Raw genomic sequence first — 90,249 nt, forward strand, 5'->3', positions numbered from 1 at the left:
GCGTCCCGCTCGACAAACCCCGCACCCCGCAAAAGGTCGAGAAGGCGATGGGACGTGCTCATCGGCAGGCCGAGCGCCTTCGCGACGTCGGTGACGCCGACGTCTCCACCCGCCTCGGCCATGACGGTCAGAATGGCGAGCGTTCGCGCCACCGTTCCCGACATGTCGGATTTCTCAGGCATCTCCCCCGTCCCGCCGCCGAGTTGACAATCGACCGACACGCTTGCGATAGTTTTGGAACTAAATCCCGATAAACGGAATATGCACCAATGTCGATTTTGACGTCAAGCAGAGAGACGCGCGTGAAAAGGCTGCCGGACGAAAAGGTGGTCCAGTGGAAGCATGACGGATTTCTGTCGCCGTTCCCGTTGCTCGACGAGCAAGAGTTGGAAGAGTGTCGCCAGGGCGTTGCGCGCTACGAGACCTGGCTCGGCACATCGATCAACGCGCATGACGACATGCGCTGGCGGTCGATGCCGTATCTGATCCTGCCCTGGGCCGCTCGCCTGGCCCGGGATCCGCGCATTCTCGACAGGGTCGAGGGGCTGCTGGGGCCAGACTTCATGATCTTCACGAGCACGTTCTTCATCAAGGAGCCGCGCTCCCCCACCATCGCGGCCTGGCACCAGGACTCGACCTACTACGGGCTGGAGCCGAAGGAAGAGGTCACGGTCTGGATCGCGCTGACCGAGGCGAGTGAAGCGGCGGGCTGCATGGACGCGCTCTCCTTCAAGGGCAAGCCGCGACAACTCAGCCATGTCTCGCGCGCCGTGAAGAACAGCGTCAATCGGGCCGGCCAGATCATCACCGAGCCGCTCGACGATAGCGCTCCGGTCGCCATGCCGCTCCGGCCGGGCTGGTTCTCGATGCATCACGGCCTCTGCCCCCACCGCTCAGGCCCCAATACGTCGCCGCATCGCCGTATCGGTCTGGGGCTGAACTACATCCCGACGCGCACCAGGCCGTCCGGCTCGGTCCGACAGGCCGCGCTGCTCGTCCGCGGCACCGATCGCCATGGACACTTCGAATCCGCCGACTGGCCGGTTCATGAGTTGGGCGCTAGAGAGCTGAAGGAACACGAGCGTGTCGTCGGCCTCTATCGGGATGCCTATCTCGAAGAAGAGGCCAGGCACGCAAGACAGACGGCCTGACGGACAAACGCCGGATAATCAAAAAATACAGGGAGGAAAGACTGTGATTCGAATCGGGAAATGGATTGCCGCCCTATGCGCGATCCTGTGCGGCGCCATGCCGGCGATTGCCCAGGATTATCCCAACAGACCCATCACGATGGTGGTGCCGTTCGCCGCTGCGGGGCCGGGCGACATCATCGCCCGACTGGTGGCCGATGCGATGCGCCGCAACCTGGGGCAGGAAATCATCGTCGTGAACGTCGGCGGCGCCGGTGGCACGATCGGCACGGCGCGCGTGGCACAGGCCAAGCCTGATGGCTACACGATCCTGCTGGGACATGTCGGCCAGTCGACCAGCACCAGCCTGTACAAGTCCCTCCCCTACGATCCGATCGACGGTTTCGAGGCCATCGGCCTGGTTACGGATGTGCCGATGACGATCGTCGGCAAGGCCGATCTCGCGCCAAAGGACCTGAAGGAACTCGTGGCCTACATCCGCGAGCGGCCCGATCAGGTCAACTACGCACATTCGGGCCTTGGCTCGGTGGCGCATCTGTGCGGATTGATGTTCACCAGCGCGACCAAGACGAAAGTGACCGTCATCCCGTACAAAGGCGGCGGCGAGGTCATGAAGGATCTGCTGGCAGGTACGATCGACGTCTACTGCGAGCCCGCGACGGGCACGACGGCAAACATTCTGGCCGGGAAGATCAAACCCTATGCAGTGACGACGAAGAACCGGGTGGCGGCCTTGCCTTCAGTGCCCACCACCAAGGAAGCGGGCTTCCCCGAGATCGGCATCACGACCTGGTATGGACTCTATGCCCCCAAAGGCACGCCGACTGCCATGACCAATAGACTCTCAAGTGCGCTGCAATCGGCCCTCAAGGACGATAACGTTATTGCCCGTTTCGCGCAGCTCAGCATGGAGCCCGTTCCCCAGGATCAGGCGACACCGGCCGCCCTGGACGCAAAGCTCAGATCGGAAGCGAAGTACTGGTCTGCCCTTCTCAAGGAAGCCGGCGTCCAGCCCGAATAACCCGTTAGCCGGACCAGGGTGGCTGCACCGCAGCCCTCGCCATGCTCGGGATGACAAAAATGGTGTCATCCCGAGCGTAGCGAGGGATCCTTCCTCTTCCCTAACTGGAACTCACACCGGCAGCTTTGTCGACTGCCACGTCACCATCTGCCACGCGCCATTGCGCTTGGCATAGACATCGAGAAACCGCACGCCGAAGGCGTTGGGCGTGCCTTTCGAGACGACCTTGATCTGCGCCTCGCCCGTCAGGACCACGACGTCGCCCAGATCCTGCGCCTTCACGTTGGACGGCTCGACGGCGGTATAGACCGTGGCGCCCGATTTCATGGCGCCGATCAGGCTCTCCTTGGTGTCGATACGCGCCGTGGAGTGCGTGTAGATCAGCTCGTCGGCAATCACCGCCTCAAGCGTGGCGTAGTCCTTGGCGCCCATCGCCTGCATGCGCTTCCTGTCGAGATCGATGACGGTTTGTGCGTTGCTCATGACATGCTCCTTCAGGCCGCTTTGGCCGAACTGACGGGTCCCCAAGATTTCACTACCGGCAGGACCTCCTTGGCGAACAGCTTCAGCCCGCGCTCGCTCACCTCGTAGGGGGTGCCGCCGAAACGGAAGGCAACGTTCATCTCGAAGTCGCCGAGCAGCGCGCGCCGCGCTTCAAGGTCGCGGAGGATCTTGTCGGGCGTGCCCCAGGACGCCGCCTTCATGAAACCGGTGATGGCGCCCTCGATGCCGCCGCCCTTGCGCGCGAGATCGGCCTTCTGCTGGTAGGAGTCGTAGCCCTTCACCGACTTGAAGTGCTCGCCGAGAAATTCGTAGTGATAGAAGTTGCTCTCGACGAACTTGCCCTGGTACTGCCGCGCCTCGTCCTCGATGGTCGCAGCATCGGGACCGCAGACGCAGAACTCGGTCAGCATCACCCGCGGCGGCTCGGTGCCGTGATACTGGCGATGAAGCTGGTGCCCCTTCTCGATCATCGGCGCGCGCATCTCCCAGGGCCGGTCGGCGAACATCACCATATGGGCGCCGAGCTTCGCGGCCGAGTCGATCGAATCCTCGCTCGACGCCACGGCATAGATGCGGCCGTCGAACGAATGAAGCGGCCGCGGCCGGATCTCGATGCGCGGCTGCTTGTAGTATTTGCCGTCGCCTTCCATGAAGCCGGTCCTCAACGCCTCGACGATCATGGGGGCGGCTTCGTCGAAGCGGCCACGCGATTCGTCCATGCTGAGGCGGAAGGCGTTGAACTCGCGCCGCGCCAGCCCGCGGCCCATGCCGAGCCGCAACCGTCCCTTGCTCAGCATGTCGAGCACGGCGGCGTTCTCCGCGACCCTCAGCGGATCGTGCCAGGGCAGGATGACCGCGGCGGTACCCACATCGATGTCCGGGCACAGCGCCGTCAGATGCGTCATCAGCGCCAGATTGTCGGGCACGAACGAGTAGTCGTTGAAGTGATGCTCGGCCGACCACAGGCAGTCGAAGCCTGAATCGGCGGCGATCCGCGCCAGCCGGATCTCCTCATCCCACACACGCTGATCGGAGCAGTTCTCCCAGCCGTAGCTGGCGAAGACCATCATCATGCCGACGTCCATCGGGCTTCCTCCATGTTCTTGTTTCTCGAAATGCTTTCACGCGACCGCGCGCGCGGCAAGCCTGCGAGAGCACCTGCCCCTCGCCCTGACCGCAGAGCGGTGGTAAAGGCGCTGCCGTTTCTCTCGTCCGGATAGACCAATGGCGTCGCGTCAGGCCGTGCTCGGCATGGAGCAGGCTTCTTTCTTCTACGGCTCGGGCCGTGTCTTCGAGAACGTGTCGTTCCTGCTGGACGATGCGCGCACGGCGCTGGTCGGCGAGAACGGCGCGGGCAAGTCGACCCTGCTGAAGTGCCTGACGGGCGTGCACGAACTCAATGCCGGCCAGGTGATCCGCTCGCGCGGCCTGCGCATCGGCCAGGTGCCGCAGGACGTGCCCGAAGGTCTCGCCGCCCTCGCCGTGCGCGAGGCGCTGGCCCGGTCGCTGGCCAAGGTCGGACAGGACGGCGAGGACTGGCGCATCGACGTGCTGGTCGACGAGATCGGCGTCGATCCGGAAATCCTCGACAAGCCGTTCGGCACGCTGTCGGGCGGCTGGCAGCGGCTGATGCTGATCGCGGCGGCGGCGCGGCTGGAAGAGCCCGACATCCTGATCCTCGACGAGCCGACCAACCATCTCGACCTCGCCAACATCAACACCTTGGAGCGCTGGCTGACGGCCGAGTTCGCCGTGCCGATGCTAATCGTGAGCCACGACCGCGAATTCCTAGACCGGGTGACCGAGCGGACGCTGTTCCTGCGCTCGGACGGCGTGCACGCCTTCAAGACACGCTTCTCGATCGCGCGCGAGGAACTCCTACGCCGCGACGCCACGGCCGCGTCGCGGGCGCGGCAGGAGGACCGCGAGATCAAGCGGCTGGAGCAGGCCGCGGCGCGCTACAAGGTCTGGGCGGTCAAGAATCCCGACCTCAACAAGCGCAAGAACGCCGTCGAGAGCCGCATCGCGCGCATCGAGAAGGAGCGCACGCAGACTTATGTCGCACGCGAGCGACGGCTCGAACTGGCCGATGGCGACATCGACGCCAAAGTGGCGCTGCGCCTCTCGAACCTCGACGTGACGGTACCGAACTCGGATCGCAAGCTGATCGCCATCGACCGGCTTGCCATCGCGGCCGGCGAGCGCGTGGCGCTGCTGGGCACCAACGGCACCGGCAAGTCGACCTTGCTGGCCGCTCTGGCGGCGGCCTACGAGCCTGAGCGCGAGCATTATGACGGGCAGGCCGCGGTGCGCTTCAATCCGGCCTGCCGGCTGGTCTATTTCGACCAGGCGATGAGCGAGCTGCCGGTCACGACCCGCATCCTCGACTATGTCGTCGAAGCCGAGGGCGTCACCGAGAAGGACGCGGTGCGCCAGCTCGCGGGCGCCGGCTTCGCTTTCGTTCGCCTCAAGGAGCCGATCGGCGTGCTGAGTCACGGCGAACGTGCGCGGCTGGTGTTCCTCAAGATGAAGCTGCTGCGGCCGAACTTCTACGTGCTCGACGAGCCGACCAACCATCTCGATATCGAGGGCCAGGAAGATCTCGAGGAGCAGCTCGAGAAGAGCGACGTGTCGTGCCTCTTCGTGAGCCACGACCGCTTCTTCACCCGCACCGTGGCGACGCGGTTCCTGGAGATCCGCAAGGGCCGCCTGGTCGAAACCGAAGACGCCGACGCGTTTTTCGATTCGCAGGTTTAACCGCGATTAGCCCGTACGCCCCGCCATCTGCGCCAGACCGAGGGCGACGGAGAGGAGATCGGAGGCGCCGGCGATGCGGGCGGACGGGGCAGCTTGCGCGACGGCGGTGCGGACGGCGGGGACGCGGCTCGACCCGCCGGTGAGGAAGATCGTCTCGATGTTCTCCGGCTTGAGGCCGGCCGCGGCGATGCAGTCGCCGGCCGATTTGCGCAGCCGCTCGGTCGCGGTGCTGATCGCACGGTCGAACTCGCGGCGCGTCGCGAGAGCCGAGAGGCCGGCTTCGAGGAAGGCCAGCGGGATCGCGGCGCGATCCTCGGCGCTCAGCGCGATCTTGGCGTCCTCGACGGCGAAGGCGACGCGATGGCCGAGGCCTTCGTGCACCAGCTTCAGCAGGCGCGCCACCTTCTCCGGCTCGGCGGCCAGCGACTGAAGCTCGCCAATCTCGCGTTCGTTCCGGTAGGTATAGGCGAAGTTGATCGTCGCCCAAGTCGCGAGCTGGTGATAGAGCGCGTTGGGCATCGGCAGGTTCTTCGCGACCAGCTGCGTGCCGAGGCCGAGCAGCGGCATCACCGAGGCAAGGCTGAGCGCGGTGTCGAGGTCGGTGCCGCCGATGCGCACGCCCGATGTCGCCAGCACATCGCCGCTGCGGTCCGCCCGGTCGCGGCGTCCCGGCCCGACTCGCACGATCGAGAAGTCGCTGGTGCCGCCGCCGATGTCGGCGATCAGCACCAGCTCCTCGCGGTGCACGGTCTGCTCGTAGTGATGCGCCGCCGCGATGGGTTCGTAGGCGAAGGCGACCTCGCGGAAGCCGGCCTCGCGCGCCACGCGCTCCAGCACCGTCTGAGCCCGCGCATCCGCTATGTCGTCGTCATCGACGAAGCGCACCGGACGGCCCATCACGACGGAGGTGATCTCCTCGCCGGCGAAGGCCTCGGCCTTGTGCTTGAGGTTCTGCACGAAGATCTCGACCACCTTGGTGAGCGGCACCTTGCGGCCGCCGAGGCTGGTCTCCTCGTCGATCAGGGACGAGCCCAGGATCGACTTCAGCGCCCGCATCAGGCGGCCCTCGGTGTGATCGACATAGGCCGCGATGGCGGCCTCGCCCAGCAGCACGCGCCCTTTGGTCTCCTGGTCGAAGAACACAGCGCTCGGCAGCAGCGTATTGTCGCCCTCGACCGGCGCCAGCATCGCAGTGCCGTCGCGCACCACGCCGATCGCCGAATTCGAAGTGCCGAAATCAAGTCCGCAGGCGGTCATCACAGTCCCCTTGGGTCGCGAAGGGGATGTCATCTATTACGATGGCCGCTTCGTTGCCAGACTGTTTCTTTTCGCCTACTCTATGCGCGATAGAGGGCTGCCAAAGACACCGGCGGCCCTTTTGCTTTTCAAGCGACGATCTCGCCGCGAAAGGCCCAGCGGGTCATGCGCTTCTCGACCAGGGCGCAGACCGCGTACATCGCGACGCCCATGATGGCGATGGCGAACAGGCCAGCGAAGGTGGTCGGCGCGTCGTTGCGGGCGCTGGCCGAGAGCATCAGGAAGCCGATGCCATTGTTGCCGCCCACCGTCTCGGAGATCACCGAGCCGATGAAGGCCAGGGTGATCGCGACCTTGAGGCTGGCGAACAGGTAGGGCATGGCGCGCGGGATGCCGACCTTGGTCAGGATCTCGTAGCGCGAGGCGCCGAGGCTGCGCAGCACGTCGCGCATCTCGGGCTCGATGGTGGCAAGCCCGGTCGCCACGTTCACCACGATGGGGAAGAAGCTGATCACGAAAGCGGTGATGACCGCCGGCAGCGAACCGACACCGACCCAGATCATCAGGATCGGCACGATCGCCACCTTGGGGATCGCGTTGAAGGCGATCAGCAGCGGATAGAGGCCGGAATAGACGAACGGCGAGGCGCCGACCGCGAGGCCGAGCAGCAGGCCGAACGCAATCGCCAGCAGGAAGCCGATCGTCGTGGTCCACAGCGTGTCCCAGCAATAGGCCATCAGGATATCGAAGCGCTGGAAGAAGACCGTGAAGATCTTGGTCGGCTTGGGCAGGATGATCTCGGGCACCTGGAAGGCAATGCAGCAGATTTCCCAGACGATCAGCAGCGCCGCGAGCACCAGCCACGGCATGGCATGCCTCAGCGCCTCGCGCTTGAGGTCGCTCATGGCGCGTGCTCCTGGTGGATGCGGTCGCGCAGCTCGTGGACGATGTCGACGAAGTGCGGCTCGAAGGTGGTGGCGAGCGTGCGCGGCCGCGGGATATCGATCTTCTTCGCCAGCACGATACGGCCTGGCCGCCGGCTCATGACGTAAACCGTGTCGGCGAGATAGACCGCCTCGCGCAGGTCGTGCGTCACCAGCACGCCCGTAAAACGCTTCTCCATCCACAGCGCCTGCATGACGCCCCACAATTCCTCGCGCGTGAAGGCGTCGAGCGCCCCGAACGGCTCGTCGAGCATCAAGAGCTCGGGCTCGTGGATCAGGGCGCGACACAGGTTCGAGCGCTGCTGCATGCCACCCGAGAGCTGCCAGGGATACTTGTCGGCGAAGTCCTGCAAACCGACCGTCTTCAGGAGCTTCATCGCGCGCTCGACATATTCGGCGCGATGACTGCGGAAGCGGCGCTTGTGCGGCTCGACCACCTCCAGGGGCAGGAGGATGTTGTTCATGGTCGTGCGCCACGGCATCAGGGTCGGGTTCTGGAACGCCATGCCGACGCCCTTGATCGGCCCGGTCACCTTCCTGCCGTCCACCGCGATCTCACCGCCCGACGGCGGCAGCAGGCCGGTGACCAGCTTCATGATGGTGGACTTGCCGCAGCCCGACGGGCCGACAACGGCGATGAACTCGCCCTTCTCGATGCCGAATGTCGCATCGGCAAGGGCCACCGTGGTGTCCTTGCCGAGCCGGTAGGTGAGACTGACGCCCTTGAGATCGACGAAGGCCATCGCCTTTGTCCGGCCTCTTACTTGCTAACCATCCGGTCGGCCTTGGGCGGCAGGTAGGCGTTGCTGAACACCTTGTCGGGCGCCGGCGCGGTCGGCAGGCTGAACGCCTCGGACACATCCTTCACGGCGCGGGCGAAGCGGGCCGGGTCGACGTCGCCCATGCCGTTGGCCTTCACGTAAGGCGTCAGGATGTTGGTCTCAAGCGAGATCTGGAGGCGCTCCATCTCGAGCTTCTCGTCGATCAGCGGATCGCGCTTCTTGGCCGCGGCGATACCGAGCTGGGGATTGGCGATGACGTCCTTCCAGCCCTTCATCGTGGCGGCGAGGAAGCCCTTCACCGCTTTCTCGTTCTTGGCCATCTCGGGCGAGATCACGACGCCGTTGCCGTAGACGTCCATGCCGAAGTCGACGAAGCGCATCGACACGATGTCCTCGAAGGCCACGCCGCGCGCCTTGAGGTCGAGCATCGAGGAGAAGTAGTGGCCGGAGATGAAGTCGACCGTGCCCTGCACCAGGCTCTGCTCGCGCAGCTGCGGCGTCAGGTTGACGTGCTCCCACTTGGAGATGCCGTTCTTCTTGGCGAAGGCCGGGAACAGGCGGAAGCTGGCGTCGAACACTGGCGCACCGAGCTTCTTGCCCTCGAGGTCCTTCGGCGTCTTGATACCGCTCTTCTTCAGCGCATAGACGCCGAACGGCGCGAAGTCGTAGACCATGAACACGCAGAGCACTTCCTTGCCCGGGTTCTTGGCGTTGTATTCGATGGTCGAGTTCACGTCGGCGAAGCCGATCTGGTAGGCGCCGGTGGCCACCCTCTGCACCGCGCCGGCCGAGCCCTGGCCCGGGTCCATCGTCACGTCGAGGCCCTCGGCCTTGTAGTAGCCCTTCTCCAGCGCCACCAGGAACGGCGAGGTCGGACCCTGGAAGACCCAGTCCAACGTGAACTTGATGGCGGTCTGGGCGTTGGCCGGCAGGCTGCCGAGCGCCAGCGCGACCGCTGCCGCACCGCCCAGCATCTTGGCGAGTTTGCTCATTTTTCGTGATCCCCGTGAAGGCCCTGTCAGGCGACTCTTAGGCGGACAATTCACGCCCGCCAAGGGGATATCAGGCAGATTCTATGCCAGCCTGCTGGGTCGCCACGAGCCGGGCGAAGGCGCCGCCTTCGCCGATCAGCGCCTTGTAGGCGCCGTGCTCGACCACCCGTCCATGCTCGAACACCACGACCTGGTCGGCCTCGCGGATGGTCGAGAGCCGGTGGGCGATCACGAAGGTCGTGCGGCCCTGCATCAGCACCTTCAGCGCCTTCTGGATGCGCGCCTCGGTGACCGAATCGAGCGCGCTGGTCGCTTCGTCGAGGATCAGGATCGGCGGGTTCTTCAGCAGCGCACGGGCGATGGCCAGCCGCTGGCGCTCGCCGCCCGACAGGGTGGTGCCGCGCTCGCCGACCAGCGTCTCGTAGCCCTCCGGCTGGCGCATGATGAAATCGTGCGCCTCGGCGAGCTTGGCCGCCTCCTCGAGCTCCGCCTGCGTCGCGTCGGGCTTGCCGATGCGCAGATTGTCGGCGATCGAGCGGTAGAACATGGTGCTGTCCTGGAAGACCACGCCGATGTTCCGCCGCAGCGATTCCAGCTTGATGTCGCGATGGTCGACGCCGTCGATGCGGACCACACCCGACTGGGCGTCCCACATGCGGTGCAGCAGCGAGAGCGCCGTGCTCTTGCCGGCGCCGGTGGGGCCCACGAAGGCCACCGTCGTGCCGGCCGGCACCTTCAGCGAGAAGTGGACCAGCGCCGGCCGCTTGCCGTCATAGGAGAAGTTGATGTCGTCGAACTCGACCTCGCCCTTGGCGCGGCCGATATCGATGCCGTTGGGCTTGTCCGGCACGGTCGACTGCGAATCGAGCACGCGGAAGAAATCGCCGAGCGACGGCATCTGGAAGAAGATGCGGCTGACGAAACCCGAAGCCTGGTCCATGCGGCCGATCAGCATGGTGGCGAAGCCCATGAAGCTCACGATCTCGCCGACCGTGGCCTCGCCGCGCGTGTAGAGCCAGGTGCCAAGCACGAAGATCGCGATCACGGTGATGGTCGAGGCGGCGCGCGTCAGCACCGACAGGAACGCCCACCAGTTCAGCACCGGGAACTGCGCCTGCAGGGTCTGGCCGATGATGCGGTGCATCTCGCGCGTTTCGGCGCCCAGCCGCACGAAGCTCTGGATCAGATGGATGTTGCCAAGCGCGTCGCCGGCTCGGCCCGCGAGCTCGCTGTGCAGGTCCTCGACCTTCTTCTGCAGCCGGTCGGTCTTGCTCACCACCCACACGTTGGTGACGGCGAAAAACAGGATCAAAATCAGCAGCAGGAGGCCCAGCCGCCAGTTCATGAACATGCTGAGCGGCAGCATGACGAACAGCGCCACCAGGGTCGCGAGGTTCTCGCGGAAGAAGGACAGCCAGATGCCGAACAGGTTGTCGACGCCCGTCAGCATGACCTTGATCAGCCGGCCGGAATGCTGCGAGTTGTGGAACGAGAAGGGCAGCATCAGCAGATGCTGGAAGTAGGTGGCCATGGCGCCGAGGCGGCGGCGATGCGCCATGCGGTCGGCCTGCAGCGACACCACCATATTGGCCACGATGCCGCCGATGCCGACCAGCGCCCACAGGCCCAGGATCTCGCGCGCCTCGCGCCACAGGGCCTCGACCGGCTTGTTGCGCGCGTTGCTCAGCAGGTCGATGACCTTGCCGAACAGGACCGGTTCGTAGAACTGCAGCCCAGCCACCGCGATGTTCGCGATGGCCAGGGTGATCGCCAGCCCCTTCTCGGCCCGCAGGAGGCCGATGACGCGACTGTAGACGCGGAAGAATTCCATGTGATTCGTCCGCGTCCGTTCTCTCTAGGCTGCCTTGGGGTCGAGGAAGCGCTCGACGGTGCGCACGAAGAAGCTCACGCCGAAGGGGATGGCCATATCGTTGAAGTCATAGCGGGAATTGTGGAGGCTGACCGAATCGCCGCCATTGCCCAGCCACACCATGGCGCCCGGCACCTTCTCCAGCATGTAGGAGAAGTCCTCGGCACCCATGCTGGGGCGGGTATTGTCCTTGACCGCGTGCTCACCGCAGACGCCGGCCGCAACGTCGGCGGCGAACTTCGCGCGCTCGACGTCGTTCACCGTCGGCGGATAGCCGGGCTTGTGCTCGACCTCGATCTTGACGCCGTGCATCTTCGCGGCACCGTCGCAGATCTCGTCGATGCGGCGCTTCACCAGCGCGCGATTCTCCGGCGTCGTCGTGCGCGTCGTACCGCCGATATGAGCGTCGCCCGGAATGACGTTGTAGGCCGACCCCGCATGGAAGAAGCCGACGGTCACGACCGAGGAATCGATGGGATCGATGTTGCGCGAGACGATGGTCTGAAGCGCCATCACGATGTTGGCGCCGACGACCATGGGATCGAGCGTGGTGTGCGGATGGGCGGCGTGACCGCCCTTGCCCGTGATGCGGATGTCCCAGCGATCGGCAGCCGCCAGCAAAGGCCCGCCCTTGGTCACGATGTGACCGACCGGAATCCCGGGCTTGTTGTGGATGGCGAACACCGCGTCGCAGGGGAATTTCTCGAACAGCCCGTCCTCGATCATCACCTTGGCCCCGCCGCCGCCCTCTTCGGCGGGCTGGAAGATAAAGTGGACGGCCCCCTCGAAGTTCCGCGTCTCGCTGAGCATTTTTGCAGCCCCCAGCAGCATGGCGGTGTGGCCGTCATGGCCGCAGGCGTGCATGCGGCCGGGCGCCGTCGACCGGTGCGCGAAATCGTTGGTCTCGTCCATCGGCAGGCAGTCCATGTCGGCGCGCAGGCCGATCGACTTCAGCGAGTTGCCCTTGCGCAAGGTGCCGACCAGGCCGGTCTTGCCCAGGCCGCGTGTCACTTCCAGTCCCCATTCCTGCAGCTTGGCGGCCACCACGTCGGACGTACGGTTTTCCTCGAAGGCGAGTTCGGGATGAGCGTGGATGTCGCGGCGGATCGCCGAGATCTCGCCCTGGATTTCAAGTGAACGCGGAAGGACAGGCATTGGGTACTCCGGTTGGAACCTGGGTCATCTTAGACCAGAGTGCACCCATGTTGTCTCTCGCCGAGATCGAAGCCGCCGCCGCCATCGTGCATGGCGCGATGCAGCCCACCGCGCAATATGCGTGGCCCCTGCTCCGCCAGCGCACAGGCTGCGAAGTCTGGGTGAAGCACGAGAACCATACGCCGACCGGCGCCTTCAAGGTGCGCGGCGGGCTGGTCTACATGGACCGCCTGAAGCGCAGCTCGCCGCAACCGAAAGGCGTCGTCAGTGCCACGCGCGGCAATCATGGCCAGAGCATCGCGCTGGCGGCGGCGCGCAACGGCATCGCCGCGACCATCGTCGTGCCCCACGGCAATTCGGTGGAGAAGAACGCCGCCATGCGCGCCTTCGGCGCCGAGCTGATCGAGGCCGGCCACGACTTCGATGCCGCCAAGGAAGCGGCGATGAAGCTCGCGGGCGAGCGCGGCCTTGCCATGGTGCCATCGTTCCATCGCGACCTGGTGGCGGGCGTCGCCTCCTATGCGCTCGAACTGTTCCGCGCGGCGCCGGCACTCGACACGGTCTATGTGCCGATCGGGCTCGGCTCGGGCATCTGCGGCACCATCGCCGTGCGCGATGCGCTGGGGCTCAAGACGAAGGTCGTGGGCGTCGTCTCGACCGAGGCGCCGGCCTATGCGCTCTCCTTCGCCGCCGGAAAGGTCGTGGCGACCAACAGCGCCGACACGATGGCCGACGGCATGGCCGTGCGCGGCCCCGATGCCGAGGCGCTGGAGATCATCCTGAAAGGCGCCGAGCGCATCGTGCAGGTGAGCGACGCCGAGATCGGCGCCGCCATGCGCGCCTATTACGAGGACACGCACCAGCTCACGGAAGGTGCCGGTGCCGCCGCACTCGCGGCGCTGCTGCAGGAGCGCGACCGCTACAAGGACAAGCGCGTCGGCCTCATCCTGAGCGGCGGCAACATCGACCGGCCAATCTACTTGCGTACCTTGGCCGGCGCCTGAGGCGCCCAGGCAAGATCGCTCTTGATCGCCTGCATGATGAAGGACGAGCGCGTGCCGCGGACACCGGGCATCCGCAGCAGCGCCTTCATCGCGAACTCGCTGAAGCTCGCGAGGTCGGGCGCCAGCACATGCAGCAGGAAATCCATGTCGCCGGTCATGGCGTAGCAGGCCACGACCTCGGGCCGCGCGCGGATCGCCGCCTCGAACGCCTCGACGGTCTTTTCCGAGTGATCCTCCAGGGTCACCTGCACCATCGCCTGCAGCGCGAGGCCCAGCGCTGGCGGTGAGACGAGCGCGGCATACCGCTCGATCACGCCCTCTTCTTCCAGCCGCTTCACCCGGCGCTGGCAGGGCGTGGGCGACAGGCCCACGCGGTCGGCCAGGTCGACCATCGCCAGCCGGCCTTCGGCCTGCAGGGCGCCGACGATGCGTCTGTCGATGTCATCCAGCTCGATCATGGAGATATTCGCCAAATTAATAAGATATTTTAGATAATACCTCTAAACCGGGCATGATCCAAAGCCAACTTCGCCGGGATTCACCAGCCCGGCACGCCCATATTTGGAGCATGAACACCAACACCGCTCCCCTCGAGAACCTGCGTGGCGACTATGCCGGCATGGCGCCGGACTGGACGGTTGCGCAGCATTCCGACCTCTATTCCGGCGAGGAACAGGCCGTGTGGCGCCTGCTGGTCCAGCGCCAGCGCGCCTTGGCTGAGCGCTACGCCTGCGCGGAGTTCCTGGCGGGCCTCGACGCGATCGAACTGGGCGACACGATCCCCGACTTCGCGGCGGTGAATGCGCGGCTTGAGCCGTTGACGGGCTGGCGCATCGTCGGCGTCCCGGGCCTGATCCCCGATGCCGCCTTCTATGACCACCTCGCCAACCGCCGCTTTCCGGTGACGGTGTGGATCCGCAAGCGCGAGGAGATCGACTACCTGGTCGAGCCCGACCTGTTCCACGATTTCTTCGGCCACGTGCCGCTGCTCACCAATCCGGTCTTCGCCGATTACATGCAGGACTATGGCCGTCGCGGCGTCGAAGCCGGCCCGAACGTGCATCTGCTGGCGCGCCTCTACTGGTTCACCGTCGAGTTCGGCCTGATCCGCACCGAGCGCGGCCTGAAGGCCTACGGCGCCGGCATCCTGTCTTCCGCCGCCGAGGTGAAGCACGCGATCGAGGGCGACAGCGTCGATCGCGTGCCGTTCGACGCGACGGTCGCGATGAACCGGCCCTATGAGATCGACCGGCTGCAGAACACCTACTTCGTCCTCGACGATTTCCGCCAGCTCATGGATCGGCCGCAGCGCCACTAACGTTGCGTTGCCGCATCAAGCCAGCACGACCAACCCGTCGACCGCGACGACGCCCTCGCCGTCGCGCTTCACCAGCAGCGGATTGATCTCCGCTTCGGCAACGTCGGCGAACTGCTTGTGCGCCAGGGTCGAGAAGGCGGCGATTGTCTTCGCCAACGCTGACACATCGCCCTTCGGCATGTTGCGATAGCCGCGCACGGTCGCTAGGCCCTTCACCTCGGCGATCATCTCCATCGCCTCGGCTTCGTCGACCGGTGCGAGGCGCGTCGAGGCATCCTTGTAGATTTCGGCCAGCACACCGCCGAGGCCGACGGTGACAGTGGGGCCGACCAGTGGATCGCGGCGGTAGCCCAGGATCACCTCGACCAGCCCGCGCTCCATCTTCTGCACGAGGAAGCCTTGCAACCGCGCTTCGGGTGCATAGGCCTTCACCCGCTTCTCGATCTCGCGCGCGGCAACGGCCGCGGTCTGGCCGTCTGGAATGCCGAGCGCCACGCCGCCCGCTTCGGTCTTGTGCGGGATGTCGACCGACAGGATTTTCAGGACGACCGGCGCACCGACTTCGCCGACCGCAGCGGCGACACGCCTTGCATCGGGCACGGTCGCCGACTTCACCATGGGCACTCCCAGCGTGGCAAAGAAATCGGCGGCGCGGCGCTCGTCGAAGCCGGATGTACGGCCCACCTCCAATGCTGAGAGCGCATCGAGGGACGGTTCTTCCAGGCGTGGCACCGGCTGCGGCGGCGCGCGCAGCAGGCACAGCGCCATCGCCTCGGCGCAGGCTTCGGGATGGCGAAAGGCGGGTACGCCGGCCGCGGTCAGCAGCGCCAGCGACTTCTCCGCCGAGGGCGTCAGCGCCACCGCGAAGGGCTTGGCCGATCCGGCGAAACGCAGCAGCGGCTCGACGGCGAGCTCGGGATTGAACTGCGCCGAGGAGCCGACCACGAAGATCGCCGCGTCGTTGCCGTCGTCGGCCAGCAAGCGCTCGATCGTGCCCGCCACGATCTCGGGCTTGGCGCCGGCCAGCGTGAGGTCCACGAGCTTGCCGTCGCCGGCCGCGATGCCGAGCGGCTTCAGCCATTCCACGAGGTTGTTGGGCGGTCCGACGATGTCGAGCCCAGCGACTGCCATACTGTCGACCACCATGGCCGCACCGCCGCCGGTCGTGGTCGCCACGGCAACGCGCCGGCCGCTGCTCCTGGCGCGCGACCGATCGACCAGCAGCGACGGCACGTCGATGAGCGATTCGAACATCGACACGCGGGCAATGCCGTGGCGGCGACAGAAGGCGTCGAAGGTCGCGTCGGAGCCGGCAATGGCGCCGGTATGCGAGCGTGCCAGTTCCTGGCCGATGTCCGAGCGCCCGAGCTTGTAGGCGATCACGGGCTTGCCGGCCTCGTGGGCCCGCCGCGCCGCCCTCGCCAGCCGCTCGCCGTCGCGCAGCGTCTCCATGAACAGGAGAACGGCCTTGGTCTTGGGGTCGTCCACCAATAGGTCGGCGATCTCGCCCACCGCGAGATCGACCTCGTTGCCGACCGAGATCAGCCGCGAGAAGCCGATGCCGCGCGCATCGGCGCGCGACAGCAGCGCGCCGATCAGGCTGCCGCTCTGGCTCACGACGGCCCAGTTGCCGGCACGCAGCTTCTCAACCGCGAAGGCTGCATTGGCCGTCAACGCCATGGCGGGATCGGTGCTCACTGTGCCGATGCTGTTGGGGCCGACCAGGCGGATGCCGGTCTCGCGCACGACCTTCGCGAGATCGTCCTGCAGCGAGGCGCCGGCGGCGCCCGCGTCGGCAAAGCCGCCCGCGAGGATCGACGCCACCTTGACGCCGCGCCGGCCGCACTCTGCCAGCGCCCGCACCGCGGCCGCGCCGTTCAGCAGGATATAGGCGTGATCGATGTCGCCCGGGATCGCGTCGAGATCCTTGTAGGCCTTCTCCCCCAGGATTTCGCTGCGCGACGGATTGACCGGCAGGATCTCACCGGTGAAGCCGTGCTTGCGCAGGAAACGCTGCGGCCGCGATGTCGTTTTGGTGACATCCGACGACGCGCCGATCAGTGCGACACGTCGCGGCTCGAAAAGGGCGGAGAACAGGACCTTGGGATCGTTCATGACGTGAGTATACTCCGCGCATGCTCAACCGCCGCTCCTTCGTCGCCGCGACGCTTGCCGTCGCCGCCACTCCCGCCGCCGCGCAAACCGCGCCGTGGCCCAGCAAGCCCATCAAGCTCGTCGTGCCCTATGCGCCCGGCGGCACGACCGACGTCGTGGCCCGCATGGTCGCCGAGCATCTCGGCCAGAAGCTCGGCCAGAACATCATCGTCGACAACAAGCCCGGCAAGGGCGCCATGGTCGGCACGGCGATCGTCGCCAAGGCAGCCCCCGACGGCTACACGCTGCTGTTGTCGGTGATCTCGGGCCTGTCGATCTCGCCCACGCTCTATGGCGGCGCCGACTTCGATCCGATGGGCGACTTCATCCATGTCTCCATCGCCTCGACCAACCCCAGCGTGCTGGTCGCCAATCCGACCTTCCAGACCAAGACCTTCAAGGAGTTCGTCGACTACGCCAAGGCGAACCCCGGCAAGGTCTCCTATGCGACCTCCGGCGCCGGCTCGAGCAATCACCTGCTGGGCGCGCGCATGACGCAGGTGATCAGCGCGGAGATGGTCCATGTCCCCTATCGCGGCGCCGGCCCCGCGATGATCGACACGATCGCGGGCGTCGTGCCGGTGATGTTCGATTCGCTGCCCTCGGCCGCCCCCCATATCAAGGCCGGCAAGGTGAATGCCCTGGCGGTGAGTGGCGAGACGCGCAGCCCCGCCTTCCCCGACGTGCCGACCATGAAGGAGCTGGGCTATCCCGACCTGATCTCCTATTCCTGGTTCGGCATCTCGGTGCCGGCGAAGACGCCGCAGCCGATCGTCGACCGGCTGGCCAAGGAGATGCAGGCCGTGCTGATGGAGCCCGCCGTCATCAAGCGCTGGGAGGAGATCGGTGCCGAGGGCAGCACCATGACACCCGCCGAGGTGACGCGCTTCATCCAGGGCGAGATCGACAAGTGGACGCCGGTCGTGAAAGCTTCAGGTGCGAAACCCGGCTAATCAGGGCCCGGCTAACCGGGATCCGACCAACCAGGAGGAGACGACATGACCATCCGACGCGTGACCTCGCCCGACGTCGCCGAGCCGCCGCCCGAGCGCTGGTCGAACTGCCTCGTGGTCGATGGCGTGGCCTACGTGTCCGGCATGACTGCGCGCGGCGCCGATCCCAAGGCGCTGGGCGCGATGGACGAATACGCCCAGGCCAAGGTGATCTTCGGCAAGATCAAGGCGCTGGTCGAAGCCGCCGGCGGCGCCATGTCGGACGTCGTGAAGATCACGGTGTTCCTCACCGAGATCGCCAACAACACCAAGGTCTGGCAGGCGCGCCGGGAATTCTTCACCGGCGATTTCCCGGCCTCGACTTTGGTCGAGGTGAGCGCCCTCGCCGCGCCCGAAATCCTCGTCGAGATCGAGGCCGTGGCTCATATCGGCAAGGGCCGGCGCTAACCCAACTCGATATCGTAGCGAATGAACCCGCGGTTCACGGCCATCTTGTCGTACAGGAGCCGTGCCGTCGCGTTGCTGTTCTGCGTCTGCCAGTAGAGACGCGGGCAGCCTTGCGCCTTGGCCCAGTCGGCGACCGCCTGGATCAGCGCCCGCGCCACGCCCTTGCCGCGCAGCTCGGCTTCGGTGAACAGGTCCTGCAGGTAGCAGACATCGTCGGATGACGTGTTGGCGTGGATCAGGAAGTGCGTGATGCCGACCAGGCGTCCGTCGAGGCGGGCGCCCAGCGCATGCATGCGTGTGTCCTTCGCGAACTCGTTCCAGGCGCGGTCGTACATCGCCTGCGGCAGCGTGCGCTTGTAGAAATCCATGTAGGCGCGGAACAGCACTTCCCACTGCGCGCGGTCGGACGGTTCGAGTTTGCCGATGGTGATCATCTCACCGGACCATACACACTCCAGCCTCTGTGTTGGCATTGGAAATGCTTCGAACACTTGATCGGCCACAGGGGGATCGAGTATTGCCAACTCCCCATATGCACGCGGCTGTTCGGGAAGAAGTAGGCCTCTTGCGATTACATAGAGCTCCAGAAGTCACCAGCACGTGAAGCGCGTTAAAATCCCTTTGACCGTCCGACCGTATCAGGTCACCGCGATACCCGGTCGTGGCCTTGGGCTCACCGCGTGCTCCATCATCGATCCGCGCACCAAGATCGATGACTGCTTCACCTGGGAACTACCCAAGCGGGACATCAAGCACGTCACCGAGACGGTCCTGAACGGCAACTACTTCGACCATCCTGTCTGCTCCACACGCGGCCTTGTGGCGATCGGGCATATCTCCCTGATCAACCACGATCCGGAGCCGAACTGCGAATGGCGAATGGTCCAGGTCCACGATCGCTGGATGGTTGAGGCGTGGTCCATACGCCGCCTCTCCAGCGGCGAGGAGCTGACCTTCGACTACGGCTACGACCCGACCGTAAAAGAGTAAACACGCCTAGGCGTGCGAGAACATCGCCTTGCCGGCGACCGGCATGGTGGCCTTGAGGATGGTGCCGGCCGCGACCTTCTCGCTGCGGCGCGACACCACGACGTAGAGATCGTGGCCGGAGAAGGCGACGTTGGTGCAGTAGATGTCGTCGCCGCAGTCGACGTGATGCGTCGGCCGTCCCAGCGAATCGAAGCGCCAGGCCGTGGTGCTGGGATGGGCGATCACCAACCCGCCCTCCTCGTCCAGCGCCATGCCGTCGGGACCGGCATGGCCGCCGCTCATCTGGATGAACAGGCCGACCTTGCTCGCGGTGCCGTCGCCCATCAGCGGCAGGCGCCACACGGCATTGCCGCGCGTCACGCCGACATAGAGTATGGTCTCGGCCTTGTTCATCACGAGGCCATTGGGGCTCGGCACGGTGTTCACCAGCATCGTGAGCCTGCCTGCCGGGTCGTAGCGATAGACGCGGCCGGTCGGATCATGCAGGCCGGTCTGGCCCTGGTCGGTGAAATAGAGGTCGCCGTTGGCGGCAAAGAAGAGATCGTTGACGCCCTTGAAGCTCTCCGAGCCGCGCGTCTCCAGCAGCGGCGTCACCGTGCCGGTGTCGGGATCGAGCAGGACGAGGCCGCGCTTGTAGTCGGTGATGAAGATGCGGCCGTCCTTGTGGATCTTCAGCCCGTTCGGCCAGCCGTCATATTCGGTCACCAGCGTCCACTCGCCCGCCGGGTCGATGCGGAAGATGCGCCCGAACGGAATGTCGGTGACGTAGAGATTGCCGACGCGATCGAAGCTCGGCCCTTCAAGGAACGAGTCGAGCAGCTGGCCTACCGCATTGGTGTCGCCCCACGCCGTGCGCGACGGCTTGCGGAACCTCTCCGGCAGCCGCGTGAACTCGGTCGCACGAACGGGCTTGGTCATTCCGTACATGGTCGTTTCTCTCGCCGGGGGCGCGCCACTCCAGTGGCGCGATCATTGTTTCTTCAAGAAAGACGCGCGACTGGAGTCGCGCGCCCCCAGCCCCTAAGCCGCCTTCACTTCGCGTTCGGCCTTGAGCGCGCGGACGGTCTGGCGGAGCGCATGGACCGTCTTCTCGATCTCGGCGCCGCCGTGCGTGGCCGAGACGAAGCCGCCGGGGGCGCCCATGACGTCCACGCCGTGGGTCATCAGGCCCATGCGGATCTTGCCGGTGAGCGGGCCGGCGCCGCGTGCGCCCTTGAGCTTCTCGATCGGCACGGTGAGCGGATCGAAGGTCGCGGGATCGATCGGATCGCCGAACGGGTTGGGATAGATCAGGAAGGTCGAGCTCTGGCCGTAGATGCCCCACGGCACGCCTTCCTGCACCAGCACCTCGGTCAGCGCCGCGCGCAGTTCGGCCGCCGTCTTGTTCGCCTTCTCAGCGAGGTTGTCGTCGCGCACCATCGACAGTGCGGTGACGGCGGCCGCGGCCGACAGCGGGTTGGCGTTGAAGGTGCCGGGATGGAGGATGCGTTCGATCTTGCGGGCCGCGGTCGCGGCATGATCGATGCGGTCCATGATCTCCCTCTTGCCCGAGACCGCGCCGCCCGGCAGGCCGCCGGCCACGATCTTGGCCTGGATGCAGAGGTCGGGCGTGATGCCCAGCGCCTTCTGCGCGCCGCCCGAGGACCAGCGATAGCCGGTGATGACCTCGTCCATCAGCATGACGACGCCCTTCTTGGCCGTGGCGTTGCGCACCGCCTGAACGAAGCCCGGCGGCAGCGGCGCCTGGCCCCACGAGGCACCCGACGGCTCGAACATCACGGCGGCAATGTCGTCGCGCTCCTCGATCAGCTTCACGACGGCCGCGACATCGTTTTGCGGCATCACGATCGACAGCGAGCTCACCTCCTGCGGCACGCCCGGCGTGGTGCCGCCGTCGTAGGTCGCGCCGGCACCCGCCGTCACGTTGTCGTGCCAGCCGTGGAAGTGGCCGAGGAAGCGGACGATCTTGTCCTTGCCCGTGTGGGCGCGCGCGAGGCGGATCGCCATGTGCGAGGCCTCGGTGCCGGATGCGGTGAAGCGCACCCGCTCGGCGCAGGGCGTCAGCTCGCACACCAGCTCGGCCCAGCGCACCTCCAGCTCGTGGCTCGAGCCGTAATGCGTACCGAGCTCGATCTGCCGCTTCACCGCCTCGACGATGGCGGGATGCGAATGGCCGAGCAGCATGGCACCGTGGCCGCCGAAATAGTCGACATACTCGTTGCCGTCGACGTCCCACTTGCGCGGACCGACGGCGCGCGAGACGTGGATCGAATAGGGGTCGAGGTAGCGGGCGTCGTGGGTGATGCCGCTCGGCAGCACCTTGTGGGCGCGCTCGAACAGGGCGGCCGATTTGCCCGTTTTCGCCTTGTAGTCGGCGACGACGGCGGAATTCGTCTGCGATGAATCTTTCTCTTGCGCGCTCATACTTGCCCTCAATCCAGCTAATGGCTCAGCATCGCTTGTCTCGCTTGTTTCGCCAAGGGCCTCGCGCCAAAGTCCGCCCTCTCAAGGTGGAGGAACGCCGTGAACGCCAAGCCCCGTGGCCGCCAATTCTTCAATAATCCCGGCCCGACCAACATTCCCGACCGTGTGCTGCGCGCCATGGACCGGCCCGTAATCGATTTCATGTCTGAGGAATTCGTCGCCATCCATCACGCCTGCCACAACGGCGTGAAGCGCGTGCTCAAGACCGACCAGAACCTGTTCATGTACTCGTCGACCGGCCATGGCGCCTGGGAAGCCGCCCTCGCCAACCTGTTCTCGCCCGGCGAAACCGTGCTGATGGTCGAGACCGGCTACTTCTCCGAGAGCTGGACCGAGATGGCGCATCATCTCGACATCAAGGTCGAGCTGATCCCCGCCGACCAGCGCAAGGGCGCCGACGTCGCCCGGATCACCGAGCGCCTGGTCGCCGACAAGGAGCACAAGATCAAGGCGGTCCTGACCGTCCACAACGAGACCGCGACCGGCATGGTCCTGCCGATCGACCAGGTGCGCCGCGCAATCGACGAGGCCAAGCACCCGGCCCTGCTGCTCAGTGACACGATCTCTTCGCTCGCCAGCATGGAATACAAGATGGACGCCTGGGGCATCGACCTCACGGTCGGCGGCAGCCAGAAGGGCCTGATGCTGCCCACCGGCATGTCGATGACCGGCGTCAGCAACAAGGCGCTGGAAGTGTCGCGCAAGTCCAAGACACCGCGGCACTACTGGAGCTGGGAGATGATGACCGGCCGCGCGCCGCAGAAGTTCGTCGGCACCGCGCCCGTGCACATGTTCTTCGGCCTCCAGGAATCGCTGAAGATGCTGGAGGAGGAAGGCCTCGACGCCGTCTTCGCCCGCCATGCGCGCCTCGCCGAAGCGACGCGCGCCGCCGTGCGCGTCTGGGGCTCCGACGGCAAGGGCCCGCAGCTCTTCTGCCAGAACGAGGAGCGTCTCTCGAACTCGGTGACCGCCGTCACCATGCCCGAGGGCGTCAGCTCCGACCCGATGCGCAAGGCCGCCCTCGATCGCTTCAACCTGTCGCTGGGCGGCGGGCTCGGCAAGATGATGGGCAAGATGTTCCGCATCGGCCACATGGGCGACCTCAACGAGCCGATGCTGCTGGGCTGCCTCGCCACCACCGAGCTCGCCATGAAGGCGTCGGGCGTGCCGTTCGTCTCCGGCGGCGTCGAAGCGGCGATCAAGTCGCTGTCGGCTTAAGCTTCATCAAGAGCGAAGGATCCTTCGCTGCGCTCAGGATGACACCTGTTTTTGGATCAGCGTACTGCGCCAATTCCAACAATCGTGTCATCCCGAACGAAGTGAGGGATCCTTCGTTTCTTTTTCAAAAAGCCGGCTTCTTCCCCGCAAGCGCCGCCGCGAAGGCTTCCGGCTTCAGGGCCGAGAGCGGCGTGCGGTTGGTGATAGCGGCGTCGAGTTTGACGCCGACAACGGCCGCGAACTTCAAGGTCTCGGGATTGAAGGCATAGAGCTGGCCGACCGTCAGGTTGAACCACCAGGCATGCAGGGTCAGTGTGCCGGCCTTCACCCGTTCCTCGACCCAGCGATACCCCATCAGGTTGCTCACGCTGTTCACGACGGCGGCCTGCTCGACGGCCCGCGTGACCTCGTCGCGCGGATGGCCTTTCAGCTCCTCGACGACGAGATCGCGGGTGTGCTGCGCGACGGCGGTCCAGGTCGAGAGATAGTCGTAGTGCGCATAGGCGCCGCTCGCACCGTCGACCAGCGCACCGATGCCGCCGCACAACGCATGGCCCAGCACGACGATGTGCTCGACCCCGAGGCCGCGTACCGCGAACTCGATGGCGGCCGACGTGCCGTGCTGCCGGTCATCGGGCGGATATTGCGCCGGCGGCACCATGGCGGCCACGTTGCGCACGGTGAAGATGTCGCCCGGCTTGGTCTGGGTCAGGATGCCCGGATCGATCCGCGCATCGGAGCAGCCGATGATCAGGATCTTGGGCGACTGGCCTTCGGTCGCCAGCTTCTCGAACAGGTCGAGATGCTCCTGGTAATAGCCCACGCGGAAATCCGCGAACCCCTTGAGAAGCCGTTCCAGTGCCATGACCTGCCTATGCCCGTTTGCGGCGCACGGCGACATGGACGATGATGCCGCAGCGCACCATCAGCATAATTGGATGACATGACAGAAGAACTTCTTTTCGAGAAGCGTGGCGACATCGGCTGGGCCACGTTCAACCGCCCCAAGGCGCGCAATGCGCTGACCTTTGCGATGTACGAGGGCCTGGCCGAGATCTGCGCCAGGATCGGCAAGACCGGCGAGGTCCGTGCCCTGGTGGTCACTGGCGGCGGCGACAAGGCCTTTGCGGCGGGCACCGACATCGCCCAGTTCCAGAGCTTCGAGAACGGCGAGGACGGCATCGCCTACGAGCGCAAGATGGACCGCATCCTGGGTGAAATCGAGCGCTGCCCGGTGCCGACCATTGCCGCGGTCAACGGCTTCTGCACCGGCGGCGGCGCAGCCATCGCGGCGGTCTGCGACCTGCGCATCGGCTCGGCCAGCGCCCAGTTCGGCTTCCCAATTTCGCGAACGCTCGGCAACTGCCTGTCGATGGCCAATTATGCCCGCCTGGTGGCCCTGATCGGCCCCCAGCGGGTCAAGGAAATGATCCTGCTGGCCAAGCTGATGGACGCGCCGACCGCGCTGGCCTGCGGTCTCATCAGCGAGATGCTGCCGGACCAGGCCGCCCTGCTGGCCCGGGCCGAGGAGCTGGCGAATACCGTGGCCGGCCATGCCCCGATCACCATGCAGGTCACCAAGGAGGCGCTGCGCCGCCTGCAGGCGCGCCTGGGCGACGAGAACATCGACGATCTCATCAGACTGGCTTACGGTAGCGCCGATTTCCGCGAGGGCATGGCGGCCTTCCTGGGGAAGCGGGCACCCAAATGGTCAGGCGCCTGACAGACGATTGTTACGGAGGAATTGGATGAAGCGGATTGCCACACTCTCTTTGGTTCTTGGAATGGGCGCTGCCGTCGCCGCCTGCCAGAACCCGCAGCAGGTGATCGCGAACAAGGAAGACATGATGGTGGCGGCGGGCTTCAAGTTCGTGCCCGCGAACACGCCGCAGCGCCAGGCGGCGTTCAAGAACCTGCCGCCGCACAAGTTCTCGCGTGAGATCAAGAACGGCCAGGTGTTCTACGTCTATCCGGACCCGACGGTGTGCGTGTGCATCTATGTCGGCAACGCGGCGGCCTACGGCACCTATCGCAACAACGTCTTCCAGAAGAACCTGGCCGACGAGCAGCAGATGACGGCCGACGAGAATGCGATGAACGACTGGGATTGGGGCCCCTGGGGCGGCTACCCGTACCCCGGCTGGTACTACTAAGACTTTCTTCCGACGAGGAAGAGTGCGATCGCGGCCGCCTGGATCAGGGCGGCCGCGACGAACACCAGCATCCCTTCCGCTGGTGACAGCGTCCGCAGCCATCCGAACACGGCCGGCGCGAACGCATAGGTTCCCTGACCGACCGCCACGATCAACGGCACGACGCGCTGGGCATCAGCCTTGCTGAACTCGACCTGCGCGATCAGCGGCGGGAGCGACGTCGTGTTGCCGATGCCCGCGCCGAACAGCAGCACGCCCGCGACCAGCAACACCGTGTTCGTGCCGGCCGCGACCAGCAACGCCAGCGATCCCGCGATCTGCACGAAGTGACTGAGGCAGGCGACCAGCCGCCGGTCGCTGCCTTGCGGCATCAGCCAGCCGACCAGCGTGCGGCCCGCGATCGCCGCCGCCGTCGCCAGCCCCATGAGGATGCCCGCCGCCGGTCCGCCGAACACCGGCACCAGCAGGGAGAAGAGATGGGCGATCAGGCCGATCTGCGCGAACAGGCCCAGCGCCATCGCTGCTGCCAGGGTGAGGAAGCGCCGGTCGCGCCACAGCAAGGCACCCGACAGGCTCTGCTCGACCGGCGCAGTCGTGCCGGTAAAGGGCGTCAGGATCTCGCCGTCCTGAACCTGGCCCAGCGACTGTGGCGTGTGGGCGAAGACGTGGTCGGCCAGGAACCACATCGTGGCGACCATGATCGCGCCGATCACCGCCGCCGCGACAGGGAAGCCGAAGGCGGCAATGGCCGCGACCCACAAAGGCGAGAACACGACACCGCCAATGCTGGCGCCGTTATAGGCCATGGACAGCGCCGCCGGCCGGCGCACCGCGTACCACGGCGCCACGATGGCATTGACCGCGGCCGCGCCCATCGCCACCCAGCCGGCACCGCTCAGCAAGGTCGCGAGCAGCAACTGCCACGGCTCGCGCGCCACCGCCCATCCGAGGATGCCCAGCGCCAGCAGCACGGCACCCATCTTCGTGACCGACGGCAGGCCGAAGCGGCGATAGAGCGCCGGCAGGTTGGCCACGACGACGGCCCCCACCAGGAAGTGCAGCGTGACTGCCGATGAGACCAGCACGACCGACCAATCGCGCGCCTCACGCACCGCCTGGAGGTAGACGGGCGGCCCATAGAAGCCGAGGCCCCAGCCGAAGGTGGCAAGCACGAAAGCGGCCGCAACGACGCGGCGACCGAAGAAGGGCGCGGGAGAAACAAGAGCTGTCATGGGCGGACACTGCCGCCCGAGGCAGGTCCGTTGTTACGGCTAGCGCCGAAGCGTCAGAAACTCGCCTCGACGGCACCAAGGCCGACGAACTCGCCGCGCGCGTGCGAGCCCGGCGGGAAATAGAGCAGCCCAGTCCATGAACCCGTGGTGATCGCCTGCCCCGCGCGAATGCCACCGCGATGGCGCACGGCGTGATCGATCATCCAGGCGAGCGGACGCACCGGATCGACGGCGCCCAGCCCGCCCTGCTGGTCGACGATGGTCTTGCCGTCGACCACCAGGTTCACCTGCAGCTTCGGCCAGTCGAGCGCCTTCCAGTTGCCGATCGCATCGCCCACCACCAACGCGTGGTTCATCTGGTTGTCGGCCAGCAGCCATTCCGGATCGGCGTTCTTGAAATCGACAAGACGCGTATCGACGATCTCCATGCCGACGAAGGCGTCACCGACCGCCGCGAGCGCTTCGTCACGCTCGACCTGTGCGGTGCGCGCAGCAATGTCGCGCACGATGTGGAAGGAGATCTCCACCTCGACGCCGATCATGTGCATCGCCTTGCCGTCGAAGCGGGCCGGCGACGGCACGAGCGCGCCCTCGAGCAGCGGTGCGGGATTGGGCTCGGCCGTCGGCGTGCGGGCACCGACCTTCCAGCCGGCGACCGGACCGGTGGCCGCCGCCACGCCATCCTGGATCGCATAGACCGCAGCGCGGTCTTTCAGGGCAAACGGCGGTGTCGCCTGGCGGCCGCTGCGCCGCGCTTCGAGGAGGGTCTGCACTGCGTGGGAAATGTCCTGGCTCATGCTAAGCTCCCGCAAAACGACAAGGAAACTGGAGAGGAGACCATGCCCTACGCCAGCGGCCGCGTCATTCACGACGCCGATGCGCACATCATGGAAGTGCCCGGTTTTCTCAGCGATCATCTCGAGACGAAGCATCGCGCCGTCGTGACCGACTCCGTCCTGTTTCCGCGCCACGAGGGCTTCCAGAACACACGCTTCAAGGCCGATCCCTCAGCGGAGTTTGACGAGGCGCAGATCATGCTGCGCAAGAACTGGGAGGCGCTGGGCTCGTCCAGCCGGCAGGACCGGCCGCGATCCATCGACCTGCTGGGCTTCGCCAGCCAGCTCATGTTCACGACGGCCCTGCTCAATTACTCGTCGGTGCTCGAAGGCGGACGCGACGTCGAGCTGACCTATGCGGTGGCGCGCGCCCATACGCGGCACATGGTCGAGTTCTGTTCGGTCGACCGCCGTCTGCTGCCGACCGGCTACGTGCCGCTGGTCGATTTCGAGCGCACGGAACGGGCGGCCCGCGAGGCCATCGAACTGGGCGCCAAGGCGCTGATGATCCCGTCGCGCTGCCCCGACCATCATTCGCCGAGCCATATCGGCTTCGATCCACTGTGGGCCATCGCGCAAGAGGCTGGCCTGCCGATCGTTTTCCATGTCGGCGGCGGCGGCAAGCTTCTGGAAGATGCCTGGTTCAACAACGGCCTGCCGCCGGTCCCCGACTTCCATGGCGGCGACGACAATTTCAAGTCGATCGACTACATGGCGATCGCCTATCCGCCGATGAAGGCGCTGACCGCTCTGGTCGTCGACCGCGTGCTCGACCGCTTCCCGCGCCTCAAGTTCGGCGTCATCGAACAGGGCGCCTCCTGGGTGCCGGGCTGGATGCGCAACATGGACAGCGCGCACAACGCCTTCTATCGCAACGAGGAGCGGCTGCAGAAGATGTCGCTGAAGCCCAGCGAATTCGTGCAGCGCCAGGTCAGGGTCACGCCCTATCCGCACGAGGATGCGGGCTGGATCATCGCCAACACCGGCGACGAGGTCTGCCTCTTCTCCTCCGACTATCCGCATGTCGAGGGCGGTCGCCATCCCCTCAAGCGCTTCGAGGCGTCGATGGAGAAGGCCGGCACCACCGAGGCGCAGAAGCAGCGCTTCTATTGCGACAATTTCATCGACCTGATGGGCGCAGGTCTCGCGCCCGAACTCCATCACCCTATACAGGCAGCCGCATGACCTATTCGACGCTTCTCATCGACCGCACCGGACCGGTGCTCAAGATCACGACCAACCGGCCGGAGGCGCTGAACGCGCAGAGCCGCATCCTGCTCAAGGAACTCGACGACGCCTTCGCCGAGGCGGTCGACGACAAGGAGGTGAGGGTCATCATCCTGGCCGGCGCAGGCAAGCATTTCTCGGCCGGCCACGATCTCGGCAGCCCGCAGGAGATGGAGGACCAGAAGAAGACGCCGCTCGAACCCGGCTTCAAGGGCGAGTATCGCCGCCTGTGGGAGCGCTTCTTCGAGAACACGATGCGCTGGCGCGACCTGCCGAAGCCCACCATCGCGCAGGTCCAGGGCTACTGCATCATGGGCGGCATGATGATCGCCTCGGCCTGCGACATCATCATTGCGAGCGAGGATGCGCAGTTCGCCGACCGTGCCGTGAAATGGGGCGGCAGCCATGTGCAGTATTTCTCGATGCCGTGGGACTTCGGTCCGCGCAAGACCAAGGAGTATCTCTTCACCGGCGACTTCATCAGCGCCGCCGACGCCGAGAAGGCGGGCCTGGTGAACCGCGTGGTCCCGCGCGAAAAGCTGGAAGAGGAAACGATGGCGCTGGCCCAGCGGATCGCCGAGCGCGATCCCTATGCGCTGAAGCTCGCCAAGGCCTCGGTCAACGAGACCCAGGACGCGCAGGGCTGGCGGCAGGCGATGGAGAACGCCTTCAAGAACTACATGCTCACCATCCCGCATCGCATCGAGATGGGAACCTACGGCGCCGCCGCCCGCGAGAAGTCGCCGAAGGATCGCTTCGGCGTTCTCAACAAGAAGGCGGCGGAGTGATCAGCGCTTCGGCGTCACGACCGGCAGGCGCGCCGGTGCCGCGAGTCCGTCCGGCACCTTGAAGGTGAGCGTCGTGACCAGGCGCATGCCGTCGTAGGGCGCGGTGCCGTGGGTGCCCGGCGTGTTGTCGACCAGCGACACCTCGACGGCGTAGGTGCCCTTCCACGGCAGTTCGACATCGAAGGCACCGTTATCGTCGGTCTTGAATTCCTTCGTCCAGCCGAACTCGGTCACGACTTCGGCCTTGGCCTTGGGCAGCGGCTTGCCGTCGTAAAACACCTTGAAGTGGCCGGGCTTGCCGGTCGGCACGATGTCGAGCGGGATCAGCGGCTTGCGCTCGCTGAAGTCGGCGATGTAGCGCGCCGAGAGCCGGCCCAGCGTGCGCGTGACCTTGTCGTTCTGCTTGCGCTCGGTGACCCGGGCCTGCTCGGCCACGACGCTGCCCGCGCCTTCAGGAGCGCCGGTGAACTGGAACGAGGTCGGCTTCTTCTCGATCTTCAGCGCCACGTCGCCCGAGGTGCCGAAGGCCTTGGCGGCGGGCACCGGCTCGAAGCGGTCGAGCAGGCCGGGCGAGCCCTCACGCAGGTTCTCTCCGAACTCGCCGAAATAGAGCTGGTAGCCGGCCGCATCCGGCTCGAGCCAGAGCGCGTGGGCCGAAGCGGCGCCGGCGAACGAGAGCCACAAAAGGGCCGCGGCAGTAACGATGCGCATGGTGATGTCCTCCGTGGGGGAGACATCTAGCATGCGGGCAATCAATTACTAGACGCAATCTAAAGCATGGTGAGTGAAACGGGCGGCCGAAGCCGCCTGTCTCGCCCTTCGATCAGGCCGCGCGGCGCTTGCGCTCCTCCATCTCCACACCCATCGCACGGACAACGGACGGCCGCTGCAGGTGCTTGCGATGATAAGCCTGTAGCGCCGGCCACTTCGCGAGGTCGGCCTTCAGGAACACCGCCCAGTTGAGCAAGGTCACCAGATAGGCGTCGGCCACGGTGAAGCCGTCGCCGACCAGGGTCTCGCGATCGCCGAGGCGGTTGGCGATCGCCGCGAGCGTCGGATCGAGTTCGGCCTTCGCGGCCTCCTTCGCCTCGGCCGGCACGGTGGTCGAGAAGATGTTGTAGAAGACGCGCTTGTGCACTTCGGTGCCGAGATAGTGCAGCGTGTCGATCAGCTGGTAGCGCTCGGCGCTGCCCCAGGCCGGTGCAAGACCGGCTTCGGGCTTGCGGTCGGCGAGATACTGCAGCACCGACGCGCCCTCGTTCAGGATCCTGCCGTCGTCGAGCCGCAGCGCCGGCACATAGCCGTAGGGCGACACGGCGAAATAGTCGCCGCCATCGTCGGTCTTCTTGTTGTCGACGAAGCGGACCTTGACCGGTAGCCCGGCCTCGATCACGGCGATATGCGAGGCCAGCGAGCAGGCCATCGGCGAAGCAAACAATTCCATCTCAGTCTCCCTTGGTTGAACAACAATTAGCGAAGCGATCCTGGCCGGCGCCAGAACGGCTGGTTGGCCTCGAAGTCGGCCTGGACGGGTGCGATGCCGGCGTCGCGCAGGCTGTGCGCATCGATCTCGGCGAGCGCGTCGCGGGCTCGGCTGCGCTCGCGCCAAAGGCCGAGCTTCGCAAGGAACCGACGGTGCAGCGGCAGGCGCGGCACCGAAACGGACTGACAGGTCGGGTCCTCGGACAAGGGGTCGACCGGGAAGAGGTCGCGGCGTAAATGGCTCAAATGGCTCATGGTGGCCTGCTTTCGTATTTGTGTGCGATGTGGTACAAAAATACGGGAGGCGGCCGCCGTCAAGGATAATTATGCGAAACGGTACAAAAATAGAGAAAGAGGCGCGCCCGCGCGGCCGTCCGCGCGGATTTATTACCAGCGAGGTATTGGAACGCGTGCGCGACGTGTTCATCGCCAAGGGATTCGCGGCCGCCTCGCTCGACGAACTCTGCGCCGCCGCCGGCCTCAACCGGCCGAGCCTCTACGCCGCCTTCGGCGACAAGGAGCAGCTCTACATCAGCATGCTGCGCCATATCGGCGAGAAGAGCGTCGAGGCGATGGACGCGGTCCTGTCGACGCCCGATCCGATCGAGCAGCGGCTGGGCCGTCTCTACAAGGGCGCGATCGACATCTACACCAAGCCGCCGAACCGGCCGGGCTGCATCGTCGTCGGTACGGCCACCGTCGAATCGCTCAGCCATCCGGAGATCGGCGCAGCGGCCAACCAGATCCTCGCGAACTTCGAGAAGGCGTTCGAGCGCGGCTTCGTCAACAGCGACCTGAAGCCCGTGCCCTCGCCCGCCGAGCGCGCCAGCATGGCCGGCGCGATCATGACCGCCACCGGCATCCGCGCCCGCCTCGGCGTGCCGGCCGCCGAACTGCGCGCCTTCACCAAGTCGATGATCCCCGTGATCTGCCGGTAGGGATCAGGCCGGCGGCTGCGGCTTCAGCCAGAGGGTCAAAGGGACGGCGCGCTTGTCGGGGCACTTCAGCGATCCGTTGTAGGCGTCGGTCTGACGGCCGCTGTACGAACACTCGACGCCGTTGACCAGCAGGGTCGCCGTCAGCCGCGACGATCCCTGCAGGCTGACACGGATCTCCCCCGTCCGCTCTTCCGGCCCTTCCCGCGTGCAATAGCCGACATGCCGCATCTTCACCGGGCCGCCGAACTCGTTCTTGCCGGCGGGGCCCGAGGGAGTGACGTTCGCCGTGATCTCCCATTCGCCGAGCACGCCGGCATAGCCGACGAGCTCCAGGGTCTCGGCCTGCGCGGCCGTGAAGAAACCCGCCAGCGCGAGCGCGGGCAGCCAGCGCGCGATCATGGGTTCTTCGCCAGGAAGGTCTGGGCCTGGGCGACCTCGGTGCGGCTCTCGTCGGCACCGCGGGCAATCTCGGCGACCTTGGCGTAGTACTGGCGGGCCTTGGCGCTGTCGCCGGCCTTTTCGGCGGCTGCTGCGGCACCGGAATAGGCACCCAGGCGATTGGGCTCCTTCTTCAGGGTCGCCTCGAAGGCCACGAGTGCCTCGCCCGGCTTGCCCTGTTCGAACAGCATGACGCCATACAGTTCGCGCGCCGGCTTCGGCACGCCCGGCGTGACGGGATGCTTCTCCGTCAGGTCTTCGGCATCGGCCGCGGCGCTCATCGCCTTCAGGGCCTCGTCGTATTTGCCTTCGGCATAGAGAAGCCAGGCCGTCGCGACCTTGACCTGGATGTCCACCTGCTCGGACCAGTAGGCATCCTTGGCCTCGCGCAGTCTGTCCCGGAACTCCACGAGCTTGGCGATGTCGGCCCGCGCGCTCGCCGGGTCGCCGCTGCGCGCCGCGCCCAGCGCCCGCGCCCAATGGGTGATCGCCTGGATGTACGGCTGCGTTCCCGGTCGCACCGGCAACGCGGCGGCATCCTTCCATTCGCCCCGCTCGATGGCGTAGCGCGCCGGCGAGGCCGCCTGGGCATAGCTGCCCGGGAAATAGCTCTCGGTCCCGGTGATCGCCATCATCTCGTCGATGACGGCCTTGGCCTTGCGGTCCTGCCCCAATTGCAGGTTGGCGTAGACCAGGTAGTCCATCGCGTGAAGCTGATCGGCCTTCTCGCCATCCTCCTTGGCGACGCGTGCCGACTCGGCGTTCGATGCGATCGAGTCGTCCCAGAGGCCGAGACGCGTGAAGATATGCGACGGCATGTGCCGCGGCCGGCGCGATCTTGGCGTAGCTGCGCGCCGCCTCGAGTCCCTTCTCGGCAATCGGCGGATAGTCGTAGAGATGGATCAGATAGTGCGCCACGCCGGGATGCTCCGGCTGCCTCTTCCAGATGGGCTCCAGCAACGCACCGCCCTTGAGCTGATTGGCGTAGGTCTTGTCGGCGGGCGACGCCGAGGTATTCAGGGCAAGCGCATAGAAGATCTGCGCCTCGTCATCCTTGGGATAGCGAAGCGCGACCTGCTCCATGGCCTTGGCATAGGCCACGTTCCGCTCGCGATGGCTCACCTTGTCGTAGTCGGCATACATGGCCGAGAGCGCGTCCAGATAGTCCCGTTCGCGCTGGGTCTTGGCGCCGATACGCGTGCCCATCGCGATCGCGCCTGCCCCGTCGGCAAGGTTCTTCGGCGGCGGCGCTGCATGCGGATTCCACAGCAGGCTGAGCGCGATGCCCCAATAGGCGATGCCGCATTCGGGATCCTTGGCCAGCGCCTCCGCGAACATCCGCTGCGACGCGCGATACCAGAAGGAATGTTGATAGAGCATGCCCTTGTCGAAGAGCCTCTGAGCCTCCGGCGTGCAGGAGGTCTCGAAATGCACGGTGCCGAGTTGCTCGGAACTCGCCTGCGCCAAGGCTTGGCCCGAGAGCGCGACGGCCGAAGCGAGAACTGCAGCGTTGGCGGCGAAACGGGTTGTCATGCGAACGGTACGGCGACGAAGCTTACTCATCGACCCCTCCCTCGTAAGACAGCAGCCTGCGATGACCTGAGTTGCGGACAGCGATCCTGCGGTTCGGGAGGCGTGAAGTAAATGGCCGAGTTCCGGGAGAGTTCCGGGACGCTCTTCGGCGAGGATCAACCAGACCGGCCGCTGGGCGGCAGGCGCTCATAGAGAAGCTCGCGGTAGAGATCGTGCTGGAAACTGTAAAGGCTGGTGCGTGTTCCGTCGGGCCAGGACGTGGTGCCCGAGAGGCCGATGATGCCCGAACGGCTCAACCGCACGAGAGTCTCCTCGACAAGCCTGACCTCGGTGTCGAGCACGGCGGCGACCGAAGCCGCGGCAAACTCCCGGCGACCGACGCTTCCGGCCATCAGGAGGTCGCGGTCGGCGGCGTCGAGTTCGTCGATCTGCCGCTCGATATATCGCCGGATGCCGGCGGGTATGGTCGCGAGCGCTTCGGCAAGATCGGGCGCCGCACCCGGCTGCAGGAGCCGATCGACGATACCCGCGAGAAAGAGCGGATTGCCGCCGGTGCGCGCCAGAAGCCGTTCGGCGACCTCGCGCAGCCCGCCGCCAAACACGCTCTCGTCCAGCTCGATCCAGGCCGGCCCTCGGGCCGAACCGGTCCGCAGGCCGGATCGTTGCCAGGATTAGGAGCCGCGCCGGCTCCAGTCGTCGCATGACATGCGTCAACCAGGTCAAGGTGGAAACATCGCTCCAATGGATGTCCTCGAGATGCAGCACCAGCGGCACGTGCTTGCAGATTGCCTCGATCGCCAGCGTAAGCTCGCTCAACAGCCGCTCCCGCGTCGGCAAACCGCGCGAGGCGAAGCCATTGCGCTGCGCCCGCGTCCATAGCGACGGCATTTGCGCCAGCCAGCCGGGCGCCTGATCGGCGAGCAGCTTTCGAAGGTCGCGCCCGTCGGGCGCGCCGGCCAGGCGCGTCAACGCGTCGATCATCGGCAGATAGGGCTCGCCCGCACCATGGTGATCGAGGCACTGGCCGCGGGCGATCCTGATGCCGCGATCCGCCGCAAGCCCGGACAGGAAGAAGTCGACCAGGGCGCTCTTGCCGATGCCGGGCTCGCCGCTCACCAGCACGAGCTGGCGCTGCCCGCCGACAGCAAGCTCGAACCGACGATCGAGTTCGGACAGTGGCTCGTCGCGCCCGACGAGATGCTGGCATGGCGCCGACGGCGCGGCTTGCAGCACGACGGTCACAGGCGCGATCAGCCGATAGCCGCGGCGATGTCTCGTCTCGATGTAGAGAGGCTTGCGCGCCTTGTCGCCCAGCGCGTGGCGCACCTCCTGGATGCAGGAGGTGATCGCGTCGTCTCCGACCGCGATCCCGCGCCAGACCGTTTCGTTGAGCATCCGCTTGGTGACGATCTGCCCGGCCTGCTCGACCAGGATCGTCAGCACGGAAGCAGCGCGTGGGGTGAGCTTCACCTCGCGGCGACCACGCCAGAGTTGACCCGATGTTAAGTTGAAGCGGCAATGGCCGAACGTCGTCAGCCGATCCGCGTGGCTCTGCGGGCGGTCATAGGATGGCCCGGAGGTTTCCCGGAACTCAGCCATTGGTCCCCGGAAGCTGGAGCCAACAACTCTGTCACGCCACTCTCCCCACAGCAATCATCAGTGGGATTGGTGCCGATCGGCCGGAGATCAGACGGATACCGGCTTGAGTTCGGTCGAGCCCGGCGACTGACAGAAGGTCGTGGTCTCGCGCGTCGTCTGGCCGTTCTTCGTGGCCGTCAGCTCGAGCGGGCGACAGGTGCTGCCGTCGGCACGGTTCGCCTTCGGGCCCACAGGCTTGGCCGAGACGACGGTCGGCGGCGCGCTGGACGCCTCGCTCGACGCGGTCTTGGTCGGCTCGACCGTATAGACCACCGGCTCGTCGCTGTCGGAGGCGTAGGCGCGCTGCGTCGCCTCGGCGAGGCGGCGGCGTTCCTGGTCGTCGAGCGCCCGTCCGACCAGATTGCCGGCCAGGCCGCCCACAAGCGCCCCGCCGACCGCGCCGCCCCAGGAGCCGAAGGCCAGGCCGCCGACCACGCTGCCGACGGTGGCGCCGACAACCGTGCCTGTCGCCTGGTTGGTGGGCCGGCCGCTGTCGTCGGTCATGCAGCCGGTCGTCAGGCTGAGAACGGCCACGACGGCGACGGCGCGAACGGTAGAGGCAGAAGCGATCATTGAGCTTGTCCCGGTGGCGTGAGGAGCGGCGTGTCTTAGGCGCACGAGACGAAGCCGTCTTGGCAGCGGGCGAATCGACTATGCGTCTGGCGAAGCGGGCGCGGAAAAATCCTCAGCGCGCCCGTTTGCCGACCGCCTCCGCCCGGACATCCGAGGGGATCTGCCCGAACCGGCGACGGAACGACCGGTTGAAGGTGGAGAGATCCGAGAAGCCGGCATCGAAGGCGATCTCTGAGATGCCGCGGCCGGTCCGGGCCGCATCGCCCAGCAATCGATCGGCAAGATCGAGCCTTCCTTCGCGCAGAACGTCCGAGAAGGACGTGCCGTCGCCGGCGAAGAGCTGCTGGATGGTGCGCGGCGACACGCCCTGCCGGCGCGCCGCTTCGGCAATGTCGAACTCCGGATCCGTCAGATGGGCGCGGATATCCTTGCGCGCCAGTTCGAGCCGGGCGGCGCGGATGCCGGACAGCGTGCGCGCCGCGCCTCCCTGCACGAGACCGTCGAGAAGAAGTGCCACGAGATCGTAGAGGTGAGACGAAGCCAGCGCCTGTTCCCCGGCATGCTGCGGCGGCGCGGCGCGCAGGAGATCGGCATAGCCGGCCAGCAGCGCCAGGCCCGGCGCGACGGAAGGCGCATGGTGGAAGGCTTCGAGTTCGACCCGCGGTGCCAGCTCGCGCAGCTTTCGCCGGCTGAGCGACAGCACTTTCACGATCGTGTCGGGCAGGAAGCATTGCGAACGCACGCCGTCGCTGACCAGCATCATCTCGCCGGCCGCCACCCGGACGGGCGGACCGCCATCGACCGAGACCTCGTGATCGCGCGTGTGCAAGGTCAGGAGATAGTCATCGCGGCCGTCTTCCAGCAGGTCGGTCGAGCGCGATCCGATCATCGGGGAATAATGCGCAGCGCCGACGGTGAGCCGGTCCGGCAGGCTGAACGCCGCGATCTCGACGTCCAGTTCGCTGCCGGGCACCGGCCGGAAATGCCGGCCGGCGATATGGCGGGCGACGACCTCGTTGACCACGGCCAACCGGTCGCGCACGGGAATGTCGTTCGTCGAGAACCGTTCCATGCGCCTCGGTTATCGGAACCGGCGGGGCCGGGCCATCGCGAAATTGTCGGCCGGAGGCGGTTTCGTCGAACGACCCGTTCCGCTTCGCGAGCGACTGAAAGTAGCGTGTGACGGTCGGCGGCGGCTAGGATGCAGCCGACGTAACACACGCCACAGGCTCGGGAAGAGGACCAAAGTGACATTACCGCTCGAAGGAGTTCGCGTCATCGAAGTGGGCCAGGCACTGGCCGGTCCGCTGGCCGGTGTGCTGCTGGCCGACATGGGCGCCGATGTCATCAAGATCGAGAAGCCTGATGGCGGCGACGATGCCCGCATCTGGGGCCCTCCGTTCGGCCCCGACGGCAAGACCTCGCTCTACTTCTACTCGCAGAACCGCAACAAGCGCTCGGTCGTGCTCGACCTCAAGCTCGCGGAAGACGTCGACAGACTGCACAAGCTTTGCGAGACCGCCGACATCCTGATCCAGAACCTGCGGCCGGGCGTCGTCGACGAGGTCGGCATCGGTCCCGAGACCATGCTCGCGCGCCATCCGCGCCTGATCTACTGCTCGATCTGGGCCTTCGGCTACCAAGGCCCGCTGCGCATGAAACCCGCCTTCGATCCGCTGCTGCAGGCTTATGGCGGCATGATGAGCGTGACCGGCCGGCCCGAGGATCCGCCGACCTTCTGCGGCGCCTCGATCAACGACAAGGCGACCGGCATGTTCTGCACCATCGGCGCGCTGGCAGCGCTGCGGCTGCGCGACAAGACCGGCAAGGGCTGCCTGGTCGACACGTCGCTTTTCGACTCGGCGGTGCATTGGGTCGAGGGTCAGGTGAACGGCTATCTCGCCAACGGCACGGTCTCCAAGCGGCACGGTACCGGCAGCCCGGTGATCGTGCCCTACCAGACCTTCGACACGGCCGACCATCCGATCTGCCTGGCGCCCGGCAACGACCGGCTGTGGGCACGCTGCGCCAAGGTGCTGGGCCGCGAGGAATGGGCCACCGATCCGAAGTTCGCCAAGAGCGCGCAGCGGGTGGCCCACAAGACCGAGCTGCTGCCGATGATCGCCGAGGCGCTGAGGGCCAAGCCGCGCGCCGAATGGCTCGAACTGATGGAGAAGGCCGGCGTGCCCTGCGCCGCCGTGAACGATATCGGCGAGCTGGCGCGCACCGAGCAGATGGAAGCCTCGAAGCTCATCCAGCAGCTGCCCGGTGGGCCGAAGGTGGTCGGCCTGCCGATCGCGTTCGACCATGTACGACCGCACTCGCCACGCTCCGCTCCAACGCTCGGCGAGCATACCGACGAAGTGCTGGGAAGCCTGCCGAAGTGACGGAAGCCGCCCTTCTCGCCCCCTGGCGCATCGGCGTCGACGTGGGCGGCACCTTCACCGACATGGTGCTGCGCGACGCCGCCGGCGCCGTGCGCATCTTCAAATCGCCGTCCGTCCCGGCCGATCCCAGCGAAGGCGTGCTGGGCGTGCTGCGTCTGGCGGCCAAGCAGCTCGACATCACGCTGACGGCGCTGCTGCGCGACTGCGCGCTGTTCGTGCACGGCTCGACGGTGGCGACCAACACGATCCTCGAAAAGAAGGGCGCCAAGGTCGGCATGCTGACGACCCAGGGCTTCCGTGATTCGCTCGAAATCCGTCGCGGCATCCGCGAGAACCAGTGGGACCATCGCGCGCCCTTCCCGCAGGTCCTGGTGCCGCGCTACCTGCGCCTGCCGGTGCGCGGCCGCATCGCGGCCGACGGCGCGGAACTCGCGCCTCTGAGTCCTGAGGATGTCGATGCCGCCGCGAAGGTCTTCTCGGATGAAGGCGTCGAGTCGATCGCGGTCTGCCTGTTCAACTCGTTCCTCGATGGCGCGCACGAACGCGCCGTGGGCGGCCAGCTCGCCAAGAGCTGGAACGGCAAATGGGTCTCGCTGTCGAGCGAGGTCATGCCGACCATGGGCGAATACGAGCGCGGCTCGACGGCCGTCGTGAATGCCTATGTCGCGCCCAAGGTCACGAGCTACCTGCATGCGCTCGACGAGCAGCTTCGCCAGTTCGGCCTGCCGCGTTCGCTGCTGCTCCTGCAGAGCAACGGCGGCGCCGTGTCGGTCGACCAGGTGGCGGCACGGCCGGTGATGCTGGTCCTGTCCGGCCCAGCGGCCGGCGTCGGCGCGCTCAAGGGCTGCGCGGCGCCGGGGAAGAAGGCCAACCTGATTTCGATGGAGATCGGCGGCACGAGTTGCGACGTGATGGTGATGGCGCGCGGCGACGTGCCGGTCACCGACGAACTCACCATCGACGGCTATCACCTCACGACGCCCTCGGTGGAGATCCACACGGTCGGCGCCGGCGGCGGCACGGTCGCCTGGGTCGACGATGCCGGGCTCCTGCATGCCGGCCCGCAGGGCGCCGGCGCACGGCCCGGTCCCGCGGCTTACGGGCTGGGCGGCGAGAACCCGACCGTCACCGACGCACAGCTCGTGCTGGGCCGCCTGCGCCCCGGTCCACTGGCCGGCGGCGCCGTCACGCTCGACGCCAACCTTGCGCGCAAGGCCATCGAGACCAAGCTCGCCAAGCCGCTCGGCCTCTCGGTCGAGGATGCGGCCGCAGGCGTCATCCGCCTGCTGGAGCAGAACCTGCTGCATGCCGTCGAACGGCTCAGCATCGAGCGCGGCCACAATCCCGCGACCTTCACCCTCGTTGCCGCGGGCGGCGCCGGCCCAATGCACGGCACCAATGTCGCCCGCGCGCTGGGCAGCCGCCGCGCCCTGCTGCCGCGCGCCGCCGGCGCCTTCTGCGCCATGGGCATGCTGCAGTCCGACGTGCGACAGGACTACCTGCAGGTCTTCCTCGCCGACCTCGACAAGGTCGAGACCTCAGCCCTCGAAGCAGGCTTCGCCCAGCTCGAAGCACGCGCCCGCGAGGCGCTGGCCCGCGACGGGTTCGGCGCCGACGAGGTCGCGATCGAGCGCCAGCTCGACCTGCGCTACGACGGCCAGCAATGGCCGGTGCGCGCGCCACTCTCCGCGTCAGGCTTCGATGCCGCGGCGGCGCGCCAGGCATTCGAGGCCGAGCACCAGCGTCTGTTCGGCCATATCCAGCCCGGCGGTCGCATCGACATCACCGCGCTGCGCGTCGTGGGTCGCGGCCGGCTCGACTGGACGCCGCCGGCTGCGCGCTCAGCCCAGACCGATGCGCCCAGGCCGCGCGAGATGCGCAAGGTGTGGATCGATCCGGCGACCGGCTGGCTCGACGTGCCGATCTACGACGGCGCCGACCTGCGTCCCGGCTGCCGCCTCAACGGCCCGCTGCTGGTCGAGGAGCGCACGACGACGGCCTTCGTCGGCCCCAACGACCTGCTCGAAGTCGACGAACGCGACGATTTCCTCGTGCATGTCGGAGCCGCCGCATGAGCACTGCCACTCTCGATCCCGTCACCCTCGCGCTGGTGCAGAACCGGCTCGACCATATCTCGCACCAGATGGGCTGGGTGATGATGCGCACGGCGCGGTCGCCGATCTTCAGCCAGAGCCACGACTTCTCCTGCTTCATCGCCGACGCGCGCGGCACGCTGATCAGCCAGGCCGACGGCATCCCGATCCATACCGGCGGCGGCGGCTTCGCGGTGCGCGCGATCCTGCGCGACTTCAAGGACGCCATCGCGCCCGAGGACGTGTTCCTGCTGAACGATCCCTACACGGCGGGCGGCAACCACCTGCCCGACTGGGTGATCACGCGGCCGGTGTTCGTGGGCGGCAAGCTCGTCGCCTTCGCCTGCAATCGTGCGCATCAGGCCGATATCGGCGGCGGGGCGGCGGGCACCTACAATTCAGCGGCCACCGAGATATTCCATGAAGGCATCCGACTGCCGGTCCTCAAGTTGATCGAGGCGGGCAAGGTCCGTGACGACCTGTGGCGACTGCTGATGCTGAACACGCGCCTGCCCGAGGCGCTCGACGGCGACCTGCGCGCCATGATCGGCTCGACGCGCATCGGCGCCGAGCGGATCGCGCTGCTCGTCGAGGAGCTGGGCGTCGACCGCGCCGACGAATTCTTCGAGGGCGTGCTCGACCATGCCGACCGCCGCTTCCAGACCTGCATCGACCGCCTGCAGCAGGGCGTGTGGACGGGCGAGGAGCCGGTCGACAACGATTGCTTCGAGCCGATCGACGCGAAGATCGCCGTCGCCATCACGGTAAAGGACCGCAAGCTGGTCGTGGATTTCGCTGGCACCTCGCCGCAGGTGCGCGGCTTCAAGAACAGCTCGATCGCCAACTCGACCTCGGCGGTGTTCATGTCGCTGGCCTCGTTCTTCGAGCCCGACCTGCCGAAGAACGAAGGCGCGTTCCGCAGCGTCGAGATCCGCCTGCCCGAGGGCACTCTGGTGAACGCGCGCATGCCGGCGCCGATGACCATGAACACGGTGTTCGTGGCGCACGAGATCATCCACGCGATGTGGAAGGCGCTGGCGCAGGCGCTGCCCGAGCGCGCCTCGGCCGGCTGGTCGAAGGCGGTGCATGCCGTCACGGCCGGGCTGCGTGAAGGTGGCGGACGCTATGTGATGTACCAGTGGGCCGGCGCACCGGCGGGCGGCGGCGTCGAGGGCCGCGACGGCTTCCACCTGATCGGCCATCTCATCACCCTGGGCGGCCTCACCCTGCCCAACCTCGAAACCTACGAGCAGCTCTACCCGGCTCGCTTCCATCGCCAGGAGCTGCGCCGCGACACGGCGGGCACCGGCCGTTTCCGTGGCGGTGCCGGCTGCGACTACGAGGTCGAGCTGTTCACCCCGGCCGATTATGCCTTTCGTGGCGAGGGTGCCGGCGCTCCCTCGAGCTTCGGCGTCGCGGGTGGCCGGGCCGGTGCCGGCGGCGAGGTGATCCTCACCCTGGCCGACGGGAAGCGCATCCAGGCGCCCAAGTACGGCGTCGAGCGTCACGGCGTCGCCACCTATCGCGCGCTGTCGCCCGGCGGGGGCGGCTACGGCGACCCGAAGACGCGCGATCCGGAGCGGGTGCTGCGCGACGTGCGCGACGGGATCGTGAGCGCGGCACGCGCCGAAGAAGACTATGCGGTGGTGATCGCCGCCGATGGTAGAAGCGTCGACAAGAAAAGAACAAATCAACTCAGGGAAGAAACACCATGGTCAACCGTCGCACCTTCGTCGCAGGCTCCGTAGCCGCCCTTACGCTCCCCTCCTTCGCCTTCGGGCAAAGCGGACAGATCCGCCTCGTCGTGCCCTACGGGCCCGGCGGCTCGACCGACACGGCGGGCCGCGTGCTGGCCGAGCGCATGTCGTCCGACACCGGCAAGACGATCGTGGTCGAGAACCGCCCCGGCGGCGGCACGATGGTCGGCATGGTGAATGTCGCCAAGAGCAAGCCCGACGGCACCAGCCTGATGGTGCTGACGACCACGGCAGCGCTGCAGCCGGCGTTCGACGTGCCCATGCCGATCGATCCGCAGAAGGACCTCGCGCCGGTCGCGCAACTCGCCGACATTCCCTGCGTGCTCGCGGTCAACGCCAACAACCCGGCCAAGACCTTCGCCGAGTTCATCGAATGGGTGAAGGCGCAGCCCGGCCCCGTGCATTACTCGACCTCGAGTTCGGGCGGCCTGCCGCATCTCTGGGGCGAGGTGATCGCCACGCGGACCAACGGCAAGCTGCAGCACATCCCCTACAAGGCCGCCGCCGAGGCGCTGCGCGACGCGGTCGCCGGCCACGTGCCAGCCTTCGTCGACGTGACCACGCCGGTCGATGCGCAGATCCGCGCCGGCACGATGCGCGGCCTGATCTGCGGTGCCAAGAGCCGCGTCGCCAACATCCCCGATGTGCCGGTGGCCAGCGAACTCGGCGCGCCTGAACTCGAGGCCGCGGTCTATTTCGGCGTGGCGACGACGGCGGGCACGCCGGCCGAAATCATCCAGCAGCTCAACGCGGCGGTGAATGCGGCGCTGAAGGCCGAGACGGTGCGCGAGAAGCTGATGTCGCTCGGCTTCATCCCGACCGGCGGCACCTCCGAAGCCTATGCGAAGCGCCTGGCCGATGAAACCGTGCGCTGGCGCAAGGTGATCAAGGACGCGAAGATTCCGGCGCCAGCGTAGCAATGGAGCGCGCCACTCCAGTGGCGCCTCATGATCATGATTGCGCCACTAGAGTGGCGCGCTCCAATGAGAGGCCTCGCTAAAACGACCCAGTGAACTCGAACTCGATCGAGTTCTTCACGTTGTCGATTTTCCACGAGCTGAGGCGGCGCAGGAAGCTCTGCCCCAGCAGGGCGTGGCCGCGCGACGGGCTGACGGAGGCCATGACGTTTTCCATCGTGCGCTCGCCGATCTTGATCGAGCGAAGGCGCACGATGCGCTGCTGAAGACCGGTGCCGTCGGCCAGGATAAAGCGCCGCTGGCCGAGCGAATCGGCTTCGGTGAGCGTGCCGTTGCGCTTCATCTCCTCGGCCAGTTCCTCGGGGATCTGGACGTTGGAGGCGCCCGAATCGACGATGAAGTATGCGGTCGAGGTGCCGTTCACCGTAGCCGGCAGCACGAACACGCCGCCCATCCTCTGGAATTGCTGGGTGGCGCGTGCCAGAGCCGCGTCCTTCAGTGCCTTGGCGCTGGGCTTGCCCGCCGCTGGATCGCCACCACACGGTGTCCAGCCGGCCGGCGCCGCGCCCTCGCCGGGGCCGTAGCAGTAGTTCGAGGCCGCCAGCAGCTTGGAATAGGTGTCGCGCTGCTCGCAGGCACCGATCGCCTCGATCGCCGGCGTCGCGGTATTGCGACAGAGCGCGTTGCTTGCCTGCCACTGGGCGATGAACTGTCCGGCGTCGCCATTGGACTGAGCCCATGTGGCAGGAACAGCGAACAGCAGCGCCACTGCAAATGCCGCGGACAGGATTCTTGTATTCATTGCCACGCCGTCTCCCGAACCAAACATCGCCGGACTAGAATAGGCGATGTCCGGAGACAGCCCCATGTCGGATCCTTCCGCCGCGCCCCCGCCTTCCAAACCGTCGCGACGCTGGCTTGGCCTCCCCGTGGCCCTGGGCATCGTGGTGATCGCCGCCGTTCTCGCCGTCCTCTTTGCGACACGCTGGGATTCCTGGGTGTCCGGCCGGGTCGCGCAGACCACCGACGATGCCTACGTCAAGGCCGACATCACGCCGCTCAGCGCCAAGATCGAGGGCTATGTCCGCAAGGTCTACGTCACAGACTTTCAGCGGGTGAAGGCCGGCGATCTCCTGGTCGAGATCGACGACGAGGACTACAAGGCGCGCGTGGCGCAGGCCGAAGCGACGGTCGCCGGCGCCGAAGCCGCCATCGAGAACCTCAAGTCGCACAAGGCCCAGCAGAAGGCTCAGATCGTGCAGGCCGAGAGCGCGGCCCATGCCACCGAGGCCGATGTCGAGCGCACGCAGCTCGAAGCCAACCGGCAGCGCACGCTGGTGAAGACTACCTATGGCACGCCGCAGCGCCTCGAACAGGCGATCGCCGACCAGAAGCGGCTGACGGCCAACCTGGCGCGCGACAAGGCCGAGGTCGACACCCAGCGGCGCCAGATGGGCGTGCTCGATACCCAGGAGCTGCAGCTCCGCGCCGATCTCAAGGGCAAACAGGCCGCGCTCGACCTGGCCAGGATCCAGCTCGGCTACACGAAGATCACGGCGCCGATCGACGGCATGGTGAGCGAGCGCGGCGTGCGCGCAGGCCAGTATGTCCGCCCCGGTGTCCAGGTCATCTCGGTCGTGCCGCTGCAGTCGGTCTGGGTGCTGGCGAACTACAAGGAAACCCAGCTTACCCGCATGGCGCCCGGCCAGCGCGCCAGCATCATCGTCGACAGTTTTCCCGGCACCGTCATCGAAGGCTTCGTCGACAGCATCTCGCCGGCCAGCGGCTCGCAGTTCAGCCTCCTGCCGCCCGACAACGCCACCGGCAACTTCACCAAGGTCGTGCAGCGCATCCCCGTGAAGATCGCGCTGAAGTCGGACCATCCCCTGGCCGGCCGCCTGCGTCCGGGCATGTCGGTCACGGCGACCGTCTTCACGGACCCGGTCCCCACGCCACCGTGAGCGGGTTGCCGTGTCCGTGATCGCTTCTTCGACGCCGGCCCCCACGGCAGTTCGCGCCACCCATCGTCCGATGCTGGGCGTCGCCGCCGTGCTGATCGGCGCCTTCATCTCCACGATCAACACGCGGCTCACCTCGGTGGGTCTGGCCGACATTCGCGGCGGACTGTCGCTCGGCTTCGACGAAGGCTCGTGGCTCTCCACGGTGTTCGCGGCCTCGCAGATGGTCGTGTGCATGTCGGCCGCCTGGTTCGCCCTCGTCTTCGGTCCGAGGCGGTTGCTGCTGTGGTCGGGTGGCGTCTTCTGCGTCCTGTCCCTGCTGCCACCCTTCACGCAGGATCCGACGGAGCTTCTGCTGATCCAGCTGGTGCGCGGCCTCGCGGTCGGAAGCTTCATCCCCGCGACCATCGGCTTCATCCTGCGCGAACTGCCGCCCCGGCTCTGGGGCTGGGGCCTGGCTGCCTACGCATTCCGGTTCGTGTTCTCGCAGAACATCACCTCGTCGCTCGAGGCCTTCTACGGCGACCACGGACTGTGGGCCTGGATGTTCTGGCAGAACATCGTACTCACGCCGGTCATGCTGATCCTGGTCTGGCTCGGCATGGGCCGGCAGCCGGTCGATCGCACAGCATTGGGGCGCGGTGACTGGTTCGGCATCGTGCTGGGCGGCACGAGCCTCGCCTTCCTCTACGCCGCCCTCGACCAGGGCAACCGACTGGACTGGCTGAACTCGGGCGTGATCGTCGGGCTCCTGGTCGCGGCAGGCCTGATGTTCGTGGCCTTTGTGGTCGCCGAGCTGATCGTCGAGCGGCCGCTGATCGACTTCAAGGTGGCCGCACAGCCCAACGTCTGGGTCCCGACGATCATGATCGGGGTCTACGGCTTCGGCGCCTCGGCCACGAGCTTTCTCGTTCCCGATTATCTCACGCGCGTGCAGGGCCTGCGCTCCCTGCAGATCGGCGAGGTGCTGAACTGGATCGCCCTGCCGCAGATCGTCCTGGTTCCGTTGATCGCGTATCTCCTGCGCTATCTGGAAGCGCGCCTGGTGTTCGCGGTGGGCCTCGGGATCATGGCGATCGGCAGCTGGATGAATACCGGCCTCACCCATGACTGGATCGGCGAGACCTTCATGCTGTCGCAAGGCGTCGAGGCCGTGGGCCTGGCGCTCGGCATCACGTCGCTGATCTTCTTCGGCATCGCCAACATCACGCCGGCGCAGGTGATCACCATCGCCGGCATGATCCAGTCGGGCCGGCTGCTGGGCAGCGAGATCGGCGTCGCCTACATGCAGAGCTATGTGCGGGTCCAGGAGCAGCTCCATTCGAACCTGATCGGGCTCAACATCGGCATCGGTGATGCCGAGACGGAAGACCGCACGGCGCTGCTGTCGCAATTCCTGGGCGATCACTGGGCGGGGCTCTCCAATTCGACGGGGGCCGCCGTGTCCACCATCGGCGCCCTGATCCGGCGCGAGGCCTATGTGCAGGCCTACATCGATGCCTTCTGGCTGGTCGCCTGGGTCCTGACCATAAGCCTGCCGCTGCTGCTGCTGCTCAAGGCGCCGCCGCCCAATCCGCTGACGCCGCCGCGCGTGCTGCCGCCTGGAACGGTGTGACCCCCAAAATCCCGGGAATCGCTCCCGGGGCCTGTTCGTTTCATTTGTTTCGGTTATTTCGTTTATTTCGTTTGTGCTCCCCCGCTCTAGCGTTTCGCCGCCTCCACCAGCGCCCGGATCGCCCAGCGCTTGACCTTGCGGGCCTCGGCATCGGGAAGCTGCAGCACGTCCTTGCAGACGACCATCCCTTCGGTCCCGATCACCAGCGCCAGCGCCTTGCCGAGCATGTCGTAGCCCGACGGCTTGAACTGCTTGCGGGCAGGTTCCAGCGCCGCCTCGATCAACGGCGTGCGACGGTTCTGGCGCAGCGGCAACGCCGCATCGCGTTCGCCGCGCGTGCCCTGCTGCAGCGCATTGGCCAGCATCAGGCGCAACGCGGACTCATTCGCCAGCACCATGTCGTGCAGTGCCGTGTCGACCTTCTCGACCCGAGCCACCGGGTCGGTGGCTTCGTCACCCGCGAAGAGTTGCGTGGGTTCCGGCGTCACCATATCGGCCGAGGCCTCGGCCAGCAGCGCCTCGATCGAGGGGAAGTAGCGGTAGGCGGTGGCGCGCGAGACCAGCGCCTCCTCCGCGACTTCGTCGAGGCTGGGACGGCGACCCTGTTTCATCAGGGTCGCCGCGGCCTGCAGCAGGTCCTTGCGGGTCCGCCGCTTCTGGTTGGGGCGCACGGGATCAGTGCTGCCGCAGCTGCTGCTGGATGGCGGCGAGGTCGACCCAGACATTCTCGCGCTTGATGTCGCCCGAGTCGGCGAACTCGATCACGTGCAGCAGGCGGAACTTCAGCGGCCGGTCCCGCCCCTCCAGGCCGAACGGCCGGCCCGGCGCCCTTCCATGCCACACCGAATCGTCGACCATGAAATTGGGGCCGTACAGGCGGCGCAGATGCTCGAACTTGCCATCGCTGAGGTCACTGAACAGCGCCTCGTAGAAGCCGCGGGCATTGTCGCGGCCGTGCGTCGCGCCGGTCGGCCAGCCGACGATGTCGTGCTCGACGTCGGCGGTGAGCGTCGCCAGCACGCCGTGCACGTCGTCGCGTGCCTCGAAAGTAAAATGCTCGTCCATCTTGCTGTCCATCTCTGCGGGGCTGAGCGCCATGATCCATCTCCTGAAAAGCGCATTTGTGCGATACGCGCCTTCTAATGAGACAATTGTCTCAAATCAAGACGAAAATATCATTAGCCTTATTGGACACCTCCGCATGCAGCGTGTACGGATTGAGCACCATCGCCCACCAAACGGTCGGCCTGCGATGGCTGAGAGATGCGTGTGCTCCCGCCCGTGTACCGAGGCGACCGCATCTGGACCGGCCCACGCTGCCGATCCCGTTTCCGAGCTTCCTCGTTCTGTCGATCGCCGGCCGCGCAATCCTGCGTGCGCTGCGTGACGGGGGCCGCACGGCCCCGGAAGGACTTCCCATGGAAATGCCAAAGAACATCTCCACCCTGATCTGGAGCGCCGTCGGCGGCGCTGTCCTCACCATGGCCGTCGGCTTCACCTGGGGCGGTTGGGTCACCGGCGGAACGGCGCGCAAGGACTCGGCGGCCGCCGTCCGCGATGCCGTCATTGTCGCCCTGGCACCGATCTGCGTCGACCGCTTCAAGGGTCAGGCCGACGCTACCGCGAAGACTGCCGAACTCAGCAAGGCCAGCACCTGGGACCGCGGCAACTTGATCGCCAAGAGCGGCTTCGCGACGATGCCGGGCGCCAAGGATGCCGATTCCGACGTGGCCCGCGCCTGCGCCGAGATTCTGGCGAATCCGCCCACGCCAAAGACCTGAACGAAGAGGGCGCCGGCCCAGCGGCCGGCGTCGCTTCTAAGGCTTGATCTGAGTGCGCGCCCGGCGGGCCTCATAAGCCTTGAGATGGGCGTATGCCATCCGTAGTACGGGGAAGCCGTCCTCCTTGCCGCTGCGCTTCAGCAGGTCGCCCACCATGTGGTCGGCCTCGATAGCGCGGCCACTCTCGACATCGCGCAGCATGGAGGCGGTGAAAGGCGAGCCGGTCGCCGTGAGCATGGCCTTGCCCCGCTGCACCGAGGCCGGCCTCGGCGCGAAGCCTTGCGCGGTGGCGATGGACGAGATTTCGTCGAACAAGGCCACGGTCCGGTCGGCCGCTCCTGCCGCCACGATGTCGCCCACCGCCGCGCGCATCAGGCAGGTGATGCCGGCGGCGGTGGAGATGAACACCCACTTCTCCCACATCTCCTGGAGGATCGCGTCGCTCGCACCGCCCTGGACCTTGGCGGCGGCAAAGGCCTCGGCGATGGCGTCGATGCGCGGCGTGCGCGGGCCGGCGCGTTCGCCGAAGGAGATCGTGCCGCCGTCGTTCAGGTGCAGGACGCGCCCCTCGGAATCGAGCACCAGCGAGATGGCGCATTGGCCGCCCAGCACGGCGCTTTCGCCGAAGCGTGCCACCAAGGAGTCGAGATGGCTCATGCCGTTCAGCAACGGCAAGATCGCCGTATTCGGTCCAACGGCCGGTGCAACTGAGTCTATTGCATTGTCGAGGTCGAAGGCCTTGCAGCTCAGCAGGACGAGGTCGTAGGGACCGGCGATCTTGTCGGCCGTCACCGTGGCTGGCGGCGGCAGGTCGAGATCACCCAGCTTGCTCTTCACCACGAGGCCGGTCTTGGCGAGTTGGGCCTGCCGACCCGGTCGCACCAGGAAGGTGACGTCGCGCCCGGCCGCCAGCAGGCGAGCGCCGAAATAGCCGCCGATCGCCCCGGCGCCGACCACGAGAATGCGCATGTTCTTTCCTCAACCTTCGATGCGCTTGACCATAGAGAAGCCGGGACCGGGCTTCGCGCGACAATTCCTCGGTATTGGCCTAGCGATCCTTTGCCATCTCGGCCTTTTCGAGGGCGGCCGCCGGATCCTGCGTCAGGTCGGCGTGCAGGAACTCGCGCGTTTCCGGGATCGCAAGGTGGAGATTGTCGAGGTCGTGGACCTGCACGTCGAGCGACGCCGCCTTGGCGCCCAGCACATGGCCGCCGCTCTTGCGATCCTCGGTCAGGAAATGCAGGTGCCATCCCGCCACGCCGATCGTGCGTGAATAGGCCGGCGTCCAGAAGCCGAGCATCGTTCCCTTGACGTCCTTCTGCCGGAACTCGGCCTGCGCGTCGGTTGCCTTGTCGAGATGCACGCCCGCTTCAACCTTGCAGGCGACCCGCCAGTAGACCTCGTCGAAGTGACCGTCGAGGCGCGCGGCGAAGAAAAGATTGTCCGAGCGGCGCAGCTTGTCGAGTGCGGCAATGAGCGACGACATGGAATCGATGTCGGCGATCTTGCCGCGATGCTGTGGCTTGAAGTTGGTGAGGGTAGCGAACGGCACCGAGGCGTTGTCGGACGGCAAGGTGATGCTGCCGTCGGCATGCGCCTGATAGAACTTGCCGTCGAGCACGACCATCTCGCCATCCAGCCCCTCGAAGGTGCCGAGACCGAAGTCGCCGTGCGGCCTGAGCCCGCCGACTGTAACGGCCTTGTTATAGACACCCTGCACCAGCGCGCCCGTGGTCGAAACCTGGAACAGGGTCGAATGGTCGAGGCCCAGCGCATCGGAGAGCGCGCGCGACACGAAATGGCGCAGCGGTTCGCCTGTCTTCTCGCAATGCGCCACCAGCGCATCCATCAGCGATTGATACACTTCGACCGTCAGCCTCGGCATTGCGCCATCCTTCCATCGCGGGCGACAAGGGCTGCCCGTCCGGGCATGATCGCCCGGACGCAGCCTGGAATCGAGAGCGGAGCGACACGATGAGCAGCGATCCGAAGAACGGTGCACACCTGCTGGTGCGCAACCTCGAAGCGCAGGGCGTCGAGCACATATTCGGCATTCCCGGCGCCAAGATCGATCCCGTGTTCGACGCGCTGGTCGATTCGAAGATCAAGCTCACCGTCTGCCGGCACGAACAGAACGCCACCTTCATCGCGGGCGGGCTCGGCCGACTGACCGGCAAGGCCGGCGTCGTGCTGGTGACCTCCGGCCCCGGCATCTCGAACCTCGCGACGGGTCTCGCCACCGCCAACACCGAGGGCGATCCGGTGGTGGCGCTGGGCGGGGCCGTGCCGATCGCCGACCGCCTGAAGCAGGCACATCAGAGCATGGACACGGTGGCGCTGATGCGGCCCATCACCAAGTACGCGGCCGAGATCGATTCGCCGTCGGCAATTTCCGAGGCCATCGCCTCGGCCTTTCGCGCCGCCGAATCCGGCCGCCCGGGCACGGCCTTCCTGGGCCTGCCCAAGGACGTCATGAAGGCCCCTGCTCCCGGCCCTGTCCTCGCACCGGCTATCGTGCCGCGACTGGGCGCCGCCAACAGTGAGGCGATCGCCGAAGCAGCCAGAATGATCGACGCCGCGGAGCGGCCGGTGGTCCTGGTCGGTATGCTGGCCAGCCAGGGCGCCACCGCCGAAGCCGTGCGCGTCCTGCTGGCCAAGACGCGGCTGGCGGTCGCCGGCACCTACCAGGCCGCGGGCGTGGTGCCACGCGACCGGCTCGACTGCTTCGGCGGACGGGTCGGGCTGTTCCACAACCAGCCGGCCGACCGACTGCTCGACGAGGCGGATGTCGTGATCACGATCGGCTTCGATCCCGTCGAATACGATCCCGGGCTCTGGAACGCCGGGCGCAAGCGCAAGCTGATCCACATCGACTGCATCCCGGCCGACTACGACCAGAACTACCGGCCCGACATCGAACTGATGGGCGACAGCGCCGCGACCTTGCGCGCGCTCTCGGCGCTGCTGAAGCCGAAGGAACGGCCGACGCAGTCTGCATTGCTGGCCGAGATCCATCGCGAGCGCACGACGGTCGCCGCCGAAGCGGCCAAGCGCAACGGCACACCGGTCCATCCGCTGCGGCTGGTGCACGAGCTGCAGAAGCTGATCGACGAGGACGTGACACTCTGCTCCGACATGGGCTCTTTCCACATCTGGATGGCGCGCCACCTGATCAGCCACCGGCCGCGGCAGATCCTGATCAGCAACGGCCAGCAGACCCTGGGTGTCGCCCTCCCGTGGGCCATCGCCGCCTGCCTCGCCGAGCCCGGCCGCAAGGTGATCTCCATCTCCGGCGACGGCGGCTTCCTGTTCTCGGCCGTCGAGCTCGAGACGGCGGTCCGTCTCAAGTGCAACTTCGTGCACGTCGTCTGGATCGACGGCAGCTACAACATGGTCGGTATCCAGCAGGTCGCCGCCTACGGCCGCGATTCAGGCGTGCATTTCGGCCCGGTCGACCTGGTGAAGTTCGCCGAGGCAATGGGTGCGCAGGGCCTGATGATCAAGGATGCCGACGAGATCGGCCCGACCTTGCGCAAGGCCATGGCGATGGAAGGCCCGGTGCTGGTCGGCGTGCCCGTCGACTATCGCGACAATCCCGGCCTGATGGCCGCGATGCACGAGGACGTCATCATCTGACGCCCTCGCCCAGCAAGGCTACGATCAGCGCAGCCCGTAGGAACGGCGGCTGACCGAGGTCAGGTCGACTGCCCAGGCGCCGAGCAGGCAGAGGAACGCCAGGATCGCGCCCAGGGTGCGGATATGGTTCCACAGCGCCCACGGCACAGAGAAATCCTTCCAGTAGCTTGCGGCATTGGCATCGGCGCCGGCGACGGTGGCGAGGGTCTCGTTCAACGGCACGTTGACCTGCAGGGTGACGCCGATCACGGCGGCCGCATGGATCAGCGCCGCCAGTCCGGCGAGGCGTGCCGCGCCGCGATGACCGGCCGAGCGGGAGCCGAGGGCCGCCGCCAGCGGCAGGATGAGCGCACCGAAGAAGACGACAGCGAAGATCGGGCCGCGCACGGTGGTGTTCATGCCGTGCATGGCATTCACGGCCGACGCGGCGCCGCCGAGATCGAGGCCCGGCATGACGATGGTCGAGAAGGAATAGAAGATGCCTGCGCTCAGCGCCATGCACAGCAGGGCGAGGACGAAGAAGACGTGGCGCATTCCTGGAGCTCCGCTGACGCAGCCTGAACAGCAGCAGCCCTAGCCGAGCCCGTTGCCGCCGTAAAGCCACTGCAGCGTATCGAGCCACTGGTCCTGCGTCCGGGCGCCCATAATGCTGTTGCGCAATGCCGCATGCGGGCCGGCCGGATGGTAGACGTGATCGCCCATGGCGCGGGACATCAGCTGCGTGCGCGCCGTGCGCAACACCCTTCGGTCACGGTATGAAACGAGGCCGGCCTCGGTGGAATCGCCGCGGGACAGCGAATCGGCGAGGCAGACCGCATCCTCCATCGCCATGCAGCCACCCTGTGACATGTACTGCAGCATGGGGTGTGCGGCGTCGCCCAGCAGCGCCACCCGGCCGTCGACCCATTGGTCGACCGGGTCACGGTCACACAAAACCCACATGTGCCAATTCTGGCCACGGCGGATGATGTTCTGCGCCCGTTCGCAGACATGGGTGAAACCCTGGCGCACCTCTTCCGTATCGACCGGCTTGCCAGCGACCGGCTCGGGCGCATGGTTGTGGAAGGTCACGACGAGGTTGAACACCTTCCAGCCCGACAGCGGGTAATGGACGATGTGGCACTTCGGCCCCGCCCACAGCGTGGCGGCGTTCCAGCGCAGATCTTCCGGCATCTGCTCGGTCGGGATCACGGAGCGATAGGTCGTATGCCCCGAGACGCGCGGCGGACCGTCCTTCGTCACCTGTGCGCGCACGTTCGACCACAGACCGTCGGCGCCGATCAGGGCGCTGCCCGTCACCGTCTCGCCGTTGCGCAGCCGGGCCGAGACGGTGGCGCCATCCTGGTCGTAGCCGGTGACCTCGGCGCTGGTGCGCAGCTCGATCAGCGGATGGTCCTGGCAGCCCTTCAGCAGCACGCCGTGCAGGTCGCCGCGATGGACGACGGCGTAGGGATTGCCGAAGCGGGCGCGGAACTTGTCGCCGAGATCGATGTGGCAGATCTCGCCGTCGGCCAGCGCGTCCATGAGGCGAAGCTGGTCGATATAGACGGCCATGCCGCGCGCCGCCTCGCCAACGCCCAGCCGGTCGAAGCAATGGAAGGCATTGGGCCCGAGCTGGATGCCGGCACCGATCTCGCCGAGGCGGCTGGCTTTCTCCAGCACCAGCGAGGCGATGCCCTGTTGGGCAAGCGCCAGCGCCGTCGCCAATCCACCGATGCCGCCACCGGCGATGAGGATCCTATCTGGGGCCACCGATGACCTTGTCGTCATGCAGCCGGGCGATCTCGTGCCCGGGCAGACCAAGGATACCGGAAAGGATCTCGTCCGTATGCTGGCCCAGAAGTGGTGCCGGCTGCGGCGGCTGGCGCGGCACGGCGCCGAACTGCATCGGCGCGGCGGCGACCGGGTAGCGGCCGATGCCCGGCTGGTCGATGACGGTGAACATCGGATTGTCGAGCACCGTGTCCTTGTCCGCCGCCAGCTCGCGGAAAGTGCGGTAGGGCGCCCACAGCGCGCCCTCCTTCTTCAGCTTCTCGCCGACTTCGTCGGCCGTCTGGCTTGCCACCCAGGGCTCGATCACGGCGCACAGCTCGGCACGCGCGTTCCAGCGGTCGGCCTCGAGCTTGAGGTCGACGCCCTTGTCGCTCTCGATCTTCCTGAACGCGTCGGCGAAGCCACCGGCCTTGGCCAGCGCATCGACGTGGCGGTCGGAGAAGATGCAGATCATCACATAGCGGCCGTCCTTGGTGCGGAAGTCGCGGCCGAAGGTGCCGTAGATCTCGTTGCCGTAGCGCGGCCGGTCGACCTGGTTGATCACCGCCTCGGCGAGGTAGCCGGTCGCCGAGACGGCGGCCAGGGCCATGTCCTGCAATGGCAGCACGATCTTCTGGCCGTTGCCGGTCAGGCGGCGATGCCGCTCGGCGGCCAGGATCGACATGGCGGCGGCATAGGCGGTGGCGATGTCCCAGGCCGGCAGCACGTTGTTCACTGGCCCCTCATGGCCGACCGGACCGCTGACCAGCGGGAAGCCGGTCACCGAGTTCACCGTGTAGTCGACGTTGGCCGCGCCATGACGGTCGCCCACGATGTTGAGCGAGATCAGGTCGGCGCGCTTCTTCGCCAGCTCCTCGTGCGAAAGCCAGCCGCGCGCCGGCATGTTGGTCGAGAAGATGCCGGCGCCCTCGCCCGGCGCGGTGATCAGCGCCGTGAGAAGCTCGCGGCCCTTGGGATTGCGCAGATCGACCGCGATCGAGCGCTTGCCCTTGTTGAGGCCGGCCCAATAGATCGACGCGCCGTCCTTCGTGAGCGGCCAGCGGTCGCTGTCGAGGCCGCCCTTGATGTCGTCGAAGCGGATCACGTCGGCGCCCATCTGGGCGAGCGTCATGCCGCCCATGGGTGCAGCGATGAACGCAGAGCCTTCGATGACGCGGAGGCCCGCAAGAATGCCAGTCATATGCGTTTCCTGTGCCTTGTTACTTGCGGCCAAGCGTGTGCTCGCGCTTCTCCAGCCACCAGCCATATTCCGGCGTCCAGAGATCGAAATCCGGATCGCAGCCCAAAGCCTGCGCCGCGTGCAGCGCCCAGAACGGCTCATAGAGCGCCTGTCGGCCGATCGCGATCAGGTCGGCATCGCCTTCCTGCAGGATCGCCTCGGCCTGCGGTCCATCGAGAATGAGACCAACGGCCATGGTCGAGATGCCGGCCCCCTTCTTCACGGCCGAAGCGAACGGCACCTGGAAGCCGAGGCCGCGCTTCACGCCGGCCGCGGTCGCGGCACCGGCGATGCCGCCGGAGGAGCAGTCGATCACGTCGACACCGATCGCCTTCAATTCTTGGGCAAAAGCCACCGTGTCGTCGACGTCCCAGCCGCCGCCGCCATCGACGGCGGAGACGCGCACGAACAGCGGCTTGCTCTCGGGCCACGCCTGGCGAACGGCGCGCGCCACATCGAGCGGGAAGCGCATGCGGCCGGCGCGGTCGCCGCCATATTGGTCGTTGCGCGTGTTGCTGATCGGCGAGAGGAATTGCGCCAGCAGGTAGCCGTGCGCGCCATGCACCTCGAGCACGTCGTATCCGGCGGCATCGGCGCGCTTCGCGGCGGCGGCGAACTTCTGCACCAGCCCCTCGATCTCGTCGACCGACAAAGCGCGCGGCTTCAGCCAGCCCTCGGCGGCGGCGAGATCGGTCGGACCGACCACTTCCCATTTCTGCCAGCCGGCACCTGGCGGCCCGAGTTCACCGCGCTTGTCGAACGTGCGCGGCGTCGAGCCCTTGCGGCCGGAATGTGTGATCTGGGTCGCCGACAGCACGCCCTCGCCCCGGATGAAATCGGTCAGCCGCTTGTGACTGGCGATCTGGCCGTCGTCCCACAGGCCGAGATCGCCCTGCGTGACCCTGCCTCGCGGCTCCACGGCGCAGTTCTCGGTGAACACGACGCCGAACTTGCCCAGCGCGAACTTGCCGAGATGGACGAGGTGGAAGTCGTTCACCAGCCCGTCCGTCGCGCGGAACTGGACCATCGGCGATACCACACAGCGATTGGGCGCGGTGACGCCGCGCATCTTGAGCGGCGAGAAGAGAAGCGGTTTCTGCAAAGGTCGGTCCCCCGGACGCGATGGCTGTTCGAGGGCCGAACATAGACCGGGGCACCTGCCCGGGCCTATCCTCCCCGCCATGTTTGACCTCATTATCCGAAACGGAACCGTGATCGACGGATCGGGCGCCCCGCGCCGGATCGCCGATGTTGCAGTGCAGGACGGCCGCATCGCCGCCGTCGGCGCCAAGCTGGGTGCGGCGAAGCGGGAGATCGATGCCGAGGGACTCATCGTCGCCCCGGGCTTCGTCGACATCCATACGCACTATGACGGCCAGGCGACGTGGGATCCGTTCGTCACGCCCTCCTCGTGGCACGGCGTCACGACGACGGTGTTCGGCAATTGCGGCGTCGGCTTCGCGCCGGTGCGGCCGGGTGCGTCGGGCTATCTCATCAACCTGATGGAAGGCGTCGAGGACATTCCCGGCACCGTCCTCAGCGAGGGCGTGAAGTTCAACTGGGAATCCTTCCCCGACTATCTCGACGCGCTGGCCTCGATGGACCGTGCGGTCGACGTGGCGGCGCAGCTTCCGCACGGCGCGCTGCGCTTCTACGTGATGGGCGATCGCGGCGCCGAACACGCCGAAGTCCCGACCGAACGCGAGATCGAGGAGATGGCCCGCCTCACCGAGGAGGCGCTGCATGCCGGCGCGATGGGCTTCACCACCTCGCGCACCACCAAGCACAAGGCGCGCGACGGCCGTTTCACCCCGACACTCAGCGCCCGCGAGGCCGAGCTGTTCGGCATCGCCCAGGGCATGAAGCGCGCCGGGCGCGGCGTGCTGCAGGTCAATTCGGATTTCGGGCCCGGCGAGTTCGAGGCGCTCGACGCGGCCGCCAAGCTGGCCGGCCGTCCGCTCTCCTGCCTGCTGGTGCAGGTCGACGCGCAGCCCAAGCTGTGGCGCGAGACGCTCGACCAGATCAACGCCGTGCGCCGTTCGGGCCGCGTCGCCAATGCGCAGGTCGGTTCGCGCCCGATCGGCGTCATCATGGGCCTCGAGACGACGGCGCATCCGTTCGCCGGCCATCGCGCCTGGCTCGACATGCGCAAGCTCTCGCCCGAGGAGCGCTACCAGCGCCTCGTGTCCGACGCCGAGCTGCGCCGGGTGCTGACGGAAGGAAAGCAGGAGCCCAATCCGCGCGCCTTCATGGCCGAGGCCTTCGACCGCATGTTCCCGATCGGCGAACGACCCGACTACGAGCCCGACGGCAAGGACTCGATCGCGTCCATCGCGCAGCGCACGGGCCGCACGCCGCAGGCGGTGGCGCTCGAGGAGATGATGTCGCGCGGCGGCAAGGGCCTGCTGATGCTGCCGTTCGAGAACTACGCCTATGGCAGCCTCGACGTGGTGCACGAGATGATCACCGATCCCGCGTCGGTCCTCGGTATCGCCGACGGCGGCGCCCATGTCGGCGTGATCTGCGACGCCTCCTCACCCACTTCACTGCTCACTTTGTGGGGCCGCGACCGCACGCGCGGACCGAAGCTCGATCTCGAATTCCTGATCGCCAAGCAGACGCGCGGCACGGCCGAGGCCTATGGGCTGATGGATCGCGGCCTGCTGGCGCCGGGCCACAAGGCCGACATCAACGTCATCGACTTCGACAATCTCACCCTGAAGCGCCCGGAAGTGGCCTACGACCTGCCGACCGGCGGCCGCCGCCTGGTCCAGCGCGCCTCGGGCTACCGGCACACGTTCAACGCCGGCGTCGAGACGCTGCAGAACGACGAGCTGACGGGTGAACGGCCGGGCCGACTGGTGCGCGGGGCGCAGACGGCGAAGTAGAAGCGCCTCATTGGAGCGCGCCACTCCAGTGGCGCTCAGCCGGCGTTGATCAATAAGGGATGAGCGCCACTGGAGTGGCGCGCTCCATTGAGGCCGTCAGACCGTCATGTGCTTGCGCACGGCCTCGACGTCGAAGGTCTCGCGGGTGCCCGACAGCACGACTTCGCCACGGTCCATGACCGCGAAGTCGTCGGCGAGTTCGTGGGCGAAGTCGAGATACTGCTCGACCAGCACGATCGCCATGTCGCCGCGCTGGCGCAGGTAGGTGATGGCGCGGCCGATGTCCTTGATGACCGACGGCTGGATGCCTTCCGTCGGCTCGTCGAGCAGCAGGAGCTTCGGCCGCATCGTCAGCGCACGGCCGATCGCGAGCTGCTGCTGCTGGCCACCCGACAGATCGCCGCCACGGCGCTTCAGCATCGACTGCAGCACCGGGAAGAGCTCGAACACCTCGTCCGGTATCTTCTTGTGCTCGCGGCTCACCGGCGCGAAGCCGGTCTCCAGGTTCTCCTTCACCGTCAGTAGCGGGAAGATCTCGCGGCCCTGCGGCACCAGCGCCACGCCACGGCGCGCGCGTTCATAGGGCGCCAGCTTCGAGACTTCCTGGCCGTCGACCGAAATCGAGCCGGAGGCGATGGCCTGCATGCCGGAGATGGCGCGCAGCAGGCTGGTCTTGCCGACGCCGTTGCGACCGAGCAGGCAGGTCACGCGGCCGATCGTGGCCGAGAGCGACACGCCGCGTAGCGCCTGGGCGGCGCCGTAGTAGAGATTGACGTTCTGGGCTGAAAGCATCGTCATCGTCCGAGATACACTTCGACAACGCGCGGATCGGCGCTGACCTGGTCGAGCGAACCCTCGGCCAGGGTCGAGCCCTCGTGCAGCACCGTCACCTTGACGCCGAGCGCGCGCACGAAGCTCATGTCGTGCTCGACCACGACGACCGAATGCGACTTGTTGACCTCGCGCAGCACCTGCGCGGTGGTTTCGGTCTCGATGTCGGTCATGCCGGCGACCGGCTCGTCGACCAGCATCAGCTTCGGATTCTGCGCCAGCAGCATGCCGATCTCCAGCCACTGCTTCTGCCCGTGGCTGAGCCGGGCGCCCAGCATGTGCTGCTGCGGGCCCATGCGGATGATCGACAGGATCTCCTCCAACCGGTCGTTCTCGGCCTTGCTTGGCGCAGCCAGCAGCAGCTGATACCAGTTCCGCAGGCCCGCCAGCGCCAGCAGGAGATTGTCGCGCACCGTATGGTTGTCGAAGACGGTGGGCTTCTGGAACTTGCGGCCGATACCGAGCGTGGCGATGCTGGCCTCATCCAGCTTGGTAAGATCGGCCCTGCCGTCGAACACCACCTCGCCCGAATCGGGCCGCGTCTTGCCGGTGATCACGTCCATCATGGTGGTCTTGCCGGCGCCGTTGGGCCCGATGATCGCCCGCATCTCGCCCGGCTCGATCAGCAGGGAGAGGTTGTTCAGAGCCTTGAAGCCATCGAACGAGACGCTGACGCCGCTGAGATAGAGCAGTGCCGACGTGCTGCGCGCGTGGGTGATGCCGGGGGCCTTCATGCTGTGGCCCTCGCCCGGCGCTCGCGCGATCGGTTCATGAGCTGGTTCCACAGGCCGACGACGCCCTTGGGCAGCAGCAAGGTCACAACGATGAACAGGGCGCCCAGCGCGAATAGCCAGACCTCCGGCAACGCGCCGGTGAGCCAGGTCTTGCCGAAGTTCACGAGGAAGGCGCCGATCACCGGACCGATCAGCGTGCCGCGCCCGCCGACCGCGACCCACAGCACGGCCTCGATCGAATTGCCGGGCGAGAACTCGCCGGGATTGATGATGCCGACCTGCGGCACGTAGAGCGCGCCGGCGATGCCGGCCATCGCCGCCGACAGCACGAAGACGAACAGCTTGTAGCGCTCGACCCGGTAGCCCAGGAACCGCATGCGGCTCTCGGCGTCGCGCACGGCGGTCAGCGCCTTGCCGAAGCGCGAGCCGACGATGGCGGCGGAGATCACCAGGAAGATCGCCAGCGCAAGCGCCGAGGCAAAGCACAGCACGGCGCGCGTCGTGTCGGACTGGACGGAGTAGCCCAGGATGTCCTTGAAGTCGGTCATGCCGTTGTTGCCGCCCAGCCCCATGTCGTTGCGAAAGAAGGCCAGCAGCAGGGCGAAGGTCATCGCCTGGGTGATGATCGAGAGATAGACGCCGGTGACGCGGCTGCGGAAGGCGAACCAGCCAAGCGCCAGCGCCAGCACGCTGGGGACCAGCACGATCATCGGTGCTGCAAACCAGAAGCTGTCGAAGCCGTGCCAGAACCAGGGCAGCTCCTTGTAGTTCAGGAACACCATGAAATCGGGCAGCAGGGGATTGCCGTACACGCCGCGCGTCCCGATCTGGCGCATCAGGTACATGCCCATGCAGTAGCCGCCGAGCGCGAAGAAGGCGGCGTGGCCGAGCGTGAGGATGCCGCAGAATCCCCAGACGAGATCGACGGCCAGCGCCAGCGAGGCGTAGCAGAGATACTTGCCGACGAGCTGCACCGCCCAGGACGGCATGCGGAAGGCGCTATCCGGCGGCAGGAGCAGGTTCGACAGCGGCACGAGGATGCCGACCGCCAGGACCAGCAGGACGAAGATGCGCAGGTTGCGGGTCATGCCCTGCCAGAGGAAACGCGTGATCATTCGACTGACCGGCCCTTCAGCGCGAACAGGCCGCGCGGCCGGCGCTGGATGAACATGATGATGAACACCAGCACCAGGATCTTGCCCAGCACCGCGCCGGCATAGGGTTCGAGGAACTTGTTCACGACGCCGAGCGTCAGCGCGCCGATCAAGGTGCCGAACAGGTTTCCGACGCCGCCGAACACCACGACCATGAAGGAGTCGATGATATAACCCTGACCGAGGTTGGGGCTGACATTGTCGATCTGGCTCAGCGCCACGCCGGCGAGACCGGCGATTCCCGAGCCCAGGCCGAAGGTCAGCGCATCGACACGCGGCGTGCGGATGCCGACCGCCGCCGCCATCGGGCGGTTCTGCGTGACGGCGCGCATGTAGAGGCCGAGCGGTGTCTTGCGCAGCAGCAGGATCAGCGAAGCGAAGACGATCAGCGCGAACACCACGATCCACAGGCGCCCGTAGGTGATGTTGAGCTGGCCGAGCTGGAAGGCGCCCGACATCCACGACGGCGCCCCGACCTCGCGGTTGGACGAGCCGAAGATCGAGCGAATGGCCTGCTGCAGCACGAGCGACAGTCCCCAGGTCGCCAGCAGCGTGTCGAGCGGACGGCCGTAGAGGAAGCGGATGATGGAGCGTTCGATCAGGATGCCGATGGCGCCCGACACGACGAAGGCCAGCGGCAGCGCGATCAGCAGCGAGACGTCGAACAGGTGCGGCGCCGAGGTGCGGATGACTTCCTGGACGACGAAGGTCGTGTAGGCACCCAGCATGACCATCTCGCCATGCGCCATGTTGATCACGCCCATGGTGCCGAAGGTGATGGCGAGCCCGATGGCGGCCAGCAGCAGCACGGAGCCGAGCGAGATGCCGTACCAGACGTTCTGCGCCATCTGCCAGGCGGCCAGCGCCTGCTCGATCGAATCGGCGCCGGCCGTGGCGGCCGTCTTGACCTCGCCGTCGGAGGCGGCGGCGACAGTCTTGAGGATACCGAGCGAATCGCGGTCGCCGCGCTCACGAACCAGGGCGATCGCTTCGAGTTTCTGCGCCGGCGGCGAGTCCGCGGTCGCCAGCACGATGGCGGCGCGCGCCTCGCTCATCGCGCGCTTGATGCGCGGGTCCTTCTCGGCGGCCAGCGCCTGGTCGAGGGCCGGCAGGGCCGTGGCATCGCGGCGCTTGAAGAGCGAGTCGGCGGCATTGAGCCGGACCCGGGAATTGGGGCTCATCAGGGTGAGCGAACCGACCGCGGCTTCGATCGTGCCGCGCAGGCGGTTGTTGACCCGTACGCGGTCGAGGTCGGCTTCGACGGCGCTGCCGGCCGGCTTGCCGGAAATCGCCTCGGTCAGCGCCAGCCTGTTACCGTCGGTCTTGCCGATGACCGCGAGCTTGTCGGAATTTCGAATGTAGAGCTGGCCGGCGCCCAGAGCTTCGAGGATCGGCGCGGCGCGCTCGTCGCCCGAGGCCGCCAGCGCTGTGATCGCCGCCTCACGCTCGCTCAAACCGCCGGAGGTGAGATTGCCGACGAGGGCCGTGAGGTCGGCCGCGAGAGCCGTTCCGGCCAGGGCCAGTGACGCCAGCACGGAGAGCAGGACCGTGAACGGTCGAAGAAGAGACATGTGCTGTGGCTTATCCCCGGGAGATGGAAACGGGGCGACCCGAAAGTCGCCCCGTCCTGCGAGTCCTCTACGTCGGCCTTACTTGGCCGCCTTGCCGATGCACTTGTTGGCGACGGTGTCGAAGTTTCCGCAGTTCACGGGCTTCGTCCAATCAGCCTTCAGGTTCTTGGAGTCGTCGAGGATCGGCGACCACGCGGCGCCCGGGACGAGGCCGGGGGTCTTCCACACCACGTCGAACTGGCCATTGCCCTCGATCTCGCCGATCAGCACCGGCTTGGTGATGTGATGGTTCGGCAGCATCTCGGAGATACCACCCGTCAGGTTCGGGACCTTGATGCCGATGATCGCGTCGATCACCTTGTCGGGATCGGTCGTGCCGGCCTTCTTGACCGCCTCGACCCACATGTTGAAGCCGATCACGGAGGCTTCCATCGGATCGTTGGTCACGCGCTTGGCGTTCTTGGTGAAGGCCTGCCAGGTCTTGATGAACTCGGCATTCGTCGGATCCTTGACCGACTGGAAGTAGTTCCAGGCTGCCAGATGGCCGACCAGCGGCTTGGTGTCGATGCCGGCGAGCTCTTCTTCGCCCACCGAGAAGGCGACGACCGGGATGTCCTTGGCCTTGATGCCCTGGTTGCCGAGCTCCTTGTAGAATGGAACGTTGGCGTCGCCGTTGATGGTCGACACGACGGCGGTCTTCTTGCCGGCCGAACCGAACTTCTTGATGTCGGCCACGATCGACTGCCAGTCGGAATGACCGAACGGCGTGTAGTTGATCATGATGTCTTCCTTCGGAACGCCCTTCTGGAGGAGGTACGCTTCGAGGATCTTGTTGGTCGTGCGGGGATAGACGTAGTCGGTACCGGCCAGGACCCAGCGCTTCACGTCGCCGCCGTCCTTGCTCATCAGGTAGTCGACGGCCGGGATCGCCTGCTGGTTCGGCGCGGCGCCGGTGTAGAACACGTTACGCTGGCTCTCCTGGCCCTCGTACTGGACCGGGTAGAAGAGGATGCCGTTCAGCTCCTCGAACACCGGCAGCACCGACTTGCGGCTGACCGAGGTCCAGCAGCCGAACACCACGGCGACCTTGTCCTTCTGCAGCAGCTCGCGCGCCTTTTCGGCGAACAGCGGCCAGTTCGACGCCGGGTCGACGACCACGGCCTCGAGCTTCTTGCCCAGGAGGCCGCCCTTCTTGTTCTGCTCTTCGATCATCATCAGCACGACGTCCTTCAGGGTCGTCTCGCTGATCGCCATCGTGCCCGACAGTGAATGGAGGATGCCGACCTTGATCGTATCCCCTGCTTGCGCAAACGCGCTGGTCGCCGCGCTGGCCAGGAGGCCGGCGGCGACGAGGCCCGTCCGCATGAGTGTTCCCAACTTCATCCCGCTCTCCTTGATCTTCGACGGTTTCTCCCCGCCGAAAATCAAGGGAAGCGAAAGTCGTGCCAAACCAACCGATGCCGTTGGGGAAAGGATTAGTTGGCGATCAGGACCAGCGCGCCGCCGGCCATGACGGCGCCGCCCAGCGCCCGCAATCCGAGGTCACCCACAGCGCGGCGTGCAACCCATCCGAGTCCCAGGCCGGCGGCGTGCAGCAGGGCGGTCGCCGCCACGAAGCCCAAGATGTAGAGGCTGGTCCCGCTCGTCGGCGCTTCGATAGCGTGGGCATAGCCGTGGAAGACTGCAAAAAGCCCGACGACGGCCATGGCTGCGGCAGACGGAAGACGCACCGCAGCCATGATAAGAGCGCCTAGGATCAGGACCGACGCGACGATAACCGCCTCCGTGAGAGGCAATTTAATGCCCGCGAATCCGGCATCTGCCCCGACGAGCATCATCGCGATGAAAGAAACCGGCACGAGATATGCGGCGGCGGGACGCTTGACCGCGAGCAGCGAGGCCCAGACACCGACACCGACCATCGCCAGCAGATGGTCCAGTCCGGTGAAGGGATGGGCAAATCCCGAAGCCTCATGCCCCGAGTGCGCCAGGACGGGGCTTGCCACCGTCGCGAGCAAAGCCGCCAGGCGGATCGATCGAATGTTCATTGAGTTCTCCTCTTTATCAGCTCAACCGCGCCGGCAGGCCGCCCTGCCGCACGATGAAGGCCGCGATATCTTCCAGGCCCTTATTCTCCTTGAGATTGGAGAAAATGAAAGGCCGTTGGCCGCGCATCCTGCGGGCGTCGCGATCCATGACGCCAAGATCGGCGCCGACCAGCGGCGCGAGGTCGATCTTGTTGATGACCAGCAGGTCGGATCGGGTGATGCCGGGCCCGCCCTTGCGCGGGATCTTCTCGCCGGCCGAAACGTCGATCACGTAGATCGTGAGATCGGCCAGCTCGGGCGAGAAGGTCGCGGCGAGATTGTCGCCGCCGGATTCGACGAAGATGACCTCCAGGTCGGGCCACTTGCGGACGATATCTGAAACGGCGGCCAGGTTGATCGAGGCATCCTCGCGGATCGCCGTATGCGGACAGCCACCAGTCTCGACGCCGACGATGCGGTCGGGCGCCAGCGCCCCGGCGCGGGTCAGGAACTCGGCATCTTCCTTGGTGTAGATGTCGTTGGTGACCACGGCGATGTCGTAGGTGTCGCGCATGCGCTTGCACAGGCGCTCGACCAGGGCGGTCTTGCCCGATCCGACAGGGCCGCCGACCCCCACTCTGAGCGGACCACGCAGGCTCATTTGTCCAGTTCTCCAGCCACCAGGGCGATGTATCCCACGCCGAGCAAGAGGCAGTAAGGCGAATAGTATTTCCGGTTGCGCGTGGCAAACGGCTCGATGGTGAAGTGCGTCTTCCAGCGCGCGCTGAAGCCCGCGATGCCGCGCGCCATGAAGATGCCGGCAATCGCGTAGGTGCCAGCCAACACCACATTCTCGTGGATCCGGCCCAGCGCATACCAGGGCCACAGCGCCATCAACGCAAGCCCGAAGGCGACGATGAAGCACTGCCAGGGCGGCGGCATGCGGCGGCGTCCGTCGCCCACGACACTGCGCGCCAGGGCCTCTTCGCTGGCCTCCGGCCAATGACTGCCAAAACCCCACATCGCATGAATGACGGCAACGGCGCCCACGCCGATCGTCAAAAGAAGAGCCATAAAGGCGGTCATGATCGGAAGAGCCGTGTGTACTGCGTTTCGTGGCGGAGCGAACACCAGTCGAGCAGCGGAGTCGCCGTCCCGACCTCGTCCAGGGATTCGACCGCAATGGCGGCCTGCGCCGCATGGTTAACCGAAGCTTCGAGTGCGGCCAAGGCAATCTGGCCGTCGGTCTGGCCGAGCGGCACGGCGCGCAGAGCGGCCGATATCAGGTTGGCGGTGAAGGCGTGGAGATAGCCCGCCAAAGCCTGTTCGAGCGCGATCCCGTGGACCGCAGCGGCGAGCCCAACCGCGACCGGCAGGGCCAGCTCGCCCTCCAGACGCCGGTGCACTTCGTCGAGCGCGGCATGCGGCCAAGCGGTGCGGGTGATCGACAGGAAAGAGCCGCCCTGCTGGCGCGATTCCAGGGCCATCTCGGAGGTGCCACGCCAGGCAGCGGCGCGCTCGGCAACAGCGTCGAAGGCCGGCCAATCGCCCGCGGATGCCGCCCGCCAGCCCGCCGCGAACAGCGCCCCGTCGACGGCGCCGGTGCCGCGCCGCAGCACGCTGTCGAGCCAGGCGACCAGCGAGGCGCGGTCCCTGATCAAGCCCTCTTCCACTGCCGTCTCGACGCCGTGGCTGTAGCTGAACGCACCGATCGGATAGGCCGGCGACAGCCAGGCCAGCAGCCGGTAAAGAGGGTCGCTACCCATGACGCTCCGGGTGCAGCCCGCCATGGCGATGACCGGTATCGTGATTGTGCTGGCCGTAGGCGCCGCCTTCCGGATCGAACGGCACGCGCACCTTGCGCACCTCGGCGCCCAGCCCCTTCAGCATGTCGACGATGACGTGATCGTCGCGGATCAGGATGCGGTCGCTGTCGATCTGGGTCGGCAGGTGGCGATTGCCGAGATGCCAGGCGAGCCGGGCGAACGACGCGGCATCGCGGCCGCGCACCTCGACGAGGTCCTCGTCCGCGGCCTTCACCTCGACGAAACCGCCCTCTTCCAGCTTGAGCCCATCCCCTTCGTGGAGAACCACGGGCTCGACCAGGTCGAGCAGGAAGTCGAGCCCGCCGTCGCCCAGCATGCGCAGGCGCCGGCGATAGCGATCGTCGAACAGCAGGGTGACGGTGTCCGTGCGCTCCGCCACCGGCCAGCGGCCGGCGCGCACGACTTCGATGGCGCGCTTCATGAACATTCCATCGCGCAACACACACCCATTGTCATCCCGAGCACAGCGAGGGACCTTTGAGGCAACAGGAAAGGTCCCTCGCTGTGCTCGGGATGACAATTTTCGGGTCGCATACGCCGTGCCTAGAACAGGAAATACCGTTGCGCCATCGGCAGCGACGTGGCGGGCTCGCAGGTCAGCAGCTCGCCGTCGGCCCGCACCTCGTAGGTCTCGGGGTCGACGTCGATCTTGGGACAGGTCGAATTGTGCACCATGTTCTTCTTGCCGATCTTGCGCGTGCCCTTCACCGGAAGAAGCGACCGGGTCAGTCCCCACTTCTTGGCAACGCCTTTGGTGATGGCCGCCTGCGAGACGAATAGAACCGGGCTCGTCACCAGTGCGCGGCCGAAGGCGCCGAACATCGGCCGATAGTGGACCGGCTGCGGCGTCGGGATCGAGGCGTTGGGATCGCCCATGGGGGCGGCGATGATCGAGCCGCCAATCAGCACCATGTCCGGCTTGGCGCCGAAGAAGGCCGGCGACCACATCACGAGATCGGCGCGCTTGCCGACCTCGACCGAGCCGACATGCTTTGCGATGCCGTGCGTGATGGCGGGATTGATCGTGTACTTGGCGACGTAGCGCTTCACGCGGAAATTGTCGTTGTCGCCGGTCTCTTCCTTCAAGCGACCGCGCTGCTTCTTCATCTTGTCGGCGGTCTGCCAGGTGCGGATCACGACCTCGCCGACGCGGCCCATCGCCTGGCTATCCGACGACATCATCGAGAAGGCGCCGATATCGTGGAGGATGTCCTCCGCCGCGATGGTCTCCTTGCGGATGCGGCTTTCGGCGAAGGCCACGTCCTCGGGAATGGCGGCATCGAGATGATGGCAGACCATCAGCATGTCGAGATGCTCGTCCACGGTGTTCACCGTGTAGGGCATGGTCGGGTTGGTCGAGCTGGGCAGGACGTTCTTCTCGCCGGCGAGGCGGATGATGTCCGGCGCATGGCCGCCGCCTGCGCCCTCGGTATGGAAGGTCGCGATGGTGCGGCCCTTGAAGGCGGCGCGCGTCGTCTCGACGAAGCCCGATTCGTTCAGCGTGTCGGTATGGATCGCCACCTGCACGTCGTAACGGTCGGCCACGGCGAGACAATTGTCGATGGCGGCCGGCGTGGTGCCCCAGTCCTCATGCAGCTTGAGACCGCAGGCACCCGCCTCGATCTGCTCCTTGAGGCCGGCGGGCTTGCTGGTATTGCCCTTGCCGAAGAAGCCGAGGTTCATCGGCAGGCCTTCGGCGGCCTGCAGCATGCGGCCCATGTGCCAGGGACCCGGCGTCACCGTGGTCGCGAGCGTGCCGTGCGCCGGGCCGGTACCCCCGCCCATCATGGTCGTGACGCCGCTGTAGAGCGCGTCGTCGATCTGCTGCGGGCAGATGAAGTGGATATGGCAGTCGATGCCGCCCGCGGTGATGATCTTGCCTTCGGCCGCAATCGCCTCGGTGCCGGGACCGATGACGATGTCGACGCCGGGCTGGACGTCGGGATTGCCGGCCTTGCCGATCGCGACGATCACGCCGCCCTTGAGGCCGATATCGGCCTTCACGATGCCCCAGTGGTCGACGATCAGCGCATTGGTGATGACCGTGTCGACGGCGCCCTGCGCGCGCGTTTTCTGGCTCTGGCCCATGCCGTCGCGGATCACCTTGCCGCCGCCGAACTTGACCTCTTCGCCGTAGATCGTGTGGTCCTTCTCGACCTCGATGAAGAGCTCGGTGTCGGCCAGCCGCACCTTGTCGCCCACGGTCGGGCCGAACATATGGACATAGGCCGAACGCGAGATGCGTGTCGGGCCTTCGTTCGACGGTCCGACCTTGGCGATGGGACCGAGCTTGCCGCCCACCCTGCCCTGGAAACCGTGACTCTCGCGGCCGCCCATGTAGGGCGTGAGTCGCACGGTGCGCGACTGGCCGGGCTCGAAGCGCACGGCGGTGCCGGCGGCGATGTCGAGCCGCATGCCCTTCGCGCGCTTGCGGTCGAACTTCAGCGCGTCGTTGGTCTCGAAGAAATGATAGTGGCTGCCGACCTGGATCGGCCGGTCACCGGTGTTGGCAACCTCGATGGTGATCGGGTTGCGGCCCTTGTTGAGCTCGAGTTCGCCGGCACTGGGGAGGATTTCACCCGGGATCATGGCGTGTCTCCTCAGCGGATCGGCGCGTGGACGGTGACGAGCTTAGTGCCGTCGGGAAAGGTCGCCTCGACCTGGATCTCGGCCAGCATGTCGGCGATGCCGTCCATCACCTGCGCCCGCGAGATCACATGCGCGCCGTCGCGCATCAGGTCGGCGACCGAGCGTCCGTCGCGCGCCCCCTCGACGACGAAATCGGTGATCAGGGCAACGGCCTCGGGATAGTTGAGCTTCACGCCGCGCTCCAGACGGCGGCGCGCCACGACGGCTGCCATAGCCACCAGGAGCTTGTCCTTCTCACGCGGCGTCAGATTCATCGACCGTTTCCCCCTGCCGGTTGGGCCCGACTATAGCGCGACCGAGTTTGCATCAAACATGCCAAACACGGGGCAATCGCCGGCCACGAAATTCGGTGAGAAACCGGATGGTCGCGTGCCGTACCTCGGTCGCTTCGCCCAGCAGGCGCGCGACCATGATGCCGTTCACGACGGTGACGCCGGCGCGCACCTTGTCTGCAGATTCGAGCAGCGCGCGGGCCTTCTCGAAATGGGGCTGCGGCGCGTCCCACACGCCGATCACCGTTGCCAGCGCGTTGGCCGTGCCGAAACCGGCGCCGTCCGGCGTCTCGCCCTCGACCCGCAGCGTATCGGTCCAGACGAGGCGACCGGGCCGGCGCACCGACCAGGCATCCAGCAGCAGGCCCGACGTGAAGCGCTCGCCCGAGGCACCCCGGCCCAGCACCACCATCTCGCAGGCGAGCAGCGAGCCGCCCTCGACCACTTCGGCCACGGTCCGCCGCTTGAGACGTGAGCCCTCGAAGACGATGGTCTCCTGCGGCAGCCACTCCAGGATCGCGCCCTCGGCGACCCGCACCTCGACATCGATCCTGCAGGGATCGCTGCCCCGCGCGGCGCGGTATATCTTTTCGGCGGCCTGCGTCGTTGCGACAGCCTCGGCTCCCGGCCCGATCTCGACCGCCATCTTGAGGGCGTCGCCGCCCGTGACGCCGCCCGAGGTGGTGATCATCACCGCCTGCGGCGGTTCGCCTACCTCCGGCTTGGGGAACAAAACCCGGCAGGGGTCGCGTTGATAGAGGTCGCCCAGGCGCGTCTTGCCGTCCCGCAGGTCGAAGGTGACCCGGCTTTCGCCGGAAGAGCGCTGCATGCGGGGGGATAGACTGGTGGTCATCGGCTTCGACTTGATAGATTAAGGATGGAAATGAGCAAGGCCTTCACCAAGGAAAGCGACGACGGCGACGAGGACGACCTGCCCGACGATGTGGGCGGACTGCCGGCCGGCGCGAAGAACTACATGACCCCGCAGGGCTTCGAGCGCATGCGGGAAGAGCTGATGACGCTCATGCGCAAGGAGCGACCCGAAGTCGTGCAGGTCGTGTCCTGGGCGGCGGCCAACGGCGACCGCTCCGAGAACGGCGACTATCTCTACGGCAAGAAGCGCCTGCGCGAGATCGACCGCCGCATCCGTTTCCTCAGCAAGCGGCTGGAGCGCTCCGAGGTCGTCGACCCGGCCAAGCGCGCCAAGACCGACCAGGTGTTCTTCGGCGCCACCGTGACCTACGTCAATTCGAAGAACGAGGAACGCACGATCAAGATCGTGGGCGTCGACGAGGTCGATCCGGGCCGCGGCCATGTGAGCTGGATCTCGCCCATCGCGCGCGCCGTCATGCGCGCTCACGAGGGCGATGCCGTGCGCATGAACACGCCCGGCGGCGAGGAAGAGCTCGAGATACTGAAGGTCGCCTACATTTAGGCCCCCGAGAGGTGCGTCCGCGCACGTTGTCGTCGGATACCGGCCGGCCTAGCCTCGCCGGTGCGTAGCGTCGCGTTGCATTGCGTCGATCGCATAAGCAAAAATCCCGGAGGAGACGACCATGACGCAGCAGAAGAGCGGCAGCGATCTGTCACGCCGCGGCCTCATCGCAGCCGCCGGCGCCGTTGCGATGGCGCCGGCCATACTTCGCGCCCAGACGCCGGCGGCCCCGGCACCCGCACCGGCCGTGCCGGCCAGCACCGTCACCACTCCGCCGCGCGACTTCGGTCCCAACGGTGCGCCCACCACCTATTTCCGCGATCCCGACATAATCACGGTCGATCCCGCCTTCAACGCGATCACCCAGCCCAACGCCGCCATCACGCGCCTGTGGACCGGCGCCCTGTGGTCGGAAGGTCCCGCCTGGAACGCCCAGGGCCGCTATCTCCTATGGAGCGACATCCCGAACAACCGTCAGCTCCGCTGGCTCGAAGACGACGGCCATGTGAGCGTCTTCCGCACGCCGTCCAACAACAGCAACGGCAACAGCTTCGATTTCCAGGGCCGTCAGATCTCCTGCGAGCACCTGACGCGGAGGGTCGTGCGCTACGAGCTCGACGGCTCGGCCACCGTCCTGGCCGACAACTACCAGGGCAAGAAGCTGAACTCGCCCAACGACGTGGCGGCGCATCCCGACGGCAGCTACTGGTTCACCGATCCGCCGTATGGCGGCCAGCTCTATGAGGGCACGCCCGACGTCGCGGGCGGGCCGAGCAACACCAATGGCCGCCTCAATCCCCGGCTCGGCCAGCCGCCGGGCATCGGCACGGCGCAACGCGAACTGCCGACCAACTGCTACCGCATCGATCCGAGCGGCAGGATCGATCTCGTCGTCACCGAGGAGCAGGTGCCGGATCCGAACGGGCTCTGCTTTTCGCCCGACTACAAGAAGCTCTACGTTGCCAGCACCGGCAAGGGACCGGGCGACACCGGACCTGGCGGCAAGGGCGACGTCCATGTGTTCGACGTCGGCACCGACAACAAGCTTTCCAACGGCAAGCTGTTCGCCGACTTCATGATCGACGGCATCAAGTGCGGGCCCGACGGCCTGCGCACCGACGTCAACGGCAACCTGTGGGCCTCGAGCAATGCCGGCCGCAATCTCGGCTACAGCGGCGTCACAGTCTGGTCGCCGGAGGGCAAGCTGCTGGGCCGCATCCGACTGCCCGAAGTCTGCGGCAATGTCTGCTTCGGCGGACCGAAACGGAACCGGCTGTTCATGGCGGCCAGCCAATCGCTCTACGCCGTCTATGTCGGCACCCAGGGCGCCGGGCCGGGCTAGCTCAGCGGCGCTTGAGGTCTGCCAGCAGTCGGTCGACGAACTTCGGCGAGTAGCCGAGGAGTGCGGCTTCGTCGGCCAGCTCCGTCTCGAGCCGGCCGAGCGCCTCGACGAAGGAGCCGCCTTGGGCCAGCGCCTTCTCGACCAGCGCGTGAGCCTCGTGCTTGCCCATCTTCCCGGCGAGCAGGAACGTTGCGCGCTCGGCAAGAACCGCGGCTTCGGCGGCATCCATGTTGGCCTGCAGCGCGTCGGGATCGATGGTGAGACCCGACGCGACCTCGGCCATCGCCTCGACGGCCGAGCCCAGACATTCGACCAGCGCTGCGATCGTCGGCCATTCGGCCTGCCAGCCGCCCAGCGCGCGCTCATGCTCCTGCGGCATCGCCGCCACGATGGTCGCGGCCAGCATCGGCGCGCGCGTCGCCGCCGACAGGATGAGCGCGGCGCTGACCGGGTTGCGCTTGTGCGGCATGGTCGAGGAGCTGCCGCGGCCGGGCCCTGACGGCTCGGCCGCCTCGCCCACTTCGACCTGCATCATCAGCGCGATGTCACGCGACGCCTTGGCGAGCGCCCCGACAACCAGGGCGCAATCCTGCGCCAACGCAGCGACGCGGACGCGCTGCGTGAACCACGGGCCCGGCGGCAGCGCGAGCTTCAGCTGCTTCGCCAGTACCCTCATCACCGGTTCGGCTTCCCGGCCCAACGCCGTCAGGCTTCCCGAAGCGCCGCCGAACTGCACGATCTGCGTTTCGCTGAAGCTGTCCGCAAGCCGACGCTTCGCGCGCTCGATGTCGGAGGCCCAGCCGGCAATCTTCTGCCCCAGCGCCAGTGGCGTCGCCGGCTGCAACAGGGTACGGCCCAGCATTGGCGTCGCGCGATGCTTCTTCGCCAGACGCGCGAAGGCCGAGACGATGCCGTCGAGCGCCTTCAGCAGCGGCGGCAGTGCCTCGCCGAGCTGCAGCACCATCGCCGTGTCGATCACGTCCTGGCTGGTGGCGCCCCAATGGACATAGTCGGCGGCCTTTGCATCGCGCTGACGGACCTGCTCGGTCAGCGCCTTCACCACCGGCACAGTGAGCGTCGCCGTCCGGCGCGCCGCGGCGACCATCGGCGCGGGATCGTAGAGGGACTGGTCGCAGGCTTTGACGATGACCGACGCGGCACGCTTCGGGATCAACCCGGCCGCCGCGGTCGCTTCGGCGAGCGCCGCCTCGAAGCGCAACATATGACGCAAGGTGGCGGTGTCGGAGAAGCAATCGGCGGTCGCCGCCGATGAGCCCAGCGCAGAGACGAGACGAACGGTCATGGGCTCAGCAATCGAAGAAGACGGTTTCGTTCGGACCGCCGAGATAGAGCGGCAGTCGCCAGATACCCGCGTCATCGCGCTTCGCGATCAGCGTGGCATGGCGCTCCGGCTCGACGAGCTTCAGCACAGGATCCTCGGCCAGCGCGGGATCGCCGTCGAAATAGAGGCGCGTCGCGAGGCGATTGAGGACGCCGCGCGCGAACACCGAGATGTTGATGTGCGCCGCCTGTAGCCCACCGGCCGGCCACGGCACGCGGCCTGGCTTCACCGTGCCGAAGCGCGCGCAACCCGAAGCGTCGGTCGAGGCCCGGCCGTAACCCTCGAAACCCGCATCGAGCGGCAGGTTGCGACGATCCTCCGGATGGTTGTAGCGGCCATGGCTGTTGGCCTGCCAGATCTCGATCAGTCCGTCGGGCACGATCGCGCCCGCGGCGTCGTGAAGGGTGAGCGCGACCTCAATCCGCTCGCCGGCGACACCGGGCGCCGCGAGGTCATGACGATAGGCGTTGGCGAGCGTGCCGAAGTAAAACGGCCCGATCGTCTGCGACGGCGTCAGCGCGCGGCTCATCTGTTCTCCATCGGCGTGGCGTCACGGCCGCGCAGCACGATGTCGAAGCGATAGGCCAGCGCCCATTGGGGCTGGGTCGCCTCCATGTCGAACGCCGCCTGGAGCCGGGGGCGCGCACCTTCGGGCACCGAATTGTAGATCGGATCGAAGGCCAGCAGCGGATCGTTGGGGAAATACATCTGCGTGATCAGGCGCGTCGCGAAGGCCGGCCCGAACAGAGAGAAGTGGATGTGCGCCGGCCGCCAGGCATTGTGATGGTTGCCCCACGGATAGGCACCGGGCTTGATGGTGATGAACCTGTAGTTCCCATCGTCATCGGCGCGGGCGCGACCGCCGCCGTAGAAATTCGGATCGAGCGGCGCGTCGTGCTGGTCCCCGGGATGATGGTAGCGGCCGGCGGCATTGCACTGCCAGATCTCGACCAGCGCCTCGGGAACGGGCCTGCCGTCCTCGTCGAGCACGCGGCCCTGGACGATGATGCGCTCTCCCAGCGGCTCGCCCATGCGCCGGCGCGTGAGATCGTTTTCTCCCACATCGAGCCGCTCCTCGCGCAGCAACGGGCCGGTGATCTCCGACAGCGTATGCGGCAGCACGATCGCGGGCTTGGACGGCGAGCGACTGACCGTGGACTTGTAGGCGGGCGAGAGATTGGCCGGGTGATGTTCCCCCACCGCAGGCCGACGGTACGTTTCCTCTTTTTTCATACCGCCGAGCTTAGCGCCCGCTCAGGCCGCGCGCACCTCCAGCCCCTGCGGCGTGGCGCGGTAGCCGGTCAGCGTGCGTTCGGCGAAGCCCAGCCGCCAGTCCAGCATCTTGCGGGCATACTCGGCGACCGTGGCGGCATAGGCGGGATCGGCGGCGCAATTCACGAACTGGCCGGGATCCTCGGCGAGGTCGAACAGGAGCGGCGGCAGGGCCGCGAAGTGCACGTACTTGAACTTCTCGTCCTGCACGACGGCCAGCGCACACTTGTCCATCGGCACGCCCAGCGCCGATTCAGGCTTGCTGTAATGGAGGTCGCGGAAGTCGAACTCGTAGTGCACCTCGGTGCGCCAGTCGGACGGCACCGTGCCCTCGCAGAACGGCACCAGCGAGCGGCCGTCGCACTGGCGTGGCACCGGCAGGCCCATCCATTCGAGGATGGTCGGCATCGTGTCGATCGTCTCGGTGAAGCGCTCGACGATGCTGCCGCGCGCGCCGTTGGCCTCGGCCCGCGGATCGCGGATGATCATCGGGATGCGGTAGGACTCGTCGAAGTAACCGATCTTGCCCAGCAGGTGATGGTCGCCGCCCTGCTCGCCATGGTCGCAGGTGAAGACGATCAGCGTGTCGTCCCACTGGCCGGTCTCCTTCAGGTAGTCGAACACGCGGCCCAGGTGATCGTCGATCTCGCTCATCAGGCCGCAATAGGTCGCGCGCATCTGCGCCACCTGGGCCTCGGTCATGTCCGACGCAAGGTCCTGCCCGTCCTGGAAGAACGACGCCTGCTTCACGTTCTTCACGTAGTAGTCGAGCAGCGCGTTCTGCCTGCCCTCCTCCGCCGCCGACGACGCGCGCACCGGCTTCGGCATGTCCTCGGGCCGGTACATCGAGTTGTAGGGCTCGGGCGCAATGAACGGCGGATGCGGCCGGTAGTAGCCGAGATGCAGGAACCACGGCTTGCCGGCGCGGCCGCGCAGATAGGCAAGTCCGCGCTCGGTGAACCAAGCCGTATCGGAAAGCTCCTTCGGAATCACCGCCGGCCGCGCGGTCGCACCCGCGCCCGGCTCGCCTTGCGGCAGCCAGACATCGTCGCGGTTCTTCGGCAGCTCGAAGCCCTGCCCCGCCACCCAGCCGAAATAGGCGTCGCGGTTCTCGAAGGCGCCGACCGAGCGGAAGCCGTCCATGATGTCGCCCAGCACGAAGAAGCGCGGATCGTTGGGCGCGGTCTGGCGCGGATCGGGCGTGGTGGTCGTGTAACCGACCAGCGCGGGATCGTAGCCACCGCGCCTGAGCTCGTGCGCCAGGTTGGTGAAGCGCGAGGATAGCGGAATCGTGTTCTGCACCGCGCGGTGATTCATCAGGTATTGCCCGGTCAGCAGGCTGGCGCGCGCGGGACCGCAGGGCACAGCCTGGGTGAAATGATTGCGGAAAGTGACACCCTCGGCGCACAGCCGGTCGAGGTTCGGCAGCTTCAGGTAGTCTGCCCCGAGTTTCGGCAGCATCAGGCCGCGCCACTGGTCGACGACGATCAACAACACATTCTTGGGCGCAGGCATGCTTTTTCACCGAGGTTGGACGGCCGCAGGATTGCGCTAGAGTGCCGCCAAATTAGCGGAGGAGACAACACGTGGCGCGTTTCAAGATCGTGACGACCGGGCCGGGCAAGACCGACCATTCCCTGGAAATGGAAACGTTGGCGGGCATCGGCGCGGAGATCGTCGAGGTGTCGGGCGACGAAGCCGAACTCATCAAGGCCGTGGCCGATGCCGACGCCATCTACGGCAAGGGCCGTCCGCGCATCTCCGCCAAGGTGATCGAGGCCGGGAAGAAACTGAAGGTCGTGTCGCTGGGCAGCGTCGGCGTCGATTCGGTCGATGTGGACGTGGCCACCCAGCTCGGCATCCCGGTCACCAATGTGCCCGATACGTTCATCGAGGAAGTGGCCGACCATGCCATGACCTTGATCCTGGCAAGCTGGCGGCGCCTCGTCGTGCAGGACCAGATGGTGCGCAAGGGCGAGTGGGCCAAGGCCCGTCCGCACCTCTACCAGTTCCCGCGCCTCATGGGCATGACCCTGGGCTTCATCTCGTTCGGCCACGTCGCCCGCGCCGTCGCCAAGCGCGCCGCGCCGTTCGGCTTCCAGATGCTGGCCTACGACCCCTATATCGAGGAGCTGGTCATGTCCGACTACGGTGTCCAGCCGGTCGGCTACGACGAGCTGCTGCAGCGCTCCGACATCGTGAGCATGCATGCGCCCGGCACCAAGGACGCCCATCACCTGATGAAGGAACAGCACTTCCGCCAGATGAAGAAGACGGCGCTGTTCGTGAACACCGGCCGCGGCTCCACGGTCGACGAGCCGGCCATGATCAAGGCGCTGCAGGAAGGTTGGATCGCCGGCGCCGGCCTCGACGTGCTGGAGACCGAGCCGGTCGGCCACAACAATCCGCTGCTCGGCATGGACAATGTGATCCTCACCGCACACGTCGCCTCGGCCTCGAGCCGCTTCGACATGGCGCGCAAGCGTCGCGTCGGCGCCGAACTCGCGCTGGTGCTGGGCGGCAAGTGGCCACGCGCCTGCGTCAATCCGATGGTGCTGGAGAAGTCGAAGCTGCTGCGCTGGCAGCCCTTCTCGATGGAGCGCGGGCCGGGTAACTAATCGGCCTGCTTCCCCTTTGCGGACTCCGCAAAGGGGAAGTGCCCTCGTCTTACGAGGGCGATGGGGTCATGGCATCAGGCGTCGAGCCGCCCCTTCGGGCGCTTCGCCTGCTTCTCGACATACATCGCGTTGTCGGCGTGGCGCAGATGGTCCTCGAACGGGATCGCGCCATCGGGTTCGCAGCGCGCGATGCCGACGCTGAGCGAGACGCTCACGCCGTCGGTGCGATTGACCTGGCCGACCGCCTCGGCGAGGCGCCGCCGAAGCTCCGCCGCCGACCGGCCGGGCCCCGTGGCGTAGACCGCGAATTCGTCACCGCCCAGGCGGCCGATGACCGCGTCCTGATCGCCGAACGCATACTGCAGCGCCTTGGCGACACTGGTCAGCAGGCGATCGCCGGCTTCGTGGCCGTCCCGGTCGTTGACCGTCTTGAGATCATCGGCATCGGCGAACAGCAGCCAGCTGCTCTGGTCGGCCTGGCAGGCAGCCTTGAGCTGATGGGTCGCGAAGTGGAAGAAGCCGCGACGATTGTAGAGGCCTGTCAGCTCGTCGGTGATCGACTGACGGTGGGCGCTCTCCTCGGCCAGCCGGCGCCGCTCGACCTCGGCCTTGAGGCGGTCGTTCGTCGCCTCGAGCTCGGCTGTACGCGCCGCCACCCGCTTCTCGAGAGTGTCGAGGACCTGCACGTTCTCCATGGCGACCGCGGTCACGTCGGCCAGGCTCTGCAGCACCTGCACCTGCTCGGGCGTCGGATGATGGTTCTCGGCCCAGTAATTGCCGATGGCGCCGATCGGATCGACGGTGCGGATCGGCACCATGGCCAGGCTCTTCACGAAGGTCGGCCGATAGGCATCCGCCGGGATGCGGGAATCGGCATAGATGTCGGGAATGACGGCGGCCTGCCGGTTGATCATCGCCCAGCCGCTGACGCAGGTCTCCAGCGGGAAGCGCAGGCCCTTCCACAGCGGCGCGATGGCGTCTTCTTCCGCGTAGAAGCACTTGCCGTCGTCCCGCAGCACGAAGGTCGCCCCGTCGGCGCCGGTCAGTTCCCGGGCAGCGTGCCGGACGATGTCCATGATGCGCGGCAGGTCGCGCGCCAGCGACAGAAGCTGCACGACATCAACCAGATGCTCCATGGCGCCCACGTACCAGCGCGACGGCGCAGCAGCGGCCGGCAGCGAATAAGTGCCGATGTTCATAGGACTGACCCCAAGACGATCCCTGTGCGCCCAATTTCCCAAGAAGGCGCAACAGGGGTACCCACACACCCCGCTTCTACGCGCGAAGGACACGCCGGACATCAAAATTGAGAGGGCGACGCCTATGTCACGAGGTCGCAATCAGCCTGCAATAACCCACAATACGCTTGGAAAACCGAGCCGATCCGCACCCGTTCACGACGATTGCTGTTGCTGCAGCCGGTCGCGAATCGCCCGGTCGCACAGCGCCAGGCTGTCGAAGGGCCCGAGGATGACGTGGCCGCCATCGTCCATCGCATACCAGCCGGTCTGGGTGAGATTGTAGTCCCCCAGATCCTCGGTGGGGACGTGGACAGCCATCAGGTCCTTCGGCGTACGCATGCATTGCTCATGCGCCCGCGTCCGGGGCTTTTCAACCGGTCTCAATCACGGCGGGTCCAACTCGCGAGGTTGGCGGCCCCCGGCGGGACCTCGCCTTTCACCAGCGCCTCGACCTGGCGAACCGTGTCCATCGCCTGGCTTTCGCTGGCGGGCGGGGTCAGCCCGCCGATATGCGGCGTGGCGATCACATTGGGCAGGCGCGCCAGCTCGGGCGACGGCATCTGGTCGGGCGCCCGGCCGACATCCATCGCCGCACCGGCGATGCGGCCCTCGGTCAGCGCCGCCGCAAGCGCCGCCTCGTCGACCAGGTTGCCGCGCGACATGTTGATGAAGAAGGCGTCCGGCTTCATGCGGGCGAAGGCCGCCGCATCGAGCAGGTTCTCCGTCTCCTCGTTGGCGATGGCGAGGCAGATCACATAGTCGGCCTTCGCCAGCAGCTCCTCCATCGGCACCTTGAGGAAGCGCCGGTCATCGACCTGGGCATAGGGATCGGACACCAGCACGGTCATGCCGAGCTGGGCCAGGACGGGCGCCAGTTCGCGCGAGATCCGGCCGTAGCCGATGATGCCGACCGTCGATCCGCCGAGCTGCCGGCCGACCTTGATCTCGGGCCTTGTCCGCTCGTGATAGGACGTGGCCGCCCGTGTGATGCCGCGTGAGAGATCGACCAGGAAACCCAGGGTCAGTTCGACGACCGACTGCACGAAGCCCGCCTCGGCATGGGTCACCAGCACGCCCGCCTCGGTCGCGGCGGCGACATCGATGTTGCGGATGTCGATGGCACTGCGCATGACCACACGCAGCCCCGGCAGGCTCTCGAAGACGATGGCCGGTATCGCGGTCGCCCGATCGGCGACGATGAAATCGACACCGCGCGCCATCCCGACCACGCCCTGCGCATCGAGCGGCGCATCGCCCTCGTGCAGGACGACCTCGACCAGTTCCTGCAGGCGGGCAAGCGCTCGGGCGCCGTAATACTGCCGGCGCGCGAGCGGGGCGTGGGTCAGAAGGAGCTTCTTCATGTCTTCTCCGCGCTCTTCTTGATCTTGCGCACCTCGGCAAGCTGGCCGCGCAGGATGGTCAGCGTGTCGCGCTCCGCGTCGCTGAGATTGCCTTGCTTCATGTGGTCCATGAGCACTTCGAGCACATCGCCGATGCGGCCGAGCTGCCGCCCGTAGCTTCCCACCCGCTCGAGGATCTCCTGCTCGATGTCGGGCCGCGACGTCTGGCCGAGATTGATGTTGAAGAAGCCGAACTGGGCGCCCGGCTGGTAAATACTGAGCGGGTTGATCGCCTGCCAGAGCTTTTCAGGCGCCAGCGAAACTTGGAACGGTTTTGCCATCGATGCCTCCTGCTGCGCCGCCAAGCTTACGACGGCGGCGCGCGGAGGGCTGCCGCAAAAGCGTCAGCTCTTCATCGGCGTCGCCTCGCCCAGCAGGGAAACGTGCGCGGCGACGATGCGCCAGCCGTCGGGCGTGCGCATCCAGGTATGGCTCTGCCGGCCGGTCTTGGTCGCGCCATGCCGCTTGAACTCGCAGTTCGCCGTGCCGAAGTCGCGACCGTAGGTCACGATCCAGAGCTTCAGCAGGTCGCGGTTCTGCACGAACTGCGGATTGCGGCCCGAACGGAAGGCCGCGATCTGGTCATGGCCGTAGAGCTGCTCGCCGACGCCGTAGCGCAGCGTGTGCGGGCTCTTCCAGAAGAGCTCGTCCAGCACCACGACGTCGTTGGTGTTGAGCGCCACCTCGTAGCGATTGAAGGCCGCCGTCACCTCGGCGACGATCTCGGGAATATTGATTTCCATGTGGGGCTCCTCAGGCGGGTGGCGCGGCGGCGACGCCCAGTTTCTGCAGATGGTTGGCCACGCGCAGCGCCGCCTGCTCGTTGTAGGGCTTGGCAATGAGCTGCACGCCGATCGGCAGGCCGCCGGGCCGCTGCAGCGGTGCCACCGCGACCGGCAGGCCGATGAAGGAGATCGGCTGGGTGAACAGGCCGAGATTGGCCCGCACCGGCAGCTCGACCCCGCCCAGCTTCATCATGGTCTGGCCGAGCTTCGGCGCCGTGCACGGCGTGGCCGGCGCCAGGATCACGTCGACCTCCTTGAACAGCTTCAGCACATGGGCGCGATACTCGCGGCGGAAGCGCTGCGCCTTCACGTACCAGGCGCCGGGCAGCAGCGCGCCCGCCATGAAGCGCTCGCGCGTGTCGGGATCGAAATCCTGCGGCCGCGTGCGCAGGCGCGGCAGGTGAAGCTGCGCGCCCTCGATCGCGGTGATGACATAGGCCGCCGCCCGCGCCGCGGCCGCCTGGGGCAGCACGACGGTCTTGCTGGCGCCCAGCGCCTTGGCCACGGTGGCCACGGCTTCGAAGGCCTCGGGCTCGCCGCCCCTGGCGAAATAGTCGCCGGCAATGGCGATGCGCAGCCCGTCGACGCCCTCGACCAGGCGCGGCAGGGTCGGATCGGCCGGCCGGTCGGTGCAGACCGGATCGTCGGAATCCCAGCCCTGCATGGCGTCGAAGGAGAGCGCGAGGTCCTCTGCCGACCGGGCGATCGGACCGAGATGGTCGAAGGAATCCACGAACGGAAACGAACCGGCCCGGCTCAGCCGTCCATAGGTCGGCTTCAGGCCAAACAGGCCGCAGAGCGAGGACGGCACGCGGATCGAGCCGTTGGTGTCGGAGCCCAGCGACAGCGGCACCTCGCCCGCCGCCACGGCCGCGCCCGAGCCACCCGAGGAGCCGCCGGACATGCGCGTCGGGTCGTGCGGGTTGCGCGAAGGACCGTAATGGATGTTCTCGCCGGTGAAGTCGTAGGCGTACTCGCCCATGTTGAGGCCGCCGACCAGGATCGCGCCGGCCGCTTCGAGCTTGCGCACCAGCGCGCCGTCGCGCTCGGCCTTCGGTCCATCGATGTTGATCTTCGAGCCCGCACGCGTCGGCAAGCCGGCAATGTCGAACAGGTTCTTCACCGCGAAGGGCACGCCCAGCAGCGGCCCGCGATGCAGCCCCGCATCGATCTCCGCCGCGCGCTTGCGGGCGCGCTCGGCCACGATATCGGTGAAGGCGTTGACCGTGGGCTCGGCCGCCTCGATGCGCTTCAGGGTGGCGTCGATCACGGCGGCGGCCTTGACCTTGCCGCTCATCACCGCGCCCGCGATCTCCGTCGCGGTCGCTTGCTTCGATGTGGGATCGCTCATGGCCGGAACACCGGACCCGACATGAGATCGTCCTCGAGATCGAGCTCGAGCAACGGCCGCGCGATCATCAGGGAGCGCTCGACGTTCAGGATCACGTTGGGGAGGTATTCGGGCGCGATCGTGAGGCCGACGGTTTTCGCACCCTCCTCGACCATGCGTGCGACGTCAGGCTTGCTTTCGGCCATCGCGTTCCTTCTTTCGTTCTTTGGTTCAAGCGAAGTGGCAGGCAACCTGCCGTGCCGGGCCTGCCGAATGCAAGAGCGGCATCTCCTCGGCGCAGCGCGGGTTGCCGTCCGGGCAGCGGCCGTAGAAGCGGCAGACGCGCGGATCGGGATCGATCGGGCTGCGCGGCTCGCCGCCCAGCCGCAGGCGGCTGGTCCGCTGGGCAGGATCGGCCTGCGGGATCGCCGAGATCAGCGCCCGCGTATAGGGATGCTTCGGATCGGCGAAGACCTCGCCGGCCGGCCCCTCTTCCACGATCTTGCCGAGATACATGACGAGCACGCGATCGCACAGCAGCCGGACGACGTTGAGATCGTGGCTCACGAACAGGTAGCTCATGCCCAGCTCCTGCTTGAGCTGCTGCAGCAGCTGCAGGATCACCACCTGCACCGAGACATCGAGCGCCGCCGTCGGCTCGTCGAGGATCAGCAGCTCCGGCTCGACGGCAATGGCGCGGGCGATGCCCACCCTCGCCTTCTGGCCGCCCGACAGCTGGTGCGGAAAGCGCGACAGCAGCTCGCGCGGCAGCCCCGTCATGTCGGCGAGCTTTTCCACGCGCAGCTTGAGGTCCGCGCCCGACATCTTCCGCAGCCGCCGGATCGGATCGGCGATGGCATCGGCCGCCGTGTAGCGCGGATTGAGCGAATCGCCCGCGTCCTGGAACACCATCTGGACACGGGCGCGATTCGGATTGGAGGCGAAGTGACTGGCCTTGAAATCGGCCATCTCCACACCGCCGAGTCGGATGCTGCCGGAGGTCGGATCGAGCAGGCGGTTGATCAGGCGCACCAGGGTGGACTTGCCGCAGCCCGATTCGCCAACCAGCCCCACCGTCTCGCCGCGACCGATGGTGAAGCTCACCTCGTCCACGGCATGCAATTGCGGCAACGGCTTCACCGGCTTGCCGTACGAGGTGGCGCGCGACAGCAGGCTCTGCTTGCTGCCGATCGTGAAGCGCTTGGCGAGTTCGGCGATATCGAGGAGCGGCCCGGGCGCGATGTCGCTCATAGCGGGTTCCAGCAGGACACGACGTGATGCTCGTTGATCTGCCGGTGCGGCAGCGGCTTCGCGCAATCGTCGATCCTGCGCTCGCAGCGGCCGCTGTAGCGGCAGGGCGGCAGATCGGTGCGGCGCAGGTCGGGCAGGCCGCCCGGGATCGAGGCAAGCTCGGCGAGAGAAGCCGTCTCGCCCGGCGTCGCCGCCAGCAGCTTGGCCGAATAGGGATGTCGTGGGCTTTCGAACAGCTCCAGTCCCGGCGCGGCCTCGACGATATGGCCGGCATGCATGACCACGATCCGGTCGCAATATTCAGCGGCCAGCGCCAGATCGTGGGTGATGAAGATCGTGGCCATACCGGCTTCGCTCGCCAGCTCACCGATCAGGTCCATGATCACCGCCTGGGTCGTGACGTCGAGGCCGGTCGTCGGCTCGTCGGCGATCAGCAGGGCCGGCCGGCAGGCCAGCGCCACGGCGATCATGATGCGCTGGCACATGCCGCCCGACAGTTCGAACGGATAGGCTTCGGCACGGCGTTCCGGATCGGGAATGCGCACCTTCTTCAGCATCTCGATCGCGGCGCGCGGTGCGTCGTTGCGGGTGGCGCCACCGTGACGCACCAGCACATCGGCGATCTGCCGGCCGACACGGCGGATGGGATTGAGCGCCGTCCGCGGATTCTGGAAGATCATGGAAAGCTCGCGGCCGCGCTGTTCCGCGAGGTCGCGCTCGCTGAGCGCCAGCAGGTCGGAGCCGCCGAACATCGCCCGTCCCGACGTCACCTTGCCGGCGGCGTCGAGGATGCCCATGACGGCGAAGGCCGTCACCGACTTGCCCGAGCCGCTCTCGCCCACCAGCGCGATGGTCTCGCCCTTGCCGACGCTGAAGCCCACCTGGTCGAGCACCTTCACCACGCCCGAGCGCGTGCGGAACTCGACCGACAGGTTCTCCACGGCGAGGGCGGGCACCGCGGTCATGTCCGCTTCCTCGGATCGATGATGTCGCGCAACCCGTCGCCCAGCAGGTTGAAGCAGAACACCGCCAGCATCAGCGTCGCACCGGGAAACAGCGCGATCCACCATTCGCCCGACTGGATGAAGTTGGCGCCCTCGGCGACCATGATGCCCCACTCCGCCGCCGGGGGGCGCACGCCGAGGCCGATGAAGGACAGGCCAGCGGCGTTGAGGATCGCGTAGCCCATGGTGAGCGACATCTGCACCATCATGATGGGCATGATGTTGGGCAGGATGTGGCACAGCAGGACCCGCGTCTCGCCGTTGCCCGACAGGCGCGCGGCCTCGACGAAGCCGGCATCGCGCCGCACATTGGCTTCGGCGCGCGCGACGCGGGCGTAGAGCGGGAAATTGATGATCGCCGTGGCGATCACGATGTTGATCACCTCGTTGCCCAACGCCGCCACGATGCCCATGGCCAGCACGAACAGCGGGAAGGCCATGATCGTGTCGGCGAGTCGGCCGACGACACGGTCCGTCCAGCCGCCAAAATAGCCCGCCGCGACGCCCGACAGCGCGCCCAGGAAGAAGGCCAGGATGACGGAGGCGAAGGCGATGGCGAGGTCGAGCCGCGTCGCCACCAGCACGCGGCTGAAGATGTCGCGGCCGAGCTGGTCGGTGCCGAACCAGTGCGCCGCGGACGGCGGCTTCAACGCCATCGCCGCATTGCTCTGCAGCGGGTTGTAGGGCGCGATCAGCGGACCGAAGATCGCGGCCACCAGGAACAGGGCGAACAGGCCGAACGCCAGCCCGGTGACCGGATTTTCCGAGAGCACGTAGCGGGCGTGGCGCAGCAGCGGCAGCATCGTCAGGCGTCCAGCCGCACGCGTGGATCGACCAGCCCGTAGACCAGGTCGATGGTGAGGTTCAGGGCCACGTAGAGGATCGCCATGGTGAGCACGAAGCCCTGCACCGGCGCATAGTCCGACGTGATCAGCGCGTTCACCGCATAGAGGCCGATGCCCGGCCAGGCGAACACCGTCTCGACCAGGACGTTGGCGCCCAGCAGGAAGGAGAAGACCATGCCGAGCGTCGTGATGACCGGCAGCACGGCATTACGGAAGGCATAGGTGAAGACGACCGTTCCCGGCGACAGCCCGCTCGCCCGCGCGGTGCGGATGAAGTCGCTGCCCAGCACGGCGAGCATGGAGCCGCGGGTCATGCGGGCCAGCGGCGCCAGCGAGAAGATCGCCATGGAGATGGCCGGCAGCGCGAGCTGGCGCAGGCTTCCCCAGAACACTTCGAGGTCGCCGGTCAGCAGCGAGTCGATCAGGTAGAAGCCGGTGATGTGCTTGGGCGGCGACAGGAATACATCAAGGCGTCCGGTCGGCGCCGGTGCCCATTGCAGCAGGTAATAGAAGACATAGGCGAACAGGAGCCCGGTGAAGAAGACCGGCAGCGAGACCCCGGCCGTCGTGACGATGCGGCAGAGGTGATCGATCCACGTGCCTTGCTTCACTGCGGCCAGCACACCCAGCGGAATGGCGATGGCGATGGCGACGATCAGCGCGAACAGGGTCAGCTCGGCCGAGGCCGGCAGGCGCGTGGCGATCTCGGCCACGACCGGCTGTCCGGTGCTGAGCGAGTTGCCGAGATTGCCGTGCACCAGATCGCCGAGATAGCCGACGAACTGTTCGGGCAGCGACTTGTCGAGGCCGAGCTTGACGCGGACCTCGGCGATCGCCTGCGGGCTCGCGGCCAGTCCGGCGAAATAGGCCGCCGGATCACCCGGCAGCAGCCGGGTGAGCATGAACGTGACGATGACGACGCCGATGAGGCTCGGGATCGCCGTCGCCAGCCGCGAGAGCAGCAGCCCGACCATCTAGCCCTTCGCGAGCTGGCGGTAGTCGAGCTGGCGGTGGAACCAGTATCGGTAGCCGGTGACGTTCTTCTGCATCGCCACGTTGAGCAGCGGCTGGAAGATCGGCACGCGGGGCACTTCCTCGAAGGCGATGTCGATGAAGCCCTTCACCGCCGCCTCGTACTCGGGGCCCGACGAGAAGCGCGCCTTGTCGATCAGCGCGTCCATGGCCGGGTTCTTGTAGCCCATCGTGTTGAAGACGGCGTTCTGGCCGTGATAGCACCAGAAGAAGAAATATTCCGGATAGTTCAGCCAGCCGCCGAAGGCGTTGGTGATCATCGGCATGTTCTTCTTCAGAAGCTCGCCGCGCCAATTGGCGCCCGGAATCTTGTTGATCGTGGCCTTGATGCCGATCTGCGCCAGGCTCTCCTGGACGAGGATGGTCAGCGGCTCGTTGGTGCTGGCGAGACCCAGGTCGAACGACACGGTCGTCTCGAAGCCGTTGGGATAGCCCGCTTCCGCCATCAGCGCCTTGGCCTTGGCGATGTCGGTCTTGTAGCCGTCCTTCTGCGGCCAGTAGACGCCCTTGAATTTGTTGTCGGCGCCGCCGAACAGCGGGATCGCCTGGCCGAACATGACCGAGTCCATGATCTGCTGGTACGGCACCGCATAGGCCACGGCCTGGCGGACCTTCACATTGTCGAACGGCTTCTGGTTCACGTTCATGCCGAGATACATCATCGCGTTCTCGATCGGCGTGCCGATGACGGTGAGCTTCGGCGAGGTCTTGAGCTCGGAGAAGTCCTTCGACGGCAGGTCGAACGAGATATCGGCGTCGCCGCGCTCCAGCAGCGCGCGCCGGTTACCGGCCGAGGGGATGATGCGCATGATGACGCGCCGGATCTTGGGCATCGGCCCGTTCTTCCAGTCGTCGTTGCGCACGTAGACGACTTCCTGGCCGGGCTGCCAGCGTTCGACCTTGTAGGCGCCGCCCGAGGCGTGGTTGTTCTTGCACCATTCCATCGCCCAGGGATCGGTGGCGGTCGCGTGCTTCTTGCACAGCTCGGAGTTCATCACGACCGGCACCGGCACGCCGATGTCGGGCATGGTGAGCTTGTCGGAGCGCAGGAAGTCGACCCGGAAGGTATTGTCGTCGACGACCACGAACTGCTCGGGCTTCTCCAGCGAGCCGGCTGCCATCTGGAAGGTCGGGAAGCCACCCACCGTGACGGCGCGGTCGAACGACCACTTCACGTCCTTGGCGGTGATCGGCGTGCCGTCGTGGAACTTCGCGTCCTTGCGCAGCTTGAACGTCACCGAGCCGGGCTTGAGATCCCATTCGGTCGCCAGTTCGGGCTCGAGCTTGGTGTAGTCGTAATGGTCGTTGCCGTTGGCGTCCTTCTTGACGCCGTAGGTCATGAGACGGTCATGGGTGTTCCAGGACACTTCGTAGGCCGGCCGGTTCGCGCCGACGCCGTGGATGTCCATGGAATTGGGTGGACTCTCGCCCACGATCAGCAACGTCTCGTTGCGTGCCTGCGCCTTGGCTTCGGACCAGATCGCCGGAGCGGCTGTCGCCGCTGCGCCGGCAGCCGCCGTCGTCTTGAAGAATGAGCGACGCTTCATGGGTACTCCCCAGTTTTTGCTTCCCCGTTCGCGCGATGACGCAAGGACCGTGCCAATTGCTGCGCAAATCTGGGGGCTGCAATCGCTGTGGCGCTTGTCTACAACCGGCACATGACAGCCTTTCTCGACCTCGGTGTTCATGCGTTGCTCCGCGCCTATCGCGCCGGCACGCTCGACGTGCAGCAGACGATCGACGAGGTGCTGAAACGCATCGCGCAGGCCGGTGACGACAAGGTCTGGATCTCACGTGCATCCGACGTCGATCTCCGCGCGCAGGCTGCCGCCCTCGATGCACGACGCGGGGAGATCGACAAGCTGCCGCTTTACGGCGTGCCCTTCGCAGTGAAGGACAATCTCGATGTCGCGGGCATGGTGACGACCGCGGCCTGTCCGGGCTTCGCCTATGAGGCCAAGGCGTCCGCCGAAGTCGTGCAGCGGCTCGTCGACGCCGGCGCGATCGTGATCGGCAAGACCAATCTCGATCAGTTCGCCACCGGCCTCGTGGGCGTTCGCTCTCCCTACGGCGTGCCGCTCAATCCGTTCAATGCGTCGTACGTTCCCGGCGGATCGAGCTCGGGATCGGCCGTGGCCGTCTCGTCGGGGCTGGTGAGCTTCTCGCTGGGCACCGACACGGCGGGCTCGGGTCGCGTGCCGGCCGGCTTCAACAACATCGTCGGCCTCAAGCCGACGCCGGGCCTGCTCAGCAACGAAGGCATGGTGCCGGCCTGCCGCTCGCTCGACTGCACGTCGGTGTTCGCGCTTTCCTGTGCCGATGCCGATGCAGTCCTCGCCGTCGCCGCCGAGCCGCACGCGACGCCTGCCATCGGCGGCACGTTCCGCTTCGGCATCCTCGGCACCAAGGACGCGGAGTTCTTCGGTGACGCAGCCTACGCCACGCTCTACGCACAAGCGATCGAGCGGCTTAAGGGGTTGGGCGGCACGCCGGTCGAGATCGACTACGCACCGTTCCGCGATGCCGCGCAGCTTCTCTACAGCGGCCCCTGGGTGGCCGAGCGCACGGCGGCCGTCGGCGCCTTCATGGAAAGCGCCGACGACAAATCAGGTGTCTGGCCGACGACGCAGCAGATCGTGCTGGGCGGTCGCAAGTACAGCGCCGTCGATGCCTTCGAAGGCCAGTATCGTCTGGCCGAGCTGAAAGCGCGCGCCTTCGCCGAGATGAAGGGCCTCGATTTCCTCGTCGTCCCGACGGCCGGCACCATCTACAAGCTGGCCGATCTCGAGCGCGAGCCGGTGCTCTACAATTCGCATCTCGGCCACTACACCAACTTCGTGAACTTCTTCGGCCTCTCGGCGCTTGCCGTGCCGGCCGGCTTCCGGCCCGACGGCATGCCGTTCGGCATCACGCTGATTTCGAACGCCAACGCCGAACGCGCCCTGCTGGCCTTCGGCGCGCGCTGGCAACGCGCCGTGCCCTTGCCACTCGGCAAGACGATGAGCCAGCTGCCGCCGGCCGAGACCGACCCGGTGATCGTGGAAGACCGTGTACCCGTCGCCGTGGTCGGCGCGCATATGAGCGGCCTGCCGCTGAACGGCCAGCTCGTCGAACTGGGTGGCCGGCTGGAGGGTGCCGGCAAGACCGCGCCCGCCTATCGCTTCTACGCCCTGCCCGGCGGCCCACCGCACCGGCCGGGCCTGGTGCGCGTGGCCGAGGGCGGCAGCGCCATCGAGCTGGAAGTGTGGAGCCTGCCCGCCCAAAAGATCGGCGCGCTTCTCTGCCAGATTCCGGCGCCGCTGGGGCTGGGCTCGGTGAGCCTCGCCGACGGCACCATCGTCCCCGGTTTCCTCTGCGAGGCGCATGCCACCCAGGGCGCGAAGGACATCACCGCGCTGGGCGGCTGGCGGGCCTACCTCAAGACTCTGTCCTGATCCCGCAGCCCTTCAACTGCGGGCCGCCGGTCTGCTAGGGTCCTTTCCTTCGAGGAGGAAACGAAATCATGAGTGGAAAAATCGCAGTCGTCACCGGCGCGGGCAGCGGCATCGGCCGCGCCTCGGCGCTCGCCCTGCTGAACAACGGCTACAAGGTCGCGCTGGCGGGCCGCCGCAAGGACGCGCTGGACGAGACGGCGTCGATGGCCGGCAACAATGCGCCCAACGCGCTCGCCGTGCCGACCGACGTCACCAAGCGCGACGACATCGTGGCACTGTTCGCCAAGGTGAAGGCGACCTGGGGACGCCTCGACCTGGTGTTCAACAATGCCGGCGGCGGCGCCCCGCCCGTGCCGCTGGAAGAGCTGCCCTACGAGACGTGGTTGGGTGTCCTGGCAGCGAACCTGACCGGTCCGTTCCTGTGCACGCAGGAAGCCATGAAGATCATGAAGGACCAGTCGCCGCGCGGCGGCCGCATCATCAACAACGGCTCGATCTCGGCGCACGCGCCGCGGCCCTTCTCGGTCGCCTACACCTCGACCAAGCACGCCATCACCGGCCTCACCAAGTCGACCTCGCTCGACGGCCGCGCCTACGACATCGCCTGCGGCCAGATCGACGTCGGCAATGCCGTGACGCCGATGACCGAGCGCATGACCAAGGGCGTGCTGCAGCCCAACGGCACGACCATCGCCGAGCCGCGCATGGACGTGTCCGCGGTGGCCAACGCCATCGTCTACATGGACAGCCTGCCGCTCGATGCGAACGTGCAGTTCATGACCGTGATGGCAACGAAGATGCCGTTTGTAGGCCGCGGCTAAGTCGCGAAGACTTCTCAACGGAGCGCGCCACTCCAGTGGCGCTCAGAGACTTGAGCGCAACTGGAGTTGCGCGCTCCAATGAGAGAGAGCGGGCTAGAGTCTTTCCGTCTCATATCGAAGCGTAGCCGGCGTTTTTGATGTAGGCGGCGCATTCGTGGGGTGCGAAGCAT

91 protein-coding genes and 1 pseudogene (1 of these 92 running past the window's edge) are annotated in these 90,249 nt (G+C 66.7%); 28 read left to right on the forward strand and 64 right to left on the reverse strand.

From position 1 onward, the window contains the following. On the reverse strand, positions 1–182 hold the start of the coding sequence (locus AC1ROX_RS14490; protein ID WP_493126643.1) for an IclR family transcriptional regulator. It extends 586 nt beyond the left edge of the window; the window shows 182 of its 768 coding nt (coding positions 1–182); its start codon is at positions 180–182; its stop codon lies off the left edge, out of view. A gap of 120 nt (positions 183–302) precedes the next feature. Between AC1ROX_RS14490 and AC1ROX_RS14495 the strand changes: the two genes are divergently transcribed. Together AC1ROX_RS14495 and AC1ROX_RS14500 are read left to right on the forward strand one after the other, a co-directional pair. Continuing rightward, complete coding sequence (locus AC1ROX_RS14495) at positions 303–1,151, forward strand: phytanoyl-CoA dioxygenase family protein (RefSeq protein ID WP_493126644.1); 849 nt, start codon at positions 303–305, stop codon at positions 1,149–1,151. 97 nt (positions 1,152–1,248) lie between these two features. Then, positions 1,249–2,172 (forward strand): tripartite tricarboxylate transporter substrate-binding protein, encoded by a 924-nt coding sequence (locus tag AC1ROX_RS14500; protein WP_493126739.1) that lies wholly within the window; start codon positions 1,249–1,251, stop codon positions 2,170–2,172. A 111-nt stretch (positions 2,173–2,283) separates the two neighbouring features. Here AC1ROX_RS14500 and AC1ROX_RS14505 read toward each other — a convergent pair whose 3' ends face one another. Beyond that, positions 2,284–2,655 (reverse strand): nuclear transport factor 2 family protein, encoded by a 372-nt coding sequence (locus AC1ROX_RS14505; protein ID WP_493126645.1) that lies wholly within the window; start codon positions 2,653–2,655, stop codon positions 2,284–2,286. An 11-nt stretch (positions 2,656–2,666) separates the two neighbouring features. Continuing rightward, positions 2,667–3,761, reverse strand: coding sequence for an LLM class flavin-dependent oxidoreductase (locus AC1ROX_RS14510; RefSeq protein ID WP_493126646.1), 1,095 nt, complete (start codon positions 3,759–3,761; stop codon positions 2,667–2,669). Positions 3,762–3,900: 139 nt separating this feature from the next. Here AC1ROX_RS14510 and AC1ROX_RS14515 point away from each other — a divergent pair, with 139 nt between their 5' ends. Then, positions 3,901–5,433: an ABC-F family ATP-binding cassette domain-containing protein gene (locus AC1ROX_RS14515; protein WP_493126647.1), complete on the forward strand. Its 1,533-nt coding sequence runs from the start codon at positions 3,901–3,903 to the stop codon at positions 5,431–5,433. Between the two features lie 6 nt (positions 5,434–5,439). Here AC1ROX_RS14515 and AC1ROX_RS14520 read toward each other — a convergent pair whose 3' ends face one another. From AC1ROX_RS14520 to AC1ROX_RS14545, 6 genes are all read right to left on the reverse strand, one after another. Beyond that, entirely contained in the window at positions 5,440–6,690 is a 1,251-nt protein-coding gene (locus tag AC1ROX_RS14520; RefSeq protein WP_493126648.1) for an Hsp70 family protein, read from the reverse strand. A gap of 128 nt (positions 6,691–6,818) precedes the next feature. Continuing rightward, a complete protein-coding gene (locus AC1ROX_RS14525) occupies positions 6,819–7,595 on the reverse strand; it encodes an ABC transporter permease (RefSeq protein WP_493126649.1) in 777 nt (258 codons plus the stop codon). Then, positions 7,592–8,377 (reverse strand): ABC transporter ATP-binding protein, encoded by a 786-nt coding sequence (locus tag AC1ROX_RS14530; protein WP_493126650.1) that lies wholly within the window; start codon positions 8,375–8,377, stop codon positions 7,592–7,594. Before AC1ROX_RS14530 ends, AC1ROX_RS14525 begins: the two co-directional genes overlap by 4 nt. Before the next feature lie 17 nt (positions 8,378–8,394). Then, positions 8,395–9,408: an ABC transporter substrate-binding protein gene (locus tag AC1ROX_RS14535; protein WP_493126651.1), complete on the reverse strand. Its 1,014-nt coding sequence runs from the start codon at positions 9,406–9,408 to the stop codon at positions 8,395–8,397. A 70-nt stretch (positions 9,409–9,478) separates the two neighbouring features. Then, entirely contained in the window at positions 9,479–11,239 is a 1,761-nt protein-coding gene (locus tag AC1ROX_RS14540) for a glucan ABC transporter ATP-binding protein/ permease (protein WP_493126652.1), read from the reverse strand. A gap of 24 nt (positions 11,240–11,263) precedes the next feature. Then, positions 11,264–12,433: a M20 aminoacylase family protein gene (locus AC1ROX_RS14545; RefSeq protein WP_493126653.1), complete on the reverse strand. Its 1,170-nt coding sequence runs from the start codon at positions 12,431–12,433 to the stop codon at positions 11,264–11,266. A gap of 47 nt (positions 12,434–12,480) precedes the next feature. Between AC1ROX_RS14545 and AC1ROX_RS14550 the strand changes: the two genes are divergently transcribed. Continuing rightward, a complete protein-coding gene (locus tag AC1ROX_RS14550) occupies positions 12,481–13,437 on the forward strand; it encodes a threonine dehydratase (protein ID WP_493126654.1) in 957 nt (318 codons plus the stop codon). Here AC1ROX_RS14550 and AC1ROX_RS14555 read toward each other — a convergent pair. After that, entirely contained in the window at positions 13,410–13,895 is a 486-nt protein-coding gene (locus AC1ROX_RS14555; protein WP_493126655.1) for an Lrp/AsnC family transcriptional regulator, read from the reverse strand. The two genes, AC1ROX_RS14550 and AC1ROX_RS14555, sit on opposite strands and share 28 nt — an antisense overlap. A 110-nt stretch (positions 13,896–14,005) precedes the next feature. On the opposite strand from AC1ROX_RS14555, the gene phhA reads away from it, so the two are divergent. Continuing rightward, entirely contained in the window at positions 14,006–14,755 is a 750-nt protein-coding gene (gene phhA, locus AC1ROX_RS14560) for a phenylalanine 4-monooxygenase (protein WP_493126656.1), read from the forward strand. A 15-nt stretch (positions 14,756–14,770) separates the two neighbouring features. Here phhA and AC1ROX_RS14565 read toward each other — a convergent pair whose 3' ends face one another. Further along, positions 14,771–16,870: an acetate--CoA ligase family protein gene (locus AC1ROX_RS14565; protein WP_493126657.1), complete on the reverse strand. Its 2,100-nt coding sequence runs from the start codon at positions 16,868–16,870 to the stop codon at positions 14,771–14,773. Positions 16,871–16,890: 20 nt separating this feature from the next. Here AC1ROX_RS14565 and AC1ROX_RS14570 point away from each other — a divergent pair, with 20 nt between their 5' ends. Together AC1ROX_RS14570 and AC1ROX_RS14575 are read left to right on the forward strand one after the other, a co-directional pair. Beyond that, positions 16,891–17,862, forward strand: coding sequence for a Bug family tripartite tricarboxylate transporter substrate binding protein (locus AC1ROX_RS14570; protein ID WP_493126658.1), 972 nt, complete (start codon positions 16,891–16,893; stop codon positions 17,860–17,862). A 45-nt stretch (positions 17,863–17,907) separates the two neighbouring features. Beyond that, positions 17,908–18,309: a RidA family protein gene (locus AC1ROX_RS14575; protein ID WP_493126659.1), complete on the forward strand. Its 402-nt coding sequence runs from the start codon at positions 17,908–17,910 to the stop codon at positions 18,307–18,309. On the opposite strand, the gene AC1ROX_RS14580 is transcribed toward AC1ROX_RS14575, so the two are convergent. After that, positions 18,306–18,743 carry a GNAT family N-acetyltransferase gene (locus AC1ROX_RS14580; RefSeq protein WP_493126660.1) on the reverse strand — a complete coding sequence of 146 codons (438 nt, stop codon included), beginning with the start codon at positions 18,741–18,743 and terminating at the stop codon, positions 18,306–18,308. The genes AC1ROX_RS14575 and AC1ROX_RS14580 overlap by 4 nt on opposite strands. A 187-nt stretch (positions 18,744–18,930) precedes the next feature. Between AC1ROX_RS14580 and AC1ROX_RS14585 the strand changes: the two genes are divergently transcribed. After that, on the forward strand, positions 18,931–19,299 hold the full coding sequence (locus tag AC1ROX_RS14585) for an SET domain-containing protein-lysine N-methyltransferase (protein WP_493126661.1): 369 nt from the start codon (positions 18,931–18,933) through the stop codon (positions 19,297–19,299). Between the two features lie 6 nt (positions 19,300–19,305). Here AC1ROX_RS14585 and AC1ROX_RS14590 read toward each other — a convergent pair whose 3' ends face one another. Continuing rightward, positions 19,306–20,226: an SMP-30/gluconolactonase/LRE family protein gene (locus AC1ROX_RS14590; RefSeq protein ID WP_493126662.1), complete on the reverse strand. Its 921-nt coding sequence runs from the start codon at positions 20,224–20,226 to the stop codon at positions 19,306–19,308. Between the two features lie 93 nt (positions 20,227–20,319). After that, on the reverse strand, positions 20,320–21,723 hold the full coding sequence (locus AC1ROX_RS14595; protein ID WP_493126663.1) for an aspartate aminotransferase family protein: 1,404 nt from the start codon (positions 21,721–21,723) through the stop codon (positions 20,320–20,322). 99 nt (positions 21,724–21,822) lie between these two features. Between AC1ROX_RS14595 and AC1ROX_RS14600 the strand changes: the two genes are divergently transcribed. After that, entirely contained in the window at positions 21,823–23,001 is a 1,179-nt protein-coding gene (locus tag AC1ROX_RS14600; RefSeq protein WP_493126664.1) for a pyridoxal-phosphate-dependent aminotransferase family protein, read from the forward strand. 124 nt (positions 23,002–23,125) lie between these two features. Here the strand turns inward: AC1ROX_RS14600 and AC1ROX_RS14605 are convergent, their stop codons facing one another. Next, positions 23,126–23,866, reverse strand: coding sequence for a carbonic anhydrase (locus tag AC1ROX_RS14605; RefSeq protein WP_493126665.1), 741 nt, complete (start codon positions 23,864–23,866; stop codon positions 23,126–23,128). 78 nt (positions 23,867–23,944) lie between these two features. On the opposite strand from AC1ROX_RS14605, the gene AC1ROX_RS14610 reads away from it, so the two are divergent. Beyond that, on the forward strand, positions 23,945–24,724 hold the full coding sequence (locus AC1ROX_RS14610; RefSeq protein WP_493126666.1) for an enoyl-CoA hydratase/isomerase family protein: 780 nt from the start codon (positions 23,945–23,947) through the stop codon (positions 24,722–24,724). A 25-nt stretch (positions 24,725–24,749) separates the two neighbouring features. Further along, on the forward strand, positions 24,750–25,154 hold the full coding sequence (locus tag AC1ROX_RS14615; protein WP_493126667.1) for a hypothetical protein: 405 nt from the start codon (positions 24,750–24,752) through the stop codon (positions 25,152–25,154). Here the strand turns inward: AC1ROX_RS14615 and AC1ROX_RS14620 are convergent. Next, positions 25,151–26,386, reverse strand: a complete 1,236-nt coding sequence (locus AC1ROX_RS14620) for an MFS transporter (RefSeq protein WP_493126668.1) — start codon at positions 26,384–26,386, stop codon at positions 25,151–25,153. The two genes, AC1ROX_RS14615 and AC1ROX_RS14620, sit on opposite strands and share 4 nt — an antisense overlap. Before the next feature lie 53 nt (positions 26,387–26,439). Continuing rightward, on the reverse strand, positions 26,440–27,183 hold the full coding sequence (locus AC1ROX_RS14625; RefSeq protein ID WP_493126669.1) for a 2-keto-4-pentenoate hydratase: 744 nt from the start codon (positions 27,181–27,183) through the stop codon (positions 26,440–26,442). A 42-nt stretch (positions 27,184–27,225) separates the two neighbouring features. Here AC1ROX_RS14625 and AC1ROX_RS14630 point away from each other — a divergent pair, with 42 nt between their 5' ends. Together AC1ROX_RS14630 and AC1ROX_RS14635 are read left to right on the forward strand one after the other, a co-directional pair. Beyond that, on the forward strand, positions 27,226–28,407 hold the full coding sequence (locus tag AC1ROX_RS14630; protein WP_493126670.1) for an amidohydrolase family protein: 1,182 nt from the start codon (positions 27,226–27,228) through the stop codon (positions 28,405–28,407). Further along, positions 28,404–29,237: an enoyl-CoA hydratase gene (locus AC1ROX_RS14635; protein WP_493126671.1), complete on the forward strand. Its 834-nt coding sequence runs from the start codon at positions 28,404–28,406 to the stop codon at positions 29,235–29,237. Before AC1ROX_RS14630 ends, AC1ROX_RS14635 begins: the two co-directional genes overlap by 4 nt. Here AC1ROX_RS14635 and AC1ROX_RS14640 read toward each other — a convergent pair whose 3' ends face one another. The 3 genes from AC1ROX_RS14640 to AC1ROX_RS14650 form a co-directional block, all read right to left on the reverse strand. After that, positions 29,238–29,948 carry a DUF4198 domain-containing protein gene (locus AC1ROX_RS14640; RefSeq protein ID WP_493126672.1) on the reverse strand — a complete coding sequence of 237 codons (711 nt, stop codon included), beginning with the start codon at positions 29,946–29,948 and terminating at the stop codon, positions 29,238–29,240. A 112-nt stretch (positions 29,949–30,060) separates the two neighbouring features. Further along, positions 30,061–30,681 (reverse strand): glutathione binding-like protein, encoded by a 621-nt coding sequence (locus AC1ROX_RS14645; protein WP_493126673.1) that lies wholly within the window; start codon positions 30,679–30,681, stop codon positions 30,061–30,063. Positions 30,682–30,707: 26 nt separating this feature from the next. After that, positions 30,708–30,974 (reverse strand): DUF1127 domain-containing protein, encoded by a 267-nt coding sequence (locus AC1ROX_RS14650; protein ID WP_493126674.1) that lies wholly within the window; start codon positions 30,972–30,974, stop codon positions 30,708–30,710. Between the two features lie 155 nt (positions 30,975–31,129). On the opposite strand from AC1ROX_RS14650, the gene AC1ROX_RS14655 reads away from it, so the two are divergent. Further along, the gene (locus tag AC1ROX_RS14655) at positions 31,130–31,657 is read left to right on the forward strand and encodes a TetR/AcrR family transcriptional regulator (protein WP_493126675.1); all 528 of its coding nucleotides are present in this window, start codon (positions 31,130–31,132) and stop codon (positions 31,655–31,657) included. A 3-nt stretch (positions 31,658–31,660) separates the two neighbouring features. Here the strand turns inward: AC1ROX_RS14655 and AC1ROX_RS14660 are convergent, their stop codons facing one another. The 6 genes and pseudogenes from AC1ROX_RS14660 to AC1ROX_RS14685 all read right to left on the reverse strand — a co-directional run bounded on the left by AC1ROX_RS14660 (position 31,661) and on the right by AC1ROX_RS14685 (position 36,911). Next, on the reverse strand, positions 31,661–32,056 hold the full coding sequence (locus tag AC1ROX_RS14660; RefSeq protein WP_493126676.1) for a hypothetical protein: 396 nt from the start codon (positions 32,054–32,056) through the stop codon (positions 31,661–31,663). Continuing rightward, positions 32,053–32,913, reverse strand: a complete 861-nt coding sequence (locus AC1ROX_RS14665; RefSeq protein ID WP_493126677.1) for a hypothetical protein — start codon at positions 32,911–32,913, stop codon at positions 32,053–32,055. Before AC1ROX_RS14665 ends, AC1ROX_RS14660 begins: the two co-directional genes overlap by 4 nt. A gap of 870 nt (positions 32,914–33,783) precedes the next feature. Beyond that, positions 33,784–34,230 carry a hypothetical protein gene (locus AC1ROX_RS14670; RefSeq protein WP_493126740.1) on the reverse strand — a complete coding sequence of 149 codons (447 nt, stop codon included), beginning with the start codon at positions 34,228–34,230 and terminating at the stop codon, positions 33,784–33,786. Between the two features lie 127 nt (positions 34,231–34,357). Beyond that, positions 34,358–35,227 (reverse strand): annotated as a pseudogene (locus AC1ROX_RS14675) (winged helix-turn-helix domain-containing protein); the annotation flags it as partial. A gap of 87 nt (positions 35,228–35,314) precedes the next feature. Then, positions 35,315–35,839, reverse strand: a complete 525-nt coding sequence (locus AC1ROX_RS14680; protein WP_493126678.1) for a YMGG-like glycine zipper-containing protein — start codon at positions 35,837–35,839, stop codon at positions 35,315–35,317. Positions 35,840–35,951: 112 nt separating this feature from the next. Further along, positions 35,952–36,911: a helix-turn-helix transcriptional regulator gene (locus AC1ROX_RS14685; RefSeq protein ID WP_493126679.1), complete on the reverse strand. Its 960-nt coding sequence runs from the start codon at positions 36,909–36,911 to the stop codon at positions 35,952–35,954. A 175-nt stretch (positions 36,912–37,086) separates the two neighbouring features. Here AC1ROX_RS14685 and AC1ROX_RS14690 point away from each other — a divergent pair, with 175 nt between their 5' ends. The 4 genes from AC1ROX_RS14690 to AC1ROX_RS14705 are packed head-to-tail and all read left to right on the forward strand — an operon-like array spanning position 37,087 to position 42,993. Further along, entirely contained in the window at positions 37,087–38,226 is a 1,140-nt protein-coding gene (locus tag AC1ROX_RS14690) for a CaiB/BaiF CoA transferase family protein (protein WP_493126680.1), read from the forward strand. Next, positions 38,223–40,301: a hydantoinase/oxoprolinase family protein gene (locus AC1ROX_RS14695; protein WP_493126681.1), complete on the forward strand. Its 2,079-nt coding sequence runs from the start codon at positions 38,223–38,225 to the stop codon at positions 40,299–40,301. Before AC1ROX_RS14690 ends, AC1ROX_RS14695 begins: the two co-directional genes overlap by 4 nt. Next, on the forward strand, positions 40,298–42,067 hold the full coding sequence (locus AC1ROX_RS14700) for a hydantoinase B/oxoprolinase family protein (protein ID WP_493126682.1): 1,770 nt from the start codon (positions 40,298–40,300) through the stop codon (positions 42,065–42,067). Before AC1ROX_RS14695 ends, AC1ROX_RS14700 begins: the two co-directional genes overlap by 4 nt. Further along, complete coding sequence (locus AC1ROX_RS14705; protein WP_493126683.1) at positions 42,031–42,993, forward strand: Bug family tripartite tricarboxylate transporter substrate binding protein; 963 nt, start codon at positions 42,031–42,033, stop codon at positions 42,991–42,993. Before AC1ROX_RS14700 ends, AC1ROX_RS14705 begins: the two co-directional genes overlap by 37 nt. A 79-nt stretch (positions 42,994–43,072) precedes the next feature. Here the strand turns inward: AC1ROX_RS14705 and AC1ROX_RS14710 are convergent, their stop codons facing one another. Continuing rightward, positions 43,073–43,795 carry a retropepsin-like aspartic protease family protein gene (locus AC1ROX_RS14710; protein WP_493126684.1) on the reverse strand — a complete coding sequence of 241 codons (723 nt, stop codon included), beginning with the start codon at positions 43,793–43,795 and terminating at the stop codon, positions 43,073–43,075. Between the two features lie 64 nt (positions 43,796–43,859). On the opposite strand from AC1ROX_RS14710, the gene AC1ROX_RS14715 reads away from it, so the two are divergent. After that, positions 43,860–44,954 carry an HlyD family secretion protein gene (locus tag AC1ROX_RS14715; RefSeq protein ID WP_493126685.1) on the forward strand — a complete coding sequence of 365 codons (1,095 nt, stop codon included), beginning with the start codon at positions 43,860–43,862 and terminating at the stop codon, positions 44,952–44,954. Between the two features lie 16 nt (positions 44,955–44,970). Continuing rightward, complete coding sequence (locus tag AC1ROX_RS14720; protein ID WP_493126686.1) at positions 44,971–46,566, forward strand: MFS transporter; 1,596 nt, start codon at positions 44,971–44,973, stop codon at positions 46,564–46,566. 86 nt (positions 46,567–46,652) lie between these two features. Here the strand turns inward: AC1ROX_RS14720 and AC1ROX_RS14725 are convergent, their stop codons facing one another. Together AC1ROX_RS14725 and AC1ROX_RS14730 are read right to left on the reverse strand one after the other, a co-directional pair. Further along, positions 46,653–47,237, reverse strand: a complete 585-nt coding sequence (locus AC1ROX_RS14725) for a TetR/AcrR family transcriptional regulator (protein ID WP_493126687.1) — start codon at positions 47,235–47,237, stop codon at positions 46,653–46,655. 4 nt (positions 47,238–47,241) lie between these two features. Then, entirely contained in the window at positions 47,242–47,664 is a 423-nt protein-coding gene (locus AC1ROX_RS14730) for an ester cyclase (protein ID WP_493126688.1), read from the reverse strand. A 320-nt stretch (positions 47,665–47,984) separates the two neighbouring features. Between AC1ROX_RS14730 and AC1ROX_RS14735 the strand changes: the two genes are divergently transcribed. Next, positions 47,985–48,347 carry a hypothetical protein gene (locus tag AC1ROX_RS14735; protein WP_493126689.1) on the forward strand — a complete coding sequence of 121 codons (363 nt, stop codon included), beginning with the start codon at positions 47,985–47,987 and terminating at the stop codon, positions 48,345–48,347. 36 nt (positions 48,348–48,383) lie between these two features. Here AC1ROX_RS14735 and panE read toward each other — a convergent pair whose 3' ends face one another. Then, entirely contained in the window at positions 48,384–49,316 is a 933-nt protein-coding gene (gene panE / locus AC1ROX_RS14740) for a 2-dehydropantoate 2-reductase (RefSeq protein ID WP_493126690.1), read from the reverse strand. A 79-nt stretch (positions 49,317–49,395) separates the two neighbouring features. Beyond that, positions 49,396–50,232: an acetolactate decarboxylase gene (gene budA / locus AC1ROX_RS14745; protein WP_493126691.1), complete on the reverse strand. Its 837-nt coding sequence runs from the start codon at positions 50,230–50,232 to the stop codon at positions 49,396–49,398. An 89-nt stretch (positions 50,233–50,321) separates the two neighbouring features. Here budA and alsS point away from each other — a divergent pair, with 89 nt between their 5' ends. Next, positions 50,322–51,983, forward strand: coding sequence for an acetolactate synthase AlsS (gene alsS / locus AC1ROX_RS14750; protein WP_493126692.1), 1,662 nt, complete (start codon positions 50,322–50,324; stop codon positions 51,981–51,983). 24 nt (positions 51,984–52,007) lie between these two features. Here the strand turns inward: alsS and AC1ROX_RS14755 are convergent, their stop codons facing one another. The 4 genes from AC1ROX_RS14755 to AC1ROX_RS14770 are packed head-to-tail and all read right to left on the reverse strand — an operon-like array spanning position 52,008 to position 56,077. Then, positions 52,008–52,517 (reverse strand): anthrone oxygenase family protein, encoded by a 510-nt coding sequence (locus AC1ROX_RS14755; RefSeq protein ID WP_493126693.1) that lies wholly within the window; start codon positions 52,515–52,517, stop codon positions 52,008–52,010. Positions 52,518–52,556: 39 nt separating this feature from the next. Further along, on the reverse strand, positions 52,557–53,735 hold the full coding sequence (locus AC1ROX_RS14760) for a 3-hydroxybenzoate 6-monooxygenase (protein ID WP_493126694.1): 1,179 nt from the start codon (positions 53,733–53,735) through the stop codon (positions 52,557–52,559). Continuing rightward, positions 53,722–54,936: a CoA transferase gene (locus AC1ROX_RS14765; protein ID WP_493126695.1), complete on the reverse strand. Its 1,215-nt coding sequence runs from the start codon at positions 54,934–54,936 to the stop codon at positions 53,722–53,724. The genes AC1ROX_RS14760 and AC1ROX_RS14765 overlap by 14 nt, the downstream gene beginning before the upstream one ends. A gap of 19 nt (positions 54,937–54,955) precedes the next feature. Continuing rightward, complete coding sequence (locus AC1ROX_RS14770) at positions 54,956–56,077, reverse strand: NADH:flavin oxidoreductase/NADH oxidase (protein WP_493126696.1); 1,122 nt, start codon at positions 56,075–56,077, stop codon at positions 54,956–54,958. Between the two features lie 109 nt (positions 56,078–56,186). Here AC1ROX_RS14770 and AC1ROX_RS14775 point away from each other — a divergent pair, with 109 nt between their 5' ends. Next, complete coding sequence (locus AC1ROX_RS14775; RefSeq protein WP_493126697.1) at positions 56,187–57,863, forward strand: N-acyl-D-amino-acid deacylase family protein; 1,677 nt, start codon at positions 56,187–56,189, stop codon at positions 57,861–57,863. A 96-nt stretch (positions 57,864–57,959) separates the two neighbouring features. Here AC1ROX_RS14775 and urtE read toward each other — a convergent pair whose 3' ends face one another. From urtE to AC1ROX_RS14840, 13 genes are all read right to left on the reverse strand, one after another. Further along, positions 57,960–58,655, reverse strand: coding sequence for an urea ABC transporter ATP-binding subunit UrtE (urtE, locus tag AC1ROX_RS14780; protein ID WP_493126698.1), 696 nt, complete (start codon positions 58,653–58,655; stop codon positions 57,960–57,962). A gap of 2 nt (positions 58,656–58,657) precedes the next feature. Beyond that, positions 58,658–59,428: an urea ABC transporter ATP-binding protein UrtD gene (urtD, locus tag AC1ROX_RS14785; protein ID WP_493126699.1), complete on the reverse strand. Its 771-nt coding sequence runs from the start codon at positions 59,426–59,428 to the stop codon at positions 58,658–58,660. Beyond that, positions 59,425–60,543, reverse strand: a complete 1,119-nt coding sequence (urtC, locus tag AC1ROX_RS14790) for an urea ABC transporter permease subunit UrtC (protein WP_493126700.1) — start codon at positions 60,541–60,543, stop codon at positions 59,425–59,427. The genes urtD and urtC overlap by 4 nt, the downstream gene beginning before the upstream one ends. Then, positions 60,540–62,153: an urea ABC transporter permease subunit UrtB gene (gene urtB / locus AC1ROX_RS14795; protein ID WP_493126701.1), complete on the reverse strand. Its 1,614-nt coding sequence runs from the start codon at positions 62,151–62,153 to the stop codon at positions 60,540–60,542. The genes urtC and urtB overlap by 4 nt, the downstream gene beginning before the upstream one ends. 78 nt (positions 62,154–62,231) lie before the next feature. Then, entirely contained in the window at positions 62,232–63,536 is a 1,305-nt protein-coding gene (urtA, locus tag AC1ROX_RS14800) for an urea ABC transporter substrate-binding protein (RefSeq protein WP_493126702.1), read from the reverse strand. Positions 63,537–63,628: 92 nt separating this feature from the next. Continuing rightward, on the reverse strand, positions 63,629–64,201 hold the full coding sequence (locus AC1ROX_RS14805; protein ID WP_493126703.1) for a HupE/UreJ family protein: 573 nt from the start codon (positions 64,199–64,201) through the stop codon (positions 63,629–63,631). Positions 64,202–64,217: 16 nt separating this feature from the next. Beyond that, complete coding sequence (gene ureG / locus AC1ROX_RS14810) at positions 64,218–64,841, reverse strand: urease accessory protein UreG (RefSeq protein WP_493126704.1); 624 nt, start codon at positions 64,839–64,841, stop codon at positions 64,218–64,220. Then, positions 64,838–65,266, reverse strand: coding sequence for a DUF3995 domain-containing protein (locus AC1ROX_RS14815; RefSeq protein WP_493126705.1), 429 nt, complete (start codon positions 65,264–65,266; stop codon positions 64,838–64,840). The genes ureG and AC1ROX_RS14815 overlap by 4 nt, the downstream gene beginning before the upstream one ends. Beyond that, positions 65,263–65,946 carry an urease accessory protein UreF gene (locus AC1ROX_RS14820; protein WP_493126706.1) on the reverse strand — a complete coding sequence of 228 codons (684 nt, stop codon included), beginning with the start codon at positions 65,944–65,946 and terminating at the stop codon, positions 65,263–65,265. The genes AC1ROX_RS14815 and AC1ROX_RS14820 overlap by 4 nt, the downstream gene beginning before the upstream one ends. Next, complete coding sequence (locus AC1ROX_RS14825) at positions 65,939–66,427, reverse strand: urease accessory protein UreE (RefSeq protein ID WP_493126707.1); 489 nt, start codon at positions 66,425–66,427, stop codon at positions 65,939–65,941. Before AC1ROX_RS14825 ends, AC1ROX_RS14820 begins: the two co-directional genes overlap by 8 nt. 122 nt (positions 66,428–66,549) lie before the next feature. Continuing rightward, entirely contained in the window at positions 66,550–68,595 is a 2,046-nt protein-coding gene (gene ureC, locus AC1ROX_RS14830; RefSeq protein WP_493126708.1) for an urease subunit alpha, read from the reverse strand. 11 nt (positions 68,596–68,606) lie between these two features. Further along, positions 68,607–68,909: an urease subunit gamma gene (locus AC1ROX_RS14835; protein ID WP_216956016.1), complete on the reverse strand. Its 303-nt coding sequence runs from the start codon at positions 68,907–68,909 to the stop codon at positions 68,607–68,609. A gap of 52 nt (positions 68,910–68,961) precedes the next feature. Beyond that, positions 68,962–69,756, reverse strand: coding sequence for an urease accessory protein UreD (locus AC1ROX_RS14840; protein WP_493126709.1), 795 nt, complete (start codon positions 69,754–69,756; stop codon positions 68,962–68,964). A gap of 54 nt (positions 69,757–69,810) precedes the next feature. Between AC1ROX_RS14840 and greB the strand changes: the two genes are divergently transcribed. Both greB and AC1ROX_RS14850 read left to right on the forward strand, forming a co-directional pair. Continuing rightward, a complete protein-coding gene (gene greB, locus AC1ROX_RS14845) occupies positions 69,811–70,362 on the forward strand; it encodes a transcription elongation factor GreB (protein ID WP_493126710.1) in 552 nt (183 codons plus the stop codon). A gap of 121 nt (positions 70,363–70,483) precedes the next feature. Next, the gene (locus AC1ROX_RS14850; RefSeq protein WP_493126711.1) at positions 70,484–71,704 is read left to right on the forward strand and encodes an SMP-30/gluconolactonase/LRE family protein; all 1,221 of its coding nucleotides are present in this window, start codon (positions 70,484–70,486) and stop codon (positions 71,702–71,704) included. Position 71,705: 1 nt separating this feature from the next. On the opposite strand, the gene pcaB is transcribed toward AC1ROX_RS14850, so the two are convergent. Genes pcaB through pehA form a run of 4 tightly spaced genes read right to left on the reverse strand, consistent with a single transcriptional unit; the run spans position 71,706 to position 75,833 of the window. Then, the gene (pcaB, locus tag AC1ROX_RS14855) at positions 71,706–73,007 is read right to left on the reverse strand and encodes a 3-carboxy-cis,cis-muconate cycloisomerase (RefSeq protein WP_493126712.1); all 1,302 of its coding nucleotides are present in this window, start codon (positions 73,005–73,007) and stop codon (positions 71,706–71,708) included. 4 nt (positions 73,008–73,011) lie between these two features. Continuing rightward, positions 73,012–73,575, reverse strand: a complete 564-nt coding sequence (gene pcaG, locus AC1ROX_RS14860) for a protocatechuate 3,4-dioxygenase subunit alpha (RefSeq protein ID WP_493126713.1) — start codon at positions 73,573–73,575, stop codon at positions 73,012–73,014. Then, the gene (gene pcaH / locus AC1ROX_RS14865; RefSeq protein WP_493126714.1) at positions 73,572–74,279 is read right to left on the reverse strand and encodes a protocatechuate 3,4-dioxygenase subunit beta; all 708 of its coding nucleotides are present in this window, start codon (positions 74,277–74,279) and stop codon (positions 73,572–73,574) included. The genes pcaG and pcaH overlap by 4 nt, the downstream gene beginning before the upstream one ends. A 21-nt stretch (positions 74,280–74,300) precedes the next feature. Next, positions 74,301–75,833 carry a phosphoric/sulfuric ester hydrolase PehA gene (gene pehA, locus AC1ROX_RS14870; protein ID WP_493126715.1) on the reverse strand — a complete coding sequence of 511 codons (1,533 nt, stop codon included), beginning with the start codon at positions 75,831–75,833 and terminating at the stop codon, positions 74,301–74,303. A gap of 71 nt (positions 75,834–75,904) precedes the next feature. On the opposite strand from pehA, the gene AC1ROX_RS14875 reads away from it, so the two are divergent. Then, positions 75,905–76,936, forward strand: coding sequence for a C-terminal binding protein (locus AC1ROX_RS14875; protein ID WP_493126716.1), 1,032 nt, complete (start codon positions 75,905–75,907; stop codon positions 76,934–76,936). 74 nt (positions 76,937–77,010) lie between these two features. On the opposite strand, the gene AC1ROX_RS14880 is transcribed toward AC1ROX_RS14875, so the two are convergent. The 12 genes from AC1ROX_RS14880 to AC1ROX_RS14935 all read right to left on the reverse strand — a co-directional run bounded on the left by AC1ROX_RS14880 (position 77,011) and on the right by AC1ROX_RS14935 (position 87,371). Then, the gene (locus AC1ROX_RS14880) at positions 77,011–78,135 is read right to left on the reverse strand and encodes a GGDEF domain-containing protein (protein WP_493126717.1); all 1,125 of its coding nucleotides are present in this window, start codon (positions 78,133–78,135) and stop codon (positions 77,011–77,013) included. 195 nt (positions 78,136–78,330) lie between these two features. Continuing rightward, entirely contained in the window at positions 78,331–78,516 is a 186-nt protein-coding gene (locus AC1ROX_RS14885) for a hypothetical protein (RefSeq protein WP_493126718.1), read from the reverse strand. 41 nt (positions 78,517–78,557) lie between these two features. Next, positions 78,558–79,538: an NAD(P)-dependent oxidoreductase gene (locus tag AC1ROX_RS14890; RefSeq protein WP_493126719.1), complete on the reverse strand. Its 981-nt coding sequence runs from the start codon at positions 79,536–79,538 to the stop codon at positions 78,558–78,560. Further along, positions 79,535–79,858, reverse strand: a complete 324-nt coding sequence (locus tag AC1ROX_RS14895; RefSeq protein WP_493126720.1) for a hypothetical protein — start codon at positions 79,856–79,858, stop codon at positions 79,535–79,537. The genes AC1ROX_RS14890 and AC1ROX_RS14895 overlap by 4 nt, the downstream gene beginning before the upstream one ends. 63 nt (positions 79,859–79,921) lie before the next feature. Further along, positions 79,922–80,320, reverse strand: a complete 399-nt coding sequence (gene hpxZ / locus AC1ROX_RS14900; RefSeq protein WP_493126721.1) for an oxalurate catabolism protein HpxZ — start codon at positions 80,318–80,320, stop codon at positions 79,922–79,924. A 10-nt stretch (positions 80,321–80,330) separates the two neighbouring features. Beyond that, entirely contained in the window at positions 80,331–81,713 is a 1,383-nt protein-coding gene (locus AC1ROX_RS14905) for an AtzE family amidohydrolase (RefSeq protein WP_493126722.1), read from the reverse strand. Further along, positions 81,710–81,898, reverse strand: coding sequence for an AtzG-like protein (locus tag AC1ROX_RS14910; protein ID WP_493126723.1), 189 nt, complete (start codon positions 81,896–81,898; stop codon positions 81,710–81,712). The genes AC1ROX_RS14905 and AC1ROX_RS14910 overlap by 4 nt, the downstream gene beginning before the upstream one ends. A 25-nt stretch (positions 81,899–81,923) precedes the next feature. Then, positions 81,924–82,943 carry an oligopeptide/dipeptide ABC transporter ATP-binding protein gene (locus AC1ROX_RS14915; protein WP_493126724.1) on the reverse strand — a complete coding sequence of 340 codons (1,020 nt, stop codon included), beginning with the start codon at positions 82,941–82,943 and terminating at the stop codon, positions 81,924–81,926. Continuing rightward, the gene (locus AC1ROX_RS14920; protein ID WP_493126725.1) at positions 82,940–83,908 is read right to left on the reverse strand and encodes an ABC transporter ATP-binding protein; all 969 of its coding nucleotides are present in this window, start codon (positions 83,906–83,908) and stop codon (positions 82,940–82,942) included. Before AC1ROX_RS14920 ends, AC1ROX_RS14915 begins: the two co-directional genes overlap by 4 nt. Next, positions 83,905–84,750: an ABC transporter permease gene (locus tag AC1ROX_RS14925; RefSeq protein WP_493126726.1), complete on the reverse strand. Its 846-nt coding sequence runs from the start codon at positions 84,748–84,750 to the stop codon at positions 83,905–83,907. The genes AC1ROX_RS14920 and AC1ROX_RS14925 overlap by 4 nt, the downstream gene beginning before the upstream one ends. A gap of 2 nt (positions 84,751–84,752) precedes the next feature. After that, positions 84,753–85,766: an ABC transporter permease gene (locus tag AC1ROX_RS14930; protein WP_493126727.1), complete on the reverse strand. Its 1,014-nt coding sequence runs from the start codon at positions 85,764–85,766 to the stop codon at positions 84,753–84,755. After that, positions 85,767–87,371 carry an ABC transporter substrate-binding protein gene (locus AC1ROX_RS14935; RefSeq protein WP_493126728.1) on the reverse strand — a complete coding sequence of 535 codons (1,605 nt, stop codon included), beginning with the start codon at positions 87,369–87,371 and terminating at the stop codon, positions 85,767–85,769. It lies immediately after the preceding gene. A gap of 111 nt (positions 87,372–87,482) precedes the next feature. Here AC1ROX_RS14935 and atzF point away from each other — a divergent pair, with 111 nt between their 5' ends. Both atzF and AC1ROX_RS14945 read left to right on the forward strand, forming a co-directional pair. Beyond that, entirely contained in the window at positions 87,483–89,258 is a 1,776-nt protein-coding gene (gene atzF / locus AC1ROX_RS14940; RefSeq protein ID WP_493126729.1) for an allophanate hydrolase, read from the forward strand. A 68-nt stretch (positions 89,259–89,326) separates the two neighbouring features. Continuing rightward, positions 89,327–90,079 carry an SDR family oxidoreductase gene (locus AC1ROX_RS14945; RefSeq protein WP_493126730.1) on the forward strand — a complete coding sequence of 251 codons (753 nt, stop codon included), beginning with the start codon at positions 89,327–89,329 and terminating at the stop codon, positions 90,077–90,079. The last annotated feature ends 170 nt before the right edge of the window (positions 90,080–90,249 follow it).

It is taken from the genome of Reyranella sp. GW821-FHT14A01 (assembly GCF_058803965.1).

Excerpts from the sequence above, each read along its gene's own strand:
- AC1ROX_RS14500 (WP_493126739.1), top strand. The coding sequence starts at position 1,249 with ATGCCGGCGATTGCCCAGGATTATCCCAACAGACCCATCACGATGGTG.
- AC1ROX_RS14505 (WP_493126645.1), bottom strand. The coding sequence starts at position 2,655 with ATGAGCAACGCACAAACCGTCATCGATCTCGACAGGAAGCGCATGCAG.
- AC1ROX_RS14510 (WP_493126646.1), bottom strand. The coding sequence starts at position 3,761 with ATGGACGTCGGCATGATGATGGTCTTCGCCAGCTACGGCTGGGAGAAC.
- AC1ROX_RS14515 (WP_493126647.1), top strand. The coding sequence starts at position 3,901 with ATGGCGTCGCGTCAGGCCGTGCTCGGCATGGAGCAGGCTTCTTTCTTC.
- AC1ROX_RS14520 (WP_493126648.1), bottom strand. The coding sequence starts at position 6,690 with ATGACCGCCTGCGGACTTGATTTCGGCACTTCGAATTCGGCGATCGGC.
- AC1ROX_RS14525 (WP_493126649.1), bottom strand. The coding sequence starts at position 7,595 with ATGAGCGACCTCAAGCGCGAGGCGCTGAGGCATGCCATGCCGTGGCTG.
- AC1ROX_RS14530 (WP_493126650.1), bottom strand. The coding sequence starts at position 8,377 with ATGGCCTTCGTCGATCTCAAGGGCGTCAGTCTCACCTACCGGCTCGGC.
- AC1ROX_RS14535 (WP_493126651.1), bottom strand. The coding sequence starts at position 9,408 with ATGAGCAAACTCGCCAAGATGCTGGGCGGTGCGGCAGCGGTCGCGCTG.
- AC1ROX_RS14540 (WP_493126652.1), bottom strand. The coding sequence starts at position 11,239 with ATGGAATTCTTCCGCGTCTACAGTCGCGTCATCGGCCTCCTGCGGGCC.
- AC1ROX_RS14545 (WP_493126653.1), bottom strand. The coding sequence starts at position 12,433 with ATGCCTGTCCTTCCGCGTTCACTTGAAATCCAGGGCGAGATCTCGGCG.
- AC1ROX_RS14550 (WP_493126654.1), top strand. The coding sequence starts at position 12,481 with ATGTTGTCTCTCGCCGAGATCGAAGCCGCCGCCGCCATCGTGCATGGC.
- AC1ROX_RS14555 (WP_493126655.1), bottom strand. The coding sequence starts at position 13,895 with ATGATCGAGCTGGATGACATCGACAGACGCATCGTCGGCGCCCTGCAG.
- phhA (WP_493126656.1), top strand. The coding sequence starts at position 14,006 with ATGAACACCAACACCGCTCCCCTCGAGAACCTGCGTGGCGACTATGCC.
- AC1ROX_RS14565 (WP_493126657.1), bottom strand. The coding sequence starts at position 16,870 with ATGAACGATCCCAAGGTCCTGTTCTCCGCCCTTTTCGAGCCGCGACGT.
- AC1ROX_RS14570 (WP_493126658.1), top strand. The coding sequence starts at position 16,891 with ATGCTCAACCGCCGCTCCTTCGTCGCCGCGACGCTTGCCGTCGCCGCC.
- AC1ROX_RS14575 (WP_493126659.1), top strand. The coding sequence starts at position 17,908 with ATGACCATCCGACGCGTGACCTCGCCCGACGTCGCCGAGCCGCCGCCC.
- AC1ROX_RS14580 (WP_493126660.1), bottom strand. The coding sequence starts at position 18,743 with ATGATCACCATCGGCAAACTCGAACCGTCCGACCGCGCGCAGTGGGAA.
- AC1ROX_RS14590 (WP_493126662.1), bottom strand. The coding sequence starts at position 20,226 with ATGTACGGAATGACCAAGCCCGTTCGTGCGACCGAGTTCACGCGGCTG.
- AC1ROX_RS14595 (WP_493126663.1), bottom strand. The coding sequence starts at position 21,723 with ATGAGCGCGCAAGAGAAAGATTCATCGCAGACGAATTCCGCCGTCGTC.
- AC1ROX_RS14605 (WP_493126665.1), bottom strand. The coding sequence starts at position 23,866 with ATGGCACTGGAACGGCTTCTCAAGGGGTTCGCGGATTTCCGCGTGGGC.
- AC1ROX_RS14610 (WP_493126666.1), top strand. The coding sequence starts at position 23,945 with ATGACAGAAGAACTTCTTTTCGAGAAGCGTGGCGACATCGGCTGGGCC.
- AC1ROX_RS14615 (WP_493126667.1), top strand. The coding sequence starts at position 24,750 with ATGAAGCGGATTGCCACACTCTCTTTGGTTCTTGGAATGGGCGCTGCC.
- AC1ROX_RS14620 (WP_493126668.1), bottom strand. The coding sequence starts at position 26,386 with ATGACAGCTCTTGTTTCTCCCGCGCCCTTCTTCGGTCGCCGCGTCGTT.
- AC1ROX_RS14625 (WP_493126669.1), bottom strand. The coding sequence starts at position 27,183 with ATGAGCCAGGACATTTCCCACGCAGTGCAGACCCTCCTCGAAGCGCGG.
- AC1ROX_RS14630 (WP_493126670.1), top strand. The coding sequence starts at position 27,226 with ATGCCCTACGCCAGCGGCCGCGTCATTCACGACGCCGATGCGCACATC.
- AC1ROX_RS14635 (WP_493126671.1), top strand. The coding sequence starts at position 28,404 with ATGACCTATTCGACGCTTCTCATCGACCGCACCGGACCGGTGCTCAAG.
- AC1ROX_RS14640 (WP_493126672.1), bottom strand. The coding sequence starts at position 29,948 with ATGCGCATCGTTACTGCCGCGGCCCTTTTGTGGCTCTCGTTCGCCGGC.
- AC1ROX_RS14645 (WP_493126673.1), bottom strand. The coding sequence starts at position 30,681 with ATGGAATTGTTTGCTTCGCCGATGGCCTGCTCGCTGGCCTCGCATATC.
- AC1ROX_RS14650 (WP_493126674.1), bottom strand. The coding sequence starts at position 30,974 with ATGAGCCATTTGAGCCATTTACGCCGCGACCTCTTCCCGGTCGACCCC.
- AC1ROX_RS14660 (WP_493126676.1), bottom strand. The coding sequence starts at position 32,056 with ATGATCGCGCGCTGGCTGCCCGCGCTCGCGCTGGCGGGTTTCTTCACG.
- AC1ROX_RS14665 (WP_493126677.1), bottom strand. The coding sequence starts at position 32,913 with ATGCCGTCGCATATCTTCACGCGTCTCGGCCTCTGGGACGACTCGATC.
- AC1ROX_RS14680 (WP_493126678.1), bottom strand. The coding sequence starts at position 35,839 with ATGATCGCTTCTGCCTCTACCGTTCGCGCCGTCGCCGTCGTGGCCGTT.
- AC1ROX_RS14685 (WP_493126679.1), bottom strand. The coding sequence starts at position 36,911 with ATGGAACGGTTCTCGACGAACGACATTCCCGTGCGCGACCGGTTGGCC.
- AC1ROX_RS14700 (WP_493126682.1), top strand. The coding sequence starts at position 40,298 with ATGAGCACTGCCACTCTCGATCCCGTCACCCTCGCGCTGGTGCAGAAC.
- AC1ROX_RS14705 (WP_493126683.1), top strand. The coding sequence starts at position 42,031 with ATGGTCAACCGTCGCACCTTCGTCGCAGGCTCCGTAGCCGCCCTTACG.
- AC1ROX_RS14710 (WP_493126684.1), bottom strand. The coding sequence starts at position 43,795 with ATGAATACAAGAATCCTGTCCGCGGCATTTGCAGTGGCGCTGCTGTTC.
- AC1ROX_RS14715 (WP_493126685.1), top strand. The coding sequence starts at position 43,860 with ATGTCGGATCCTTCCGCCGCGCCCCCGCCTTCCAAACCGTCGCGACGC.
- AC1ROX_RS14730 (WP_493126688.1), bottom strand. The coding sequence starts at position 47,664 with ATGGCGCTCAGCCCCGCAGAGATGGACAGCAAGATGGACGAGCATTTT.
- AC1ROX_RS14735 (WP_493126689.1), top strand. The coding sequence starts at position 47,985 with ATGGAAATGCCAAAGAACATCTCCACCCTGATCTGGAGCGCCGTCGGC.
- panE (WP_493126690.1), bottom strand. The coding sequence starts at position 49,316 with ATGCGCATTCTCGTGGTCGGCGCCGGGGCGATCGGCGGCTATTTCGGC.
- budA (WP_493126691.1), bottom strand. The coding sequence starts at position 50,232 with ATGCCGAGGCTGACGGTCGAAGTGTATCAATCGCTGATGGATGCGCTG.
- alsS (WP_493126692.1), top strand. The coding sequence starts at position 50,322 with ATGAGCAGCGATCCGAAGAACGGTGCACACCTGCTGGTGCGCAACCTC.
- AC1ROX_RS14755 (WP_493126693.1), bottom strand. The coding sequence starts at position 52,517 with ATGCGCCACGTCTTCTTCGTCCTCGCCCTGCTGTGCATGGCGCTGAGC.
- AC1ROX_RS14765 (WP_493126695.1), bottom strand. The coding sequence starts at position 54,936 with ATGACTGGCATTCTTGCGGGCCTCCGCGTCATCGAAGGCTCTGCGTTC.
- urtE (WP_493126698.1), bottom strand. The coding sequence starts at position 58,655 with ATGCTTTCAGCCCAGAACGTCAATCTCTACTACGGCGCCGCCCAGGCG.
- urtD (WP_493126699.1), bottom strand. The coding sequence starts at position 59,428 with ATGAAGGCCCCCGGCATCACCCACGCGCGCAGCACGTCGGCACTGCTC.
- urtC (WP_493126700.1), bottom strand. The coding sequence starts at position 60,543 with ATGATCACGCGTTTCCTCTGGCAGGGCATGACCCGCAACCTGCGCATC.
- urtB (WP_493126701.1), bottom strand. The coding sequence starts at position 62,153 with ATGTCTCTTCTTCGACCGTTCACGGTCCTGCTCTCCGTGCTGGCGTCA.
- urtA (WP_493126702.1), bottom strand. The coding sequence starts at position 63,536 with ATGAAGTTGGGAACACTCATGCGGACGGGCCTCGTCGCCGCCGGCCTC.
- AC1ROX_RS14805 (WP_493126703.1), bottom strand. The coding sequence starts at position 64,201 with ATGAACATTCGATCGATCCGCCTGGCGGCTTTGCTCGCGACGGTGGCA.
- ureG (WP_493126704.1), bottom strand. The coding sequence starts at position 64,841 with ATGAGCCTGCGTGGTCCGCTCAGAGTGGGGGTCGGCGGCCCTGTCGGA.
- AC1ROX_RS14815 (WP_493126705.1), bottom strand. The coding sequence starts at position 65,266 with ATGACCGCCTTTATGGCTCTTCTTTTGACGATCGGCGTGGGCGCCGTT.
- AC1ROX_RS14820 (WP_493126706.1), bottom strand. The coding sequence starts at position 65,946 with ATGGGTAGCGACCCTCTTTACCGGCTGCTGGCCTGGCTGTCGCCGGCC.
- AC1ROX_RS14825 (WP_493126707.1), bottom strand. The coding sequence starts at position 66,427 with ATGAAGCGCGCCATCGAAGTCGTGCGCGCCGGCCGCTGGCCGGTGGCG.
- ureC (WP_493126708.1), bottom strand. The coding sequence starts at position 68,595 with ATGATCCCGGGTGAAATCCTCCCCAGTGCCGGCGAACTCGAGCTCAAC.
- AC1ROX_RS14835 (WP_216956016.1), bottom strand. The coding sequence starts at position 68,909 with ATGAATCTGACGCCGCGTGAGAAGGACAAGCTCCTGGTGGCTATGGCA.
- AC1ROX_RS14840 (WP_493126709.1), bottom strand. The coding sequence starts at position 69,756 with ATGCAGCGCTCTTCCGGCGAAAGCCGGGTCACCTTCGACCTGCGGGAC.
- greB (WP_493126710.1), top strand. The coding sequence starts at position 69,811 with ATGAGCAAGGCCTTCACCAAGGAAAGCGACGACGGCGACGAGGACGAC.
- AC1ROX_RS14850 (WP_493126711.1), top strand. The coding sequence starts at position 70,484 with ATGACGCAGCAGAAGAGCGGCAGCGATCTGTCACGCCGCGGCCTCATC.
- pcaB (WP_493126712.1), bottom strand. The coding sequence starts at position 73,007 with ATGACCGTTCGTCTCGTCTCTGCGCTGGGCTCATCGGCGGCGACCGCC.
- pcaG (WP_493126713.1), bottom strand. The coding sequence starts at position 73,575 with ATGAGCCGCGCGCTGACGCCGTCGCAGACGATCGGGCCGTTTTACTTC.
- pcaH (WP_493126714.1), bottom strand. The coding sequence starts at position 74,279 with ATGAAAAAAGAGGAAACGTACCGTCGGCCTGCGGTGGGGGAACATCAC.
- pehA (WP_493126715.1), bottom strand. The coding sequence starts at position 75,833 with ATGCCTGCGCCCAAGAATGTGTTGTTGATCGTCGTCGACCAGTGGCGC.
- AC1ROX_RS14880 (WP_493126717.1), bottom strand. The coding sequence starts at position 78,135 with ATGAACATCGGCACTTATTCGCTGCCGGCCGCTGCTGCGCCGTCGCGC.
- AC1ROX_RS14885 (WP_493126718.1), bottom strand. The coding sequence starts at position 78,516 with ATGCGTACGCCGAAGGACCTGATGGCTGTCCACGTCCCCACCGAGGAT.
- AC1ROX_RS14890 (WP_493126719.1), bottom strand. The coding sequence starts at position 79,538 with ATGAAGAAGCTCCTTCTGACCCACGCCCCGCTCGCGCGCCGGCAGTAT.
- AC1ROX_RS14895 (WP_493126720.1), bottom strand. The coding sequence starts at position 79,858 with ATGGCAAAACCGTTCCAAGTTTCGCTGGCGCCTGAAAAGCTCTGGCAG.
- hpxZ (WP_493126721.1), bottom strand. The coding sequence starts at position 80,320 with ATGGAAATCAATATTCCCGAGATCGTCGCCGAGGTGACGGCGGCCTTC.
- AC1ROX_RS14905 (WP_493126722.1), bottom strand. The coding sequence starts at position 81,713 with ATGAGCGATCCCACATCGAAGCAAGCGACCGCGACGGAGATCGCGGGC.
- AC1ROX_RS14910 (WP_493126723.1), bottom strand. The coding sequence starts at position 81,898 with ATGGCCGAAAGCAAGCCTGACGTCGCACGCATGGTCGAGGAGGGTGCG.
- AC1ROX_RS14915 (WP_493126724.1), bottom strand. The coding sequence starts at position 82,943 with ATGAGCGACATCGCGCCCGGGCCGCTCCTCGATATCGCCGAACTCGCC.
- AC1ROX_RS14920 (WP_493126725.1), bottom strand. The coding sequence starts at position 83,908 with ATGACCGCGGTGCCCGCCCTCGCCGTGGAGAACCTGTCGGTCGAGTTC.
- AC1ROX_RS14925 (WP_493126726.1), bottom strand. The coding sequence starts at position 84,750 with ATGCTGCCGCTGCTGCGCCACGCCCGCTACGTGCTCTCGGAAAATCCG.
- AC1ROX_RS14930 (WP_493126727.1), bottom strand. The coding sequence starts at position 85,766 with ATGGTCGGGCTGCTGCTCTCGCGGCTGGCGACGGCGATCCCGAGCCTC.
- AC1ROX_RS14935 (WP_493126728.1), bottom strand. The coding sequence starts at position 87,371 with ATGAAGCGTCGCTCATTCTTCAAGACGACGGCGGCTGCCGGCGCAGCG.
- atzF (WP_493126729.1), top strand. The coding sequence starts at position 87,483 with ATGACAGCCTTTCTCGACCTCGGTGTTCATGCGTTGCTCCGCGCCTAT.
- AC1ROX_RS14945 (WP_493126730.1), top strand. The coding sequence starts at position 89,327 with ATGAGTGGAAAAATCGCAGTCGTCACCGGCGCGGGCAGCGGCATCGGC.